The organism is Micromonospora sp. CA-240977 (assembly GCF_050942285.1).
GTDB lineage: Bacteria > Actinomycetota > Actinomycetes > Mycobacteriales > Micromonosporaceae > Micromonospora.
This window is the reverse complement of the sequence record NZ_CP192055.1, coordinates 391,931-505,490: the sequence shown is the minus strand read 5'-3', so window position 1 is coordinate 505,490 and position 113,560 is coordinate 391,931. Positions and strand designations below refer to the sequence as shown.

Annotated in this window: 105 protein-coding genes, 1 tRNA gene and 2 pseudogenes (2 of these 108 cut by a window edge); 49 read left to right on the top strand and 59 right to left on the bottom strand. The window is 71.0% G+C overall.

Translation table 11 applies throughout. The annotated features are described in order from the left end of the window. Positions 1 to 503 carry the 5' portion of a TetR/AcrR family transcriptional regulator gene (locus ACQPWW_RS02460; RefSeq protein ID WP_433128692.1) on the bottom strand. It extends 70 nt beyond the left edge of the window, so the window shows 503 of its 573 coding nt (coding positions 1-503); its start codon is at positions 501 to 503; its stop codon lies off the left edge, out of view. A gap of 88 nt (positions 504 to 591) precedes the next feature. Between ACQPWW_RS02460 and ACQPWW_RS02455 the strand changes: the two genes are divergently transcribed. After that, entirely contained in the window at positions 592 to 963 is a 372-nt protein-coding gene (locus ACQPWW_RS02455; protein ID WP_433128690.1) for a DUF4267 domain-containing protein, read from the top strand. Positions 964 to 1,092: 129 nt separating this feature from the next. Here the strand turns inward: ACQPWW_RS02455 and ACQPWW_RS02450 are convergent, their stop codons facing one another. Further along, positions 1,093 to 1,788 carry a hypothetical protein gene (locus tag ACQPWW_RS02450; protein ID WP_433128688.1) on the bottom strand — a complete coding sequence of 232 codons (696 nt, stop codon included), beginning with the start codon at positions 1,786 to 1,788 and terminating at the stop codon, positions 1,093 to 1,095. Between the two features lie 264 nt (positions 1,789 to 2,052). On the opposite strand from ACQPWW_RS02450, the gene ACQPWW_RS02445 reads away from it, so the two are divergent. Further along, positions 2,053 to 2,355 carry a hypothetical protein gene (locus ACQPWW_RS02445; RefSeq protein WP_433128686.1) on the top strand — a complete coding sequence of 101 codons (303 nt, stop codon included), beginning with the start codon at positions 2,053 to 2,055 and terminating at the stop codon, positions 2,353 to 2,355. Between the two features lie 80 nt (positions 2,356 to 2,435). On the opposite strand, the gene ACQPWW_RS02440 is transcribed toward ACQPWW_RS02445, so the two are convergent. The 3 genes from ACQPWW_RS02440 to ACQPWW_RS02430 all read right to left on the bottom strand — a co-directional run bounded on the left by ACQPWW_RS02440 (position 2,436) and on the right by ACQPWW_RS02430 (position 8,956). After that, on the bottom strand, positions 2,436 to 7,367 hold the full coding sequence (locus tag ACQPWW_RS02440; protein ID WP_433128684.1) for a carbohydrate-binding protein: 4,932 nt from the start codon (positions 7,365 to 7,367) through the stop codon (positions 2,436 to 2,438). Positions 7,368 to 7,696: 329 nt separating this feature from the next. Beyond that, positions 7,697 to 7,843 carry a toxin-antitoxin system HicB family antitoxin gene (locus ACQPWW_RS02435; RefSeq protein WP_433128682.1) on the bottom strand — a complete coding sequence of 49 codons (147 nt, stop codon included), beginning with the start codon at positions 7,841 to 7,843 and terminating at the stop codon, positions 7,697 to 7,699. A 162-nt stretch (positions 7,844 to 8,005) separates the two neighbouring features. Then, on the bottom strand, positions 8,006 to 8,956 hold the full coding sequence (locus tag ACQPWW_RS02430; RefSeq protein WP_433128679.1) for an RNA polymerase sigma-70 factor: 951 nt from the start codon (positions 8,954 to 8,956) through the stop codon (positions 8,006 to 8,008). Between the two features lie 133 nt (positions 8,957 to 9,089). Here ACQPWW_RS02430 and ACQPWW_RS02425 point away from each other — a divergent pair, with 133 nt between their 5' ends. Next, positions 9,090 to 9,575, top strand: a complete 486-nt coding sequence (locus tag ACQPWW_RS02425) for a carboxymuconolactone decarboxylase family protein (RefSeq protein WP_433128677.1) — start codon at positions 9,090 to 9,092, stop codon at positions 9,573 to 9,575. 123 nt (positions 9,576 to 9,698) lie between these two features. Here the strand turns inward: ACQPWW_RS02425 and ACQPWW_RS02420 are convergent, their stop codons facing one another. Then, positions 9,699 to 10,661, bottom strand: a complete 963-nt coding sequence (locus ACQPWW_RS02420) for a zinc metalloprotease (protein WP_433128675.1) — start codon at positions 10,659 to 10,661, stop codon at positions 9,699 to 9,701. Between the two features lie 158 nt (positions 10,662 to 10,819). Then, positions 10,820 to 11,572, bottom strand: coding sequence for a TIGR03089 family protein (locus ACQPWW_RS02415; protein WP_433128673.1), 753 nt, complete (start codon positions 11,570 to 11,572; stop codon positions 10,820 to 10,822). Positions 11,573 to 11,713: 141 nt separating this feature from the next. Here ACQPWW_RS02415 and ACQPWW_RS02410 point away from each other — a divergent pair, with 141 nt between their 5' ends. Next, complete coding sequence (locus ACQPWW_RS02410; protein WP_433128671.1) at positions 11,714 to 12,745, top strand: hypothetical protein; 1,032 nt, start codon at positions 11,714 to 11,716, stop codon at positions 12,743 to 12,745. 55 nt (positions 12,746 to 12,800) lie between these two features. Here the strand turns inward: ACQPWW_RS02410 and ACQPWW_RS02405 are convergent, their stop codons facing one another. After that, complete coding sequence (locus ACQPWW_RS02405; RefSeq protein WP_433128669.1) at positions 12,801 to 13,169, bottom strand: MerR family transcriptional regulator; 369 nt, start codon at positions 13,167 to 13,169, stop codon at positions 12,801 to 12,803. A 58-nt stretch (positions 13,170 to 13,227) separates the two neighbouring features. Here ACQPWW_RS02405 and ACQPWW_RS02400 point away from each other — a divergent pair, with 58 nt between their 5' ends. Together ACQPWW_RS02400 and ACQPWW_RS02395 are read left to right on the top strand one after the other, a co-directional pair. Beyond that, positions 13,228 to 14,136 (top strand): NAD(P)-dependent oxidoreductase, encoded by a 909-nt coding sequence (locus ACQPWW_RS02400; protein WP_433128667.1) that lies wholly within the window; start codon positions 13,228 to 13,230, stop codon positions 14,134 to 14,136. A 76-nt stretch (positions 14,137 to 14,212) separates the two neighbouring features. After that, positions 14,213 to 14,953: a hypothetical protein gene (locus ACQPWW_RS02395; protein ID WP_433128665.1), complete on the top strand. Its 741-nt coding sequence runs from the start codon at positions 14,213 to 14,215 to the stop codon at positions 14,951 to 14,953. Between the two features lie 6 nt (positions 14,954 to 14,959). On the opposite strand, the gene ACQPWW_RS02390 is transcribed toward ACQPWW_RS02395, so the two are convergent. The 5 genes from ACQPWW_RS02390 to ligD (ACQPWW_RS02370) form a co-directional block, all read right to left on the bottom strand. Then, the gene (locus ACQPWW_RS02390; RefSeq protein ID WP_433128663.1) at positions 14,960 to 16,027 is read right to left on the bottom strand and encodes a hypothetical protein; all 1,068 of its coding nucleotides are present in this window, start codon (positions 16,025 to 16,027) and stop codon (positions 14,960 to 14,962) included. Positions 16,028 to 16,161: 134 nt separating this feature from the next. After that, complete coding sequence (locus ACQPWW_RS02385) at positions 16,162 to 17,046, bottom strand: hypothetical protein (protein ID WP_433128661.1); 885 nt, start codon at positions 17,044 to 17,046, stop codon at positions 16,162 to 16,164. Between the two features lie 5 nt (positions 17,047 to 17,051). Further along, positions 17,052 to 17,570, bottom strand: a complete 519-nt coding sequence (locus ACQPWW_RS02380) for a SigE family RNA polymerase sigma factor (protein ID WP_433128659.1) — start codon at positions 17,568 to 17,570, stop codon at positions 17,052 to 17,054. 33 nt (positions 17,571 to 17,603) lie between these two features. Continuing rightward, positions 17,604 to 18,518, bottom strand: coding sequence for a non-homologous end-joining DNA ligase (gene ligD, locus ACQPWW_RS02375; protein ID WP_433128657.1), 915 nt, complete (start codon positions 18,516 to 18,518; stop codon positions 17,604 to 17,606). After that, positions 18,508 to 19,449, bottom strand: coding sequence for a non-homologous end-joining DNA ligase (gene ligD, locus ACQPWW_RS02370; RefSeq protein WP_433128655.1), 942 nt, complete (start codon positions 19,447 to 19,449; stop codon positions 18,508 to 18,510). The genes ligD (ACQPWW_RS02375) and ligD (ACQPWW_RS02370) overlap by 11 nt, the downstream gene beginning before the upstream one ends. Before the next feature lie 85 nt (positions 19,450 to 19,534). Between ligD (ACQPWW_RS02370) and ACQPWW_RS02365 the strand changes: the two genes are divergently transcribed. The 6 genes and pseudogenes from ACQPWW_RS02365 to ACQPWW_RS02340 all read left to right on the top strand — a co-directional run bounded on the left by ACQPWW_RS02365 (position 19,535) and on the right by ACQPWW_RS02340 (position 24,856). After that, positions 19,535 to 20,572 (top strand): Ku protein, encoded by a 1,038-nt coding sequence (locus ACQPWW_RS02365; protein ID WP_433128653.1) that lies wholly within the window; start codon positions 19,535 to 19,537, stop codon positions 20,570 to 20,572. Positions 20,573 to 20,646: 74 nt separating this feature from the next. Then, positions 20,647 to 21,285, top strand: coding sequence for a DUF4241 domain-containing protein (locus tag ACQPWW_RS02360; RefSeq protein WP_433128651.1), 639 nt, complete (start codon positions 20,647 to 20,649; stop codon positions 21,283 to 21,285). A 111-nt stretch (positions 21,286 to 21,396) separates the two neighbouring features. Next, positions 21,397 to 22,115: pseudogene (locus tag ACQPWW_RS02355) on the top strand (FKBP-type peptidyl-prolyl cis-trans isomerase). Positions 22,116 to 22,264: 149 nt separating this feature from the next. Further along, complete coding sequence (locus ACQPWW_RS02350; RefSeq protein ID WP_433128649.1) at positions 22,265 to 23,131, top strand: SCO6745 family protein; 867 nt, start codon at positions 22,265 to 22,267, stop codon at positions 23,129 to 23,131. 32 nt (positions 23,132 to 23,163) lie between these two features. Continuing rightward, entirely contained in the window at positions 23,164 to 23,817 is a 654-nt protein-coding gene (locus ACQPWW_RS02345) for an HAD family hydrolase (protein ID WP_433128647.1), read from the top strand. Positions 23,818 to 23,845: 28 nt separating this feature from the next. Then, on the top strand, positions 23,846 to 24,856 hold the full coding sequence (locus ACQPWW_RS02340) for an NADPH:quinone reductase (protein ID WP_433128644.1): 1,011 nt from the start codon (positions 23,846 to 23,848) through the stop codon (positions 24,854 to 24,856). 185 nt (positions 24,857 to 25,041) lie between these two features. On the opposite strand, the gene ACQPWW_RS02335 is transcribed toward ACQPWW_RS02340, so the two are convergent. Further along, positions 25,042 to 26,676 carry a fatty acid--CoA ligase gene (locus ACQPWW_RS02335; protein ID WP_433134093.1) on the bottom strand — a complete coding sequence of 545 codons (1,635 nt, stop codon included), beginning with the start codon at positions 26,674 to 26,676 and terminating at the stop codon, positions 25,042 to 25,044. A gap of 71 nt (positions 26,677 to 26,747) precedes the next feature. Here ACQPWW_RS02335 and ACQPWW_RS02330 point away from each other — a divergent pair, with 71 nt between their 5' ends. After that, complete coding sequence (locus ACQPWW_RS02330) at positions 26,748 to 27,239, top strand: NUDIX domain-containing protein (RefSeq protein WP_357812105.1); 492 nt, start codon at positions 26,748 to 26,750, stop codon at positions 27,237 to 27,239. A 45-nt stretch (positions 27,240 to 27,284) separates the two neighbouring features. Here the strand turns inward: ACQPWW_RS02330 and ACQPWW_RS02325 are convergent, their stop codons facing one another. Next, positions 27,285 to 28,976 carry a hypothetical protein gene (locus ACQPWW_RS02325; RefSeq protein WP_433128641.1) on the bottom strand — a complete coding sequence of 564 codons (1,692 nt, stop codon included), beginning with the start codon at positions 28,974 to 28,976 and terminating at the stop codon, positions 27,285 to 27,287. Between the two features lie 220 nt (positions 28,977 to 29,196). Continuing rightward, a complete protein-coding gene (locus ACQPWW_RS02320) occupies positions 29,197 to 30,231 on the bottom strand; it encodes an aldo/keto reductase (protein ID WP_433128639.1) in 1,035 nt (344 codons plus the stop codon). Positions 30,232 to 30,360: 129 nt separating this feature from the next. Between ACQPWW_RS02320 and ACQPWW_RS02315 the strand changes: the two genes are divergently transcribed. After that, positions 30,361 to 30,993: a TetR/AcrR family transcriptional regulator gene (locus ACQPWW_RS02315; RefSeq protein WP_433128637.1), complete on the top strand. Its 633-nt coding sequence runs from the start codon at positions 30,361 to 30,363 to the stop codon at positions 30,991 to 30,993. A gap of 124 nt (positions 30,994 to 31,117) precedes the next feature. Here the strand turns inward: ACQPWW_RS02315 and ACQPWW_RS02310 are convergent, their stop codons facing one another. Beyond that, positions 31,118 to 32,794: an MDR family MFS transporter gene (locus ACQPWW_RS02310; RefSeq protein ID WP_433128635.1), complete on the bottom strand. Its 1,677-nt coding sequence runs from the start codon at positions 32,792 to 32,794 to the stop codon at positions 31,118 to 31,120. Between the two features lie 90 nt (positions 32,795 to 32,884). Further along, a complete protein-coding gene (locus ACQPWW_RS02305; protein ID WP_433128632.1) occupies positions 32,885 to 33,424 on the bottom strand; it encodes a type 1 glutamine amidotransferase domain-containing protein in 540 nt (179 codons plus the stop codon). A 154-nt stretch (positions 33,425 to 33,578) separates the two neighbouring features. Between ACQPWW_RS02305 and rfaE2 the strand changes: the two genes are divergently transcribed. Then, entirely contained in the window at positions 33,579 to 35,399 is a 1,821-nt protein-coding gene (gene rfaE2 / locus ACQPWW_RS02300; protein WP_433128630.1) for a D-glycero-beta-D-manno-heptose 1-phosphate adenylyltransferase, read from the top strand. After that, entirely contained in the window at positions 35,396 to 36,274 is an 879-nt protein-coding gene (locus ACQPWW_RS02295; protein WP_433128628.1) for a glycosyltransferase family 2 protein, read from the top strand. Before rfaE2 ends, ACQPWW_RS02295 begins: the two co-directional genes overlap by 4 nt. A gap of 6 nt (positions 36,275 to 36,280) precedes the next feature. On the opposite strand, the gene ACQPWW_RS02290 is transcribed toward ACQPWW_RS02295, so the two are convergent. From ACQPWW_RS02290 to ACQPWW_RS02280, 3 genes are read right to left on the bottom strand one after another with little or no spacing between them, the layout of a single operon-like run. Further along, positions 36,281 to 37,384, bottom strand: coding sequence for a glycosyltransferase family 9 protein (locus ACQPWW_RS02290; protein WP_433128626.1), 1,104 nt, complete (start codon positions 37,382 to 37,384; stop codon positions 36,281 to 36,283). Positions 37,385 to 37,390: 6 nt separating this feature from the next. Then, positions 37,391 to 37,942, bottom strand: a complete 552-nt coding sequence (locus ACQPWW_RS02285) for an Hsp20/alpha crystallin family protein (protein ID WP_433128624.1) — start codon at positions 37,940 to 37,942, stop codon at positions 37,391 to 37,393. Then, a complete protein-coding gene (locus ACQPWW_RS02280; protein WP_433128622.1) occupies positions 37,942 to 38,445 on the bottom strand; it encodes a DUF2231 domain-containing protein in 504 nt (167 codons plus the stop codon). Before ACQPWW_RS02280 ends, ACQPWW_RS02285 begins: the two co-directional genes overlap by 1 nt. Before the next feature lie 167 nt (positions 38,446 to 38,612). On the opposite strand from ACQPWW_RS02280, the gene ACQPWW_RS02275 reads away from it, so the two are divergent. Continuing rightward, the gene (locus tag ACQPWW_RS02275; RefSeq protein ID WP_433128620.1) at positions 38,613 to 39,230 is read left to right on the top strand and encodes a pyridoxamine 5'-phosphate oxidase family protein; all 618 of its coding nucleotides are present in this window, start codon (positions 38,613 to 38,615) and stop codon (positions 39,228 to 39,230) included. An 85-nt stretch (positions 39,231 to 39,315) separates the two neighbouring features. Here the strand turns inward: ACQPWW_RS02275 and ACQPWW_RS02270 are convergent, their stop codons facing one another. Next, a complete protein-coding gene (locus ACQPWW_RS02270; RefSeq protein ID WP_433128618.1) occupies positions 39,316 to 39,642 on the bottom strand; it encodes a hypothetical protein in 327 nt (108 codons plus the stop codon). A 635-nt stretch (positions 39,643 to 40,277) separates the two neighbouring features. Continuing rightward, the gene (locus ACQPWW_RS02265; protein ID WP_433128616.1) at positions 40,278 to 41,120 is read right to left on the bottom strand and encodes an SGNH/GDSL hydrolase family protein; all 843 of its coding nucleotides are present in this window, start codon (positions 41,118 to 41,120) and stop codon (positions 40,278 to 40,280) included. A 279-nt stretch (positions 41,121 to 41,399) separates the two neighbouring features. Between ACQPWW_RS02265 and ACQPWW_RS02260 the strand changes: the two genes are divergently transcribed. Next, entirely contained in the window at positions 41,400 to 41,795 is a 396-nt protein-coding gene (locus tag ACQPWW_RS02260) for a helix-turn-helix domain-containing protein (protein WP_355027340.1), read from the top strand. Positions 41,796 to 41,811: 16 nt separating this feature from the next. Here the strand turns inward: ACQPWW_RS02260 and rarD (ACQPWW_RS02255) are convergent, their stop codons facing one another. Both rarD (ACQPWW_RS02255) and ACQPWW_RS02250 read right to left on the bottom strand, forming a co-directional pair. Further along, positions 41,812 to 42,720 carry an EamA family transporter RarD gene (gene rarD, locus ACQPWW_RS02255; protein WP_433128613.1) on the bottom strand — a complete coding sequence of 303 codons (909 nt, stop codon included), beginning with the start codon at positions 42,718 to 42,720 and terminating at the stop codon, positions 41,812 to 41,814. A gap of 20 nt (positions 42,721 to 42,740) precedes the next feature. Further along, on the bottom strand, positions 42,741 to 43,922 hold the full coding sequence (locus ACQPWW_RS02250) for an MFS transporter (protein ID WP_433128611.1): 1,182 nt from the start codon (positions 43,920 to 43,922) through the stop codon (positions 42,741 to 42,743). 77 nt (positions 43,923 to 43,999) lie between these two features. Here ACQPWW_RS02250 and ACQPWW_RS02245 point away from each other — a divergent pair, with 77 nt between their 5' ends. The 4 genes from ACQPWW_RS02245 to ACQPWW_RS02230 all read left to right on the top strand — a co-directional run bounded on the left by ACQPWW_RS02245 (position 44,000) and on the right by ACQPWW_RS02230 (position 47,484). Continuing rightward, positions 44,000 to 44,773: an AraC family transcriptional regulator gene (locus tag ACQPWW_RS02245; protein WP_433128609.1), complete on the top strand. Its 774-nt coding sequence runs from the start codon at positions 44,000 to 44,002 to the stop codon at positions 44,771 to 44,773. A 151-nt stretch (positions 44,774 to 44,924) separates the two neighbouring features. Then, the gene (locus ACQPWW_RS02240) at positions 44,925 to 45,836 is read left to right on the top strand and encodes an aminopeptidase (protein ID WP_433128607.1); all 912 of its coding nucleotides are present in this window, start codon (positions 44,925 to 44,927) and stop codon (positions 45,834 to 45,836) included. Positions 45,837 to 46,106: 270 nt separating this feature from the next. Further along, positions 46,107 to 46,847, top strand: a complete 741-nt coding sequence (locus ACQPWW_RS02235; protein ID WP_433128605.1) for an LPXTG cell wall anchor domain-containing protein — start codon at positions 46,107 to 46,109, stop codon at positions 46,845 to 46,847. Between the two features lie 91 nt (positions 46,848 to 46,938). Further along, a complete protein-coding gene (locus tag ACQPWW_RS02230) occupies positions 46,939 to 47,484 on the top strand; it encodes an N-acetyltransferase family protein (protein ID WP_433128603.1) in 546 nt (181 codons plus the stop codon). Between the two features lie 360 nt (positions 47,485 to 47,844). Here ACQPWW_RS02230 and ACQPWW_RS02225 read toward each other — a convergent pair whose 3' ends face one another. Then, positions 47,845 to 48,003 (bottom strand): hypothetical protein, encoded by a 159-nt coding sequence (locus ACQPWW_RS02225; RefSeq protein WP_355027345.1) that lies wholly within the window; start codon positions 48,001 to 48,003, stop codon positions 47,845 to 47,847. A gap of 29 nt (positions 48,004 to 48,032) precedes the next feature. Then, positions 48,033 to 48,356, bottom strand: a complete 324-nt coding sequence (locus ACQPWW_RS02220) for a hypothetical protein (protein WP_433128600.1) — start codon at positions 48,354 to 48,356, stop codon at positions 48,033 to 48,035. A gap of 391 nt (positions 48,357 to 48,747) precedes the next feature. Here ACQPWW_RS02220 and ACQPWW_RS02215 point away from each other — a divergent pair, with 391 nt between their 5' ends. Next, positions 48,748 to 49,497: a GntR family transcriptional regulator gene (locus ACQPWW_RS02215; RefSeq protein WP_433128598.1), complete on the top strand. Its 750-nt coding sequence runs from the start codon at positions 48,748 to 48,750 to the stop codon at positions 49,495 to 49,497. A 7-nt stretch (positions 49,498 to 49,504) separates the two neighbouring features. Here the strand turns inward: ACQPWW_RS02215 and ACQPWW_RS02210 are convergent, their stop codons facing one another. After that, positions 49,505 to 49,660, bottom strand: coding sequence for a hypothetical protein (locus tag ACQPWW_RS02210; protein WP_433128596.1), 156 nt, complete (start codon positions 49,658 to 49,660; stop codon positions 49,505 to 49,507). Between the two features lie 827 nt (positions 49,661 to 50,487). Here ACQPWW_RS02210 and ACQPWW_RS02205 point away from each other — a divergent pair. The 3 genes and pseudogenes from ACQPWW_RS02205 to ACQPWW_RS02195 form a co-directional block, all read left to right on the top strand. Further along, positions 50,488 to 50,806, top strand: a pseudogene (locus tag ACQPWW_RS02205) (transposase family protein); the annotation flags it as partial. A gap of 277 nt (positions 50,807 to 51,083) precedes the next feature. Beyond that, positions 51,084 to 51,959 carry an IS5 family transposase gene (locus tag ACQPWW_RS02200; RefSeq protein ID WP_433128594.1) on the top strand — a complete coding sequence of 292 codons (876 nt, stop codon included), beginning with the start codon at positions 51,084 to 51,086 and terminating at the stop codon, positions 51,957 to 51,959. A gap of 62 nt (positions 51,960 to 52,021) precedes the next feature. Further along, positions 52,022 to 52,333: a hypothetical protein gene (locus tag ACQPWW_RS02195; protein WP_433128592.1), complete on the top strand. Its 312-nt coding sequence runs from the start codon at positions 52,022 to 52,024 to the stop codon at positions 52,331 to 52,333. A 272-nt stretch (positions 52,334 to 52,605) separates the two neighbouring features. On the opposite strand, the gene ACQPWW_RS02190 is transcribed toward ACQPWW_RS02195, so the two are convergent. The 3 genes from ACQPWW_RS02190 to ACQPWW_RS02180 form a co-directional block, all read right to left on the bottom strand. Then, complete coding sequence (locus tag ACQPWW_RS02190) at positions 52,606 to 53,826, bottom strand: helix-turn-helix domain-containing protein (RefSeq protein WP_433128590.1); 1,221 nt, start codon at positions 53,824 to 53,826, stop codon at positions 52,606 to 52,608. Continuing rightward, positions 53,823 to 54,641, bottom strand: coding sequence for a hypothetical protein (locus tag ACQPWW_RS02185; RefSeq protein ID WP_433128588.1), 819 nt, complete (start codon positions 54,639 to 54,641; stop codon positions 53,823 to 53,825). Before ACQPWW_RS02185 ends, ACQPWW_RS02190 begins: the two co-directional genes overlap by 4 nt. 844 nt (positions 54,642 to 55,485) lie before the next feature. Continuing rightward, positions 55,486 to 56,124 (bottom strand): hypothetical protein, encoded by a 639-nt coding sequence (locus ACQPWW_RS02180; protein WP_433128586.1) that lies wholly within the window; start codon positions 56,122 to 56,124, stop codon positions 55,486 to 55,488. A 44-nt stretch (positions 56,125 to 56,168) separates the two neighbouring features. Here ACQPWW_RS02180 and ACQPWW_RS02175 point away from each other — a divergent pair, with 44 nt between their 5' ends. The 3 genes from ACQPWW_RS02175 (at position 56,169) to ACQPWW_RS02165 (ending at position 58,117) form a co-directional block, all read left to right on the top strand. After that, positions 56,169 to 56,738, top strand: a complete 570-nt coding sequence (locus tag ACQPWW_RS02175) for a hypothetical protein (protein WP_433128584.1) — start codon at positions 56,169 to 56,171, stop codon at positions 56,736 to 56,738. Positions 56,739 to 56,962: 224 nt separating this feature from the next. Continuing rightward, complete coding sequence (locus ACQPWW_RS02170; RefSeq protein ID WP_433128582.1) at positions 56,963 to 57,394, top strand: hypothetical protein; 432 nt, start codon at positions 56,963 to 56,965, stop codon at positions 57,392 to 57,394. Between the two features lie 153 nt (positions 57,395 to 57,547). Next, a complete protein-coding gene (locus ACQPWW_RS02165) occupies positions 57,548 to 58,117 on the top strand; it encodes a YciI family protein (RefSeq protein WP_433128580.1) in 570 nt (189 codons plus the stop codon). A 118-nt stretch (positions 58,118 to 58,235) separates the two neighbouring features. On the opposite strand, the gene ACQPWW_RS02160 is transcribed toward ACQPWW_RS02165, so the two are convergent. After that, a tRNA-Thr gene (locus tag ACQPWW_RS02160) sits at positions 58,236 to 58,312 on the bottom strand. Between the two features lie 144 nt (positions 58,313 to 58,456). On the opposite strand from ACQPWW_RS02160, the gene ACQPWW_RS02155 reads away from it, so the two are divergent. Next, positions 58,457 to 60,196 carry a metallophosphoesterase family protein gene (locus ACQPWW_RS02155; protein ID WP_433128578.1) on the top strand — a complete coding sequence of 580 codons (1,740 nt, stop codon included), beginning with the start codon at positions 58,457 to 58,459 and terminating at the stop codon, positions 60,194 to 60,196. Between the two features lie 24 nt (positions 60,197 to 60,220). Here ACQPWW_RS02155 and ACQPWW_RS02150 read toward each other — a convergent pair whose 3' ends face one another. The 6 genes from ACQPWW_RS02150 to tmk form a co-directional block, all read right to left on the bottom strand. Continuing rightward, entirely contained in the window at positions 60,221 to 61,048 is an 828-nt protein-coding gene (locus ACQPWW_RS02150; protein WP_433128576.1) for a PSP1 domain-containing protein, read from the bottom strand. Between the two features lie 275 nt (positions 61,049 to 61,323). Further along, entirely contained in the window at positions 61,324 to 62,004 is a 681-nt protein-coding gene (locus ACQPWW_RS02145) for a hypothetical protein (RefSeq protein ID WP_433128574.1), read from the bottom strand. Then, positions 62,004 to 62,309 carry a hypothetical protein gene (locus ACQPWW_RS02140; RefSeq protein ID WP_433128572.1) on the bottom strand — a complete coding sequence of 102 codons (306 nt, stop codon included), beginning with the start codon at positions 62,307 to 62,309 and terminating at the stop codon, positions 62,004 to 62,006. Before ACQPWW_RS02140 ends, ACQPWW_RS02145 begins: the two co-directional genes overlap by 1 nt. A gap of 1 nt (position 62,310) precedes the next feature. Then, entirely contained in the window at positions 62,311 to 62,640 is a 330-nt protein-coding gene (locus ACQPWW_RS02135; protein ID WP_355027350.1) for a YbaB/EbfC family nucleoid-associated protein, read from the bottom strand. A 122-nt stretch (positions 62,641 to 62,762) separates the two neighbouring features. Next, positions 62,763 to 64,061 (bottom strand): DNA polymerase III subunit delta', encoded by a 1,299-nt coding sequence (locus ACQPWW_RS02130; RefSeq protein ID WP_433128570.1) that lies wholly within the window; start codon positions 64,059 to 64,061, stop codon positions 62,763 to 62,765. Then, positions 64,061 to 66,124, bottom strand: a complete 2,064-nt coding sequence (gene tmk, locus ACQPWW_RS02125; RefSeq protein WP_433134091.1) for a dTMP kinase — start codon at positions 66,122 to 66,124, stop codon at positions 64,061 to 64,063. Before tmk ends, ACQPWW_RS02130 begins: the two co-directional genes overlap by 1 nt. A gap of 344 nt (positions 66,125 to 66,468) precedes the next feature. Here tmk and ACQPWW_RS02120 point away from each other — a divergent pair, with 344 nt between their 5' ends. Then, entirely contained in the window at positions 66,469 to 67,674 is a 1,206-nt protein-coding gene (locus tag ACQPWW_RS02120) for an amino acid deaminase/aldolase (RefSeq protein ID WP_433128568.1), read from the top strand. Between the two features lie 14 nt (positions 67,675 to 67,688). Here ACQPWW_RS02120 and ACQPWW_RS02115 read toward each other — a convergent pair whose 3' ends face one another. Then, positions 67,689 to 68,291: a TetR family transcriptional regulator gene (locus ACQPWW_RS02115; RefSeq protein WP_433128566.1), complete on the bottom strand. Its 603-nt coding sequence runs from the start codon at positions 68,289 to 68,291 to the stop codon at positions 67,689 to 67,691. Positions 68,292 to 68,517: 226 nt separating this feature from the next. On the opposite strand from ACQPWW_RS02115, the gene ACQPWW_RS02110 reads away from it, so the two are divergent. Beyond that, a complete protein-coding gene (locus ACQPWW_RS02110) occupies positions 68,518 to 69,834 on the top strand; it encodes a D-arabinono-1,4-lactone oxidase (RefSeq protein WP_433128564.1) in 1,317 nt (438 codons plus the stop codon). Positions 69,835 to 70,048: 214 nt separating this feature from the next. Here the strand turns inward: ACQPWW_RS02110 and ACQPWW_RS02105 are convergent, their stop codons facing one another. From ACQPWW_RS02105 to ACQPWW_RS02075, 7 genes are all read right to left on the bottom strand, one after another. Further along, positions 70,049 to 70,348, bottom strand: a complete 300-nt coding sequence (locus ACQPWW_RS02105) for a hypothetical protein (protein ID WP_433128562.1) — start codon at positions 70,346 to 70,348, stop codon at positions 70,049 to 70,051. 272 nt (positions 70,349 to 70,620) lie between these two features. After that, positions 70,621 to 73,461, bottom strand: coding sequence for a type I DNA topoisomerase (gene topA, locus ACQPWW_RS02100; RefSeq protein WP_433128560.1), 2,841 nt, complete (start codon positions 73,459 to 73,461; stop codon positions 70,621 to 70,623). Positions 73,462 to 73,822: 361 nt separating this feature from the next. Next, positions 73,823 to 74,563: a hypothetical protein gene (locus ACQPWW_RS02095; protein ID WP_433128558.1), complete on the bottom strand. Its 741-nt coding sequence runs from the start codon at positions 74,561 to 74,563 to the stop codon at positions 73,823 to 73,825. Then, positions 74,554 to 75,096: a hypothetical protein gene (locus ACQPWW_RS02090; protein ID WP_433128556.1), complete on the bottom strand. Its 543-nt coding sequence runs from the start codon at positions 75,094 to 75,096 to the stop codon at positions 74,554 to 74,556. The genes ACQPWW_RS02095 and ACQPWW_RS02090 overlap by 10 nt, the downstream gene beginning before the upstream one ends. A gap of 102 nt (positions 75,097 to 75,198) precedes the next feature. Further along, positions 75,199 to 77,559 carry a sodium-translocating pyrophosphatase gene (locus ACQPWW_RS02085; protein WP_433128554.1) on the bottom strand — a complete coding sequence of 787 codons (2,361 nt, stop codon included), beginning with the start codon at positions 77,557 to 77,559 and terminating at the stop codon, positions 75,199 to 75,201. A gap of 315 nt (positions 77,560 to 77,874) precedes the next feature. Next, entirely contained in the window at positions 77,875 to 78,309 is a 435-nt protein-coding gene (locus ACQPWW_RS02080) for an ATP-binding protein (protein WP_172862142.1), read from the bottom strand. Further along, complete coding sequence (locus ACQPWW_RS02075) at positions 78,309 to 78,665, bottom strand: STAS domain-containing protein (RefSeq protein ID WP_357404550.1); 357 nt, start codon at positions 78,663 to 78,665, stop codon at positions 78,309 to 78,311. Before ACQPWW_RS02075 ends, ACQPWW_RS02080 begins: the two co-directional genes overlap by 1 nt. 188 nt (positions 78,666 to 78,853) lie before the next feature. On the opposite strand from ACQPWW_RS02075, the gene ACQPWW_RS02070 reads away from it, so the two are divergent. The 3 genes from ACQPWW_RS02070 (at position 78,854) to ACQPWW_RS02060 (ending at position 82,269) form a co-directional block, all read left to right on the top strand. Then, the gene (locus ACQPWW_RS02070; RefSeq protein WP_433134089.1) at positions 78,854 to 81,226 is read left to right on the top strand and encodes a DEAD/DEAH box helicase; all 2,373 of its coding nucleotides are present in this window, start codon (positions 78,854 to 78,856) and stop codon (positions 81,224 to 81,226) included. 99 nt (positions 81,227 to 81,325) lie between these two features. Further along, positions 81,326 to 81,535 (top strand): hypothetical protein, encoded by a 210-nt coding sequence (locus ACQPWW_RS02065; protein WP_433128551.1) that lies wholly within the window; start codon positions 81,326 to 81,328, stop codon positions 81,533 to 81,535. Positions 81,536 to 81,690: 155 nt separating this feature from the next. Beyond that, entirely contained in the window at positions 81,691 to 82,269 is a 579-nt protein-coding gene (locus tag ACQPWW_RS02060; RefSeq protein WP_433128549.1) for a hypothetical protein, read from the top strand. A 285-nt stretch (positions 82,270 to 82,554) separates the two neighbouring features. On the opposite strand, the gene ACQPWW_RS02055 is transcribed toward ACQPWW_RS02060, so the two are convergent. The 7 genes from ACQPWW_RS02055 to ssd all read right to left on the bottom strand — a co-directional run bounded on the left by ACQPWW_RS02055 (position 82,555) and on the right by ssd (position 87,821). Then, a complete protein-coding gene (locus ACQPWW_RS02055; protein ID WP_433128547.1) occupies positions 82,555 to 82,950 on the bottom strand; it encodes an Rv3654c family TadE-like protein in 396 nt (131 codons plus the stop codon). 2 nt (positions 82,951 to 82,952) lie between these two features. Then, entirely contained in the window at positions 82,953 to 83,321 is a 369-nt protein-coding gene (locus ACQPWW_RS02050; RefSeq protein ID WP_433134086.1) for a TadE family type IV pilus minor pilin, read from the bottom strand. 68 nt (positions 83,322 to 83,389) lie between these two features. Further along, the gene (locus ACQPWW_RS02045) at positions 83,390 to 83,557 is read right to left on the bottom strand and encodes a DUF4244 domain-containing protein (protein ID WP_081883916.1); all 168 of its coding nucleotides are present in this window, start codon (positions 83,555 to 83,557) and stop codon (positions 83,390 to 83,392) included. 22 nt (positions 83,558 to 83,579) lie between these two features. Beyond that, the gene (locus ACQPWW_RS02040; protein ID WP_433134083.1) at positions 83,580 to 84,218 is read right to left on the bottom strand and encodes a type II secretion system F family protein; all 639 of its coding nucleotides are present in this window, start codon (positions 84,216 to 84,218) and stop codon (positions 83,580 to 83,582) included. Continuing rightward, positions 84,218 to 85,513 carry a type II secretion system F family protein gene (locus ACQPWW_RS02035; protein ID WP_433128544.1) on the bottom strand — a complete coding sequence of 432 codons (1,296 nt, stop codon included), beginning with the start codon at positions 85,511 to 85,513 and terminating at the stop codon, positions 84,218 to 84,220. The genes ACQPWW_RS02040 and ACQPWW_RS02035 overlap by 1 nt, the downstream gene beginning before the upstream one ends. Continuing rightward, complete coding sequence (locus tag ACQPWW_RS02030) at positions 85,510 to 86,721, bottom strand: TadA family conjugal transfer-associated ATPase (RefSeq protein WP_433128542.1); 1,212 nt, start codon at positions 86,719 to 86,721, stop codon at positions 85,510 to 85,512. The genes ACQPWW_RS02035 and ACQPWW_RS02030 overlap by 4 nt, the downstream gene beginning before the upstream one ends. Further along, the gene (gene ssd / locus ACQPWW_RS02025) at positions 86,718 to 87,821 is read right to left on the bottom strand and encodes a septum site-determining protein Ssd (protein ID WP_433128540.1); all 1,104 of its coding nucleotides are present in this window, start codon (positions 87,819 to 87,821) and stop codon (positions 86,718 to 86,720) included. The genes ACQPWW_RS02030 and ssd overlap by 4 nt, the downstream gene beginning before the upstream one ends. 1,130 nt (positions 87,822 to 88,951) lie before the next feature. Between ssd and ACQPWW_RS02020 the strand changes: the two genes are divergently transcribed. From ACQPWW_RS02020 to ACQPWW_RS02000, 5 genes are all read left to right on the top strand, one after another. Further along, positions 88,952 to 89,299 carry a hypothetical protein gene (locus ACQPWW_RS02020; RefSeq protein WP_433128538.1) on the top strand — a complete coding sequence of 116 codons (348 nt, stop codon included), beginning with the start codon at positions 88,952 to 88,954 and terminating at the stop codon, positions 89,297 to 89,299. A gap of 550 nt (positions 89,300 to 89,849) precedes the next feature. After that, the gene (locus ACQPWW_RS02015; protein ID WP_433128536.1) at positions 89,850 to 90,653 is read left to right on the top strand and encodes an HAD family hydrolase; all 804 of its coding nucleotides are present in this window, start codon (positions 89,850 to 89,852) and stop codon (positions 90,651 to 90,653) included. A gap of 182 nt (positions 90,654 to 90,835) precedes the next feature. Next, entirely contained in the window at positions 90,836 to 91,732 is an 897-nt protein-coding gene (locus ACQPWW_RS02010; protein WP_433128534.1) for a hypothetical protein, read from the top strand. Continuing rightward, positions 91,729 to 93,093, top strand: a complete 1,365-nt coding sequence (locus tag ACQPWW_RS02005; protein WP_433128532.1) for a methyltransferase family protein — start codon at positions 91,729 to 91,731, stop codon at positions 93,091 to 93,093. The genes ACQPWW_RS02010 and ACQPWW_RS02005 overlap by 4 nt, the downstream gene beginning before the upstream one ends. Beyond that, complete coding sequence (locus tag ACQPWW_RS02000) at positions 92,988 to 93,620, top strand: TetR/AcrR family transcriptional regulator (RefSeq protein WP_433128530.1); 633 nt, start codon at positions 92,988 to 92,990, stop codon at positions 93,618 to 93,620. Before ACQPWW_RS02005 ends, ACQPWW_RS02000 begins: the two co-directional genes overlap by 106 nt. Before the next feature lie 7 nt (positions 93,621 to 93,627). On the opposite strand, the gene ACQPWW_RS01995 is transcribed toward ACQPWW_RS02000, so the two are convergent. Then, positions 93,628 to 94,374, bottom strand: a complete 747-nt coding sequence (locus ACQPWW_RS01995; protein ID WP_433128528.1) for an oxidoreductase — start codon at positions 94,372 to 94,374, stop codon at positions 93,628 to 93,630. A 395-nt stretch (positions 94,375 to 94,769) separates the two neighbouring features. Between ACQPWW_RS01995 and acs the strand changes: the two genes are divergently transcribed. The 4 genes from acs to ACQPWW_RS01975 all read left to right on the top strand — a co-directional run bounded on the left by acs (position 94,770) and on the right by ACQPWW_RS01975 (position 103,699). Further along, complete coding sequence (gene acs, locus ACQPWW_RS01990; RefSeq protein ID WP_433128526.1) at positions 94,770 to 96,734, top strand: acetate--CoA ligase; 1,965 nt, start codon at positions 94,770 to 94,772, stop codon at positions 96,732 to 96,734. Between the two features lie 267 nt (positions 96,735 to 97,001). Continuing rightward, on the top strand, positions 97,002 to 99,797 hold the full coding sequence (locus ACQPWW_RS01985) for an immune inhibitor A domain-containing protein (RefSeq protein WP_433128524.1): 2,796 nt from the start codon (positions 97,002 to 97,004) through the stop codon (positions 99,795 to 99,797). Positions 99,798 to 100,138: 341 nt separating this feature from the next. Further along, the gene (locus ACQPWW_RS01980) at positions 100,139 to 102,589 is read left to right on the top strand and encodes an immune inhibitor A domain-containing protein (RefSeq protein ID WP_433134080.1); all 2,451 of its coding nucleotides are present in this window, start codon (positions 100,139 to 100,141) and stop codon (positions 102,587 to 102,589) included. A 177-nt stretch (positions 102,590 to 102,766) separates the two neighbouring features. Then, entirely contained in the window at positions 102,767 to 103,699 is a 933-nt protein-coding gene (locus tag ACQPWW_RS01975; protein WP_433128522.1) for an alpha/beta fold hydrolase, read from the top strand. A 4-nt stretch (positions 103,700 to 103,703) separates the two neighbouring features. Here ACQPWW_RS01975 and ACQPWW_RS01970 read toward each other — a convergent pair whose 3' ends face one another. Then, positions 103,704 to 104,069, bottom strand: a complete 366-nt coding sequence (locus ACQPWW_RS01970) for a hypothetical protein (RefSeq protein ID WP_357805062.1) — start codon at positions 104,067 to 104,069, stop codon at positions 103,704 to 103,706. Beyond that, a complete protein-coding gene (locus ACQPWW_RS01965) occupies positions 104,066 to 106,996 on the bottom strand; it encodes an SseB family protein (RefSeq protein ID WP_433128520.1) in 2,931 nt (976 codons plus the stop codon). The genes ACQPWW_RS01970 and ACQPWW_RS01965 overlap by 4 nt, the downstream gene beginning before the upstream one ends. 152 nt (positions 106,997 to 107,148) lie before the next feature. On the opposite strand from ACQPWW_RS01965, the gene mycP reads away from it, so the two are divergent. After that, on the top strand, positions 107,149 to 108,372 hold the full coding sequence (mycP, locus tag ACQPWW_RS01960; protein WP_433128518.1) for a type VII secretion-associated serine protease mycosin: 1,224 nt from the start codon (positions 107,149 to 107,151) through the stop codon (positions 108,370 to 108,372). 85 nt (positions 108,373 to 108,457) lie between these two features. Here mycP and ACQPWW_RS01955 read toward each other — a convergent pair whose 3' ends face one another. Beyond that, positions 108,458 to 108,751 carry a WXG100 family type VII secretion target gene (locus ACQPWW_RS01955; protein WP_433128516.1) on the bottom strand — a complete coding sequence of 98 codons (294 nt, stop codon included), beginning with the start codon at positions 108,749 to 108,751 and terminating at the stop codon, positions 108,458 to 108,460. Between the two features lie 22 nt (positions 108,752 to 108,773). Next, entirely contained in the window at positions 108,774 to 109,094 is a 321-nt protein-coding gene (locus tag ACQPWW_RS01950) for a WXG100 family type VII secretion target (protein WP_393312295.1), read from the bottom strand. 290 nt (positions 109,095 to 109,384) lie between these two features. Here ACQPWW_RS01950 and eccE point away from each other — a divergent pair, with 290 nt between their 5' ends. The 4 genes from eccE (at position 109,385) to rarD (ACQPWW_RS01930) (ending at position 113,282) form a co-directional block, all read left to right on the top strand. After that, positions 109,385 to 111,316 (top strand): type VII secretion protein EccE, encoded by a 1,932-nt coding sequence (gene eccE, locus ACQPWW_RS01945; RefSeq protein ID WP_433128513.1) that lies wholly within the window; start codon positions 109,385 to 109,387, stop codon positions 111,314 to 111,316. A 60-nt stretch (positions 111,317 to 111,376) separates the two neighbouring features. Further along, positions 111,377 to 111,763 (top strand): phage holin family protein, encoded by a 387-nt coding sequence (locus tag ACQPWW_RS01940; protein ID WP_433128511.1) that lies wholly within the window; start codon positions 111,377 to 111,379, stop codon positions 111,761 to 111,763. Positions 111,764 to 111,879: 116 nt separating this feature from the next. Next, the gene (locus ACQPWW_RS01935) at positions 111,880 to 112,377 is read left to right on the top strand and encodes a GNAT family N-acetyltransferase (protein WP_433128509.1); all 498 of its coding nucleotides are present in this window, start codon (positions 111,880 to 111,882) and stop codon (positions 112,375 to 112,377) included. Continuing rightward, entirely contained in the window at positions 112,374 to 113,282 is a 909-nt protein-coding gene (gene rarD / locus ACQPWW_RS01930) for an EamA family transporter RarD (RefSeq protein WP_433128507.1), read from the top strand. Before ACQPWW_RS01935 ends, rarD (ACQPWW_RS01930) begins: the two co-directional genes overlap by 4 nt. 37 nt (positions 113,283 to 113,319) lie before the next feature. Here the strand turns inward: rarD (ACQPWW_RS01930) and ACQPWW_RS01925 are convergent, their stop codons facing one another. Further along, positions 113,320 to 113,560, bottom strand: partial view of an anti-sigma factor family protein gene (locus ACQPWW_RS01925; protein WP_433128505.1) — the final stretch only. Its footprint extends 479 nt past the window's final position; 241 of the gene's 720 nt are visible here — the last part of the coding sequence; its start codon lies beyond the right edge, outside the window — the gene reads right to left on this strand; the stop codon is at positions 113,320 to 113,322.

Below are 113,560 nucleotides of genomic sequence, written 5' to 3'. Positions count from 1 at the left end.
CGCATCAGCGTGACCAGCCCGTGCAGGCCGCCCCAGAACGTCTCGGCAACCGCCTCCAGGTCGTCGTCCCCGGCGACCGGGCGCACCGCGTCGGCCAGCTCGGCGAAACCTCGGGCCAGGTCGGTCGGGACGCTCTGGCTGGCGAACGGCAGGTCCACGGCGAGCGTGAACATCGCGTCGTAGAGCGCGGGGCGCTGCTCGGCGAACGCGACGTACGCCGCCGCGACGTCGGCGACCGCCTGGCGGGGACCGGCGGCCGAGGCGCGGGCCGTGGCCAGCGCGGTGGCCAGCTCGGCGAAGCCCTCGACGGCGACCGCCGCCATGATGGCGTCCTTGCCCTTGAAGTGGCTGTAGAGGACGGGCTGGCTGTATTCGATCTCGGCGGCGAGCCGCCGGGTGGTGACCGCGTCCCAGCCCTCCGCCAGGGCCAGGTCACGCGCTGCGGCGATGATCGCCCGCTCGCGTTCCGCCCGCTCGCGCTCCCGGCGCGCTCCCGTTGTCATGCCACCGATGCTAGCACCGCTAGCGTTCCTGTCATTGCTCTGCTAGCGTCGCTCACATATCTAGCAGCGCTAGCAATCGGAGCGGACCATGTTGTCTTCCCTCGCCTACGGGCTCGCCGTCGTCCTCACCCTCTTCGTCGCCTTCATCGGTGCGCGGTTCCTGCTGGTGCCGCAGGCCGCAGCCGCCGGATACGGCGTACCGGCCCGCCCGGACGGTGACCCCGCCTACCTCACGGTCAAGGGCCTACGCGACTTCAGCTACGGGCTGATCGGCCTCGCCCTGATCGTCTTCACCACCGCCGATGCCGTCGCGTGGTTCATGCTGATCGTCGCGCTCAACCCGCTTGGCGACACCGCCGTCGTGCTGCGGAACGGCGGGACGAAGGCCGTCGCCTTCGGCATCCACTTCGCCACCGCCGTCGTCGTCCTCCTCGACGCGGCACTGCTGTTCGCCCTGTGACCGCCGACCGCACCCCACCCTTCGGTCCTGACCGGAACGCGCCCACCGGCTTCCTGAACGTCGGGGCATCCGCGACACGTTGATGCCCCGGCTTCATGGAGGCCGAGTCGATCAAGCGGGGGCCTGGCGCTACGACGTGGGGGGTGGGCAGCGGTCGGGAAGTTGGACCTGGCCGGGACGGTGGTCGAAGCTGTCCATCGTGAACCACTCGTCCAACTCCGGGTCGAAGAGGTTCTGCAGGCCGAACTGCAACACCTGCCACCACCGGGTCGAGTCCCGCTGGTCGACGTAGATGTCGCCGAGCGCGAGCGGGAACCGGAAGAACTCCCCCGGCACTGTGGAGCCGCCGACGACACCGACCCGCCAGTGGTCGACGTGCCGGTCCTTCTCCCCCTGCAGGATCTCCGGCCCGACGTACCGGGCGGTCTTCATCTTGTCGTTGAAGGTCTGCCGGTTGAAGAACCCCGGGATCTTGCTACAGGCGCGCGGCGGGAACAGCGGGATGTTCGGCCACTTGTAGGTGAGCGTGTAGAGAGTGTTCTCGTAGATCAGGTTCGTGAACCAGATGGGGTGCTCCGGGCCACCGGCGATCATCTGGCTGTTGCCGTCGCGGCCCTGCCAGGTGAACGGCACGTCGATGCCGAGGTCCCGCACGACGTACCGGCCGGTGCCCTGGAAGTCCGCCGGCAGCAACGGAGGGCGCGGGTCGCGCGGATCGGGGGCTGTGCCATCGTCGGCCTGGGCCGCGCGAGGAACCGGCGCCACCGCCGGACCCGGCGCGACCACGCCGAGGGCGAACAGGCCGCCGGCAACCGCCGCAACCACAGTCCGACGGGTACGCCTCGACACCATCTGCCCTCCGCCGCCGGGAACGTGCCATCTGCCTTCGGCGAAGCGTAGGAGGAGGGAAAACGTGAGAGCGGGTGGAACGGGTGGCCTCCACCGGACGGGTGACTCGGCCGGCCGACCACGATGAGCAGGGTCGGAGTGCGCACCCGCCCGGGACCGCGGCGCGGGGATCAAATTGAGGCTCCGGTGACTAATATCGATCTGGCCACTCGGACGGTGCAACATACAGGAGGCAGCGCCGTGATTCTGCTGTCACGCTTCACTCGTCTCCTGTTCGGGCCGTTGTTCGTCTTCGCAGGCGGCTTGTTCATCTGGCTACGTGAACCTGTCGGGCTCGCCATCTTCGGGGCGGTTCTGCTTCTCGTCGGCCTGTACAGCCTGTGGCAGTCCTACCTGGGATTTCGAGCCGGCCTGCCGTGGTTCGCGCCAGAGACCAGCGACTACCTGGCGAAGAGCTCCTGTCGGCGATGCGCGGGTACTGGCTGGGTAGCTGGCCGCGTCGACGGCGAACGCTGCTCCTGCGTACTGAAAATCGACCTCTAGGCAGCGGTGTCCGCTGAACCGAGCTTGAACGCACCGGCCCGGGACCGAAGCGGTCCCGGGCCGGCGTCGCGCGAACCTGACTACTTGATCAGCTTCCAGGGGCCGTTCTTGTCACCCGGTTCCTGGCCGCGGGTCCACCATTTCGCCTCGTACACGTGCCCCTTGAAGGACACCCGGTCACCGGCGTTGTAGACCTTCGTGAGCGTCCAGGCCGCGGGGCTGTTGTCCGGCGGGGTCGGGGCGATCTCCTCCCAGGAGCCGTTGCGGTCGCCCGGCTTCTGGTTGCGGGTGTACCACTGGGCCCGCCACTTCCTGCCGTCGTACATCGCGAAGTCACCCGCGTTGAAGATCCGCGACGCGGTCCAGATCGCCGTACCGTCCTCGGTCATGGCGAGTTCCTGCCACGCGCCGTTGGCGTCGGCGCCCGGCTTCTGGTTCTTCGTGTACCAGGAGGCCCGGAAGATCCGACCCTGGTAGGTGACCCGGTCCCCGTCGTTGTAGACAGTCGACGAACTCCACTCCGCCGGCACGTTCACCGTCAGGGTGGCGGTGGCCTGCACCGCCGTGAGGTGGTCGTCGCCCGCGTACGACGCGGTAAGCGTGTGCTGGCCACCCGCGAGGCCCACCGGGAGGGTGAACGTCGCGGTGCCGTTGGTCACCGTGGTCGAGCCGCGAACTGTCGTACCCTCGCGCAACTCCACCGCACCGGTGACCGGCGTGCTGCCGGCCGTGACCCGCACTGTCACCGTCGCCGCGGTGCCCCAGGTGGTCGGGGCGGCGGTGACGGTCATCGTCGGGACCTGCTTGGCGGTACGGAACACGGCCGGCTGGGCCACCGCCTCGCCACCGTCGGCGCTCTTCGCGGAGACGATCCAGCCGTACGGGGTGCCCGGCAGGAGCTTGTCCCAGGTCACCGTGGCCACGCCGTTCGAGGTCACCTCGTCGGTGCCGATCGTGCCGGACGGCACGTACGCGGCGAGCGAGTCGGTGCTGAACGACGTCTTGCGGGTGCTGAGGTCCACCGGCAGCGTCAGGTTGTCCTCCGAGCCGTTGTACCGCGGCTTGGTCTGGCTGCCGTCCTGGCGGATGTCGTACTCGGTCGCCCCGAAGTTCTTCAGGAACGGCGAGTACGTGTCGATGTGCATCTCGGCCCGGTCCACGTCGAACTGGAGCAGACGCAGGAAGCTCGCCCCGAACTGCAACCGGTCGGTGGCCTTGTGGTCCGGCTTGCCGTCCCCGTTGACGTCGATGGTGCCGTCGGCGGCGACCTGCTTCGGCCACAGCTCACCGGCGGTGACCGTGTAGAACTGGTAGTCGGCGAGCAGCTCGACGACGTCGTGGCTGACGGTGACGCCGATCTTCGACTTCAGGTTCGTGCCGACGCCGTGCTCGTGACCGGCGAGGACCAGGAAGACGTTCGCGTTGGTCTCGACGACCTGCTTGAAGAGCGGCGAGCCGTCCGGCGCGGAGAAGTCCGCCCCGCGACCGTCGGGGTTGGCCGACGGCTTCAGGTAGTCGTGGGAGAGCAGGATCCCGTTGCGGTCCTTGTACCGCTTGAAGATCGAGTCAGCCCACTTGGCCTCGGCCGGCGTCACCCCGTACGACAGGCCGACCGCGACGAAGTCCAGGCCACCGGCCGAGAAGAGCAGGTAGTTGTTCTGGTTGTCCTTGCCCGGCACGACGGACCCGTCGGCCTTAGTCACCTCGTCCCACGCGTGGTACTCGGTGCCCTTCGGCCACGACTTCGCGGTCCCGTAGTACCGGTCGGCGCTGAAGGTCCGGCTGAACCGGGACGTGGGGCCCGTCTCGGCGCCCAACTGGTCGTCGTGGTTACCCGCGATCACCTGGTTGACGACGCCGTTGTCATCGAGGATCTTCTGGAAACCGGAGGCGGTGGCCAGTTCCTTCTCCACCTGCTCGTGCAGACCGGGCCGCTTCAGCGAACCGTCCGGGTTCTTCGCCAGCGGGTCGTAGTAGTCGTTCTCGATGACGTCGCCGGTGTGCGCGGCGTACGCGATCTTGCGGCTGGCCGAGTTGTCGGCGATCCACTGCATCTGGTCCCGGTACGCCGCCGACCAGATGGCCTGCTCCTCGACCGTCTCGACGTCGGAGGGCTCGGCGTTGCCGTCGAAGTCGTCGTACGTGCCGCCGGCCGCGCCCTCGGTGACGTACTGGGTGTCGGTGAAGTGCGCGAGCGAGAAGTCGTACGACTCGGGGTCCTCGAAGCGGTCCTTGTCGTTCTGCGCCGACGCGTCGTGCGGAGACAGATCGTCCGCGAACGGGTCCTCGCCGGTGACCAGCACGTGGACGATCCCACCGTCGCGGTAGCCGGCCTCCACCTGCGCGGTCAGGACGGTGTCCTGCCCGGCCTGACCACGGGAGCTGGTCAGCGCCACCCACTTCCTGGTGGCCGGGTTCCACGCCCGCAGCGCCACGATCCGGGCCGGGTCGATGGTGCCCGACCAGCGCAGCGTCGGCTCCTGCCCGGTCGCCCCCAGCGGCAGGTCGTATCGCTGAAAGACCACAGCACGGCTGGACGCGGTGTCGATTGTCGCGCCGTCGAGCGGACGCAGCGAGGTGACGTCCACGCTCCTGTCGTGCTGGACGTCGAGCGTGGTCGGCACGTCGGCCGCCTCACCCTGGTAGCCACCGGTCGGCAGGACCACGTCCGCCTTGGTGAAGGTGGCGGTCAGCCCGACACCCTCCGCGCCGGGGATCCGGGCGGACAACTCCGCCGAGAGCGGGTCGGTGCCCTTGACCGTCGAGTTCAGCGCGGTCGGGACGTCCGGAATGCTGGCGCTGCTGAACCGCACCTCGCGGGTGGCGGTGTTGCCGAGCGCGTCGGTCGCCGTCAACGCGATGGTGTGCGAGCCGGCCGGCAGGCCGTGCCCGATCTGGTCGCCCTGCTTGACGGGCGTGCCGTCCAGCGTGATGACCGGCGTACCGGCCACGCCGGTGGCGTCCTTGACCTTGACGTTGAGCGCGACGGTCGAGGTCAGCCGCTGCCCGGCCGCCGGGACACTGCTCTCGATCTCCGGGGCGGTGTTGTCGGTGGTGAAGCGCCGCGTCGAGGTCTTGTCCCCGACGACCGCCTTGATGGTGTGGGCGCCGTCCGGGATCGTCGTCGTGTCCACGTCCGCGCGCTTGCCCAGTGCCGGCAGCGCCGTGCCGTCCTCGGCGGTGACGTCGAACAGGACCGTCCTGGTCAGCACCGCGTTGTAGCTGCTGCCACAGGTGCCGTCACCGAGGTACGTGGTCACCTGGGAACCGGGCGGGTAGCTACCCGAGCCGACTGTGACAGTCGTCTGCGCGACGGAGCGGGTCAGCTGGGTCGCCTTCGCGCCGGTCGGCAGCAGTTGGAAGTCCCGCAGGGTGAAGTCGTCGAAGTTGTCGCAGCCACCCGGCTTGGCGCTGCCGTGGTCGTTGCCGGCGACGAACTCGACGGCGTTGACGCCGGGGACCAGCCACTCGTTCGGAAAGGCGAGGTCGGCGACCTCCTTCTCCCACATGCCGATCTCCAGCGGGATGCCGTTGATCAGCGCCTTGTTGTCGTAGCCGTTGTCGCTGCCGTTGCCGCCGACGAACACCTTCAGGTGCGCGTCGCCCCCGCTGCCGAGGGTGTCGACGGTACGTGTCGTCGGCGCGCCGTCGATGGCGAAGTGGAACTCGGCGTCCCTGTTGGCCGCGCAGGTCCCGTCGCCCAACGGCAACGTCGCGGCGGTCGTCTCCGCCTTCGTCACTGTCGTGCCGCTTGTGGTGACGAGGTACGTGGTTCCGGCCGTCACAGTGCCCGCCGTGCTCAGCGCGAGGCTCGTCGCCTCCCGGGTGAGCGTGAAGTCGTCGTGGTTGGCGCAGGTCGCCCCGCCCACTGTGCCGTTGTAGTCACCTGTCCGGACCTCGACGACGTTGTCCCCGAGGTGCAGGAACCGGGTCGGGAACGCCAGCTTGACGTCCTCGGCGCCGGTGGTGCCGTAGTCGCCGCCCAGGTCGACCCGGTGCCCGTTGACAAGCGCGTAGTTCTGGTAGCGGGCCTCGACCGAGTTGCCGGCCGCGACGGTGAGGCCGAGGGTGGCGGTGCCGGTGGCCAGCGTCTCCGCGTTCTCGGCGGGCTTGTCGTCGATGGCGAGCGACTCGACGTGCTCCTTGCCGCCGCTGGGCAGCGCGGCGATCACCGGTCGGGTGCCGCGTACGCGGGCGCCGTCGCCGGGGGTCACCACCGCCGCGCCGGCCGGGGCGTTGTTGACGTCGACAGTGACTGACGTCTTCGCGCCCGACTGGGTGGTCGCGCTGACGGTGTGCGTACCCGTGCTGAGCCTTGTGGTGTCGAGGTCGGTGCGCAGGCCGGACGTGCTGCCCGGCTCGCCGGAGATGACGAAGGTCAGGTCCTGGTTGAGCAGCTTCGCCGAACTGCCGCAGGTGCCGTCGCCGAAGCTGTAGCTGAACAGGTTCTGCTCGCCGTCGGCGACCACGCCGAGCAGGCTGAGGCTGATGCTGCTCAGCGCGTAGTCGTCGTAGTTGGGGCAGCGACCGCCCTCGCCGTTGGGTAGCTCCTCGTAGCCGACGGCGGTCTTGGTGGTCGAGTCGACCCAGTTCGCCCCGGTGTGGACGGTGACCGTGTTGGCCCCCGGCTGCAACCAGTCGCCCGGGAAGTCGAGGGTGCCGACCTGCCCGCCGGGGATGTCCGGGAGGTAGACGCGGTCCGCCTCGGCGGTGTGGGCGTTGACTGTGACGTAGTTGCGGTAGCGGGCCTCGGTGCCGTTGCCACCCATCTCGAAGGCGAAGTGAGCGGTGCCGGCGGTCCGGTCGGCACCGATCTTGTCGCCGTCGACCGCGAGGGTGGTCACCGAGTCGTTCTCGGTTACCGGCTCGACGACGACGGGGAGCGTGCCCTCGACGTTCTGTCCGTTGGTGAGGTTGATCAGTGGGGTGTTACCGCTGGTCGGGGTCGCCTGCGCGTCCGCGAGCGTGGGGTTGAGGGCGGTTGCGGGTCCGGCGATCAGGATGAGCGCCACCGCGGACAAAATTCCGCGTGTTCGCTTCCTACGCGCACGTCTCTCGTGCTTCATGGCGGGTGTCTCTCCTTATTGATGGGTCAACGTGGACGCCACCGACGCGGAGGAACCCGCCACGACACCGCTGGGCCGAGCGGTTGAGGACATGCCAGCGCTCCGGTCCACAGGTGCTGTGGCACGCCGGCGGGCGCGGCCGTTTGATGACCCTGCCTGCTCTGGGCGAACTCGCCAGCCAAGCCGGATGAGAGACGGACGCTGTACGGATGAACAGTTAGTTGATCAACTGCGCCTTTCGCCGGCACGGGCGCACCATGGGGCTGTCCGACTGTTCAGGCGGCACGGAGCTTGCGGAGGACGTACTGGTTGAGGCTCATCCCGTCCTCGGCGGCCTCGATGGCGAGCTCACGATGCAGGCTCTCCCCGACACGGAGATTGAACTTGCCTGAGTAGCTTCGCTCCGCGAACGGCTGCGGCACCGGCGAGCCGCTGCCGCACGGACACGGCCGGTGCGCGCTGGGGGTGGACCACGCCTCGGCGTGCGCGCCACGCCCGCCGTGGCCCCGACGGCGCTGAATCGTCTACGTCATCAACTCCGCAGGTGGAGACAGCCGCGCCGCTGGGCGACCGGGTGACGAGGGTCAGCGGCTCAGGACGGTCTCCTGCTCCATGTGTGACAGCTTCGCGGGATTGCGCACGGCGTAGATCCCGGTGACGAGGCCGTCGTCGATGCGCAGGGCCACGACGGTGTCCAGCTCGCCGTCGAGGTGCACGATCAGTGCCGGGTAGCCGTTGACGTGCGCCGGCCGCAGCGAGGTGACACCCGGCACCTTGCCCCATCCGCCGGCCAGCAGGCGGGCCACCTTGTCGGCGCCGAGGATGGGCCGCGGGACGGCCTGTTTGACGCCGCCGCCGTCGCCGAGCAGGACGACGTCCGGCGCGAGGATGTCGAGCAGGCTCTGGAGGTCGCCGGTTTCGATGGCCCGCTGAAACGCGTCGAGCGCGCTCCGGGTCTCGGCCGCGGACACGACCTGGCGGGGTCGGCGCGCGGCGACGTGCGCGCGGGCACGGTGGGTGATCTGGCGGACGGCGGTGGGGCTCTTGTCGACGGCTTCGGCGATCTCGTCGTACCCCAGGTCGAACACCTCGCGCAGCACGAACACGGCGCGTTCGGTCGGCGCGAGGGTTTCCAGCACCAGCAGCATGGCCATCGAGACGCTGTCGGCCAGCGCAATGTCCTCGGCCACGTCGGGGGCGGTGAGCAGCGGCTCGGGCAGCCAGGAGCCGACGTAGGACTCCTTGCGGCGGCCGAGCGTGCGCAGCCGGATGAGTGACTGCCGGGTGGTGATGCGGACCAGGTAGGCGCGCTGGTCGTGGACCGTGTCCAGGTCGACGCCCGCCCATCGCAGCCAGGTTTCCTGGAGTACGTCCTCCGCGTCGGCGGCCGAGCCGAGCATTTCGTACGCGACGGTGAAGAGCAGGTTGCGGTGGGCGAGGAACGCCTCGGTGGCCCGGTCCGGGCGGTCGTCGGCGGCGGTCTGCGGCGTGCCCACCATGGGTGACTCCTGTTCGCTCTCGACTGCGTCGCCCATCAGATGCCGGACCCGGCCGCTCTGTGACACCTGCGGCCTGTGGCGGTCGTCACCCCGGCCGCGCCGTCACAGATCGGGGATGGCCGGCATCTCATGGTCGTCCGATCGAAGAATGCGAGTGAAGGACGGAACCATGGACGCCCGATTCAACATGTTCGACAACGAGACCGCGATGAAGTTCTTCAAGCGGTTCGCGAACGCCGGCCAGGTGATCCAGCGGTCGTCGCTGCCGCAGTCCACGCAGGAGCTGGTGTCGCTGCGGGCCAGCCAGATCAACGGCTGCGGCTGGTGCATCGACATGCACACCAAGGAGGCGGTGGCGGCCGGTGAGAGCGCGGTCCGGCTGAACCTGGTGGCCGCCTGGCGTGAGGCCACTGTCTTCACCGAGGCCGAGCAGGCCGCGCTGGCGCTCGCCGAGGAGGGCACCCGGCTCGCCGACGCCCACCAGGGCGTGTCCGACGAGACCTGGGCTCAGGTGCGCAAGCACTACGACGACGACCAGATCGCCGCGCTGGTCGCCCTGGTCGCCCTGATCAACGCGGCCAACCGGCTCGCGGTGATCGTGCACCAGCGGGGCGGTTCGTACCAGCCGGGAATGTTCGCCGGCGCGTTCGAGTGAACGGGAGGCGTGCCCGGTCTGGGATCACCCGACCCTGGACCGGGCACGCCGACCATCAGCGGAGGCGATGTGGGGGCCGACGCAGCGCTGGTCGCGGCCCGCCAGCCCCCGACAATGCCTGCGTCAGCCCGCGCCGCCGGCGCGGAACGCCACCCAGGCGTCGCTCATCCGGTCCGCCTGGCCTGCGGTGAACATGTCCATGCAGGAGTCCTGCGTGTAGTCCATGAAGTTGTGGATCGGGTCCAGCCCGGGTGCCGTGCAGGTGTCCGCCCCCACCGGGCAGTCGAACTGCGGAGCCGCCTCGCGGGGGGTGTCCGCGACGAAGTCGCCGGACGCGGAGCAGCCGTGCGCGAAGGTGTGCTCCAGCATCAGCCAGTGCCCGACCTCGTGCGTCAGCGTGTCACCGAGGGCGTACTTGCCCGCCGTGCCGCCCGGCATCGACTCGTCGAGCATCACCACGCCGTCGATGTAGTCGCGGCCGTTGTTGTAGCCCTTCGGGAAGTACGCCCAGCCGAGCAGGCCGCCGCCGATGTTGGCCGCGTACACGTTCAGCGTGCGGGAGTCGCCGGTGTAGAGCGCCTTCTTCATGTCGCGCTCGTTCTTACCCGGCTCGACCGTGTACCAGGCGCTGTTCACGGTCCAGGTGGTGTCGACGAGCGAGAACCGGAACGGGGTGTCGGAGGCGTCCGCCGCCGTCCGGCCCGCGTACGCGTCGTTGAGCACCGTCATCTGTGCCGCGATCAGGGTGTTCCACCTGGTCGTCTCGGCGGCGGTCAGCGGGTGGTCGGAGACCATGTGGAAAACCGTCGGGATGGTGACGCTGCCGTTGGACAGGCGCGGCGCGTCCTTGATCACGCCGTAGGCGTTCGCCTCGTTCTTCGAGTACAGCTCCGGCTCCTGCGCCGTGGCGCCCTGGGCGACCCGGGCGGCGCCGTGCGCGTCGGCGCCCGGGTCGCACGTCGCGACACCCGGGGAGGGGGTCGCGGGGGCGGCCGTGGCCAGCGCCCCGGAGGCTCCGCCGGACGCCAGGAACGTGGCGGCGGTGGCGGTGAGGACCGCCAGTCGGAAGGTCGATCTCCTGTGCATCGGTGCACCTTTCAGTGAGGGAGCGGTGCGGGGTCGATGACGTCGTTGTGTGGGTATGAGAACATGCCGACGGCATCGACAAAAGACCCTCTGAACAGGGCAGATGCCGATGTAACGGAACAGGGCCGGCCGGCGCTGTTAGGCCGGCCCGGCAGCGGTCAGAGGACCCTGGTGATCCGCTCGGCGGCGACGATGGCGTCCCGTCGCGCCGGGTCGAGGTTGGCGCTTATGACAACTGACGCGCCCGCCGACAGCGGCGCGAGCAACCACTTGAGCGGCTGCTCGGTCTCGGCGGCGTCGACGAGCAGCCGGTCGCCCGCGCGCAGGTCCAGCATCCCGGCGACCTCCCGGGCAAGCGCGCCCCACTGACCGTAGGTGGTGCCGTCCGCGCTGGCCGGGTCCGACGGATGGATGGCGGTGTGGTCGGGGGTGACGTCCGGGTGGCGGAGCACCTCGGCGGACCAGTCCAACCAGCCCAGCGGCACGTCGGCGAGCCGGCCCGGTCCGGTGCCGACCAGGTAGCGGTGCGGCGCGTCCGGCACGTCCTCCAGCCAGTCGTCCTGGCGTTCGGGGGTCACGAAGACCGCGTCGAACGGCCGGTCACCGCCCGGTTCCAGCACCGGCAGGCCCGCGGTGGCGCGCGGTCGGAACGACACCGCCAGGCCGCACGCCCAGGCCCCCAACAACACCGCTGCGGTACGCCAGTGCGGCGGCAGTAACACCGCTACGCGGCTGCCGGGGCCGAGTCCGCAGCCGTCCCGCAGCAGGCTCGCGCTGCGCGCTGCCCAGGCGCCGACCTGCTGCGCGGTCAGGTCGACGCGCTCGCCGGTCGCCTCGTCGCGGTAACTGAGCAGCGGAATCTCCGTGGCGGTGGACGGGTCCGACAGGTCGGCCGTGGCGTGTGGCTGCATCTGCGTGCTCCCCGGGTGACGACGTCGCCACCACCCTACGCAACGACTTTGGTCGTGCCCCTCGTCGGCCGATGGCCGTAGCGGCTGGCCGGGTGGCCCACGGACGCTACGACGACCCCGCAGTGCCGTCGAGGAGTGCCGATGCCGACCGAGTCCAACCCCGCCGACCGACCCCCGTTGCGCCGCCGGCTCGTACCGGTGGTCGCGTTGCTGCTGCTCGCGCCGTGGGCGGCCGAATGCTCGTGGGGCGGCTTCGCGATCGACGACTTCCTTCCGGTGCTGATCGTGCTGGGCCCGATGTACGGCGGGGCCGCGATCCTGATCCGGGAGACCGCCCGGCACCTCGGCGCGGGCTGGCCGACGATCGTGCTGCTCGCCGCCGCGTTCGGTGTGTTCCAGGCCGGCCTGGTCGACCAGTCGCTGTTCAACCCCGACTTCCTCGACGACACCCAGTACGCCGACACCCGGGCCGCCGCCGAGGCGACGCTGGTGCCGGGGCTCGGGTTCAGTCTCCGGCAGGCCTTCGACTACGTGGGCAACCACATCGTGCTGACCATCTGCGCCCCGATCGTGCTCATCGAGTCGTTCCTCCGGGCGGACCGTCGGCTCCAGCCCTGGCTGGGACGTCCCGGTCTCGCCGTGGTCGGCGTGTTCTATGTGCTCGGCAGCCTGTTGATCTTCTCCGACAGCAGCGGCCGGAAGGACTTCCTGGCCAGTCCGCTCCAGCTGGCCTCCGCCACGGCGCTGGTTCTCGTCCTTGTCGCGGCGGCGCTGCTGCCCCGCTGGCGCCGCCGCCACCCGCGCCGGGTCCGCCGGGCGCCGCACCCGCTCTGGGTCGGTCTGCTTGTCGTCCTCGTCCGCTTCGGCGCCGACCTGACGCCTGGCTGGCCGGGGATGGTCATCGCGCTCTCGCTCGCCGCCGTCGTCGGAGGGCTCATCGCGTACTGGTCGTCGGGCAGCGGTTGGGGGCAGCGGCACGTGCTCGCCGCGGGCTCGGCGAGCGTGGTCAGCGCCGCCGCGTTCGCGTACCTGGTGCCGCCGTACTCCCCGGCGAGCCCGGCGGCGGCCCTGGCCGGCGACGTCGCGGTCACCGTCGTCACCGTGGCCCTGGTCGTCGGCGCCTGGTGGCGTCTGCGCCGCGCTTCGCCAGCCGTTCACATGGCGGCGAGCTGATGCTCCGCGGCGGCGGCAGCAGCATCGCTACGCGGCTGCCAGCAGCGGTCGATGCTCAGGACCGGTCGCCGGCACCAGGGCCGGCCTGGAGGAGCCGATCCAGGACATCGCGAGCGGCACCGAGCCGATCCATGGACGCCGTGATGCGGGCGCGCTCCAGCGCCAGAGCGTCGAGGAGTTCCGGGCAGGTGGGGGCCAGCACGGTCACGTCGTCGGGGATACAGGGAAGGATCTCGGCGATCGCCGTGGTGTTCAGGCCGGCGGACAACAACAGTTGGATGTGCCGCACCGTGCCCACCGCCTGCGGGTCGTAGTGACGGTAGCCGCTGGCGAGGCGGGCAGGCCGCAACAGGCCCTGCTCCTCGTAGTAGCGCAGGGCGCGTGGGGTGGTGCCCGCCTCCCGCGCCAGTTCGCTGATCCGCACACCAACAGCAGATCAGGGCTTGACCTTCACGTCAACGTGAAGGTTTAGCGTCGTCGCTGTGACCCACCGCAACCTGGACGATCAATCCCCCGCCGTCGCCGTCCTGGGGCTCGGCCCGATGGGCCGGGCGCTGGCCGCCGCGTCGCTCGCCGCCGGCCACCCGACCGTGCTCTGGAACCGCTCACCCGACAAGGCGACCGCGCTGGTGGCCCAAGGAGCGGTGCTCGCTCCGACGGTGACCGATGCGACACGCCGGGCATCGGTCGTCATCGTCTGCGTCATCAACTACCGGGCGGTCCGCGCCGTCCTGTCGGGGCTCGAACGCCCGCCGAGCGGAACACTCGTCAACCTCAGCAGCGGGCACGCCGCCGAGGCACGGGACATGGCGGGCTGGGCAGCGCAGCGGGGCGTCAACTACCTCGACGGTGCCATCCTGACGCCCGCGCCGACCATCGGGACACCGGCCGCGACGATTCTCTACAGCGGTCCGCGGGCCCTCTTCGACGACAGCCTTCCGTGGCTGGAGAGCTTCGGTGGCGCCCGCGCCCACCTCGGCGCGGACGCCGGCACGGCAGCAGCGTACGAGATGGCGTTGCTCGACCTGTTCACCATGTCCGTCGGCGGACTCGCGCACGCCTTCGCCCTGGCCATCACCGAAGGCATTCCCCCGACCGCGTTCGCCCGCTTCGCCAGAGGAATCGGTGGCCTGTTGCCCGACCTGGCCGACCGGTTCGCCAATCACCTCACGTCCGGAACCTTCACCGCCGACGTGTCCACCATCGCGTCGGCGGGCTCGGCGGTCGCCCATGTCCGCGACGCCGCGGCCGCGCGCGGTGTCGACCCCGCGCCGCTACAGGCCGTGCACTCGATCATCGAACGGGCCATTGCGGCGGGTCACGGAGGCGACAGCTACGCCAGGCTGGTCCAGTCGCTCGTACCGGCCGATCCGGCGGAAGCGGCACGCTGAGCACGGTCGGCGGTGGGCCGGGTGCCGCGACCTGGCGATTACACTCGCCCCCACACCACGTGGAGGGGGCGGCGCAGTGGGTGAACTGCTGTCGACGGTGGTTCAGATCCTCAACTCGTACGTCACCAGACTGCTGGACCGGCGGGCGGTGTCCCAGGACGCGAAGGTGGGCGCCCACCTGCTGGACGTGGTCCTCACGTTGCAGGAGTTGTGCCTCAACGGCGACCGTCTCCTGACCCTGGCCGACACCCTGATCTCCGGTGCGGAGCCGCGGGCCGACGACCAGGCGGAGTTCGCCGCGCTGCTGCACCGGCAGTCCGTGCTGATCAACCAGCTCCGGCGCGGCATCGACGACTCCCGCGCGCTGCTCGCCACCGTCGACGTGGACTTCGCGTTCGCCATGGCGCCCTTCCTCGACGGCAAGTCGGGGCTGCTGACCCGCTGGCAACAGCAGGCAGCCCTCAGCCGGTACTCCACCACGACGCTGTTCTTCCTACCCGCCGAGGCGGTCACCCGGGTGGTGGCCGCCAGTCCGGCCGCCTCGACCACCACCGCACTCGACCGGAACCGGACGGACTTCGTGCTGGTGGTGGCGGACGAGGTACGCAGCGCTCGGCGGCGGGAGGTGTCGGACATCCGAGCCGTCGCGGACGACGAGCGCGCGACGCTGCTGCGGGACGTGGGCCGGGCCCGTGCCGACCTGGACGCCGCCCGGGCGCTGTGCGGGCGACTGCTCGCGGCGACCCAGGAGGCCATCGGTCCGGCGGCCACCGCCCGGATACGACGGACGCTGACGCCCCGACAGCAGCACCGCTGAGCGATATCAGTCGCCCGGATCCCGGTCCCAGTCGAAGCCCTCGCGGGCGAACGCGAGGCTGCCGTCCCCGGTGGCGTACACCTTGATCGCTTTCAGGCCCAGCGACCGGGTGAGCCTCTCCAGGTTGGACATGATGCGCTGGAAGAGCCCGGTGTCGGCGACCTCCTCGGTGATGCGGATCTCGTCCAGCATCGCCAACCGCCGTGGGAAGGAGAGCCGCAGTTCGAGCAGGACCCGCAGAACATCGGACGGCGCGATGCGCAGCGAGACCGCAGCCCCGCCGTCGGCATAGAGCGAGACCTCGACACTCGCCTCGGGCAGCTCCGCCGTCAACACCTCGTGGAACTGCCGCGGCGTCAGCTTCATCCACTGTCGCCAGGCGGCGAGCGCGGCCTCGTCCGCCCGGCCGACCGTCAGCGCCGGTTCCGCCGCCCGCAGGTCGGCCACTGTCAACGCCTCGATCTCGACAGGTCGCTCCCCGGCTCGGACCTCCTCGTACGGCGTCAACGACACTCCCGCCTCGACCAGAAGCCTGTCGAAGTCCGGGTCGGGCCAGTACGGGGCCGGCGCGAACTCGCCGACACGGCACCACAGTTCGTGCCACAGCCGTACCGCGCGGAGCGGTCGAAGGCCGAGCCGCATGGCGGCGACGAGGACGCACCGGTGCAGTTGCAGCGTTCCCGCGAGCGCCGCCAGGTTCGCTCTCGGCTCGTCGTAGGCCCGCAGGGCGCCGACGGAGTTCCGGTCCAGTTCGGTGTACGCCACCAGCTCCGGCAGGTCCGTCAGGCGCACCGGGATCGGGGAGTCGAGCAGGGAGTCGAGGTCGGCCGGCTCCCAGACGACGTCGTCGTTCAGCAGGATCATCCGCAGATCCCGGCCGTGTTGGCGGACCACCATCTGGAGGATCGGCTCACCGTGCGGCAGCGTCCTGTGGTTGAGCCACACCACCGCCTCGGGGTAGAGCCGCAGGCTCACATCGATCGCCGGCACGGTGACGAGCAGGGCGGAGCCGTCGCGCTCGACCCGCAGCGCGCGGAGCTCACCCAGCGCGTCGACGAGTTCACTCATCAGCATCGACGAACTCTACCGACTGAACGCCGTCGCGTCGTCCGGTGGCGGCTCGGCTCCGGCCGGAAGGTCTTCGGCCGCAACTGACCGCCGACCGCCCGGCGCCCCCTTCGACCAGGCGGGCGCCGGGCGGCGCGGTCCTACTCCTCGATCATGACCACGTCGGTCGGGCGTTCGACGTTCACCTCGACGCCGTAGTCGAACAGGTCGAGTGTCGAGCTGACCGTTCCCTGGTCGAGCCGGCCCTTCGCCGTCGACTGCCAGGTGGTGGTGAGCGCCACCGTCGCGATCCGGCCGTCACGGCTCAGCGTGACGTCACCGGCCGCGCTGCTCGACCCGTCCCCGCTCGTCGTCGCGTACGTGAAGTGCAGAGTGCCGTCCGGGTTCTCGGTGACCGTCGCGTCCGCGCTCCTCAGTGCCGCGAGCAGGGCGGCCGGGTCGGGTGCGGCGGCGCCCAGGACGGCGTTACCGTCGCCCTGGAGGGAGAGCCTGTCGTACTTTCCCGGGTACTGCCCGTAGCGGCCGTAGGTCTCCCCCGGGCCCTTGTCGGGGGGCAGCTCACCCAGGGGCCGCTCTCCACCCTCGTACCGGGTGCCGTTGATGAGCAGCTCGGTCAGGACGGAGTCGTCCTTCGGCACCCGCACGTACCCGGTGGCGGTCCTCGGGTCGAACGCGCCCTCGTAGGTCAGCCCGTCCGGGCCCGAGTTGGTCAGCCGCATCCGGTAGCTGATGTTCTCGCTGGCGGTGGCGGCGGCGACCAGGCGCATCGCCGGCGGGACCGGCTCCGGCCGCGCCGCCTCGGCGGTGACGCCGGGGCGGCTCGACGGAGCGTTCGCCGGCACGGTCAGCGCCGTGCCGACGCCCAGCGCCAACAGCGCGCACGTCGTACCGACGATCGCGGTGGTCCGGCGTCGGCGGCCCTGTCGGCCCCGCTCGATCAGCGCGTCCACCGGCGGCGCGGAGGGCGTTTCACCGTCGACGATGTCGTGCAGCCGATGGGCGAGACGGTCATCGATGCTGTTCATGACGATCACCTGCTTACCGAGTCGAAGGATTCCTCAAGGAGGTGGCGGAGTGTGCCCAGTGCTCGGGCGTTCTGGCTCTTGACGGTGCCCAGCGAGCAACCCAGCACCTGGGCGACCTCGCGTTCGCTCAGGTCCTCGTAGTGGCGGAGCACCACCACCGCGCGTTGCTTCGCCGGCAGCGACAGCAGCGCCCGGCGCAGCACGACGGCGTCCGGACCGATGCCGCCGTCCGGGGCGGCCCGGTCGGGGACGTCCGCGAAGAGACTCTCGCGGCGACGCCGCCGCCAGACGGACGTGTGGTTGTTGACCAGGGTCCGCCGGAGGTAGGCGTGCGGGTCGCCGAGGCGCGACAGCCGTCGCCACCGCTCGTAGACCTTGACCAGGCTGTCCTGGAGCAGCTCCTCGGCCCGCCACCGGTCACCGCTGAGCAGCATGGCCAACCGGATGTGTCGCTGCCACGCCACCTCGACGAACGCGACGTAGGACCGGTCCGCCGCGGACAGGGGTTTCTGTTGGTCGGTCACGCGCCTTACACGCCGCGAGGTCACCGAAGGTTGTCAGCCAGTGGGCAGTTCCGGGCCGCCGTCGAGCAGCGGGGCCAGCAGGTCGCCGTACTCCTCGACCCGCTCCAGGACCTCGGCGGCGGTGAACTGGCGGACAGCCGGTTTCCGGCCGCGGGCGCCGGCCTCGACCTCGTCCCAGGTCAGCGGCGTCGACACCGACGGCACCGACTGGGCCCGCAGGGAGTACGGCGCGACTGTGGTCTTCGCCGCGTTGTTCTGGCTCCAGTCGATGAAGACCTTCCCCGGACGCAGGTTCTTGGCCATCTTCGACACGATCAGCTTCGGGTGGGCCTGCTCCAACTCCTGGGCGATCCGCCGGGCGTAGGCGGAGACGTCGTCGGAGGACTGGGTGCCCGAGATCGGGCAGCAGAGCTGCATGCCCTTCTTGCCGGAAGTCTTCGGGTACGAGTCGATGCCGTCGTCGGCGAGCCGGTCCCGCATCAGCACCGCCACCGGGCAACACTCGGCGAGCCCGGCCGGCGGCCCCGGGTCCAGGTCGACGACCATCATGTCCGGGTGCTCGCCGACCTTCCACTGCGGCGTGTGCAGCTCCAACGCGGCCAGGTTGGCCAGCCACACCAGGGTGGGCAGGTCGTCGGCGACCACGTAGTCGATGGTCTCCCGGCCCTTCGTCGACCCGGGCGCGGGCAGGTTCTCCACCCGCACCCAGTCCGGGGTCGCGGCCGGCGTGTTCTTCTCGAAGAACGACTTGTCGTCGACCCCGTTGGGATAGCGGATCCGGGTCACCGGCCGGTCGCGCAGGTGCGGCAGCAGCACCGGGGAGATGCGGGTGTAGTAGTCGATCACCTCACCCTTTGTGAACCCGGCCGCCGGATAGAGCACCTTGTCCAGGTTGGAAAGCTCCAGCGGACGGCCCTCGACGTCCACCCGTAGCCGCTCAGCCGGCATCCTCGACCTCCTCCGGCGGCTTGTCCGGGCGCAACCGCAGCACCCGGGGGAAGCGCAGCCGGCCGTCCGGGGTGCGCTGGCCGTACTTCACCTCCACCACCACCCGCGGTTCTACCCAGATGGCGCCCCGGGCATCCTCGCGCGGCACACCCGGCGCGAACGGTGACACGCCGGAGCGCAGCGGCTCCAACTCGGCGAGGAGCTGCCGTTCGATGGCCGCCCCGATCCCGCCGCCGACCCGGCCCCGGTAGATCAGCCGGCCGTCCGGGCCGGGCACCCCGACCAGCAGCCCGCCGATCCGGCGCGCGCCCGGACGCCAGCCGCCGATGACGAAGTCACCTGTCACCTCCAGCTTGACCTTCACCCAGTCCGGCGAGCGCACCCCCGGGCGGTAGACGGCGCCGACCCGCTTGGCCATCACGCCCTCCAGGCCGTGCTCACCGGCCGCCTCGTAGGTGGCCGGGCCGTCGGCGAAGACCGGCGGCACCGCCCAGCGGGTGCCGCCGAGGGCGAGGGCGTCCAGGGCCTCCCGGCGGCGCTCGTACGGCCAGCCGGTCAGGTCGTCCCCGTTCAGCCGCAGCAGGTCGAAGATCATGTACGTCACCGGCATAACCGCCGCCAGCCGGGCCGCCCGGTTCCGGTCCCGCACGTGCATCCGCTCGGCCAACGCGGTGAACGACGGCTGCCCACCCTCGCCGAGCAGCACCACCTCGCCGTCGAGCAGCGCGTCGTCGACCTGCTCGGGCAGCGTGGCCAGCTCGGGGTACGCGGCGGTGATCTCCACGCCGGAGCGGGCGTACAGGTGCTGGCCGCCGCCGGAGATGTCGGCGAGCGCGCGGACCCCGTCCCACTTGAACTCGTACGCCCAGCCGTCACCCGCCGGGAGCGGCCCGGTCATCGCGAGCATCGGCTTGAGCGGCGCGCCGGGCACGACCCGACTGTAGTAGCAGGCCGAACACCTCGCGTCCGGTTCTTTCGGATGCGAGCATTGTCAATACCGGGGAAGGGAGCGCAGGATGCGTGCCATCTGGAAGGGAGCCGTGTCGTTCGGGCTCGTCTCGATCGGGGTGAAGCTCTACTCCGCCACCGAGGAGAAGGACATTCGGTTCCACCAGGTGCACCGCGAGGACGGCGGCCGGATCCGCTACAAGCGCACCTGCTCGGTCTGCGGCGAGGAGGTCACCTACGACGACATCGCCAAGGGCTACGACATCGGCGGCGGCGAGATGGTGATCCTCACCGACGAGGACTTCGCGGACCTGCCGTTGACCAGCTCCCGCGCGATCGACGTGCTGGAGTTCGTGCCGGCCGAGCAGGTCGACCCGATCCTCTACAACAAGGCGTACTTCCTCGAGCCGGAGGGCACTGCCACCAAGCCGTACGTGCTGCTGCGCGACGCGCTTATCGACTCGGAGCGGGTGGCCATCGTCAAGGTGGCGCTGCGCCAGCGGGAGCAGCTCGCCACCCTGCGGGTCCGCGAGGGTGTGCTGCTGCTCAACACCATGCTCTGGCCGGACGAGATCCGTACCCCGGACTTCGGTTTCCTCGACGAGGACCTCAAGGTGCGCCCGCCGGAGCTGGCGATGGCCAGTTCCCTGATCGACTCGATGACCGGCGAGTTCGAGCCGGACGTCTTCACCGACGACTACCGGGCCGCGTTGCAGGAGGTCATCGACGCCAAGGTGGAGGGCCGGGAGGTCGTCCAGCCGGAGGAGGTCGAGGAGGCCCCGGCGGCGGCGGTGGACCTGATGGCCGCGTTGAAGGCCTCGGTGGAGCGGGCCAAGGCGGCCCGCGGCGAGCAACCCGCCCGTGGCGGCGGTGGCGGTGGCGGTGGCGGCGAGCCGACCCCCATCTCGTCGGCCCGGTCGGCGCAGAAGGCGGCGGAGAAGAAGGCCGCCAAGGCCCCCGCGAAGAAGACCGCGGCGAAGAAGACGGCCGAGAAGAAGGCGGCCGAGCCGGCGAAGAAGACCGCCGCCAAGAAGACCCCAGCGAAGAAGGCGGAGCCGGCGAAGAAGACGGCCGCCCGCAAGACCGCACCCCGCAAGACCGCCTGACCGGTACGGCAGCGCAGGCGGTGTCCGCCGGGCCGGGTACGCTCCGCCGGCCGCTGGCCACCGGAGGAGCCCTCATGCCGTACACCCCTGATCTGGACCGGTTGTTGACGCCCGGCGCGCGCTTCACCGACCAGCACGGCGCGTATCTGATCGAGGTCCACCCGGTGGACGACGTCGTGCTGCCCACCGGCCAGGTGGTCGGGTGCGACCCGCTGGTGTGCCCGGAGGCCGAGCCGTTCACTGTCACAGTGCCGCCGGGGCGCTATCCCGCCCGCGCCTGGGTGGCAGTGGTGCTCCGGGAGGACGCCGAGGTGGACCGGCGGGTGGCCGCGCTGGAGCTTGTCGTCTCCGCCGAACCCACCACCCGGTGGGAGCCGGCCGTCGCGGGCGACCAGGACGTCGCCGCGCTCGGCGCGGACGACTACTTCGGGTACGGCGTCGACTCCGGTGCCGGGACCCTCGCCGACCCGACCGCGCTCGCCGCCCTGGAAGGCTGGGACGAGGACCGGGTCGAGGAGGTCTTCATCCCCGCCGAGCTGCCCGGGTCGCCGGTGCGCGGGCTGATCACCGCGGTCCTGGACGAGGCCAGTGGCGCCAACATCGTCACGGTGGCCACCGGTTGGGGCGACGGCTGCTACGGCACCTGGATCGGGCGTACCGTCGATGGCCGGGTCACCTCGTTCGTGACCGACTTCATGGTCGTTCCGGGATAACCGCCCGGGAAGGCACCGGAACTGCCGCGCTGGGCGATCCGCGGCGTCCGCGGCGGGCACGGTGGGCCGTGGTGCGGGTACCGTGTGCGTCGGCTTTCCCCCCGGCACCGGGTGCCGGCCACACTTCGCAGCAGGGAGTCGACGACGTGAGCGAGCGGACGCAGCAGAATCGGTCGGCAGACCAGGACCAGAGCCCGGCGACCAAGTCGGGGCGCCGGCTGGCCGCCCAGTTGGCGGCGAAGAAGGCCGCCGACGCCAAGCGCCGCCGCAACGCGTGGCTCAGCGGCGTCGCCGCCGTCGTCGTGGCCGGGGGGTTGATCGCCGTCTTCGTGATGATCGGCGGTGGCGACGACAAGCCCAAGAACCAGGCCGACGCGACCCCGTCGGCGTCCGTGCCGGCCCCCGACGCTCCCGACGCCGCGGCGCCCCCCGCTCCGCAGCTCCCCGAGGGCTCCGACCCGGCGCTGGGCAGCAAGCCGACGGTGCAGCCGGGCACGGGTGAGCTCAAGAAGCTCGCGGTCACCCCGCTGATCAAGGGCACCGGCCCGGCCGTGCAGAAGGGCCAGAACATCACCACCAACTACGTGGGGGTGTTCTTCAAGGACGGCAAGGAGTTCGACTCCTCCTGGAAGGGCGGGCAGCCGGCCACCTTCCAGATCGGCGTGGGCCAGGTCATTCCCGGTTGGGACCAGGGCCTGGTCGGCGTGACAGTGGGCAGCCGGGTGCAGCTCGACATCCCCACGGACCTGGCGTTCGGCAAGGACGCCGCGACCAAGGGTCAGCCGGAGGGCCCGCTGCGCTTCGTGGTGGACGTGCTCGCCGCCCAGTGACCTGTCCGGATCGCCCCGGTTGTCGCCGGGGCGCGATGGAGTTGTTCACATGGGGCTTCCGGCCCGTCACCCAGCGGCAGTAGGTTCGGCGTCACCCCGGGCGGTTCGCCGTCCGGGGTGAGATCCGGGACTCCAACGCGGAGGTGCAGATGACGGCGCTGGACGAGCCTGGGCGGACCGCCCGGTCGATGTGGGCCTACTTCGAGCCGGTGCACGCGGTCACCTACCTGCACCCTCGGGCCCGCGCCGCGTACGAGGCGGTCGGGCTGCGCGGTTACTGGCGTGGTTACTTCGCCGGCCGGGCCGCGCCGCTGGGCGCCACCGAGGCGGCCCCGGTGATCGCCGCCTTCTTCACCTTCGCGCCGCCGATGGTGGCCCGCGCGCTGCCGGCCGTGTGGCGGTTGGCCACCCCGCCGGAGGCGCTACGCGCCCGCCTGACCGGAGCCGTGCAGGCGCTCGCGGAGCTGACCTACGAGCTGCCGGAGTCGCATCTGGCGGAGGCCGCCGACCTGCTGGAGCGGGCCGCCTCGGCGGCGCAGACCGCCGGCCGGGTGCTCGGCGCGGCCAACGCGGCGCTGCCGGTCGGGGAATACCCGCTGGCCCGGCTCTGGCAGGCCGCGACCACCCTGCGCGAGCACCGGGGGGACGGGCACGTGGCGGCGCTGGTGGCCGCCGGGCTGGACCCGGTGGAGACGCTGACCTGGCGGGTCGCGCGGGACGGTTCGCCGCCGCAGTACCTGCTGGGCCGGGGCTGGTCCGAGGAGCAGTGGCACGCCGCCCGCGAGCGGCTCACCCGGCGGGGTTGGCTGACCGGGAACGGCACGACCACCGAGGACTCCCAGGCCAGGTTCCAGGCCGTCGAGGACGCCACCGACCGGGCCGCTGCCCACCCGTGGCAGGCGCTCGGCCCCGCCGACACCGACCGGCTCCGGGAGCTGTTGGAGCCGATCGCCCGGTCCGGCCACACGTTGGTTCCGGCGGGCAGCCCGCTCGGCCTGCCCGCGCTGCCCGGCTGACCGGGCGCCCGCCGATCGGGCAGGATGGGCCCGTGGCAGATGCGGTGGTCTTCGACCTGGACGGCGTGATCGTGGATTCCGAGCCGGTGTGGGAGGAGGTCCGCCGGGCGTACGTGGCGACGCACGGCGGGACGTGGCAGCCGGACACGCAACGTCGCCTGATGGGGATGAGCACCGGCGAGTGGGCCCACTATCTCAGCGGCGAGCTGGGCGTTGACCGCACCGCCGAGCAGGTCGCCGCCGAGGTGGTCGAGGAGATGACCCGACGCTACCGGGACCACGTACCGCTCATCGCCGGCGCCGACGAGGTCGTCCGCCGGTTGGCCGCACGGTGGCCGCTGGGGTTGGCCAGTTCGTCGCCGACCCGGCTGATCGAGGCGGCGCTGGCCGCCACCGGTCTGACCGACGCGTTCGGCGCGACGCTCTCCACCGAGCAGACCGAGCGCGGCAAGCCCGCCCCGGACGTCTACCTGAACGTCGCCCAGCGCCTCGGCTTCGACCCGGCCCGCTGTGTCGCGGTGGAGGATTCGTCAAACGGGGTGCGGTCGGCCTTCGCGGCGGGAATGCGGGTGGTGGCCGTGCCGCACGGTTCGTACCCACTCGACCCGGACGCCGCCCGGCTCGCCGCGGTGACGCTCGCCGCGATCGGCGAGCTGACCCCGGAGCTGGTCGCGGGCCTGGGTTGACGCCGGCCGAGCCGGGTAGAGACCACGAATGAAAGCGATCGTGTACGAGCGGACCGGCGACCCTTCGGTGCTGGAGCTGGTCGATCGGCCGGTGCCCGAGCCGGGGGCTGGCGAGGTTCTGGTCCGGATGGCGGTGTCGGGGGTCAACCCGACCGACTGGAAGTCCCGGCGCTCCGCCACGCCGAAGGACTGGCAGATTCCCGGGCAGGACGGCGCGGGAGTGGTGGAGGCGGTCGGCGATGGGGTCGACCCTGACCTGATCGGTGAGCGCGTCTGGATCTGGGAAGCCGCCTGGCAGCGGCCGTGGGGCACGGCAGCGGAATACACGCTGGTGCCGGTCCGGCAGGCGGTGCGCCTCGGCGACGCCCCGTTCGAGCTGGGGGCCGCCCTGGGCATTCCGTTCCTCACCGCGCACCGCTGCCTGACCGCCGGCGAGTTCATGCCGGACACGCTGCGCGCCGGTGCGTTGGCCGACCACACGGTGCTGGTGCAGGGCGGGGCGGGCGCGGTCGGCAACGCCGCGATCCAGCTCGCCCGCTGGGCCGACGCCACGGTGGTCGCCACGGTGAGCAGCGCCGAGAAGGCGCAGCTCGCGGCGGCGGCCGGCGCGTCGTTCGTCATCAACTACCGGGAGCAGAACGTGGTCGAGGAGGTCCGCAAGATCGCTCCCGACGGGGTGCACACCATCGTCGAGGTCTCCCCGGCCCGCAACGCCGCGATGGACGTCCAGGTGCTGCGGCACGGCGGCGCGGTCTGCATGTACGCCGACGACGGCGGCGACGAGGTGACCATTCCGATCCGGGCGATGATGGCCCCGAACGCGCGCTGGCAGTTCGTGCTCGTCTACACCGAGCCGAAGGCCGCCAAGGCGCTGGGCGTCAAGGACGTGGCGGCGGCGGCCAGCCAGGGCGGTGTCCGGGTCGGTGCCGACGCCGGCCTGCCGCTGCACCACTACGCCCTGGCCGAGGCGGCCGCGGCGCACCAGGCGGTGGAGGACTCGACGGTGGGCAAGGTGCTCATCACCACCAGCGACGCCTGATCGGGTCGCTGTCACCTGATTTCCCCGTCATCAGGACAGAGGCGAACAAGTTTCGCAACAATGATTCTGCGGGTCGCCCCGCGTGGAACGGGCGGCCCCGGCGCGGTGCGAACGCCGGGGCCGCCCCCTGCGGAGGAATGTCGAGTGGCACTCCACCCCGCCCGGCGACAGTGCCGGGAGAAACGTTACGGCGCTGTCAGCTCCCGGACAGTCAGCTCACCCTCGGCGTACCGCGAACGGACGACCTTCTTGTCGAACTTGCCCACGCTGGTCTTCGGCACCGTGTCGATGAACGCCCAGCGCTCCGGCACCTGCCAGCGCGCCACCGAGCCGGCCAGGAAGTCCCGCAGCTCCTCGGCGGTCACCGAGGCGCCCTCCCGGACCACCACGGTGGCCAGCGGGCGCTCGTCCCACCGCTCGTCCGGCACACCCACCACGCACGCCTCCAGCACCGCCGGGTGGCCCATCAGCGCATTTTCCAGCTCGACCGAGGAGATCCACTCACCGCCGGACTTGATCACGTCCTTGGCGCGGTCGGTGAGCGTGATGTAGCCGTCCGGGGAGAGGGTGCCCACGTCGCCGGTACGCAACCAGCCGTCCCGGAACTTCTCCTCGTCCGGGGCGTCATCACCGACGTACCGGGCCGTTACCCACGGCCCCCGGACCTCCAGCTCGCCCACGGACTTGCCGTCGGCGGGCAGCGGCTCGCCGGACGGGCCGACGATCCGCGCCTGCACACCCGCCGGAACCCGCCCCTGCGTGTAGCGGTACCGCCAGGCCTGCTCGCCTGTCGCGCCGGCCGGCGGACGCGAGACCGATCCCAGCGGGGACATCTCGGTCATCCCCCAGGCGTGGATGACGTCGATCCCGTGCCGCTCGTCGAACGCGTGCATCAGCGCCGGCGGGCAGGCCGATCCGCCGACGATCACCTCGGTGAGCGAGGACGTGTCCACGTCATGGGTGTCCAGGTAGGCAAGCAGATCGGTCCAGATGGTCGGGACCGCACCGGCCAGGGTGGGCCGCTCGGCGGCGACCATCTCGGCGATCGGCGCGGCCTGGAGGAACCGGTCCGGCATGATCAGCGACGCGCCGGACAGGAAGGCCGCGTACGGCAGACCCCACGACATGGCGTGAAACATCGGCACGATGGCCAATTCCCGGTCGGTCGGCCCGAGACCGAAACCCTCCGGCATGCAGACCTGCAACGAGTGCAGGTAGATCGACCGGTGCGAGTAGGCCACGCCCTTCGGGTTGCCGGTGGTGCCCGAGGTGTAGCAGAGCGCCGCGGCGTCGCGCTCGTCCACCTCGGGCCAGTCGTACACCTCGGGCCGGTCGGCGAGCAGCGCGTCCCAGTGGTGCACGGTGATCCGCTCACCGGCCGCCGCCACCAGCGGCGCCGGGTCGCCGCCACCGACCACCACCACGTGCCGCACCGTGGTCAGCTCACCCATCACCCGGGCCAGCAGCGGGATGAGCGTGCTGTCGACGAGCACCACCCGGTCCTCGGCGTGGTTGGCGATGTAGGCGACCTGGTCGGGAAAGAGCCGGATGTTCAGCGTGTGCAGCACCGCGCCCATGCTCGGCACCGCGAAGTAGGCCACCAGGTGCTCGTTGTTGTTCCACATGAAGGTGGCGACCCGCTCGTCGCCGGTCACCCCGCACTCGTCGCGCAGCGCGTGTGCCAGCCGGGCGGCGGTGCGGCCCACCTCGGCGTACGTCATCCGGCGGGGCTCGGCGCCCGTCCAGGTGACCACCTCGGCAGAGCCGTGCACTCCGGCACCGTGATCGAGGATCCGGGAGACCTGCAGAGGGGCGTCCATCATCGTGCTACGCATGGGTAACAAGCTAGTGTCGGCGGTCACACGTTGGGAACCCCCGTAAATTGGCGCAGGTGAGCATTTCCTGGGCCGACTCGTACGTGGGGCAGTTGCGCGCGCTCGCCGGGGATCGGACGTTGATGTTCGTCGGCGCCCGCGCCGTGGTCAGCGACAACGCCGGACGCATCCTGCTGATCCAACGCTCGGACAACGGCCAGTGGGCCATGCCGGCCGGCGCGATGGAGTTGGGCGAGTCGATCGCCGACTGCGCGGTCCGCGAGGTGCGCGAGGAGACCGGGCTGCGGGCGCTGCGGGTCTGCGCGTTCGCCCTCTACACCGGCCCGGACCGGACCAGCACCAACATGTACGGGCACACCTACCAGGTCTTCACCACGGCGTTCCGGGTGGAGGAGTGGGACGGGCAGCTCGCCCGGGTCACCGACGAGACCACCGACGCGGGCTTCTTCCCCCGCGACCGGTTCCCCGCCCCGCTCTCCACCTCGGTCACCGAAACCCTTGCCGACCTGGACGTCTTCGAGCAGACCAACCGCCTGATCCTCAAGTAGGCAGGGCCCCGGAGTCGACTGACTCCGGGGCCCGCGCCGCACGGATCACTCCGTCGGCACCACACCGATGTCGATAGTCACGACACCACCGTCCACCACCTCGACCACCGCGCTGTCGGCGTAGTGGGCGTTGTACGGCGATTCCGGCACCAGCGTGACGTCCGAGTCGGTGGCCTCGTCCCCCACGTCCGCGGTGGTGGGCAGCCAGCCGTAGGTCAGCCCGGCCCGGACGACGTACCGCCCCGGCGGCAGCGCGCGGTCGTAGTTGCCGTAGATCGACACGCCGGACGTGGGCGCCCCGATCGGGGACCCGCCCTCCGGGATGAACGTCAACATGTTCACCGGCGGGTCGTAGCCGATCAGCGGCTCACCGGCGTCCCGCTGGCCGTCGCGGTCCTCGTCGTACCAGGCGGTGCCACGAACGTTGCCCTGGGGCAGGTAGCTGGTCGTCGCGGAACGGGTGTTGTTGGCCTGGTAGGGGTCCGCATTGGCCGAGGTCACTTCCGCGGTCAGGGTCAGCTGACCGGCGGGCGTACCGGCGCCGACCGTGACGTCGAGCGGAAGGTAGTGGTACTCGCCCCGGTACACGGCGTCCCGGCGGCACTCCCAGTACCAGACGCCGGTCTCGGCGTCCTGCCCCGGCTCACAGGTCCAGTCCGGGTTGCCGGCGCCACCGCCGGTCGTCGGCCGCACCGTGGTGGCGAGCTTCAGGCGGACCCGGACGTCCTCGGCCGGCTGGTCGGACAGGTTCTCCACCACCACACCGACCTGCACGGTGTCGCCCGCGACCACCTGGTCGTCGAGGAGCACCAGGTTGGTGACGGCGATGTCGGTGGGGTCCACCGGGCCGGACCCGGCGTAGCGGTACAACACGTCCGCCTCGTTGGCCGAGTCGATCAGCCACTCCGGGCTGGACGTGGTGACCCGGCCACGCACGCCGAACCGCTCGTCGTCGGCGCCGCCCGCGGCCCGCATCGGGATGGTGATGGCGGTGGTGGCGTCCGGGGCCAGCGGACCGGCGGTGCAGACCAGCGGCGTCGATGCCAGGTCGCAGGTCCAGCCGTCGCCGCCGGACGGCTCGCCGTCGAGCGTGACACCGGCCGGCCGATCGACGACCAGCCGGAAATCCCGCGCGGTCGCCGTACCGGTGTTCCTGACGGTGAACATCGGCTGGAGCGGACCACCCTCGACTGGCACGTCCGTCTCGGGCCACACCCCGGTGTCGGGGCCGGGCAGCAGATCCAGGTCCGCGGTGAGCGCGTAGGTCGTCCGGACCTGGTCGGTGTTGTTGGTCCTGGTCACCTCGCGGGCGCTGGTCGAGGCCGTCGCCCCGATGGTGGCGACCGTCCCGGCCGAGCCGGCCGGCAGGCCGAGGTAGATCTGCAGCGGTTCGGCCGAGCCGCCCGCCGGCACCGGGCCGTGCACGTTGACGCATTCGAACGTGGTGTAGTCGCACTGCCAGGACGGATCGCCGATGATCGAGCTGCCGGCGGGCAGCTTGAAGGAGATCCGCACATCGTCCACGCCGGCGGCGCCGATGCTGTCGACGGCGGCCCGTACGACGACCATCGCGCCGTCCGGTCGGATGAGGGCCGAGGAGCTGACGGTGGTCAGGTCGAGCCGTAGGTCGGCCCGGCCGGCGGCTGCGGCCGCGACGGGCGTCGCTGCGACCGCCGCGGCCGCGGTGAGCAGCGTGAGTCCGGCGCCGAGCAGGCGGCGTCCGAGATTCTGAGGCATGCACGTCCCCCGAGTGGTAGGAGACCGCGCGCGGCCGGCGAGCCGGTCGCGGGCGGCGCCGGCCGGTACGCCCTGTGCGGGCCGGCCGGGGGAACCGCTGTTCGGCGATTCCCCCTGAAGGACGTCAAGAGCGCTGATTCCGATACATGATCAGTCCATGGTGGACGTTGGTCCGTCACTGTCCGGCATCAGGGCCTCGGCCCCGACTCCCGGCGGGGTGTCACTGGGGTAGACGGAGCCCGGCGAAGAACCCCTCCTGGATCCAGTTCGGGTACGCGACGGGCAGCCTGGTGGCCTCGTCCAGCTCGGCGAGATCCTGCTCGGTCAGCGTGAGCTCCGAGGCGGCGATGTTGTCCACCAACTGCTCGTGCTTGCGGGCCCCGACGATCACGCTGGTCACGGCCGGCCGGGACAGCAGCCAGGCGACCGCCGCCCGGGCCGGGCTGACCTCGTGCCGCTCGGCGACGCCCTTGAGCACGTCGACCACGTCGAAGGCGGTGTCGGGGTCGAACGGCGTGAAGCTGGCGTAGCCGGGCTGGGCGCTGCGGGCGCCGCTGTCGGCGACGGCGCCGTCCCGGCTGACCTTGCCGGAGAGGAAACCACCGGCGAGCGGGCTCCACACGGTCAGTCCGATGCCCGCGTCGAGCGCCATCGGCACCACGTCGCGCTCGACGTCCCGACCCAGCAGGGAGTAGTACTCCTGCACGGAGACGAAGCCGGCCAGCTTCTCGCGGGCGGAGATGCCCAGCGCCTTGGACAGCTGCCAGGCGGCGAAGTTGGCCGCGCCGATGTAGCGGACCTTGCCCTGCCGGACCGCGTCGTCGAGCGCGCGCAGCATCTCCTCCATCGGGGTGACCTGGTCGAAGTTGTGGATCTGGTACAGGTCGATGTGGTCGGTGCCGAGGCGGCGCAGGCTGTCCTCCAGGTTCTGCATGATGTGCAGCCGGGAGGTGCCGACGTCGTTCGGGCCGGGGCCGGTCCGCGAGTGCACCTTGGTGGCCAGCACCACGTCGCGACGCCGCTTGCCGAGCGCCTTGCCGAGCAGTTCCTCGCTCTCCCCGTCGCTGTAGCCGTCGGCGGTGTCGACGAAGTTGATCCCCGCGTCCAGCGCGGTGTCCACCATCCGCTGCACGTCGGGCAGCGCCAGCCCGCCGAGGGTGCCCCACAGCGGGTGCCCGCTGCCGCCGAAGGTCATCGCGCCGAGCGAGATCTCCGAGACGTACACCCCGGTGGTGCCCAACAGTCGGTACTTCACGTGTCGCTCCTCGTGCTGCGGGAGGGTCGGAGGCCGAGGTCAGGCGCTCCCTGGTCATAGTGTCGGACAGTGTGTCCGGCAACGAGCGTACGTCGCCGATCCGCCCCCCGGCCACCTAGGATTCCGGCTATGCCCTCGATCACCCGCCGCCGCCCGAGCAACCCCGACGGGCGTGCCGCCGTCGAAGCGCGGGTGCTGGCGGCCACCGAGCGGCTGCTCCAGCAGGGGGTTCGCTTCACCGACCTCGGCGTCCAGCGGATCGCCGCCGAGGCGGGGGTGGCGCGGTCGACCTTCTACACCCACTTCCGGGACAAGAGCGAGTTGCTCATGCGCCTCGCCGGCACGATGCGGGAGAGTTCCTTCGGCCGCACCGGCGAGTGGAACCCCGGCGGACCGGGTGACCCGCTCGCGCTGCTGACCGAGATCTTCGCCGACGTGATCCGGATCTACCGGACATACGCCCCGGTGCTGGCGGCGATCAGCGAGGTCGCCGCGTACGACGAGGTGGTCCGGGAGTACTGGGCGGCCGGGTTGGAACGGTTCGTCACCCGCACGGCGCAGGCGCTGCGCGCCGAGCAGGAGGCCGGCCGTACCCCCGCCAGCATCGACGCGGAGACCGCGAGCCGGTTGATCGTGCTCGGCGGTGACCGCTTCCTCGCCGAGCACGTCAGCTCCACCTCGGCCGACCCCGACACCGACGCGGCGGCCGCCCGGGAGTTGGCAGCGACCTGGTGGTACGGCGTCTACCGCCGCCCCGCCTGACCGCCGCCCCCTCGATCATCTCTGATTCATGGAAGTCGGGGCATCCCCGACGCCCGGACACCCCGACTTCACGGACCCCGAGTCGATCACGCCGTCTGGCGCGTCGTTCCACCCGGCGACGCGCTCAGATCATCGTCTGGGACTTGGCCTCCATGTCGGCGGCTGCCTCGTCCTTGGACTCGCGGGTCAACGGCTTGCCGCCCGGGGCCGGGGCCTCACCGCCGAGCGGGTCGGCGCCGCCGGTGGCACCCTGCGGGCCGGCACCCCGCAGCTGCGTGTTGGGCAGCGTCAGGGTGACCACCACCGCGACGATGGCGATCAGGCCGGCGGTCAGGAAGACCATGTCCAGCGCGTCGACGAAGGCGCCCTGGATGGCCGCGCGTACCGGCCCCGGCAGGGCCAGGATGGTGGCCGGATCGTTGATCGAGATGTTGGTGCCGCCGCTCGCCGCCACCGCCGCCTGTTCCTGCGGCGGAAGCTGCGCGATCGCCCCGGGCAGCCGGTCGCCGAGCCCGCTGGCCAGCCGGGACGAGAGCACAGTGCCGAGGATCGCCACTCCGAACGAACCACCGAGCGACCGGAAGAAGGTCGCCGAGGACGTGCCCGCACCCAGGTCGCGGATCGAGACCGCGTTCTGCACCGCCAGGATCAGCGACTGCATACACAGACCCAGACCGATGCCGATCACCACCATGAACCCGAACGCCGCCCAGAGGGAGGTGCTCACCTCCAGCCGGGTGAACAGGAACATGCCGATCAGCAGGGTCACCGAACCGGCCACCGGGAACCACTTGTACCTGCCGATCCGGGTCATCGCGCGACCGGTCAGGATCGAGGTGACGATGATGCCGGCCATCATCGGCAGCATCAGCAGACCACTGCGGGTCGGCGAGGCGCCCTTGACGATCTGCAGGTACAGCGGGATGAAGATGATCGAACCGAACATCACCAGGCCGATGATGAGCAGTGCCGAGTTGGCCAGGGCGAAGGTGGCGCTCCGGAACAGCCGCAGCGGCAGGATCGGCTCCGCCACCCGGGCCTCCTGGAGGACGAAGAGCACCCCCAGCACCGCGCCGACGACGAAGAGCGTGATGATCACACCCGACCCCCACGCGTACTCGTTGCCACCCCAGCTCAGCGCGAGCAGCAGCGAACTCACCCCGGCGACCAGCAGCCCGGCACCGAGCCAGTCGATCGAATGGTCCCGGCGTTCGAACGGGATCAACCGCATCACGTGGTAGCAGACCACGATGGCCAGGATCGCCAACGGCACGTTGATGTAGAAGATCCACCGCCAGTCGGTCTCCGCGAAGTACCCACCGACAAGCGGCCCGGCCACCGACGAGATCCCGAAGACCGCGCCGAAGAGACCCTGGTAGCGCCCGCGCTCCCGGGGGGACACCACGTCCGAGATGATGGTGAACGCGAGCGTCAGCAGACCACCGGCGCCCAGTCCCTGGATGCCCCGGGTGACGATCAACTGGGTCATGTTCTGCGACAGCCCGGCCAGCAGCGACCCGACCAGGAACGTGCCGATCGAGAAGAGGAAGACCGGACGACGCCCGTACAGGTCGGCCATCTTGCCGTACAGCGGCGTCGACGCCGTCGAGGCGAGCAGGTACGCGGTGACCACCCACGAGTAGTGGTTGATCCCGCCCAATTCCCCGACGATTGTCGGCAGGGCCGTACCGACGATGGTCTGGTCGAGTGCGGCCAACAGCATGCCGGTCATCAGGCCGAACATGAGCAGCCGGATCTGCTGACGATTCAGCACCGGCGCGGCGGAGGCTTCGGTGGTCATGTGGCCTTCTATCCCGGACGCCGCAGTTCATGCGCCCGACCGCGAAAAACCCACCCCACCTGAGGGGTGGGGTGGGTTGGGTGGGTGAGGTCAGCCGGCGAAGGTCTGGGTGATCTTCTCGCAGAAGGCGGGGAGGTCGTCGGGTTTGCGGCTGCTTGTCAGGTTGCCGTCGGTGACGCACTCCTCGTCGACCCAGGTGGCCCCGGCGTTTGTCAGGTCGGTACGCAGGCTGGGCCACGACGTGATCCGTCGGCCGCGCACCACGTCCGCCTCGACAAGGGTCCACGGACCGTGACAGATCACCCCGACCGGCTTGCCCGCGTCGAAGAACGCCTTCACGAACTGCACCGCGTCCGGGTCGCTCCGCAGGAAGTCCGGGTTCGCGACGCCGCCGGGGAGCACGAGCGCGTCGTAGCGGTCAGCGTCCGCCTTGTCCGCTGTCACATCCACGTCGTACGTCTTCGACTGGTCCAGGTGGTTGAAGGACTGGATGGACCCGGGCTTGAGCGAGACCAACTCGACTGTCGCGCCGGCGTTCTCGACCGCCTCCCGCGGCTGGACGTACTCGACCTCCTCGACACCGTCGGCGGCCAGGAAGGCGATCCGCTTGCCCTGTAGTTGCGCTGCCATCTCGGTACATCTCCTTTCCGGGGTTCTTCCCACTCCTTCCCGCCTCCGAGGGCCCGAAACGACCCAGCCGGGCAGGAACGGCACGCTGGCGACAAAGCCGCAGGCCAGGCGCGGGTCAGGTTTGGCCCGGGGGGCGCTGGGGACCCCGGGAGGCATGGCAGGAGCAGCAGCGGAACAGCGCCGGCTCGCCACCGTCGTGGAGAGCTGGCTCGAACGCCCAGTCCTGATCGTCGGTGACGCCATGTTGGACGAGTGGCGGTTCGCCGACTCCGACCGGCTCTGCCGGGAGGCGCCCGCACCGGTCCTCACCCTGCGCCGACGGATCTCGGCCGCCGGTGGGGCCGCGAACACCGCGGTCAACGTCGCCGCCCTGGGCGGCCGGGCGGTGCTTGTGGCACCGGTCGGCGCCGACGTGGCCGGCGACGAGTTGCACGACTGCCTGGACCGCGCGGGCGTCTGGGACCGCACCGTCAACCAGCCCGGACGGCCCACCCCGGTGAAGCGGCGGATGCTCGCCGGCAACCAGATCCTGCTCCGCGAGGACTCCGGCGACCCGGACGACGCGCTCGACCCGGAGGGCGTGACCCGGCTGCTCACCGCCCTGAGCTGCGCCACCGAGGAGCTGCGCGCCGCCGCCGGTGGGGAGGCGCCGACACTGGTGGTCTGCGACTACGGCCTGGGGGCGCTGCCCGCGCCGGTCCGCGCGTGGCTGGTCGAACAACGCGAGCGGTACGCCACAGTCGCGTTGGACGCCCACGACCTGGCCGACTGGCGGGGCCTCGCGCCGACGGTGGTCACGCCCAGCTTCGCCGAGGCGACCCGGCTGCTGGCCCGAGCCGGCGGCCCGACCCGACCGACCGCCGGCAACGAACTGCACCTGGAGCACCCGCACGGTGACCCGGCCGACGGCCCGTCCGAGCTGACAGTGGGCGCGGCCCCGGGCGGCGTACGCGCCGACGACGCCACAGTCGACCGCCCGGGACCGGTCGGTGAGCCCGTTCCGGGCGAGGACCGGGTGGCCCTCACCGGCGACGGGCTCAGCGTCACCGGCACCGGCGTCACGGTGAACACCCGGGCCGGGGAGGGCGTGGACCGGGCCGTCCTGGCGGAGTCCCGCCTCGCGGAGCTGCGCGCGCACACCGGCGCCGACGTGGTCGCGGTGACCCTGGACACCGAAGGGGCGGTGGTGGGTGGCGCCGACGGGGAGCCGCGGCGCAGTCACAGCACCCCGGTCCCGGCGAGCCACGCCGTGGGCGCCGGCGACGCGTACCTGGCGGCGATGACGTTGGCCCTGGCCGCCGACGCCCCGCTGCCCACCGCCGCCCAACTCGCCCAGTTGGCGGCCACCATCACCGTCTCCGACACCGGCACCTGCGTGTGCCGGCGGGAGGATCTGCTCACCGCGCTCGACCAGCCGACCGAGACCATTACCCATCCCGCGCTGGTCGGCGGCGACGAGCTGGACGCGATCGTCGCCGAGTACCGCGAGGCGGGACGGTCGGTGGTCTTCACCAACGGCTGCTTCGACGTGCTGCACCGGGGGCACGTGCGCTACCTGGAGCAGGCCCGCGCCCTGGGTGACCTGCTGATCGTGGCGGTCAACTCGGACGGCAGCGTACGCCGGCTGAAGGGCCCGGACCGGCCGGTCAACCCGGTCGAGGACCGGGGCGCCCTGCTCGCCGCGCTCGCCTGTGTGGACCACGTGGTGGTCTTCGAGGAGGACTCACCCGCCGCGCTGATCGAGGCGGTGCGGCCGGACATCTACGTCAAGGGCGGGGACTACCCGCCGGAGCTGGTGCCGGAGGCGCCGCTGGTGCGCCGGCTGGGTGGCCAGGTGCACACCCTGGGGTACGTGCCGGACCGGTCCACCTCGGCGATCATCGAGCGGATCCGGTCACACAGCCAGGACCCGTCACCAGCCACGAACGAGCGGGAACCCGACCCGTCGCTCAGCTCCCGCACCCGGGCGTCGTGAACCGCCCCCTCGACCTCGGCACCCCGGCGGAGTTCCGCGCCGACCGGCTTGTCGACGTGTTGATTCCGACGAGGAACCGGCCCGCCGAGCTGGCGGTCACCCTGGGCGGACTCGCCGCTCAGGACGGGGTGCCCGGGTTCGGGGTGGTGGTCAGCGACCAGTCGGACGGGGATCCGGCGTACGCGCACCCCGCCGCGGCGACAATGGTCCGGGCGCTGCGTCACCGGGGTCACCCGGTGCTGCTGACCCGCCGGTTGCCCCGCCGAGGGTTGGCCGAACACCGGGCGTACCTGCTGGCCGCCTCGTCCGCCCGGTACGTCCTCAACCTCGACGACGACGTCTGGCTGGAGCCGGGGACGCTGCACCGGCTGGTGACGGCGATCGGCGAGCTGGGCTGCGGCTTCGTCGGCAACGGCGTACACGGGCTCTCGTACGTCGACGACATGCGGCCGGATTCGCACGGACTGTACGAGGAGTGGATCGGCACCCCGACGCCGGAGCGGATCCGCCCGCAGACCCCGGAGTGGCACCGCGCCCGGATCCACTCGGCGGCCAACCTGCTGCACATCACCGAGCAGTTGGCGCTGCCGGCGGGCGCGTGGCGGGCGTACAAGGTGTCCTGGATCGGCGGGTGCGTGCTCTACGACCGGGCCAAGCTCGTCGACGCCGGCGGCTTCGACTTCTGGCGTCGGGTGCAGGAGAAGCACCAGGGGGAGGACGTGGCCGCGCAGCTCGCGGTGCTGGCCCGCGACGGCGGTGCGGGCGTCCTGCCCAGCGGCGCGTACCACCTGGAGTCGCCCACCACCGTCACCGACCGGGACGTGGAGGCGTGGGAGGTCGTCCTGGCCGACGAGGACACCCCCCAGCCGGCCTGACGCCGCTCACCGCGGGGTGAGCAGCTCCCGGGCCGCTTCCCGCACCTCGGCGACCGGTACGTCGGTGACGAACGAATCCTGGTGTGGACACTCCCCGTCGCCCGGCCGGTGCGGGTAGATGCCCGGTGTGCAGTCCACTCCGCACACCGGACAGTGCACGGTCCACGAGCAGATCGGCCGGTGCCGGACCCGCAACGGGTTGGCCGTGTTGATCAGGTTGCCGACCCAGAAGATGCCCACCGTCGGAGCACCCACGGCCGCGGCGAGATGCAGCGGACCGGTGTCGTTGGAGATCACCAACGCGCAGTCGGCGTAACAGGCCGCCAGCCCGCCGAGGCTGAGTGTGCCCACCTGCGGTCGGACCGGCGCCCCCGCCGCCGCGACCACCCGGTCCACCAGCTCCTGCTCGGCGGGCGTGCCGGTGACCAGCACCTCGTACCCGTCGTCGTGCAGCTCACGGGCCACCTCGGCGAACCGTTCGGCGGGCCAGCGGCGGCGGGTGTCGCTGGCTCCCGGGTGCAGCGCCACCCGCTGCCGATCCGCCGGGCCGAGCACCTGGGCGGCCTCGGCCCGATCGGCGTCGGTCACCGCCAGCGTCGGCGTGATGGTGGTCGCCGGCGCTCCCACCAGCCCCACCACCTCCAGGTAGCGGATCACCTCGTGCTGGTAGTAGACGTAGCGGAGCCACCGGTCCAGCGGCGGCGCGTCGTCGGCGCGCAGGCCGACTGTCACCCGGGCACCGAGGCGACTGATCAGCGGGTTGGAGTTGGCGCCGCCGCCGTGGATCTGCACCGCGAGGTCGACCCCGGTCGCGGCGGCCAGGAAGTCGTCGATCGACGACTCCGGCTCCCCCGGTTCGGGAGCACGGATGCCGGGCGCGGGCGGCACCACAAGCACCCGGTCCACCGGGCCGGGCCGGTCGCGCCAGAGCTTCGCGTGCCACGGCGCTCCGAGCAGCACGATCTCCGCCGCGGGGTACGCGGCCCGCAACGCGTCCAACGCCGGCAGGACGAAGATGAAGTCGCCAAGGGCGTTGGCGCGCAGCACGGCGATGCGCCGCACGTCGTCGACCCGCCCGCCGGTCGGGCCGAGCACGGACGGAGTGGTCACGCCCCGCTACGTCCGGTCGACCTCGCCGGCGGTGTCCGGGCGGTGCATCTCCCGGTCCGCGGCGGGGTCGGCGGGCATCGGCGTACCGGTGAGGAGGTCGCCGGAGCGCGGCCCGGTGCGGCCGACGGTGATGGTGCGCGGCGCGGGCCGGGTCGCCCGGGGCAACCGGACCCGGAGCAGGCCATGATCCATGACCGCGTCGATGGCGTCCGGGTCGACCCGCGACGGCAGGTTGACGCGGTATTCGAAGCCCCGCGTCTCGAAGCCGCCCGGGATGCCCTGGTCGGCGTTGACCTCCGCCTCGGAGCGGGCCCGTACGCACAGTTCGAGGTCGTCAAGCTCGACCGCCACCTCCTCCGGTGCCACCCCGGGCAGTCGGACGACGACCTCCCAGCCGTCGGCGGTCTCGGTCAGCTCGACGTCGGACGCACCGGCCCGGCCACCGACCAGGCGGCTCAGCTCGGCGCGCAGCGACTGCAACTCCCCCATCGGGTCCCAGCCCTGCTGCCGGCCGCCGCGCCAGCCCCTACCGAATCCGCCGGACTGCTGCTCGCTCATCACACCTCTCCGATCCGCTGCGTGGCCGTGGACGGCCGTAGTGAGCTGGGCGCGTCCAGGCCGGCGTCCCGGTCGACGCCCACACCGAGCCGGTCGACAAGCTCGCCGCCCAGCCAGGCGCTGATGCCGAGGATCCCCACGGCGACCACCTCGATGGCGACCAGGGCACCGCCCGCGGCCCGGGAGTCGGCGTTGAGCCGGACGGCCCACACGGCGGCGAAGAGCAGGACCACCGCGATGTTGGCGGCGGCGTGCAGCAGACCCACCCGCTTGGCCCGGGTGCCGGTCGGGATGGCCAGCAGGTCGAACGAGCCGGCCGCCGCCGCGAGGAGACCGCCGATCAGGCCGACGGTGATGTTCCAGTACGCCACCTCGCCGAGGAGGTCGGGGCCACCGACGGTATCGATCACGTCGAACAGCACCGCCGTGGCCAGCAGCGCTACCGGGAACATGACGAGCATCGGATGGACTGGGTGACCCAGCACCTTGAGTCGGCTCTCCATCTCCCGGCCTCCACTGTTCGGCGTCCTGCGGAACGGTTCTCGTGCGGCGGGCGTGTCGGATGAGGCCCTACCCCCGGCAACCGGGCACAAACCTCACCCTGGTCACGACGGCCTAGGCTGACAAACGGCGGTGCCCGCCAACGGGTCAACGCCTGAGGGAGGATCACGTGACGGTGGAGATCACTTCGCACGAGGAGCTTCGCGACCTGCTCGGGGTGCCGACCGCCCGGGCCGCCAACAAGGAACGCCGCCGCCTGCACGAGCGGGACCGCGAGTGGCTCGGCGCGTCGCCGTTCTGTCTGCTGGCCACGGCCGGCGCGGACGGTAGCTGCGACGTCTCACCAAAGGGTGACCCGGCCGGCTTCGCCCTCGTGCTGGACGACACGACCATCGCGCTGCCCGAGCGGCCGGGCAACAAGCGGGCCGACGGTTACCGCAACATCCTGGACAATCCGCACGTCGGGTTGCTCTTCCTGATCCCGGGCCGCACCGACACGCTGCGGATCAACGGGCGGGCCCGCCTGGTGAGCGACGCTCCCTGGTTTGACGACATGACGGTCAAGGGGCACCGACCGGTGCTCGCCGTGGTGGTGGAGATCGAGCAGATCTTCTACCACTGCGCGAAGGCGTTCCTCCGCTCCGCGCTGTGGCAGCCGGAGACCTGGCAGCCCGACCTGCTGCCGTCGCGCGCCCGCCTGATCAAGGAGGTCGAGGCGGTGCCGGAGAGCCTCGACGACCTGGAGCGGTACTACGGCCCGGAGTACGCCAAGAAGATCTACGTCTGATCGCGGACCACGAACCGAAGCGGTCGTCGTGCAGGTGCGCGAAGCACAGGGGACGACGGTCCCCTGTGCTCGTCCTGCGGTGGGGTCAGGAGCGGATGCCCATCAGGTCGGGAGCGTCGTCGTCGCCACCGGGCCGCATGTCGGTGCCGCGATCCTGGTAGCCGCGCCAGTACGCCTGGTGCGGCGCACGGGCCACCGATACGACAACGACCTTGATGCTCCCGGCCAACTGCCGGCTGTTGACGATGACGGCGGCGACCGAAACGGCGGCGGCGATGGCGCCAACGGCGAAGGCTCGGCCGGACACCGCGCCGTCCCAGTCGATCGCGGCGACCAGCACGGTGGCCAGCCAGCAGAGTCCGGCGACGGCGAGGACGACATTCGCGGCCTTTGACTGAGTGCGAGTATCCACGAGGGGCTCCGATCTGCGCTGGGGCGGCGGTACGAGGGGATCTGAGGTCGGGTCACCTCCAGCCGGGCGCACACCGGGCGACTGGCAGCGGTCACGCCACCCGTCCAGCGGCGGGTGAGCCACGTCAGGCCGGGCGGAGGCCCAGGTCCGGTCCTGCCAGCTACGGGGCATCGGAGCGGGGCAGCAGTCGACAGAGACGCTGCGCGGGGGACGGAACGAACGCAGCGACCAGGACGCTCGGCGGGTGGGTGGCGGGGTCACCGTGCCGCCCACTCCCGGCACCCGGGTAACGGAACAACGGCGCACCGCGCGGGCTGGGGCCACACCGGAGAGGGCGATGCCCTGTTCGAGCCACACGCAGCCTCCCCCCGGTAGGCGTCGTCCCGATCCACGTGCGGTGCCGGGCTGCCGCGCTGACCTGCCGGGATGGGCCGGAGGAAAGATCGGCAGATGGACATGATCTCGCACCCGTCGAGCTGAGGCGAGCCCACTGCGAACACACGCTTTCCCCGGCGGGCTGGTTGCGCTCACCCGCGAACGACGAAGCCGGCCCCACCCAGGATGGGCAGAGCCGGCAGAGGTTTGTCGCTGCCCGGTGGCACGCGTCGGGTCACCACGGGGACCGGATCCACCCGTCAGTTGAGGTTCATCCTGGCGCAGGGAATCCACTGACCGACCGGGTAGCCCGGCCGCCGGCCCACCAACCCGCACGGCAGCGGGGCCTGCGGGGTGCCCAGTCGGGGGGCGATGGTGTTGTAGGCCAGCCGACCCATCACCGTGTAGCCGCCCGGCGTGGGATGCACGCCGCACTGGTCCAGGTAGCCCTCCGGAATGGACTGGTAGTCGATCCAGGTCGGCACACGGTCGCCGTACTCGTCGATCACCAGGATGCTGCGATAGATCGCGTCATTGACCTTGGCTTCGCTCGCCGGCAGCCAGGCCGGGCTCGGACCCGGTGGGGTCGTGCAGCCATCGGTGCCGTGCCCGGAGCTGTACTGCACCCAGGACGGATACATGATGACGTCCGGGTCCAGATCCAGCGCCGTGTCGAAGAGCGCCCGGTAGGTGCTCTCGAAGGCGGCGATCTGCGCCGAGGTGGCGTTCGACAGGTTGTTGTTGGTCCCGCAGTTCAGCAGGATCAGGTCGGGTCGGTGCGTGGTGACCAGGTCCGCCATCCGCGACGACCAGTAGTTGCAGGTCACCCCTCCGGCCGCTGCGACGACAAACTCGTGCGGTACGCAGAACTGGTCGAGCAGCCACCCCAACTCCGCGCGGTAGCCGGCGGTCACCGACTCGGTCATCGTCGCGCCCCCGGTGATCGAATCGCCAACGGTCAGAATCTTCACTGTGGGTCGCGTCGGCGCGGGGCAGGCAGCGGCCGCGGTCTGGGCGGCGACGGGTGTCCCCGAAGGGACGGACAGGCCGACCGCCACGAGGACGAAGGCGATGGCACCCACCAGCACGGGACGTCGTTTCATCGGCTCTCCCCCGCCGCCGACACGGCGGCCTGCTCGCCACGGACCAACCCTGGCACTGTTATTGCCATTCATGGCACTGACGGTACCGCCTCCGCCACTCAGTGCCAAGCATGGCAACGGGATGTACTTTCAGCCCATGGTGTTCGCCCCCTGGCGAGGGCGCTGCTCTCCGTAGTGGCAGCAGGGCGGGGCACACCATCGACTGCTAGCCGGAGCCGAACCCGGCACTACAGTCGGGCCCGGCAACGGAGTCCCACACGCGGCACTTACGATTACCCTGTGTCAGCGAGTGCCAGCCAAGATCCCCGAGTCATCGCGTTCGCGCGGTTCATCAAACGCGCCCTCGACGAGGCCGTACGGGAACGTGCCATGTCCATCGAGGACGTCGAGCAACGGACCGGCATCGGTCGGTCGACCATCTACCGGTGGCGCCGAGCCGAGATAGCCAACCCGCAGCGCACCCAGGTCCAGCAGTTCTGCGACGGCCTCGGCATCCCGCGTTCGGTGGCCTCGCAGATCCTGGGCTGGGACGGCGCGCCGCCGTCACCCACACCCGACCCGAGCACCGACCCCGACCTGCGGGCGGTCGCGCGCATCCTGATGGACCCCAACGTCTCCGCTGAGGAGAAGACCGTCATCCGGGCGACGCTGCAACACCTGGCCCGCCGAAGGTAGCCCCGGCGCGGCCGGGTCACGACCGGCGCGCACGTGCCCCTCCGTCAGCGGGGTCCGACGCGCGGCGGTCCTCGGCGCCGGTCCGCCGCCAGGCGTAGGAGGCCAGGAAGAACACCGCACCGGCCCAGACCAGGCAGTAGCCGCCCAGGCCAACGGCGCTGATCGACTCGTGCAGCCCGAAGTAGCCGATGACGAACTGCGTCGTCGGCAGCAGGAACTGGAGCATCCCGAGGACCGTGAGGGGCGTCCGGACCGCCGCGAAGCCGAACAGCACAAGCGGCAGCGCGGTGACCAGGCCGGTGCTGACGAACAACACAGACCGGACCGGACCGCCCCCGGCGTGGCTCTGGCCGGTCGCCGACAGGAAGACGAGATACCCGGCGGCGGGAACAGCCAGCGTGGCGGTCTCCACCGCCAGCGCCCGCCAACTCGGCATTGCCGCCCACTTGCGGAACAACCCGTAGATTCCGAACGTGGCGGCGAGGCCGAGCGCCACCCACGGCGGCCGTCCGGCGTCGATCCCCAGCCACACCACGCCCGCCGCGGCCAGGGCCACGCCGACCCACTGCACGATCGCCATCCGCTCCCGCAGAACGGCCAGGCCGAGGAGCGCGGTGAGGAGCGGGTTGATGTAGTAGCCGAGGGCCGCCTCGATCACCCGTCCGTTGTTGACCGCCCAGATGTAGAGGCCCCAGTTCGCACCCACGAAACAGCCGGCGCCGGCCAGCAGCGCCAACATCCGTGGCTGCCGCCGGATCGCCCGTACCCAGCTGAGATCGCGCTGGATCGCCAACACGACCGCGACGAAGACCAGCGACCAGACGATGCGGTGGGCGAGGATCTCCAGCGCCGGCGCCGGCTCGAGCAGCGGCCAGTAGAGGGTCAGCAGACCCCAGACGACGTACGCTGCGGTTCCGGCGAGCACGCCGGCACGGGCGTGGCGCACTACTTCCCCGGCTCGGTGAGGAACACCCCGAGGACCAGCGCCACCAGGGGGATCAGACAGATGATGGTGAACACGCCCTCGGGACCCCAGGTTTCCGCCGCCACGCCCAGGACCGGCGCGATGAGGCCGCCGATGCTCACGGCGAGCCCGAGCGTCACACCGGCCGCGGTGCCGGGCCTCGTCGGCAGGTAGTCCTGGCCCAGCTTGACCAGCACCGCGAACGGGATGTTCAGGGCGATGCCGGCGAGCACCGCGAGGACGAGCGGCGGGTACTCCCCGGGCGTGAACCGCAGGCCGACAAGCGCGGGTACGGCGACCATCGCGCCGAACTGCACGGTGCGGACCATCCCGACCCGGTCCGCGATCCGGCCGCCCAGCAGCGTTCCGAGAACCCCGCCGACCAGGAAGCAGGCCAGCGCGGCCCCGGCGAGGCTCCTGCCCGCGCCCAGATGGCGTATCCAGAACAACTCGATGAAGGTGATCGCGCCGAAGAACGCCACCGATCTGACGGTCTCGATGCAGGTCAACACCAGGAAAGGAACCCACCGGTCCCGGCCGTTGTCCGAAACGTCGCGGGCGGCCGGCCGCGACAGCCGGTTCCGGTACAGCAGGAAACCCATGAGTACGGCCGGCGGGATGAAGAGCGCTGTCGCTCCGACGCCCATCGCGATGAGTGCGGGAGTGGCCAGTACCGGCGCCAGAAAGAACCCGACACTGCCGCCGGCGGCGAAGATGCTCATCGCTGTGGCGCTCTCACCCGCCGCCACCCGGGCCGACTTTCCGGCGGCCGGATGGAACATCGCCACGCCGAGCCCCGAGGCACAGAGCAGCAGCCAGACCGCCACGTAGCTGTGCACGAGACCGGAGAGGCCGAGCCCGATTCCGGCAAGTGTCACGCCCACCCCGGCGAGCCAGTCGAGCCGGTAACGGTCGACGGCGACGCCGATGAACGGCTGAGGAATGGAGCTGCCCAGCGTCGCGGCGAGCGTGAGACCGCCGGCGGCCACATAGCTGTAGTGGCGATCCAGCACGAAGTACGGAACACACGCCGGCACCAGACCCTGGTAGAGGTCGTCGACCGCGTGGGCGGCGCTCCACAGTCGCATTCGCCGCCACGCCGACGGTTGCTCGTCCGGCGCCAGCACCTTGGCCGGGTTCACTCGGCTGCCTGTCTCCGTCACGATCAACTCTCTCGTCGGGGATCGCAGGAAGAATGCCGGGTCGCCCCAGGTGCGGGCTATCGATATCGTGCCGACTTATGTCGCCAAGCAGCCAAGATGTCGACGGCCCCGCCCGGGTGCCCCTGGCCGACCGCGACCGGATCGACTGGCACACCCACGCGCGCCATCAACTGATCTGCCCCCGCAACGGCGTGCTGGGGGTGTCGACACCGACCGGGCTGTGGACCGTTCCCCCGGACCGGGCGATGTGGATTCCGGCCGATGTCGCCCATTCGCACCGGGCGTACGGGCCCACCGACATGCGCGCGATCATGTTCGACCGGCCGCTGAACCCGCTGGGCGTGGATCAGCCGACCGCCCTGGCCGTCTCACCGCTGCTGCGCGAGGTGATCGTCAAACTCACCGACGACGAGGAGTTGACCGACGACGAACGGGTCAACCTCGAACGGGTAGCTCTCGACCAGCTACGACGGACTGTCACGTTGCGCCTGCGCCTGCCGTACCCGGACGATCCCCGGCTGCGGGATCTCGCCGAGATCCTGCTCGAAGACCCCACCGACCGCCGCACCCTCGGGGAGTTGGGCATGGCCGTCGGCGCCGGCGCGCGTACCCTCAGCCGACTGTTTCGAGAGCAGACCGGAATGTCGTTCCCGCACTGGCGGACCCAACTGCGGCTGCATCACTCGCTCACGTTGATCGTCGAGGGCGAGTCGGTGACCACGACCGCCGCAGCCAGCGGATACAGCGGTCCCAGTGCGTTCATCCAGGCGTTTCGCGCCTACTTCGGGATCACGCCGGGCGAGTACTGCCGAAGCCGGCGGGGCCACGATTCCTCGCCGACCGCGAACTGACGCCCGGTCGTCCCGGGGCCCGCTCCGTGAGCGGGCGGGACCCAGGTCGCCGTGCGGCCACCTGGCCACTCGCTGCCCGACACCTCGGTGCCCATCTCACTCCGCTCCACTGGGGCTCCGCGATGCCGACTCACATGTCACGATCTCCGCCATGCGTCTCCCGATCGGCCTGCTCGTCGCATCCGTCGCGGCCGGCCTGCTCGCCGCCGCGACGGCGCTGCTCGCCATGCCCGCCGCGTCGTTGCAGTTCAGCCTGGTCATGCTGCTCGCACTGCTCGGCCACGTCCTGCTGGAGCGCGGTACGCGCCGCGTGCGGTGGGCCGTCGCCGCCGGTATCGGACTCCTCGCCGTGGTGGCGGCGACGAGACTGTTCTGGTATCAGGAGCAGGTCGTCGAAGTGGGCTCGGTGGCATACGGGCCAGCGACAGCGGGCACGTCCATCCTGGTGCCGTGGCGGGAGTCGATCGACCGGGACCGGCTCGCCGCGTTGGGTCTGGCGCTCGGTGTTGTCTGTCTCGCGGCCGGCGTGTTGGCACTACCGTCCCGCGGCCGGCGGCGGGGTGCGGCAACCGCGGTCCTCGCGCTGCTGCTGTTCGCCTGGTTCGGGTTGGACTCCGCCCGGGAGTTCGTCGACTATCCGCTGGCGAAGTTGCTCGGGACGGTGTGGCCGGCGCTGCTTGCCGCTCTCGTGACCATGGGGGCACTCGCGCTGTCCGGGTGGCGGGCCGACCGGCGTTGGCTGCTACCTGTGGGGTTGTTTCTGCTGTCCCTCGGAGCGGCAAACGAATACTCGGATCTCGCCGGAATGTGGTCAGGCTGGTGGGAGATGGCCAATCCTGACCGGAACGCCTTCCTGCAACTGGGGATGATGCTGAGCTCGTCGGCGGACGACTCCCTTCAGGTGTCGACGGCCGTGGAGACGACGATCGCGCTCGCCGGGGCGGGGCTGGCTGCCACCGGCGCGTTGCGCAGCTCCCGCGAGGCCACAGACCGGATGGGCTCCCCGCTGATGGGCGACGAAGGCCCGCATACCGCCGACGGTGACGATGCCTCTTCGGCGTAGTACTCCTCGATCAACACTGTTGATCGTTAAGGTTTGGAAACGCCCTTCTGCTACCGCGCAAAAAACGCCGGTATGCGACGAACTTATCGCCGATCGGCCCGGTCGGGTCAGCCCACGAATGCGCGGTGTAATCGCTTGGTCTGCATTTTGGCGGGTGGCCGCCCAGGGTCCTGTCCATTGCGCAGTCCGGGACATCCACCCCTTCTTGCTCTCCCGTTCGCCGTCGGTAATATCTCCATGTTCTGATCTACCACGGGGAGGAAAACCAACATGCGATTGAAGTTCCCGGCCGGCGCCCTCATAGCGCTGGCGCTTCTGATTCCGGCGGCACCGGCGGCCGCTCAGTCACCATCGCCCTGGCTGAACGCGGCCTGCCAGGGCGTCGAGCGCAAGGTGTACAAGGATATCCGCGAGCTTGTCACCATCGATCTGGACACCGCCACCGTTGCCCAGGTGCGGGTGCTGGCCTATCAGATCCTGGAGGCGGCTGGCAAAGACAAGTTGCCCCATCTGAAGGACGCTCTCCAGGAGCCGCTGAATGGCACCTCGGAGGAGCTGCGGGCCTTCCTCAAGTCGGACGTTTACACGGCCTGGTCAGTGGCTTTGCGGATCTCGGTGAACCAGACGATGACGGGCGCTGGCGCCTACGTGAAAGAGGCCGCGCAGAAGGCGCTCGACACCGAGTCCGTCGACGCCTACCTGGCCTACCTGAACCACGGCCTGTACGCCGCACGTTCGACTGACTGTGCGGTCCAGCCCACGCCGACGCCGAGCGCCACGTCCAGTGCCACGCCGATCGCAACACCGAGCGCGACGACCAGCACGACGACGACCGTTGCACCGACCCCGACGTCCTCCACCAGTCCGGTCGCTGCCGGTGGCGACGGCGGTGGGCTGCCGCTGACCGGTGCCAACACCGCGACCGTGGCCGGCCTTGGTGCCGTGCTGCTGCTCCTCGGCGGCGCGGGCTACGTGATCGGACGCCGACGCCGCGCCCGCTTCGTGGCATAGCTAACTCGACGCGCCCGGCCCGACACTCGTCGGGCCGGGCGCGATCAGCGCCGGTGGATGCATCCGCCGGCGTCGCGCGATACTTCCCGTCATGCTCCGCAATGGCCTTGTCGAGTTCAGGCAGATCTCCCACCCGTCCGAGATCAGTGCCCGCCAGACACGCGAGCTGGTCGAGTGCTGGATCACGGTGGCGAACACGGGCGGTGCGGTGGGTTTCGCGTTCCCGCCCGTCGGACCGGAACAGGTCACTCCCGTGGCCGAGCGCCTCGTCGCCGACCTGGGCCCGCAGCGCAGCAGGCTCCTGCTGGCGGTGGTCGACGGGGCACTGGCGGGTTGGCTGAACCTGTCCCGTCACGTGGATCCGCTAGTGGCTCACTGGGGCACCGTCAACCGCGTCCAAACACATCCCGACTACCGAGGTCGCGGGATCGGCGCAGCGATGATGCATCGGGTTCGGCAGATCGGCCGTGACGAGATGAGGCTGGAACAGCTGCGCCTCTGCGCGCGAGGTGGGGCCGGCCTGGAAGACTTCTACGCCCGGCTCGGCTGGAAGGAAATCGGCCGGTGGCCCGGGGCGCTGCGGTTTGGCGCGGGCGATGACCGAGACGAGATTCTTATGATCCTCGCGCCGCTGTGACCTGTTCCGATCACCGTGTCAGCGGGGCCGGGCCGGCGCGGCCCGCTTGTGGACGGATTCCGCGGTTCCTCGTTGACGAGCTGGCCGCGCACGTCGCCGGGAACGCCAGGACGACTTGGTGCTCACCGCCCCAAACGGCGGGCGCTGCGCACCACCAACTTCGGGTCGACGGCGCGGTCGTCGGCCGGCCGGTCGCTCTTGGTGCCCTCGCCCTCGCAGGCGCGAGCACCCGGCCAGGGCGACGATGACCGCGAGGGTCTTGACGGTGCAGCGTGTTCGCTGAGGATGGTGCATGGGTCAGACCTTCAGTGTCTGATCAAGGCCCTGGGGCGGCGCTTGCATCGCCGTTCCCGGGGCCGTCTACTTGCGGTTGCCGCCCGGCTTGGTGCCGGGCGCCCACATTCCTTGTTGCCGGCGGCGGCACTCGGGTTGGTCACACGTGCAGTACCAGCCCAGTTCCTCGGTGGGGATTTGGTCGCCCCCGCACTTGTGCTCGACGGTGGCGAGGATGGTGTCCATACAGCCGAGGCACCTCAATGCCCTCGGCGCTACGGCTCCCGGATCCATCCCACGATCCGCTCGTACAGGTGGCTGGGGTCTTCGTCCAGGCACTCCGCGCTGGCGACGAAGTAGAGCGCGCCGACGTGCATCGAGAGGCCGATGCGGTCGCGCCGGTACTGCTCGACCAGGCGCACCTGCGCCGGCGAGCACGGCCAGGACGTGTCGGGCCCGCAGCTGCGGCAGTCCCACTCCGGCCGGCGCGGTACGTGCTCGTCGGCCAGGCGCGCCTCCAGGGCGGTGAGTTCGCGGACAGCCTGCTGGTACCGGGCCTCGCTGGCCGCCCGCGCGGTGGTCGGCCTCTCGAAACTCACGGTGTTGGCCCGTCGTAGGGATGCTCGGCCCGCTGCTGCCGTGCCAGGTCGAGCAGTCGCTGCTGGGCGGCTCGGCGGTCGCCGGCTTCCCAGGTCCGGCCGGCGGAGGCCTCGCAACGGGGCCGCCGGCGGGTAATTCGGTTGATCGGGTTGCGCCACATCGACATCCCTTCCGGGTGGATGAGCCGCGGCGGGGGCAAGCTGCTGCCGGCTGCGCGGCGTTTGGGACTCCCCGTTATCACCGGCGTTGGTTGCTGACCGGAGCCAACTGGTAGCGGGGAGCCACACCGAAAGCTAGCACACTAGGTTCGGTCAGGCAAGGGTGTCGCACAAACTTGGCACACCAGGTTGTCTGTGATCGACTGGGTGGGCTGACCGGAGGTTGCACCCCATGGCTAAGACGCCTGCCTATTTGGCGATCGCTGCGGAGCTGCGCGCGGAGATCCAGTCCGGCGCGCTGGCCGCCGGCGAAAAGCTGCCCAGCGAGACCACACTCATGACGCGGTTCAGCGTGAGCCGCACCGTCGCGAAGTGGGCAATCAGCGTGCTCAAGGGTGAGGGACTGGTACAGGGACGGCCCGGGTCGGGCGTCTACGTCCGGTCCGCCCGTCGACTGGTTCGACACGCTCACGGTCGCGACATGCGCGGAGGGCCGGGTCCGACGTCGCCGTTCGCCCGCGACGCGGCCCGCGCGGGCCAACTGGCCACCTGGGAGCACGACAGCCGCCACGACCTCGCCGACGACCCGATCGCGGTGCGGCTCGGCATTGAACAGGGCGCACCCGTGATGCGCACCGCGTATCGGTTCCTGTCCGACGGCGAGCCGATCCAGTTGTCGACGTCGTACGAGCCGCTGAGCATCACCGGCGGCACACCGGTGGAATGGCCGGAGGCAGGTACCGCGGTCGGGGTGGTCGCCCGGATGGACGCGATCGGCGTGCACGTCGACGAGTTCGAGGAGCGGATCAGCTCCCGGCCTGCCACGGCCGTCGAGGCGGAGGCTCTGGGGCTGCCCGGCCGTCCGGCGGACGTGTACGAAATCACCCGGACGTACTACGCCGCCGGCGTGCCGGTCGAGACAGCGGACATCGTGCTGCCGCGCGGTCGGTACGAGTTGGTTTACCGGATCCGGGTGGACTGACGGCGGCTCAATGCGTCGGGTACAGGCTGGGACGCAGCCGGTCCATCTCCTTGATGAGTAGCTGTCGGTCGGCCTCGCGGCGCTCCAGCTCAGTCGCCGGCCGCCACGTCCGCACCGGCTCCGGCCGCGGCTGCCGCTGGTGAGGTGCGGCGCCAACTGCCATGACGAGCAGCCGACCAGGATCGACGCCATGCGGCCTGCACGGTGACGACGCTGCGTCGTAGATCGATTGCGTACCCCCTGCGTCGCGCCGTAGGCCCGGCCGGCAAGGTTCGGGGCGACTCGCCGAACCTCGGTGGGCGGGTGGCATCGCCGAGTCACCACCGGGGGCAACAGAAAAGAGCCTCTGGCTCCCGGGCTTACACCCGAGGCCAGAGGCACTTATTCACCGAGCCGCCTGACGGAATCGAACCGTCGACCTACGCTCCTCGAACCCTTTGGCCTTGGTGTTGCCATCGACTGTCAGTATTTGGTGCTGACCTGCGGAAACAACCGGGCGAAGTGATCGTCACCTAGCACCGCTGGTCAACCGATGTCAGGGGTTACCGGGGGGGGTAAACGGGGGCGGCAACCAGGCGCGGCGCATCGCCGCCGCCGGGGCTGGTGCGGGTGGGCGCCCCGCTGTGGAGATCGCCCTGCACCTCGACAACGTTCCGTTGCGTGGGGCGCCAATCGTCATCGCGGTTGGGAACGCGTCCCGCGGGCGGCGGCAAGCCCGAGACGGGTCACCAACCTGCTCCCCAGTGAGCCCAGACAGGCTCATGGCGCAGCCCGTGTGGGGCCGTCAACGGAGTATGCAACCCATCGTCAATGAGCCTTCTTCAAGCTGATCTTGCAGCTCGAAATGGGTGTGGCAGGCCCGATGATCGATGGGTGCGAGGCTCCAGGTAGGACATCTGTCGACCAAGACTCGAAGCCCCGACCGGGAGCCTCGCCAAACTGTCCTACCCCCGCCCGATTTCGTTGTCCAGCCGGACCCTGAACCACCTCGCCGCACGCAGTCACGGCGTCATCGATGCCCTGACCAGCGCGGACGTGATGACCTTCGCCGATAAGGGCTACCAGGGCGCCCGTGGCAGCGTGCGCAGGCCGTTCAAGCAGTGTCTGCTTCCGGCCGAAGCTGTCACGCAGGCAGAAGGCAGTGCACCGGACCCACGCGAAGATCCGAGCCCGCGGAGAACGAGCGATCGCCACGCTCAAGACCTGGAAGATCCTAGTCAAGCTGCGCTGCTGCCCATGCCGAACCACCGCGATCGTGCAAGCCATCCTGGTCCTGCACCACGTCGAAACGAACCGCTACGCAGGATGAAGATTGCTCAATGGCTTTGCGCGATCGTTAAGCCAGGACGCTTGGCTCCGCCTCGGGTCATCATCGAGCTAAGTCTGCAGAGCATTTTGCTCCCCGCTGGCGCCTGGCTTGCGTCGACCAGGGTGGTCGTCGCGTTGGGACGCCGTGTGCGCGTAGGGCGGTAGTTGTCCGGGAGTTGAGGGAGCCTGTCGGCATCTTTGACGGACGCCGTCACCATGTCCACTAGGGCCTGTTTCAAAAGTTGATCCACGAGCTAGATTGCATCGATGATCTTGCGGTGGGTCGTGGTGATCTGACCGATGAGCAGTGGGCGGTGTTGGAGCCGCTGCTGCCCCGGGCGGTGGGGCGTGGTCGCCCAGCGGTGTGGTCGCGTCGGCTGCTGATCAATGGAATCAGGTGGCGAGTGCGGACAGGGTGCCCCTGGCGTGATCTGCCACCGGAGTACGGGCCGTGGCAGACGGTGTATGGGCTGTTCCGGCGGTGGCAGCGCTCGGGTGTATGGGCGCAGGTCCTCACCGCGTTGCAGGCCAGGGCGGACGCTGCTGGCTTGATCTGCTGGGAGGTCAACGTCGACTCGACGATCTGCCGGGCTCATCAGCATGCCGCCGGCGCCCGACACGACGGCGACGCGCAGCAGGAGCCGGCCGGTGGGGTGGTGCCCGAGCCAGCAGATCACGGACTCGGCCGTTCCCGGGGTGGTTTGACCACGAAGATTCATCTGGCGTGTGAGCAGGGCCAGAAGCCGCTGTCGATTCTGGTCACCGCTGGGCAGCGCGGGGACTCGCCGCAGTTCGTGCCGGTGCTGCGGGGCATCCGGGTGCCCCGGCTGGGACCGGGCCGACCACGGCAGCGGCCGGATCGGGTGCGCGGGGACAAGGCGTATTCGTCGCGGGCCAACCGGGACTACCTGCGCCGCCGCGGCATCAAGGCCACCATCGCCGAGCCCGCCGACCAGGCCAGCAACCGCAGGAAGCGCGGCGCGGCCGGCGGCAGGCCACCGGTGTTTGACGTCGAGGACTACAAGGCCCGTCACGCCGTGGAGTGCGGCATCAACCGGCTCAAACGCCACCGGGCGGTGGCCACCCGCTACGACAAACTCGCCGTCCGCTTTGAAGCTGCCGTACTCGTCGCCGCGATCAACGAGTGGCTCTGACCAGCCGGGCATCACCTCATGCGAAGCTGGGCCGGCTGACCAGCAGAGCAGGGAGAAACCGGATGGCCGCCGACTACTACTACGCCGACGCCGAGAACGGCGACCATGTCGACGACCCCTCCGAAGACGCCCTGTTCATGCTGATCGATGACCTGAACCACGACGACAACACCTTCGTCACGATCAACCCCGCCGACGACGACCCGGCCTGGTACGCATCGGTCTCACTGCTCGACGACGACACCTACGAAGTCGAACGCCGCGACGCCCACCACCGAATCCACGATCTCACCATCGAGACCGACCAAGGCGACATCGCAAAGGACCTCACCATCTGGCTGGCCGGCCGCCACTACCCCAACCGACCAGGCTGAATTCAGTCCCACACTTCTGAAACAGGCCCTAGGCGAGCAAGCCTCTGCGGGATTGCGAACGTGTTTGTAATTGACGAGGTTGGACCCGGCCGCGGTAGAACGCCGGACACCTCTAAAGGGCCTGATCATCACGCTTGAGTCAGCGGAATGATGTGCGCCTAAACAACGCCGTTTCATAGAGCAAACCAGCAAGGCTGATGCCCTCACCTCAGGTGAGGGCATCAGCCTTGCCCCAGGATCCGGACGACATCCACCAGCACCGACCGCCGAGGTCAGGTAACCGGCGTTCGCCGGCTGCGTAGCTGGCCCCAATCAGGGAACGGCAGAGTCTCTGCCTGACCGACTTCACCCCCGCCCTGGCTGGCCGACATCGGTTCGTCCTGGAAATAGCTACTGTCGACATTAGGACGCCGAGAGGTTGCCGTCTCGAAGATTGAGATCGGCACGCGTGCTTGAGCTGCTAGCGTTCGCGCTGAATAGCCAGCAGCCTCGAGGAGCTCCACGCTCTTCGGAAGCAGCGAGGGCAACTCGGCGGCGGTCCCCTCGCCGGGTTCCTGTCGACGCCAGCCTCGTGACGACAACGTCACCATCGCCCGCTGGTACGTCGATTCGCTCATCACCTTCAACTGACGAGACCGCATTAAGAGCGCCTGGAGGCTGACGCCCCAGCGCTCCTTAAGCATGAACAGCCGTTGCCAGTCAGCCTTGGCTGGCAGCTCATCGATGATGCCCGCCGCAGGCATCAAGAACTCGGAGGCGAAGCGGTGCGCCTGATCTTCGACGAGCTTGCTGCCCGGTTCCGAGTCGGTGTGCATGACTAGGTGGCCTAGCTCGTGAGCCACGTCAAAGCGTTGCCGGTAGTAGTCCTCCTTAACCGGGTTAAGCAGGGCGATCGGCCGAGCGCCTGCCTCAATCGAAAACGCATCCACAGCCGACGTTTGCGGAAGCGAGAAGACCACCAGGACACCCTTGTTTTCGAGCAACCGAATTAGGTGTCCAGCTGGGCCGACGCCCATGTCCCATTCGGCACGGATGAACGTGGCAGCCGCCTCGGCCTCGCCGGCGGCGATCTCGTCGGGTGGCACCGGCCACCGCGGGACGTCGCGCGGCGGCAACTCCACGTACTTCTCCAATGAGGCAGCAACATCGGCAACCAGGCATCCGTAGGCGTGCGCCTGATCGCGGACGATCTGGGTCGTGGACCTCAAGGATCTGAAGTGCGGCGTTGGAACAGGTGCTTCGGACGAGTCGACGCCGATGAAGAACGACGGCTCGACCTTGAGAGTCAGTGCAAGCTGCGCCACCGTTGCCGTCGCAGGCCGCTTAGTACCGTTTTCATAGCTGGCGACAGCGGTGGGAGTTTTGCCGATCCGATCAGCGAGGCCGTTTTTTCGCAACCCGGCAACCTGACGCGCCAAGGTCAACCGCCGGCCGCTGAACAGCCGCGCGGCGTCGGCGAGCCGCGCGGCTGCGGGAGGTGAGACAGCGCTCATCGCCCTGCAGACTCCGCGCCCGGCTCCTGGCCGGCGATACGGGGCCGCAGCCGCACCGGGGCGTCAGGAACGTCGGCACCACGGGCAGGCGCGGTCGGCTGCGAGGCGTCGGTCCGGATGCCGAGTCCATTGCCTCCGTCGCCTGGCAGAAGCGAGCGCAGCCACACCCAGGGCTTACCGCCGCCGACGTTGAGGCGGGGCCGTCCCAAGAACAGCTCGGTGGCGCCAGTGTGGGCGTCAAGACTGTGCGCGAGCACGATGTTGAGCACCGAGTTGCGCTCGTTCGCCGCAAGCAGTTCCCCCAGAGTAACCGGGTCGAGTACCTCCCCGATGCGGCGTTCGTACGTGCCGGGAAGGACGAACTGGTCCGGGCTGTCTGACCCCGTCTGGGCGGCGATTTTGCGCTTCGTCGGGCTCTTTCGCCCCCAAGCGATGTCGTGAACCTTGCCGTACTCGAACGAAGTGAGGAACCACCGGTACTGCCGATACCGCCATGCGGGCGAGTTGTTCAAGTCCGCACGCTCCACCCCCAAGCAGGTGGGCATAGAGGCCCGCTCGGGCGGAAGCAGCCCCGCAAGCAGCACGTCCCGATCCCGGGCGTCCTCCTTGGCGATGTACTTCTCTACGCGGAACGCCCTATCCTGCCGGTCGGCGAGCAGCGTGTGCGCCGCAATACCGAGCACGGTCTGGTTGTGACCCGTCTCAGGGTCAAAGTCTGCCCACGCGCGTGCATGTGCAGACGTCACCGCCCAGCGGAGCGACACGATGATGCCGCCCTCGGTCATATCAGAGATGACCTTCTCATCCTCCGTCACGCCGCGGACTGTACCATCTGGACGAAGTTGATGTATAAAAATGAACCTGTCGGCGAGTCGCGTGAAGTTCGGCAAGGACGAGCGCCTGCAAAGTACGTCGATCCACCGCACCAGGCCACCGGCAACAGTGGCTGTGCCGGAAGCGCAGACATGCAGAACCTGCTCGCCCCCGGTGTTTTCGGGGGGTCCCGGGGGCGGCTCAAGGTTACATAGATAAACACGATGCCCCGACCAGCATTTCCGCTGGTCAGGGCATCGTCCGTGGAGCCGCCTGATGGAATCGAACCGTCGACCTACGCATTACGAGATCAAGTTACCCACACTGCCCCACCTGGAGTCGGGGGACTTGGCCTGCGAAAACGACGCTCGGCGTCTCTCACGGTCGACCGCTGAGGTTCGACCTCTTGAGGACTGGATGAGGACTGATGCTGCGAGACCTTCTGATCCGTAGGTCCCCAAGACCATTCCGCAGCCGTTCGGCAACGTCCGGGTCGGCCTGGGCACCCCGCTCACGGCAACCGGATCGGTTCCCACTCGACCCCGCTCGGTTCGCCCCGGTGGCTTTCACGCGCAACTCCCAAGCCAGACCGCCTCATCTCTAGGGGCATCCCGCATCCGCCGTCACCTGCCTCCCTCCCGGCCGGATGGCGGCCGGCGTCCATCCGGCGGCGGCTGTTGGCTCGTGCTGGGGTGAGAGCCTGGCAGCTCGCGAATTGCCAGTGCCTGCCTGTTCAGCCAGTCCAGAGCCTGGCCGTACCAGCACTCACTGGCCTGGCTTACTCCCGCCTGTCAGGGGTCCATGTCGCGCCGACGTTCGGACGGTTTTTGCTGGCGGAAGATCAGGTCAATCGAAACTGCGAGGGTCCAGCACCTTCCGCGCACCTTCCGGCTTGCCAGCGAACAGTGCGCTCGCAAGCGTGAAGCGCAGTTGCTCAAGCCAGTCAGCCACATCCTCTAGGCCGATTCGGATTTTCTGCAATTCCTCTAAGGTCTGTGGCCCCGGCGCGTTCTTCCTGGGATGCAGGGTCTTCCACTCGGCTAGCTCGCCGCGCTCCGCCAGCAACTGGTCTAGCTCTTCCTGACTGCGGAGATTTGCCAATAGTTGGACGCTGATCGACTCGCTCCGATCAGCAACGGACCAGATACTATGGGCAACAGCGTGCCTCGCCTCTATCCGAGCCTTTACCTCTTCCAGATTCGCCAAGGTCCACTCAAGAAGCGGACCTCCAAAAAGCTCGGTCACCCGCCGCTCTAACCCCTTATATAGCTTGCTGCTCTCTTTCCGCAGAAGCGTTTCAAAGCCTTCCGGATGCTTTAAGGCCAACAAGGCTAGGGCGAGCTGGCGATCGACACGAGCGGCTGCGATCGTTACCCGCCCCATCTCGGCGACGATCTCAGACGGCGGATAGAGCGCCCCCCAACGCGCCTTCATCCAGTCGAACCTGCCCGCATCATCTTCCTCGTCCTCCGGCCCGTGACTCAACCCGTCCTCTTCCTGCTCGTCCTCGGCACACAGAGGAACCCAGTATGTCCGCCGTGTCTACTCGTCATCGCTGGCGGATCTTCGACCTGAGCCATGGTTCCGCCTGCACGGGTGGCTGTACGGCCGCAAGCCCGGTCAGCGACGCGCGTGCCATCAACTCCTACTCTGCTCGCATGAGTGCTCAAGCGGTGAATGCGGCCGTTCCCGTGGCGGCCTTGGCGCTCGGGATCATCAACCTCTGGTACGGCGTCTTGCGGCCATGGTGGCGCAACCGGTCGGGAGATCCAGATGCGAGGTTGGAGCTGGTGACCTACCAGACCCGCAACGGGTGGCAGCAGGATGAGCGGATCGTATTAGCGAACCGCGGGCCAGCACAGATGACCGACGTTCGATTCCTAGTCAAGGACGATGGCGGCCAGGACTACACCAACGACGTCGGCGCTCTCTGGCCTAGGCAACCTGTTGCTGTCATCCACCCCGGACAGACACTGCAGCTCAAGCTAGATCGGACATTGGAGCATGACCGCCCAGGCTCTCTCCTGGTTCGCTGGCGCGACAGGCGACGGGGGCAGCAACAGCGGGAGTTCTGGCTGACTTACCACCAGGTGCCCTAGGGCAAGGGATCGTCATAGACTCTGAGCGCAGCAGGTTCGGGTGGGGTCGTGAATCCGTCGCGAAAGCTACAGAGGTTCGGGTCCTCTGCCCGCCATCAGGGAGCGGCAAGGCTTTGACCTGCGGAGACGAGTGTCAGGGGCCTTCGTCGTCTCTTGCTGATTGTTGACCTTGATTACCCCTGCTTGTCCGAGCAATCGGGCGCACAACGGGCACGAGGAGAGTCTTGGACGTTGGCGGCGCTTTCACCGGCTTTGCGACCGCGATTGCAACCATTTTCGGACTGTCCCGAGCCGCTCGCCTCCGGCATGCCATTGAAGCGAACGTGAAGCTGCTCGGTGAGATGAAGGCGCACGAGGAACTCAAGGCCTCCGGCGGGCACATGGCCGAGTTGATCGAGCTGCAAGTCCGTCGCCTCCAGGAGATCGGCGACGGTACGGTCAAGAAGGAGCGTGACCCCGGCGGCGGCTTTGTTGGCTTGTGCTGCACGCTGCTCTCCGCCGTGCCGCTGTACTTCTTGGCCTCGCAGCTAGAGCACTGGTGGGGCGTGTTGCTCTTCGCGGTGGACCTTGTGCTGGTCCTTCTGCTGCTCGGTGCAACCATTTCTGCCTACCGGTCACCTCCACGAAAGTCGAAGTCAGAGAAATCGGCTACCTAGCCAGGCCACCGGAGTGCGAGCTCTTGCGGATCTCCTCGTCGGGCAGTCGTAGGCCTTCCAGCTGTCCCCGTCCGGGACAGCATCAGGTGGGACTAGACGCCGGCAGCCCGGGTGTCGTACTCCGGTTGATGCGTTGCAGGTTGGCTTCACACGATGCGTGAGACTCAGGCCATGGAGTTCGTCTGCTACCACCGCGACCGGCCCGGTTCCATCCCGCTGCGCTCGGACCTGTTGGAGGAGCACTGGTCCTACATGGACCGGTACGCGTCGCAGATGATCGCCCGCGGCCCGACCTTCGCCAGCGACGGCGCCACCCCCACCGGCAGTCTGCACATCGTCGACCTGCCGAATCCCGCCGCCGCCCGCGCATTCGCCTTCGACGAGCCCAATTACCAGGCCGGCGTGTATCGGGACGTGTTGCTGCGCCGGTGGCGCAACATGCTGGGGCGCACGATGTGGGATTCTCCCGCTGGCCAAACCGGTGGCAACCGGTACCTGGTGCTCGGCCTCGGCTCGGGGGAGGCCGCTGATTCTGCCGTGCCGCCCGACCGGGACGAGCTGATCGCCTACGGGCCGCTGCTCTCCGACAACGGCAACACCTGGCTGGGTACGGCGGCGCTGCTCAGGTCGCCCGACCAGGACACCGCACGCGCCGTCCTCAACCCGGACCGGTACGCCGACATCGAGGTCCACGACTGGCAGTTCGGCGGGCGGCCCTCGTAGGCCGAGAACATTCAGCACATGACGAAGTCGGCCGGGACGATCCGCACCTGGTCGGGCGACGGCAATCAAAAGGCCCAGGTCATGATCGGCATGAGAGCCGGTGACCTGGGCCTTCGAGTGGAGCCGCCTGACGGAATCGAACCGTCGACCTACGCATTACGAGTGCGTCGCTCTAGCCGACTGAGCTAAGGCGGCAACGATGAGCAAGTGTACGGCACCCTGTTGCCCGACCCCGAACGGGATACCCCCGCGCCACCACCCACCGGCAACCGGACAACGACTGCCAACTGACCCGTTACCGGACAGCGTATCGATGGATCCGGTACTACGCTGCGGCGGGTGAGCGACGAACGCGACGACCACCGGGCTCCGGCGGCCGACGACCACCCCGACAGCGAGCGTGCCCGGCCTCGGCCACGCACCACCGATCCGCTGGAGTTGGGCTTCACCCCGCGCAAGCCGGTGCCGTGGCTGGCACCGTTCCTGCTGATCAGCACCGGCATCCGGACGCTGCTGGCGATTCTCTTCGGCGCCTACCTGGACAAGCGCGAGCTGCAGAACGCCTTTGGCGACGACATCTTCCGCCAGGCGGGACCGGACGGCGGGCTCTGGCTCGACTACGTGGCCGACCTCGGTGACGGCTTCAACGCCACGTACTCGATCGCGTACCTGCTGGCGCAGCCGGAGCTGACCGTGAACGGACACCGGCTGCCCCGGGCCCAGACCCTGGTGATGGGCGGCGACCAGGTGTATCCGTCGGCGGCCTACGCGGAGTACGAGAACCGGTGCAAGGGCCCTTACCAGGCCGCGTTGCCGTTGACCCCGCCCGACCGTCCCACGCTGTTCGCGGTGCCGGGCAACCACGACTGGTACGACGGGCTCACCGCCTTCCTGCGGCTGTTCGTCCGCTCCCGGGACCGCAACTTCGCCGGCTGGCGTACCGGGCAGTCGCGGTCGTACTTCGCGGTGGAGTTGCCGGCCGGCTGGTGGCTGCTCGGCGTGGACGACCAGTCCGGCTCGTACCTGGACGACCCGCAGTTGGCCTACTTCGACGAGGTGGCCCGACGGCTCGGCCCGGAGTCGAAGGTGATCCTGGCCGCGCCGTCGCCGACCTGGATCAAGGCCGCCGACAGCCCGACGGCGTACGACTCGATCGACTACTTCATCCGGACGATCATCGACCCGACCGGGGCACGGGTGCGGCTGCTGCTCTCCGGTGACCTGCACCACTACGCCCGCTACGCCGGCCCGGACCGGCAGTTGATCACCTGTGGCGGCGGCGGGGCGTACCTGTACCCCACCCACAAGCTGCCGGAGCGCATCGAGGTGCCGCCGCGCGACACGCTGGCCCGCCGGGCGAGCCGTACGCAGCCGTACGACCTGGTGGCCCGCTACCCGGACGCGGCCCGCTCCCGCCGCTACGGCTGGGGCATCTTCGCCCGGCTGCCGTTCCGCAATCCCGGCTTCACCACGTTGCTCGGCATCCTGCACACCCTGCTGATGCTGGCCATGGCGGGCGCGACGGCGAACTGGGGCGACAGCACCAACCAGCGGCTGTTCAGCGTCCCGCTGGTGCTGATGGTCCTCGTGACGGTGGCGGCGGCGGTTCTGTTCGCCAAGCCGCCGAACGCCAACGGCAAGCGGCACGTCCGGAACTGGCTCCTCGGCGTCAGCCACGGGGTGGCCCAGGTGGCGCTGGCCGCCGGCGCCACCTGGGTCTGGTTGGCGCTGCCGTTCTACGAATGGCCGTGGCCACTGCCGGCAGTGGCCGCCGCGGTGGTCTACGGGCCGGTGATCGGCCTGGTCGCCAGCCAGGTGGTGGCGGCGTACCTGCTGGTGGCGGGCTCGTTCGGAGTGAACGTCAACGAACTGTTCGCCGGGCAGGGCATCGAGGACTCCAAGTCGTTCCTGCGGTTGCGCATCGACCCGGACGGGACGCTGACCATCTACCCGATCGGGGTGGACCGGGTTTCCCGCGACTGGCAGGTGAACCCCGACCAGTCCCCCACCGCGAGCTGGCTGACCCCGAAGACTCGCCTGGCCCCCCACCTGTCCGAACCCCCCATTGTCCTGCCCTGACGGAGGGCGGGAGCAGGAGCAGCCCTACCGACTCTCGTACGCCTGGCGTGACCCGCAGACATCGGACAGCGAGCATCGCTTGGTGGACCCGTCCGCGATCTGCCGGACGGTGACCGTCTCGCTCGGCGGATGACGAGATACGACCTTGGCTGTCCCGTCCGGCGTCTCCACCCGCTGGCCGGACAACGGGTAGTTGCTGCTCTCGGCGTAGAGAGGGTGCTCGTATTTGAGGCAGCACATCAACCGGCCACACGCGCCGGAGATGCGCAGGGGGTTCAGTGGCAGGTCCTGGTCCTTGGCCATCCGGATGGTCACCGGCTCGAAGTCGGTGAGGAACGTCGCGCAGCACAGGTCCCGACCGCAGGAGCCGATGCCGCCCTGCACCCGCGCCGAGTCGCGCGCGGAGAGCTGGCGTAGCTCGACCCGGCAGTGCAGGGTGGCGCCCAGATCACGGACCAGGGAGCGGAAGTCCACCCGGTGCGGGGCGGTGAAGTAGACGGTGCTGCGCTCGCCGCCACCCTCGGCGGAGCCGAGCACGTGGTCGACCGCCACCACCTTCATCGGCAGGCCGTGCGAGCGAATCAGCCGTTTCGCGGCCACCTTCGCCTCGGCCTTGCGACGCCGCAGCGCCTCGTCCCGGCGCAGGTCGTCGTCACCGGCGAGCCCCACCAGCCGGGGAAAGCCGTCGGTCTCCTCGGTGACCCACTGCGCGGCCCACACGCACTCCGCCACCTCGGCCCCGTCGTCGGTGGGCACCAGCACCTTGTCGCCCACCTGCGGACGCAACTCGCCGGGATCGAGGTAGTAGAGGCGCCCGTATCGGTTGAAGCTGACCGCGCAGAGCATCCCCATCCCCCCACCCTACGACGGATCACCGCAGAGGACGCGCCAGCCAGTCCCTCCACTGCCATCCATGACCGTCGACTCGACCGATTGCCGGGCGGCCCGTCGTGCCGTTACGCCTCGCCCGGACGGTTGAATCCGCGCCCGGACAGCAGACAAGCACGCCCCCGGCGGCGTTGAGTGAAGGCAGACCTGCGGGGGGTGCAGGGGGAAGACCACGGCGTCGCCGTGGACGCCGGCTCCGGTCCGACGTCCGTGCGCGACGCCGTGGCCTGTCCGAGCGGCTACCAGCCGACGCGGGTGGGCTGGTCATAGTGCGGCCGGCCGTCCATCGGCGGTCGCCACGCGGTCTCGGCGAGGCTCGGTGCCCACTGCCGCAGCAACGTCTCCGCGCCGTCGTACGCGACGCAGAGCACCGCCAGCACCCGCGCGGCGATCTCCGCCGCGTCGGCCACCCCCGGCCCGACCGGCCCGGGGCGGGTCGCCGGGTCCGTGGCGGTGGCGGCGACCACGGCCACCGCCTCGGCCGAGCGCAGCACGTCGGCCAACGTCCGGGCCAGCGCGAGCCGGCTGCCCTCCACCCAGTCGGCGAGTGCGTCGGCGTAACCAGCTGTGGATTCGAGCCGTCCGACCAGGCTGTCCGGACCCTCGTCGAGGTGGCGCAGCAGCGCGGCCCGCTGTTGCCCGTACGCGGTGGCGGCCGGGCCCGACCAGAGCACCGAATCGGTGAGCGCGGCGGAGACGTCGTCGTACCCCCGGACCAGCCGGCGCACCGCGTGCCCGGCGTGCGCGAGCGGCGCGGGGTGCAGGTCGAGGAAGCCGCGGACGGCGTCGCCCGGCAGCACCTGCATCCGGCGCAGCAGCGGCCAGACCCGGTGCCCCTCCGGGACGCCGGCGGCGATCAGCCGGTCAACCCGGCGCAGCAGGTCGAGGCCGGGTTCGGCGAGCCGGTCCAGCGCGTCCATCAGGGCTCCCCGGCTAGCCGGCGGCGGGCCGCCCTGTCGACCTCGGCGTAGCGGTCGGCGGCCTCCCGCACCGCCGAGGCGGCGGCGGCCAGTCGACCGGCGGCGGTGCGGGCCTCCCGGGCCCGGTCGTCGGTGGCGGTGGCCCACTGCCGGTGCAGCGCGCGACCGATCTCGCCGGGGCGGCCCGGAGCGTCGGCGCCGAACGCGGCCTGAGCCGGGTCGCTGGCGGTGACGGTGTGCGCGATGGCGGTGAGCGTGGCGCTCGCCTCGTCCAGTCGGGCGGAGAGCGCGCGCAGTGTGTCCATCTCAGGCCCCCGCTAGTGGTCGGTAGGCGGCGAACGTCTCGTTGTGCAGCTTCTCCCGCGCCCACTCGGCGGCGTCGGCCGCCGCGGTGACCGCGGCCTGCACGGAGCCTGCGACATCCCGTGGGTTGCGGGTGTGCAGGGGGCCGAGGAACCGGACGTGGGTGATCCGCCCGCCGGCGGTGACGACGACCTCGACCAGACCATCCGGCGACCGGACGGTCACCTCGACGGTGGACACCGCCTGGTCGAACTCGGCCTGAAGCTGCTCGATCCGGCGGTATCGCCGCACCGCCTCCTCGATCCAGGCTTCGTCGATCTCCCCCCGTGGCATCGGCCGACTCCTCCCGGATGAGCCATCACTGAGCGTGCCGTCACCGTCACCACGGCACACCGGACCGTACCGCACCGCAATCGGGCCTGTCGATGCCTGTGGACAACGCCGGAAGCTGCGGGTCAGCCCTTCCAGAGGGCGAGCATCATCGCCTCGACCGCGATCCGCGGCTTGACGTTCGCCTCGATCGCCGCCCGGCAGGCGAGCACGGCCTCCAGCCGGCGCAGCGACCCTTCGGCGTCCCACTTCTGCGCGCCGGCGCCGGCCAGTGCGGCGGTGTCGGTGTGCACCGGGGCGACGGGCGCGCGCAACGCCATGGTGAGCGCGTCCCGGTAGAAGCCGGCCAGGTCGACAAGCGCCCGGTCCAGGGCGTCGCGCTGGGCGCGGGTAGCACGAGACTTCTGCCGCTTCTCCAGCTCCTTGAGCTGCCCGGCAGCGCCGCGCATCGCGCCGGCCGCGCCCCGACCGGTGCCGCCCGCGCCGAGCGCGGTCTCCAGTGCCGCCCGTTCGGTCGTGTCGGCATCGGTGACCGACGCCTCGGCTTCCGCTTCGGCCGCCTCGATCAGCGCCGACGCCGCGTCGAACGCCGCGCCGACGCCGGTCAACCGGCGCGGCACCGCGAGCACCGCCTCGCGCCGTTTGCGGGCCTCCGGGTCGCGGGCCAGCCGGCGGGCCCGACCCACGTGCCCCTGCGCGGCCGCCGCCGCCCACTGCGCCACGTCGGGCGCGATCCCGTCCCGACGGACCAGCACCTCGGCCACCGCGTCGGCCGGCGGCTGCCGCAGGGGTACGACACGACAGCGGGACCGGATCGTCACCGAGATGTCGTCCGGGTGGGTGGACGGGGCGCAGAGCAGGAAGACCGTACGCGGCGGGGGCTCCTCGATCGCCTTGAGCAGCGCGTTGCCGGCGGCCTCGGTGAGCCGGTCGGCGTCCTCGATGACCACCACCTGCCAGCGACCGCCGGACGGGGTGCTGGCCGCCCGGAGCACCAGCGCGCGCATCTCACCGACACCGATGGACAGCCCTTCCGGCACCACCAGCCGGACGTCCGCGTGGGTGCCGCCCATCGTGGTGCGGCAGCCGGGGCACTCGCCGCACCCGGTGCCGTGCACGCACTGCAGGGCGGCGGCGAACGCCCGCGCGGCGACCGAGCGGCCCGAGCCGGGCGGGCCGGTGAAGATCCAGGCGTGCGTCATCCCGGCGGACGGGTCCACCCCGCCGGAGGCCGCAGCGCCGGCCGGGCCGAGGGAATCGGCAGCGCCGGCCGGGCCGGCGGAGTCGGCAGCACCGGCGGTGAGCAGCGCGGGTGCCCGGTCGGCCGCGCCGGCGCGCAGCACGGCGGCCGCCGCGGCGGCGGCCCGGCGCAGCTCGACGACGGCCTCGTCCTGACCGACCAGGTCGGCGAAGACGTCCGACATCAGGTCTTGTGCTCCATCGTCACCAACTCCGCGTCGGATAACTCAGGCTGCACCGAGGTGTCCGGGCCCTGTGCCGGCCGCGGGTGCACGATGCCACCCGGGCTGCCGAGCATCTCCTCGACCCGCCGGACCACCAGTCGGGTGATCTCGTCGGCCGGTCGGGACGCGTCGAGGACCAGGTACCGCTTCGGGTCGGCGGCGGCGAGGTCGAGGAAGGCGTACCGGACCCGCTCGTGGAAGGCGATCGACTCGGCCTCCAGCCGGTCGGTGCCGGTGTTGCGCGAGGCAACCCGGGACAGGCCGGTACGCGGCTCGACGTCCAGCAGCACCACCAGGTCGGGCTTGAGCCCACCGGTGGCCCAGGAGGAGAGCCAGGAGACCTCGTCGACGGGCAGTGTCCGACCGGCGCCCTGATAGGCAAGGGACGAGTCGACGTAACGGTCACTGATCACCACGCCGCCCCGGATCAGTGCGGGCCGGACGACGGTGGCCACGTGGTGCGCCCGGTCGGCGGCGTAGAGCAGCGCCTCGGCCCGGGGGGAGGGCGCGTCGTCGCCGGAGGTGTCCAGCACCAGCGACCGGATCCGCCGACCGACGCCGGTGGCCCCCGGCTCGCGGGTGACCACGACGTCGCAGCCCTGACCGCGCAACCGCTCGGAGAGCGCGGTGAGCTGGGTGGACTTCCCCGCGCCCTCGCCGCCCTCGAAGACCACGAAGAGCCCGGCGGAGACGAACGGCTCGGAGGGCATCAGCGGACGACCCCGGATGGAGCCCCACAGGTCGGCGAGGACCGGTACGCCCTTCTTGTCGTCCATCTGGCCGAACGCGCTGATCCCGGCGAAGATGCCCGCGGCACCGGCGGCGAGCAGCAGCAGCCGGGTCGACGAGATGGACAGGCCCAGGTCGGCGATCTCCAGCTTGCGCGAGCCACCGACGCCGACCAACACGCTGCTCAGCCCGATGGCCAGGATCAGCACCAGCCGGGTGCCGATCTGCACCACGGCGAAGACCCGGCCGCGCACCTCGTCGGCCACCTCGCCGCCCAGCAGCGTGGTGCCGGCCAGGAAGGCCATGCCGGCGCCGGCGCCGACCAGCACCGCGCCGAGGATCGCCATGGACAGGTGGATGGCGAAGGCGAGGGTCATCACGGCGGCGCTGGCCAGCACGATGCTCATGCCGAACCAGCGACGCCGGGACATCTCCTTGACGACCATCGGGCCGAGCCCGATGCCGAGCGCCAGACCGACGAAGATCGCGCCGAAGAGCAGTGAGAACGCGGCGTCACCGGCGCCCAGCGAGTTGGCGAAGAACTTGGCCGTGCCGACCACGATGCCGCCGCCGGCGAACGCGCCGAAGATGCCCAGCACCAGGCCGCGGACGAGCGGGGTCTGGCCGATGTACTTCCAACCCTCGGAGAACTGCCGGAACATGCTCTGCTCGGCACGCTCCGCCTCGCCGCGCTGCGCCTCGCTGATCTCCTTGATCCCGAACGCCACCACCAACGCGGTGGCGAGCCGGGAGAAGGAGTTGAACCAGAGTGCGAGCTGGGCCGGCTCGGCCCAGGAGGGCAGGTCGCCGCCGACGGCGCCACGGACGCCACGGTCGAGCACGGCAAGGCCGATGGCCGCGGCGACCGGGGTGAGGCCGTAGGTGGTGATCAGGGTGAGCTGGTTGGCCGCCTCCAGCCGGGCCCGCGGGATCAGGTTCGGGACCGCGGCCTCCTTGGCCGGGATCCACAGCAGGGTGAGCGACTCGATCAGGAAGGTGGCGATCAGCGCCCAGCCGACCACCAGGCCGCCGGCGGCGCCGCTGAGGGCGTAGAGCGGAATGGAGGCGAAGAGCACGAAGCGCAGCAGGTCGCAGATGACCATCGTCCAGCGCCTGTCGAACCGGTCGGCGAAGACGCCGGCGACCGGGCCGAGCACCAGTGCGGGCAGCAGCCGGATCGCGGTGACCCCGCCGAACGCCGCGCCCTGGGCGGTGCTGCCCTGCACCTGCGAGGCGGCGAAGAGGGCGGTGGCCAGCAGGCCGAGCCAGTCGCCGAAGGAGGCCGCGCCGAGCACGATCCAGAGCCGGCGGAACGGCCGGATGCGCAGCACGGAGCGGATTGCGGCATAACCGGACGGATCTACCTGACCACCGGTGGGCTGCTTGGCGGCGTTGCCCGACTGGTCACCCGAGCGCGACACGCCGGGCGACTCGCCGCTGTTCTGGCTTTCGATGGCCGTACCTCCACGTGCCGGCCCATCGCTGGGCACCTCCGGTGCAACACTCTAGACCCGGTAGGGGGCCACCCCCCGGGCGACATTCTCCTGCTCGCTGAGCCTAGGCCGCCGGAGGCACCGGCCGCAGCCCGGACGTACGCGAGGGTATTTCGCATTTACCGCCGGACAGTTAGCGTGCACACGTGGCTATCGAAAGCGACAAACTTCGCGAGCGCCTGGATCGGGCGACCGCCCACCTCGACCCGCCCTACGCCGTGGTCGACCTCACCGCCTTCGACGCCAACTCGGCCGCCCTGGCCGACCGCGCCGCCGGCAAACCGGTCCGACTGGCGAGCAAGTCGGTGCGCGCCCGCGAGTTGATCAGCCGAGCCCTCGCCCGACCGGGCTGGCAGGGCGTGATGGCGTTCACCCTGCCCGAGGCGATCTGGCTGGTCCGGGCCGGAGTGAGCGACGACGTGCTTGTCGCGTACCCGAGCGTGGACCGGGCGGCGCTCGCCGAGCTGGCCGCCGACCCGCACCTCGCCGCCGCGATCACCCTGATGATCGACGGCACCGGTCAACTCGACCTGATCGACGACGTCCGCGCTCCCGGGCAACGCGCCGAGCTGCGGCTCTGCCTGGACCTGGACGCCTCCTGGCGACCGCTGCGCGGGGTGCACGTCGGCGTCCGCCGCTCGCCGGTGCACAGCGCGCGGGCGGCCGGCACGCTCGCCGCCACCGTCGCCGGCCGGGCCGGCTTCCAGCTGGTCGGGCTCATGTCGTACGAGGCGCAGATCGCCGGCCTGGGGGACGCGCCGCCGGGGCAGACGCTGCTGGCGGGCGCGATCAGGCTGGCCCAGCGCGGGTCGTACCGCGAGTTGCTGGCCCGCCGGGGCGCGGCGGTGGCCGCGGTACGCGAGCACGCCGACCTGGAGTTCGTCAACGGTGGTGGCACCGGCAGCGTGGCCGCGACCAGCGCCGATCCCGCGGTCACCGAGGTCACCGCGGGATCGGGCCTGTACGGGCCGACGCTGTTCGACGCGTACCGCGCCTGGCGGCCCACCCCGGCGGCGTTCTTCGCCTGCGCGGTGGTCCGCCGGCCGACGCCGGAGCTGGCCACGGTGCTCGGCGGCGGCTGGATCGCCTCCGGCCCGGCGGCCGACAGCCGGCTGCCCCGGCCGTGGCTGCCGGCCGGGCTCAAGCTGGTCGGCACCGAGGGCGCCGGTGAGGTGCAGACCCCGCTGTCCGGCGCGGCGGCGGCCACCCTGCGGGTCGGCGACCGGGTGTGGTTCCGGCACGCCAAGGCTGGTGAGCTGTGTGAACGGGTCAACGAGCTGCACCTGGTCGAGGGGGACGCGGTCGTGGCGACCGTCCCCACCTACCGGGGTGAGGGGCAGGCCTTCCTCTGAGGCCCGCGCCCGGCTCAGACCGGCTGGGCCGCCTCGGCCTGCCCGACAGTGGCCCGGTCGCTGTCCGGGCCGTCGACCTGGCGGTGCAGGTACTCCCGGATCAGCGCCTTCGCCTCCAGCAGCACCCGCTCGTCACCGTCGGACTTCCGCCGGAACGCGAGCTTGATCAGCGCGTCCGCCGCCTCGACCGCGATCTCCAGGACGAACCGGAGCTTCGGTACGTCGGTGAGCCCGAAACGCTCGGTGAGCACCTGGGCCAACTGGTCGGCGATCACGCCGTTGTTGTCCCGCTGCTCGTCGAGCAGGTGCAGGTCGACCACGTCGCCGAAGTGCAGGGTACGGAAGCCGGGAACGGTGCGGTGCATCGTGATGTATTCGTCGATCCCCGCGTCGACGCCATCCCACCAGTGGGTCATCCGGTCGGAGGCGAACCGCTCGTCGAGGCGCTGGAGGTAGGACTCCATCGTCCGCAGGGTCAACGCCTGCACGATCGCCCGCTTGTCCGGGAAGAACTGGTAGACCGACCCGATCGCCACTTCGGCGCGCTCGGCGAGCAGGGTCGTGGTCAGCCCTTCGTACCCCACCTCGTCGACGAGTTCGGCACAGGCATCCAACATGCGCTGTACCCGCGCGACACTTCGACCCTGCACCGGAACGCGGCGCAGCGGCCCGGTCGTGGCGGCTGGTGTGGACACTCGGCGCCACCCCCCTTCGACGGATGAACATATCTCCACGTCACGAGTCCGTGACTACCGGTACAACGAGCGGATCGCAATTGCGGTATTTACCAGGCACAACGTTCCTGATATGAAGTCAGTTCATATTCATGAATGAGGAGCGCGCATGGTCGTCACCGCACCGCTCGCCGCTGGATGGTCCAACTGGGCCGGCAACCAGCGTGGCAGCGCCACCGCGATCCTGCGCCCCGGCTCGCCGACGGATGTCGTAGAAGCCGTCCGATCGGCCGCGGCCGACGGTGCCCGGATCCGCGTGACCGGCAGCGGCCACTCGTTCACCGCCGTCGCGCTCGCCGACGACCGCCGGATGGAACTGTCCGAGCTGGACACCACGGTCAGCGTCGACGTCGCACAGCGGCTGGTCACCGTGCCGGCGGGAATGACCCTGCACGCGCTCAACGGCCTGCTCGCCCGGCACGGCCTCGCGCTGCCCAACCTCGGCGACATCGACGCGCAGACGGTGGCGGGGGCGATCTCCACGGGCACCCACGGTACCGGAGCCGGCTACGGCTGCCTGTCCACCTTCGTCGAGGCGATCACCCTGGTCACCGGAACCGGCGAGGTGCTGCGCTGCTCCGCCGACGAGCATCCCGACGTGCTCGCCGCCGCCCGGGTGTCACTCGGCGCGCTCGGCGTCCTGGTCGAGGTGACACTGCGCTGCGTGGACGCCTTCGTGCTGCACGCCCACGAACGTCCGGCCGAGCTGGCCGACGTGCTCGGCGACCTGCCCGCGTTGATCGGCGCGCACGACCACGTCGAGTTCTACTGGTTCCCGTACACCTCACGGGTGCAGGTCAAGACCAACGACCGGGTACCGGCCAACGACCGGCCACTGCCCCGCTGGCGCGGCTGGCTGGACGACGACTTCCTGGCCAACCGGGTCTTCGCCGGCGCCTGCCGACTCGGCCGGGCAGTGCCCGCGCTGGCCCCGGGCATCAGCGCGGTCTCCGCCCGCGCCCTCACCGAACGCCGGTACACGGGTCGCTCCGACCGGGTCTTCTGCACCCCGCGCCGGGTCCGCTTCGTGGAGATGGAGTACGGCCTGCCCCGCGAGGCGCTACCCGAGGCGCTCGCCGCGCTCCGGCGGATCGTGGACGGGCTGCCGTTCAAGGTGCTCTTCCCGGTGGAGGTGCGATTCACCGCCGCCGACGACATCTGGCTCTCGCACGGCTACGGGCGGGACAACGCCTACATCGCCGTGCACCAGTACGTCGGGATGCCGTACGAGCCGTACTTCCGGGCCTTCGAGGAGATGGCCGCCGGACTGGGGGGCCGCCCGCACTGGGGCAAGCTGCACTATCGCGACGCCGCCTCGCTGGCCACCGCCTACCCCCGCTTCACCGACTTCCAGGCCGTCCGCGACCGCCTGGACCCGCACCGGGTCTTCACCAACCCGCACCTGAACCACGTCCTCGGCGCCTGACGGCTAGAACGCCAGGTCGTCAAGCGCGACAGCGCCGGCCGTACGCGGACGGCTGATCCGCCACCGGCCAGGTGCAGCACCTGCCGAACGGTCTGGTCGGCGAAGCCACGAGGTTCACTGAACTGGAACGGCTCGTACGGGCTGATCACCGCGGTCCGGAAACCGGCCGCCCAGATCCCCGGCGCAGGTGGGCTGGCCGCCCGCTCCCCGCCCGTCACGCGCCCACCGCGTCGGTAGTGGTGCCCTCCTCGGTGCTGACCACCCCGTCGATCAGCGCGAAGAACGCCTGGATGCCGGGCCGGTCCCCGCCGCGACGTCGGGACTCGGCGAAATCCTCGGACGATCTCCAGAAGACGATGTCCAGCCATTCGTCGTCGGCCAGCCGGATCAGTCGCGCGTCGAGGAAGCCGGCACGGTCGGTCTCGAAGTCGTGCAGCATCGCCGGCCGCGCGGCCAGCAGCGCGTCGGCGCGCGCGGCGGACGCCCGGAAGCGGGTGATCTCGATGGTGGTCATCGTTCCTCAATCCGTTCGGCACCGGGTTGGACGCCCAGCATCAGTCTGAGCTGGCTCAGCAGGACGGCGCGGAATTCCGCGGGCGCCGGCGTGGAATGACGCTGGACGCGCGAGATGATCAGACCGAATCGGCGAAAGCTCGTGATCCGAAACACCCGCAGGAGGGCCCACGAAAAAGATCTTGGACAGTTTCCGTTCAGCCGGAACGGAAACTGTCCAAGATCTGGTGGTGTCGGGGCCAGCTCGGGACGATCAGCCGACGCGGGGCGCTGTCACTCCGTGCTCGACGCGGCCTTACGCGGGGCGGCCTTCTTCGCCGGAGCCTTCTTCGCCGTCGTCGCCTTGGCCGTGGCGGTCTTCTTCGCGGCCGTGGACTTGCTGGCCGCGGCCGTCTTCTTCGCCGCCGTGGCCTTCTTCGCGGGAGCCTTCTTCGCCGCCGCCTTCTTGCGCGGCGCCGGGCCCTTAGCCCGCTTCTCGGCAAGCATCTCGGACGCTTCCTCGATGGTCAGCTCCTCCGGAGTCTGCCCGCGCCGCAGCGACGCGTTGAACTCCCCGTCGGTGACGTACGGGCCGAACCGGCCGTCCTTGATCACCATCGGCTTCTCGGTGGCCGGGTCCACGCCCATCTCGCGCAGTGGCGGCGCCGCGGCCCGCCGTCCACGCGCCTTCGGGGCGGCCAGCAGCGCCAGCGCCTCGTCCAGACCGACAGTGAACATCTGCTCTTCGGACTCCAGCGAGCGGAACTCCTCGCCCCGCTTCACGTACGGGCCATAGCGGCCGTTGTTGGCGAAGACCTCGACACCGTCCGGCGCGACACCGACCAGCCGGGGAAGGCTGAGCAGCTTGAGCGCCTCCTCCAGGGTCAACGAGTCCGGGGTCTGCGTCCGCAGCAGCGACGACTTCCGCTCCCCGCTGGACACGTACGGGCCGAACCGGCCGGCCTTGAGCACGATCGGCTCGCCGGTCGCCGGGTCGTCGCCGAGCTTGCGCTCACCGCTGCCGCCGAGGAACAGCTCGTGCACCTTCTCCGGGGTCAGCTCGTCCGGGGCCAGGCCCTCCGGGATCGGGGCCCGGTCACCGCCCTGGGTGCCGCCCTCCTCGCCCTCACCCGAGGCGGCCGGTGCCGGCTGCTCGCCGCCGGGCAGCTCCCGTTGCAGGTACGGCCCGTACCGGCCGACCCGGACGACGACCTCGCGGCCCTCGTCGTCGGTGAAGAGCGGGATGGAGTTGACGCTGCGGGCGTCGATGTCGCTCAGGTTCTCGGTGACCAGCTTCTTCAGCCCGCCGGAACGGGCGATGTCCTGGTCACCGGCACCGTTGGAGCTGCCGAAGTAGAACGCGGTGAGGAAGTCGACAGCGGCGTGGTCACCGCCGGCGATCTCGTCCAGCTCGTTTTCCATGGTGGCCGTGAAGTCGTAGTCGATCAGGCGCGGGTAGTGCCGCTCCATCAGCCCGATGACCGCGAACGCCAGGAAGGTGGGGATCATCGCCTGCCCGCGCTTGGTGACGTACCCCCGGTCCTGGATCGTCTGCATGATCGACGCGTAGGTGGACGGCCGGCCGATGCCCAGCTCTTCCAGGGCCTTGACCAGCGACGCTTCGGTGTAGCGCGACGGCGGCTGGGTGTGGTGGCCCTGCGCGGCCAACTCGTCGGCGGTCAGCGGCTGGTCCTTGACCAGGGTCGGCAGCCGGCGCTCGGCGTCCTCGGCCTCGGCGTTCTCGTCGTCGCTGGACTCCACGTACGCCCGCAGGAAGCCCGGGTCCGTGATCGTCTTGCCGGTCGCGCCGAAGTCGGCCTCCTCCTGGGAGGTGGAGACCGCCCGGATGCGCACCGACACGCTGGAGCCGACAGCGTCGGTCATCTGCGAGGCGATGGTCCGCCGCCAGATCAGCTCGTAGAGCTTGAACTCCTCGGCGGACAGCTCCTTGGCCACCTCGCCCGGGGTGCGGAAGTTGTCCCCCGCCGGGCGGATCGCCTCGTGCGCCTCCTGCGCGTTCTTCACCTTGCCGGTGTAGCGGCGCGGCTCCGGCGGCACGCTGCGCTCGCCGTACAGCTCGACGATCTGCCGACGGGCCGCCGAGATGGCGGTCTCCGACAGGTTGACCGAGTCGGTACGCATATAGGTGATGTAGCCGTTCTCGTAGAGCCGCTGCGCGGTGCGCATCGTCTGCTGCGAGGACAGGCGCAGTTTGCGGGCTGCCTCCTGCTGGAGGGTCGAGGTGATGAACGGCGCGTACGGGCGACGACGGTAGGGCTTCTCCTCGACCCGGGTGACGGTGAACGGCCGCCCGTCGAGTCGGGCCGCGAGACCCCGGGCGCCGCTCTCGTCCAGGTGGACGACCCCGGCGCCGGGCTTCACCCGACCGGTGGTCGGCTCGAAGTCCTTACCGGTGGCGATCCGGTCGCCGTTCAGGGCGATCAGGGTGGCGTTGAACGCACGCGGGCCCTCGCCGGCGTTCGTCACGGCGAGGGTGGCCAGGATGTCCCAGTATTCGGCGGTGCGGAAGGCCATCCGCTGCCGCTCCCGCTCGACCACGATGCGGGTCGCCACGGACTGCACCCGGCCGGCCGAGAGCCTCGGCATGACCTTCTTCCACAGCACCGGGGAGACCTCGTAGCCGTAGAGCCGGTCGAGGATCCGCCGGGCCTCCTGGGCGTCGACCAGGTCGCGGTCGATCTCCCGCGGGTTGGCCACCGCCGCCTGGATGGCCGGCTTGGTGATCTCGTGGAAGACCATCCGCTTGACCGGGACCTTGGGCTTGAGCGTCTCGACCAGGTGCCAGGCGATCGCCTCGCCCTCGCGGTCCTCATCCGTCGCCAGGAAGATCTCGTCGACCTCCTTGGCCAGCTTCACCAGCTTGCTGATCTGCTGCCTGCGGTCGGCGGAGACGACGTAGAGCGCGTGGAAGCCGTTGTCCACGTCCACCCCGAGTCGGGCCCAGGGCTCCTTCTTGTATTTGGCCGGCACGTCGGCAGCGTTGCGCGGCAGGTCGCGGACGTGACCGAAGCTGGCCTCCACGACGTACCCCGGGCCCAGGTAGCCCGAGATCGTCTTGGCCTTCGCCGGTGACTCGACGATGACCAGACGGGTGGTTCCAGCGTTGCTCGGCACGTCTCTCCCCGACCTCACTCCTGCTCGTGGCCTGCCAGCGGGCGGACAGCGACCGCCTTCGACCCCGCCGTCGCACCGGCGGTCCGGATGTCCAACGTAACGCGCCGCCCGCGTTTCGGGTTTCGCGGGCGGCAAACCGCCACCGCGCGACGGTCAACTCTCGCCCCGCCGCGCTCGGCACTGCCGGACGGCGCCACCGTACACCGTGGGTAGGGCTCGAAGAGGGTCACTGTGACGATGGCGGGCCTACGGCCGACTGTCGACCCGCCCGTTTTCCGCCTGGATGGGCCTGTCGGCTGTCTGGCACCGGACACCGGCCGTCGTCCCCGGAAGCGCCGGCAATCTGAGCCGAATGACCGTTTCAGGGCCGCATCGGCCACGCGGCGGCGGGTGCCGTCGGCGGCGGCCCGCCGACCAGCTCGGCGAGCCGGTCCAACCGTCGCCGGCCGGTGATCCGGTACGCCGGGCCGCCCGCACCCGGGCTGAGCAGGGTGCCAGCGAGCCCGGCCGCGGCCAGCGCGACCCCGATCGGCTCCCAGCACTCCCTGTCGTCCGCGCCGAGCCGCAACAGGAACCCGCCGGGTGGCTCCGGCGTCCCGGCGGCGGCGAGCCACAGCCGCAGCCGCCGGCCGGTCAGGTGGAAGGTGGCCGGCGGGCGTTTCGCCGTACCGTGCAGCCAGGCGGCCGCGAGCGGCTTCAAGACCCGGGTGTACGACGTGCGCACGGCGTGTCGCTCGTCCTCGGTCGGCTCCCAGCTCGCCGCCAGCCCGCGCGACGCCAGTTCGGCGACGAGCACGTGCACCCGCCACGCGGCGTCCACCCGCACCGAGAGCCGGGCGGTGCCGCCCATGCGGACCACCTCGCCCGGCCCGGCGAGCAGCCCGGCCAGATCGGCCACCGTGGGCTCCGCCGCCTCCGCGCCGAAGAAGACAAGTTGCCGGCCCGCCTCGGCCCCCGGGACCGGTTCATTGCGCGGCGGGGAGGTCTGCGCGGGGCCGGCGCGCCGGCGCACCGGCGCGGGTGCGGGCGCGTCGGACTCGGGGGCGGGGAACAGCGCCGCTGGCTGCGCCGCCGGGGTGTCGTCGAGCCCGCTCAGTGACACTCCGGCACCTCGTCGAAGGCTTGTTTCAGCTCCTCGGAGTTGAGCTTGCTGGTGTCCAGCGCGCTGGCGTCGTACTCCGTGTTGAGGGTCGCCACCGCGGCCCGCACGCCGTCGTAGAAGGCGGTCGGCTCGCCGGTGCCCAGCCCGTCGATGGTGTCCCGGGCACGACCGTAGGCGTCCCGCATCTTCCCCAGTGAGCTGCGGAAACCGGCGGAGATGGCCTCGCCGTTGTCGGTCTCCGGCACGCCCGCCCGCTCCACCTTGCGGCGCGCGGCCTCACTGGCCTGCTCCGCCCCACCGAAGAGCCGCACCAGGTTCTCCTTGGCCTGCGCCGGCGTGGTCTGCGCGGTCATCTGCTCGTCAGTGCTGCTGGTCAGCTTGCTGATCTCGGAGCGCCACGGGGTGAGCGCGCCGCACACCGACGCCGCCCAGGCCCGTGGGCTGGGACCGCCGCCGCAACCGGCGAGGACGACGACGATCGTGGCCAGGACCACCGTGAGCTTTCCGGCGGCAGACGCCTGGCACGTACGCATGCGTTGCAGCGTACGGCCTTTGGGCAGGTGTGGCACCGGGCCGGACGGCCGGGGTCCCCGGTCGACGCGAACGTCGACCGGGGACCCCGTGCCGGTGCCGGGTCAGGCGTTGACCGTCTCCGGCCGGTGATCGGTGCTGCCCGCGCCGGTGCTGCCATCGGCGTCGGAGTCGGACATCGCGATGCCCTTACGCTTGCTGAACACCACGGACGCCACGATGATCAGCGTCGCGACCAGCGCGATACCGACCCGCAGGCCGACGTTGCGGTCGTCGCCGACGCTGTACGCCACCACGGCGGGCGCGATCAGCAGCGAGACCAGGTTCATCACCTTGATCAGCGGGTTGATCGCCGGGCCGGCGGTGTCCTTGAACGGGTCGCCGACGGTGTCGCCGATGACCGTCGCGGCGTGCGACTCGGAGCCCTTGCCGCCGTACGCGCCGTCCTCGACCAGCTTCTTGGCGTTGTCCCACGCGCCACCGGAGTTGGCCAGGAAGACCGCCATCAGGGTGCCCGCCCCGATCGCGCCGGCCAGGTACGCGGCGAGCGCGCCCGGACCGAGGCCGAAGCCGACAGCGATCGGCGCCAGGATGGCCAGCAGACCCGGGGTCATCAGCTCGCGCTGCGCGTCCCGGGTGCAGATGTCGACGACCTTGCCGTACTCCGGGCGCTGGGTGCGGTCCATGATGCCGGGCAGCTCACGGAACTGCCGGCGAACCTCCATCACGACGGCGCCGGCCGAGCGGGACACCGCGTTGATGGCCAGCCCGGAGAAGAGGAAGACCACCGCCGCGCCGATGATCAGGCCGACCAGGTTGCGCGGGTTGGCCACGTTCAGCGAGTTGAGGATCTCCGTTCCGACGTCGCCCACGCCCGCGTCCGCGTACGCGCTGCGGAGCGAGTCGGTGTACGAGCCGAACAGCGCGGTCGCGGCGAGCACCGCCGTGGCGATCGCGATGCCCTTGGTGATCGCCTTTGTGGTGTTGCCGACGGCGTCCAGCTCGGTGAGGGTCCGGGCGCCGTGCTCGTCGATGTCGCCGGACATCTCCGCGATGCCCTGGGCGTTGTCGGAGATCGGCCCGAAGGTGTCCATCGCGACGATCACGCCGACCGTGGTGAGCAGGCCGGTGCCGGCCAGCGCCACCGCGAACAGCGACAGCGTGATGGAGCTGCCGCCGAGCAGGAACGCCCCGAAGACGCCGGCGCCGATGAGCAGCGCCGAGTAGACCGCCGACTCCAGGCCGATGCTGATGCCGGCCAGGATGACGGTGGCCGCACCGGTCTGCGAGCTCTTGCCGATGTCCTGCACCGGACGCCTGTTGGTCTCGGTGAAGTAGCCGGTGAGTGCCTGGATCGCGGCGGCCAGCACGATGCCGATCACCACCGCGCCGATGGCGACCAGCCGAGGGTTGCCGGGCGCGTCGGTGAGCCCGCCGGCGAACTCGCCGAACGTCGCCGGGAGGTAGGCGTAGGCGGCGATCGCCACCAGCACCGCGGAGAGCACCGCCGAGATGTAGAAGGCCCTGTTGATCGCGGTCAGGGCGTTGCGGTCGGAGGCGCGCAGCCGGGTGATGAAGACTCCGACGATCGCGATCAGCACGCCGATGGTGGAGATGATCAGCGGGAAGACCAGGCCCTCCTCGCCGAACGCGGCGCGGCCGAGGATCAGCGCGGCGACAAGCGTCACCGCGTACGACTCGAACAGGTCGGCGGCCATGCCGGCGCAGTCACCGACGTTGTCGCCCACGTTGTCGGCGATGGTGGCGGCGTTGCGCGGATCGTCCTCGGGGATGCCCTGCTCGACCTTGCCGACCAGGTCGGCGCCGACGTCGGCGGCCTTGGTGAAGATGCCGCCACCGACCCGCATGAACATCGCGAGCAGCGCGGCGCCGAAGCCGAAGCCCTCCAGCACTGTCGGCGCGTCACCCCGGTAGACCAGGACGACGAGCGCGGCACCGAAGAGGCCGAGGCCGACGGTGAAGAAGCCGACAACGCCACCGGTCCGGAAGGCGATCTTCATGGCCGCCTCGCGGCCACCCTCCCGCTCCCTCGCCGCGGCGGCGACCCGCAGGTTGGCGCGGGTGGCCAACCACATGCCCGCCCCGCCGATGAACGCGCTGAACAGGGCGCCCACCACGAAGAAGAGCGAGCGGCCGATCTTCACGGCGACCTCGCTGCCGTCGGTGTCGTGCACCGGCAGCAGGAAGAGCAGCACCACGGCAATGACGACGAAGATCGCCAGAGTACGGAACTGACGGAGCAGGTAGGCCGAGGCGCCCTCCTGGACCGCCCCCGAGATCTCCTGCATGTTTGTGGTGCCCTTGCCGGCGGCCAGCACCGTTCTTGTCAGGGCGGCAGCGAAACCGAGCGCCACCAACGCGACAACCGCGGCGATGACGACGTAGGTGACATTGCTTCCGGTAAGGGAAAGCCCGCCGCCGTCGGCGGCCAAGGTCTCGGACATCTGTGTCCTCCTGTTACCGAACACTCGCGCCGGTGAGTGGAGACGCACTGACCGACGCCTGGATGCGGACTTCGCAAGCGAGCGCCAACCCCAGCGGACCAGCGATGACCACCCATACCCGCTGGCTGCGGGATGGATCACTTGCTGACAACCCGGGTACTGTAGCCCTCCGCAGTGTCGGAGGTCACACGGAGGTGCCACCGTGTCGCGATGATCTTCGTCGCTGTGTTATGAATCGAAATCTGATATAGGAGCTGGTCCATAAAACAAAGGGGCCGCACCCCCACCGGGATGCGGCCCACAAAACGTTTCTGGTCAGTGGCCGACCGGCCACACCATCCGCACCTCGGTGCCGATGCCCTCGTCGACCGGGCGCACCTGCAGGTCCTCGACGAAACCGGCGAGCAGCGCGAACCCGACGCCGGTGGTCAGCGCCTCGTCGGTGAGCGACTCGTTTGCCAACTCGTCCGGCGGCAGCGCGGTCAGGCCGATACCGGCCTCGATGGGCGCCCGGTCCACCACCCGCACCGCGTATGAACCGCCGTCGGACATCTCCACAAGCACCGGGTCGGCCAGGCCGTACTGCCGGTGCAGGGCCACCGCGCGGGTGCACGCCTCACCGATGGCCAGGCGCACCTCGTCCAGCAGGTCCTCCCGGACCCCGGCCCGCCGCGCGACGGCGACGCCGACCAGTCGGGCGGTGCGCACGTGCACCGGGGCGGGGGAGAACGAGAGCTTGACGGTCGCCATCACGCGCCGGCGCCCGCCGGGTCGGCGCTGATCGCCGCGTCGACCGTCGGGTGCAACGGGAACACCTGGTCCAGTGCGGTGATCCGGAAGATCTTGAGCAGGGGTTCCTTGTCACAGACCAGGGCGAACGAGCCGCCGGCCGAGCGGAGCCGCTTGAGCGCGCCGACCAGCACGCCCAGGCCGGTGGAGTCGAGGAAGTCCACCCGGTCGAGATCGACGACCACGTGCCGGGCGCCACCATCGATCAACTCGAGGAGTCGTTCGCGGAGCCGGGGCGCGGTGTAGACGTCCACCTCACCACCGACCTCAAGCACCGTGTGCTCACCCTCGGTGCGGGTCGCCAGCGACAGCTCCATCGGTCCTCCTCGCCAGAGCCGTAAACTCTCGTGGGCATCTAACCACTACCGCCGGTGCGGCCTGCGGACGCCGGCGGAGGCTTCCCCTTACCCGCCGGCCCGACTTTTCATCTCCGAACACCAGTGCGAGAGTGCAGGGCGTGACCTCCAACGACTTCAGCTCGGCGCATCGCACGCCGCGCCCCGACCTGGAGTCGTCGCCCGCGGCCACCGTATCCGCTGGTCCCGGCCCTGGACCAGCGCCCGCCGACCTGCTGCGCCGGCTCCGAGCCCGGGGCGCCGGCGACCCGGTCACCCACGTCGAGCGGGTGCCGGCGCGCGCCGGGGTGCCCGCGCCCTGGCCGTCGTGGGCGTCGGAGGAGCTGCGCGCGGCGTTCACCGGACGCGGCGTGACAGCGCCCTGGCAGCACCAGGCCGAGGCGGCCAACCTCGCGTACGAGGGCCAGCACGTGATCGTCGCCACCGGCACCGCGTCCGGCAAGTCACTGGCGTACCAGCTCCCGGCGCTGGCCACCCTGCTCGCCGACCCCCGGGCCACGGTGCTCTACCTCGCGCCGACCAAGGCGCTCGCCGCCGACCAGCTGCGGGCCGTCGCCGCGCTGGAGCTGGAGGGGGTACGCCCCTCCTGCTACGACGGGGACACTCCGCGCGCCGAGCGGGAGTGGATCCGCCGGCACTCCCGGTTTGTGCTGACCAACCCCGACATGCTGCACCACGGCATCCTGCCCGGTCATGCCCAGTGGTCCGGTTTCCTGCGCCGACTCGCGTACGTGGTGATCGACGAGTGCCACACCTACCGGGGGGTGTTCGGCTCGCACGTGGCACACGTGCTGCGTCGGCTCCGCCGGCAGTGCGCCCGGTTCGGGGCCACCCCGGTCTTCGTCCTCGCCTCGGCGACCTCCGGCGACCCGGCGACCGCGGCCGGCCGGCTGACCGGCCTGCCGGTGACGGCGGTCACCGAGGACGCGTCGCCGCGCGGCGGGGTGACCTTCGCGCTCTGGGAACCGCCACTGCTGCCATCCGACACCAACTCCTCCTCCCCGGTGCCCCCGCAGGCGACGGGTGAGCACGACGACCTCCGCCAGGTCCGCCGGTCGGCGCTGCGCGAGACCGCGGACCTGCTCGCCGACACGGTCGCCGAGGGGGTACGCACCCTCGCGTTCGTCCGCTCCCGCAAGGGCGCCGAGGTCGTGGCGGCCAACGCGCGCCGGTCGCTTGACGACGCGGTGCCCGGGCTCGGCGACCGGGTGGCCGCCTACCGGGGCGGCTACCTGCGCGAGGAGCGGCGCGAGCTGGAGCGGGCTCTGCTCCACGGCGACCTGCTCGGCCTGGCCTCCACCAACGCGCTGGAGCTGGGCGTGGACCTGGTCGGGCTGGACGCGGTGCTGATCTGCGGCTACCCCGGCACCCGGGCGTCACTGTGGCAGCAGGCGGGCCGCGCCGGGCGTTCCGGGCAGGAAGCCCTCGCCGTGCTGGTGGCCCGGGACGACCCACTGGACACCTACCTGGTGCACCACCCGGAGGCGATCTTCGGCGCCCCGGTGGAGGCGACGGTGCTCGACCCGGCCAACCCGTACGTGCTGGCACCGCAGCTCGCCTGCGCCGCGGTCGAGGCGCCACTCACCCCGGCCGACCTGGTGCTCTTCGGCGACGGGGCGAAGGAGGCCGTGGACCAACTGGTAGCCGCCGGGGCGCTGCGGCAGCGGCCCACCGGCTGGTACTGGCGGCACCGGGAGCGGCCCGAGGTGGACCTGCGCGGGGAGGGCGGCGCCCCGGTCTGCGTGGTGGAGTCGTCGACCGGCCGGCTGCTCGGCACTGTCGACGGCGGCTCCTCGCACTTCCTGCTCCACCCGGGCGCGGTCTATCTGCACCAGGGTGTCTCGTACGTGGTCGACGATCTCGACCTGGCCGACGGCTGCGCGCTTGTGCACGCCGAGGAGCCGGACTGGTCCACCCACGCCCGCGACGTCACCGACCTGTCGGTGGTATCGGTGCGTTCCTACGTGGACGCCGGGCCGGTCGGCATGTTCCTCGGCGAGGTGGACGTGACAAGTCAGGTCGTGTCCTACCAGCGGCGACGGATCGCCACCGGCGAGGTGATCGACACCCGGCCGCTCGACCTGCCCACCCGGGAGCTGCGCACGGTGGCGGTCTGGTTCACCCTGTCGCCGCAGTCGTTGACTCTCGCCGGCGTCCAGCCCGCCGACGTGCCCGGTGCGCTGCACGCCGCCGAACACGCCGCGATCGGTCTGCTCCCGCTGATGGCCACCTGCGACAGGTGGGACATCGGCGGGCTCTCCACCGCTGTCCACCCGGACACCGAGGCGCCGACCGTCTTCGTCTACGACGGGCACCCGGGTGGCGCGGGGTTCGCCGAGCGGGCGTACGGCACGGCGTCGGCGTGGCTGCGGGCCACCCGGGACGCGATCGTCGAGTGCGGTTGCGAGACCGGTTGCCCGTCCTGCGTGCAGTCGCCGAAGTGCGGCAACGGCAACAATCCGCTCTCCAAGCCGGACGCGATCCGGGTGCTCGACGTGGTGTTGGCGAACCTGCCCCAATGAGCGGGTTGCATGAATCGGCATGGCACTGGGCACAATGTGTGGGAGCGCTTCCATCGATGTCCTTGTTGCTGATCGCCCCCCGTTGCCCGAGGAGGAGCCGTGGCCGACACCATCGCCGAGACAGTCGACCTGCTCTATACCATTGACCAGGATCAACTCACCCTCGACCAGCAGATCGCGCTCGGGTCCGCGCTGGCCAACCTGGCTCAGGCCGAACGTCTGGAACAGATCAACGAACGGCTCCGCGTCATCCACCAGGTCCTCAACACCTGGGCGGTGCGCGCCGCGACCACCACCGACGGGCGCTGAGCCACCCCTTTCACCAGCACGGGCATCGGGATGTTGGGGTGGTCGTTCGACGGCCCCCGACGGCTACCCAGCATCTTGCGATCGTCGATGGCGGGGAGCACGACAATTGTCGGGCTGTGCGAGACTCCGGCGGACCAACCTCCTGAGGAGTTCACATGCAGTTGGACAATTTGCAGAGTCAGCACCAGTTCCACGTCCGTCAGCGCCTGCGCATGATGGTCAACCAGTACGAGGTCCGGGCGGTCTCCCCGGACGGCACCGAGGGTGAGTTGCTCGCGTTCGCACAGCAGAAGCGACTCGCCTTCAAGGAACAGGTGACGATCTACACAGACGACTCGAAGCAGCAGCCCCTGCTCGGCTTCAAGGCCCGCCAGCGCATCGACCTCGGCGCCACGTACGACGTCACCGACGCCGCCGGAAACGCGATCGGCCTGTTCCGCAAGGACTTCGCGCAGTCCCTGCTCCGGTCCACCTGGCACGTCGAGCAGGCCGGCCTGCCGCAGGTGACGGGCCAGGAGCGCAGCCTGCCGGTGGCACTGCTGCGCCGGTTCGTCGACTCGCTGTCGTGGCTGCCGTACCACTTCGACTTCACCGCCGGCGGCCAGCCGGTCTTCACCGTGGTCAAGAAGTGGGGCCTGCGCGACAAGTACATCGTCGAGGTGCAGCACCCGCAGATCGACCGCCGCCTGGTCATCGCAATGGCCGTCGCCCTCGACGCGCTCCAGGCCCGCTGACGCCCCCGGCCCACCCGCTGCTCGGCCGCTGACCGGGACGGGGCTCTCCGCCCTGGTCCCGGCCAGCAGGCCGTCGGCAGATGCTGCGCAGTTCGGCGGCTCGACGGTTCGGCGGTTCGGCGGTTCGGCGGTTCGGCGGTTCGGCGGTTCGGCGGTTCACCCTTCCGGGCGGCGCGCCGGTTCGTCGAGCAGCGGGCCGGCTCGTCGCCTCCGCCCGCGCGTCGCGCTGACCCGCGCGGCTCGGGCGGGTGGGCCTCCCTGGACGGCGGCAACTCCCTACGTCGTTCAACCGCGCACCGGGCCGGCGCGGGCCGTTGAGGTGGCGACCCGGGTCAGCCCGGGGAGTGGCGTGAACGCCACCTCGACAGTCACCAGCACGTCCAGTCCGTCAAGGCGACAGCCGACCGTCCGACCAGCGTTGCGGCTGGCGATGTCGGCCGCGAACGCGCAGGCCGTAGCCTCCCCGTCGAGCGGGTGGGCGGCTCCCGCCAGCGCGCCGAGATCGGCTGCCACCGCCGCCCGCTGACCCGCCAACTGAGCTGCGGCGATGGCGGCACCGAACGTCCCGACCAGCAGGAAGACCAGCCCGGTCGCCAGCAGCAGGACCGTCGCGCCACCGCGCTGTGCGTCCGGTGGGCAGTCATCGCGTCGCTCGGAGTCCGGGCCGTGAGCCCGTCGCATGATCAACTCCTCTCGGCAGCGCCAGGTTCCACGGCTGCGACCGCCGTGGCGACGACGGTGATCCGCGGGAGCCGGCCGCCCAGCGTCCGGACGGGCGCGCGTACCGTCGTTCGCACCAGGTCGCCGTCGACGGACACCGTCACCGCCGCTCCCGGCGGTGCCGCCCGCCCGCCTTCCGCGCTGCCGTCCGCGCCGCGGGCCGCGGCCAACGCCGCTTCCCGGGCCGCGTGGAGGCAGCCGGCCTGGGCGCTTACGGCATTGACGGCGGTGAGGCCGGTCAGCAGGAGCAGGAGCAGCGCCGGCAGGCCAGCCGCCAGTTCGGCGGTGAACGACCCTCGGTCCCCCTCGGCGGCCCGCTCGACAGCGCGGATCCTCCGCCCGCCGAGCGCTCGCCCGGGACTGCCCGGCCTCCGATCGCGGCCAGCCTGCCGGCGCCCTGTCACTTCAGCGCCCGGTCGATGACGGCGGTCAACGCCGACTGGACGTTGCCGGAGGTCAGCACCTTCAACAGGATCCCGGCGAAGGCGACCGCGGCGAGCGTGCCGACGGCGTACTCGGCCGTGTTCATTCCGGCGTCGCCGCGCAGGCGGGCGATGAGTTTGCGCATTGCTGTTTCCCTTCTCGATGGGTCAGAGCACGTCGCCGAGAACGGCGACGATCACCGGCACCAGGCCGGCGAGAATGAACGCCGGCAGGAAGCAGAGCCCCAGCGGCAGAACGATGAGCACGCCTGCCCGCCGGGCGGACGCCTCGGCAGCGGTCGCCCGGTCGGCCCGCAGGTCGTCGGCGAGCCGGGTCAGTGCGCCGGCCAGGGCAGCGCCGCTGGTGGAAGAGCGCAACGCCGCTGCGGTCAACCGCTCCGCACCGGGCACTCCGTCCAGCACGGACCACGCCTCCGCCGGGCCACCGCCGAGCAGCAACGTGCGGCCAGCCCGGGCCAGCCGCGCGGCGAGCGGTCCGTCGAGGGCCTCGGCGACGGCCAGCACCGAGCGATCCACCGGAGCGCCCGCCCGCATCGCGGCGGCCAGCAGGTCGACCGCGAGCGGCAGGTCGACGGCCTCCCGAAGCCGCCGCCTCCGCTCAGCCGGTGACTCGATCCGCCGCAACAGGAAATCCAGCAGGAGCGCGGTCGGGACCGCACCGAGCAGCCCCAGCCAGCCCTCGGCGACCACGGCGACGGCGAGTCCGCCCAGGGCCGCCGCGAGGCGGATCACGTCCGGCCGCCGCCAACCGGCCGGGCTGCGTTGGCTTGCCGGACTTCGCGACATCATCCGGCCCGCCCCGGCGTCGCGCCCAGCCGTTCCGTCCAGAGGAGGCCCACCACCTGAAGGGCGACCGCGACGACCGCACAGACCCCGCCGACACTGCTGTGCAGCAGCACCGCCACCGGGTCGACGCCAATCGCGTACCCGAGCCCGATCCCACCCACCGGCAACGCGGCCAACAACCAGGCCGTGGCCCGGGCACCGGCCGCCTGGGCCGCCGCGGCGGCCAGACCCCGGTCGGTCGCCCGAGCGTCGGCCTCGATCCGCTCGACGAGTTCCGCCAGCGGCGCACCGGTCCGGTCGGCCAGTCGCACCGCCGCTGCCGTCAGCTGACGCAGCCGGTCCGACCCGTCCCACCCTTCGGTGGCGGCCTCGATCGCCTGCTGCGCGGGCAAGCCGGCCCGGAGGTCCGCCGCGAGGCCACACAGTTGGTCCAACCCACGTCGCTGCCGCCGCTCGGCTCCCCGGTTCACTCGCCAGCGCAACACCGCCCGTCCGGCCAGTGCGGCGTACCCGCCCACCGCGACCGCGGCGACCGGTCCGCCGACCACCGCACCGACACCACCTGCCAGCAGCCCGACCAGCGGCAGCAAACGCCTCGACGACAGTGGAACCCCTCGCCGGGCAGCCACTCTCGGGGCATCGGCCGACCCGACGGACCGGTCGGCCCAGCGAAGAACACCCTCGCGCCCATCCGCCGTTGCCGCGCCGGACGTGTCGCCAGGACCGTCCGCCACGTCGCCGCACCCAACGGTCGTCACCGCATCGGAGGCGTCGTTCCCACGGTTCACCCCCAGGTCGTCGCCGCCGATCGTCATCGCGGCCACGGATGCGCCACCCCGTCGTTCGACGTCCGGAATCCCGGCCTCGTGCCCGGCGGCGCCGGCGGGACGCCGAGGATCCCGACGGGTCGGCGGACGCGTCGGGCCCGCGGGACGGGAACGCCCCGCCGACCCGCCCGTCGCCCCGGGCCGGCCGGTGCTGCCTGTGACGTCCGGGCTGGGCCAGCCGAGCGCGGTCGACCTACCGCTCCGGCCCGCAGTGCTGTACGGCCGGCACGGCATGCCGACCGCGCCACCCGGGATCGGCGAGTCGAAAGGCCCCTCGACCGGCCCGTCCGGCGCTCGGCCGAGTTCCCGGATCCACTCCACGAGGGCGTCGGTGGGATCGGCGGCGCCGCTCCCCCGCCCCGTCGTCAGCACCCGACGTCGGCGGGCCCGGATGCTACGCACGGGCCACGCCACCAGGGCCGCGGCGACCACCAGCAGCGCCGCCACCAGCAGCGTCGCGCCGGTCATGCCGGGCCTGCCGATCCGGGCCACGGCTCGCTGAGGATCGGCGGCACCGCCACCCCGCGCTCCCGGAGCAGCGCCCCCAGTGCGCGGGCGGCCAATCCGAGCCCGCTGCCGCGTACCCAGGCGGGCACCACTGTCACCAACCGATCCGGCCCTTCGGGCAGGAGCAGGCAGACCGACTCCAGGACGCGTCCCCGGTCGCCGCGCCGCACCTGGAACAGCACCTGCAACGCGGCGGCCACCTGGGCGTGCAGCGCGGCGCGCGGCAGCCCACCCAGCATGCCCAGCGCCTCCAGCCGGGCCGGCACGTCGGACGGGGAGTTGGCGTGCAGGGTGCCGGCGCCGCCGTCGTGACCGGTGTTGAGCGCCGCGAGCAGGTCGACCACCTCACCGCCCCGGCACTCCCCCACCACCAGACGGTCCGGACGCATCCGCAACGCCTGCCGGACCAGGTCGCCGAGGCTGACCAGGCCCGACCCCTCCACATTGGCGGTACGCGCCTGAAGCCCGACCACGTGCGGGTGCCCTGGACGCAGCTCGGCGGCGTCCTCCACCAGCACGATCCGCTCGGTGGCTGGCACCATCCCCAACAGCGTGTTGAGCAGAGTCGTCTTGCCCGACCCCGTTCCCCCGGTGACCAGGTACGCCAGGCGGGCAGCCACGACGGCGGCGAGCAGCGGTGCCACCGGTCGGGGCACGGTCCCGTGGCGGACCAGCTCATCGAGGGTGAACGGCCGGTGTCGAAAGGTCCGCAGGGACAGATAGGGGCCCTCGGTCGCCACCGGCGGCAGCACGGCGTGCAGTCGGGTGCCGTCGGGGAGCCGGGCGTCCGCGTACGGGGAGCCGTCGTCGAGCCGCCGGCCGGCGCTGGCGACCAGTCGCTGTGCCAGCCGGCGAACGTCCTCGACCGAGCCGAACGGGATCGCTACCTGCTGTAGCCCCGAACCACGGTCGACCCAGACCCGGGTCCCGTTGACCAGGACGTCGGTGACCTCCGGGTCGGCGAGCAGTGGGGCCAGCGGCCCGGCGCCGACGAGGTCGTCGCGCACTCGGTCGGCTATCCGCAGCACGGCGTTGTCGCCGAGCACCGCGGCGGTTGGCTCGGCCCGTACCGCAGAGACGATCGACGCTGCCGTGACCGGAGTGGTGGCGGCGGCGATCCGCTGCCGAACCCGGGCGGCGAGGGTGCCGTCCTGCGACCTGCCGGTCATGCCGCACCCGCCGCCGGCACACCGGTCAGGTCGGTGACGATCCGCTGGCAGAGGGCGGCCAGCGGGCCTTTTCCCGCGGCGGCCGGCGCCTCGCCTCGTTCCAGTCGGCGGCACAGCCCCGGCTCCGGGCGCAGCGCGCCGGCCAACGGTAGGCCAAGAGCACGGGCCACCTCGGTCGCGCGCAGCCGACCCGGAGCCGGCCCGCGCACCACCACCGAGAGCGCGGCGCAGTGCGGGGCGGCCGCGGCCACCACCCGAGCAGCCGCGGCGGTGGCACGCAGCTCGGCGGGAACGACGACGAACGCCTGGTCCGCCGCCTGCAACGCCACCACCGCGGCGTCGTCCAGCTGTCGAGGCACGTCGATCACCACGAAGTCCCGACCACGCCGAGCGGCGTCGACGGTCGCCGCCATCGCCGCCACTGGCAGCGCCAGCATCTCGCCGCGGTCCCAGGAGAGCACCACCAGGTCACCCCGGTTGGGTAGGGCCTGCACCAACGCCGGGGCGTCCACCCGCCCGTCGGCGCTGGTGAGCGAGGGCCAGCGCAGCCCTTCCAACTGCTCCCAGCCCAGCACGAGGTCGAGGCCGCCGCCGAGCGGATCCGCGTCGACAAGCAGCGTGCGCAACCGGGCTCGGGCGGCGGTAACGGCGAGGCCGCCGGCGAGCACGCTCGCGCCAGCGCCGCCCCGGCCACCGAACACGGCGACGACCCGGGCGCCGACGCCGTCCGGGCGGTCCGGACCCTGCTCGGCGAACCGATCCACAAGCCACGGCTCGGCGGTGGGCAGCATGGCGACGTGCTCGGCCCCGATCAGCTCGGCGATCTGCCAGCCGGAGTCGAGCTGACCGGCCCGCCCAACCAGCACCAGCCGGGACCGCTGCGGCAGCCGGGCACGCAGACACGCCTGTGCCTGGTCGACGCCGAGCAGCACCAGTGGGGCGGGCTGCCAGCGGGTACGGGCGGCGGCCGGGTCGCGGGCCAGCTCCACCTCGGTGCCGCCGGCGGCAGCGAGCCGGAGCAGATCATCAAGCAGATCGTCGTCGCCGGTGACGACCAGCGGAAGCCGGCGGATCGGCGGAACCGAGGTACGGGATGGCATCGCGGCCTCCAGCGGTCGGGCTCTGGTATGCCGCCGACCCTGCTCGGAAATCGCCGGGCAAATGGCCCCGACCGCGCGACCTGTGGATAACCTCGTGGGTTGTGGACAACGCCCGCCGCGACAGTTGATCTGCTATGTGCGCAGCCTGTCCACCACCGCAGGAACTGCTCGAAGACGCAACAGGCGACCCCTTTTAGGGGCGGCCCCAATGTCGACAGTCATTCGAGCTGATCGGTGCAGTTGACGTCGAGGATAATCTGGAACGGGCGAGCCCCGTCGTAGGTATCCCTATGAAAGGCCCGCGCGGTTGGTGCGTACCAGATGTAGCTCACATTCCGGGGTGTTGGCGACAACGCCCGGCGGACCGATACCTCATGGCCGTCCATCTCCTCGTCGTCGTGCGACCAGCCGAAGGAACTCGAAGAGAGGCGTCCACAGTGGCCGCCGTTATCCGCGATCTGCGCGGTCTGAAGGCATCTATTATCCGTGGCAGACAGTCGCTGCTGAGCAGGTCGTCGCCAATCTCAACCAGTACGTCTCCCGGCAGCATCGGCGCAGGTATACCCCCGCACAGCGCGACGCCGTCCAGGTCTCTTGGGCAATAAACCGGATACGATCGTCGCGCCGCTCCGGGTGCCGACAAGTGCGACCAGCCACTCCCCATCGCTGAAATCTTGCGCGATCAGGCGGGCGGAAGCATTCGTCGATGAAAGGTGTCTGGTCGCTTCTCACAAAGACCGTCACGCGCGGTGTGCGCATCGCGCATCTTCGCGACCCTTGGCGGCCCCGCGCCGGAGGAGGCAGCCAACCGGAACGGGTTAGCGGACCTCGGCGAACAGTGGTCATCCAGGTGGCCACTGTTGTGTCCGGCCGACCCATTGCCGTCCTACAACTGTCGAAGGCGGGGATCCTTCCCGCCCCAACAGCCGAACGGTTCCCGATCCTGGCAATCGCCGACGAGCAAGGGGTGGGCACGACTCTTACTCGGCCTGGACAAGCCACTTCTGGGCCCATGGGTGGGCATCGACCGTTGTAGGGTGCACGCCGTGGGATACACGGTGAGGCCTTCAGGCCGTTTGCACCTCCCGAAGTCGGACGACGCTGCTGCGGCCGCCGCCACCCAGGCCGCCGTGGCGAGACGAGCTGGTTGGTACAGGCCGGACGCGTCTCCGTCGATCGACACGCTGGTCGACCTGGCGGATGTGGCCCGAGCCTCGATCATCCGCGACGGCGACTGGATCGAGTTCGGGTACGACGACGAGGGTGACCCCAAGTGGTCGAATCAGACCACAGCCTTCTACGTCGCGATCGCGCCGTTCGTTCGCTCGGGAACCGTCCACATCGAGGGCGAGGACGGTGCCCGCTGGTCGTACACCTACGCCGACGGGCAGATCACCCAACAGGGTTGGAACGGTTGGGACGGATCCATCGAGCCGTTCGGCGAGTACGTGGAAATCGCTTCCCCGGACCACCCGTAGGCGCGGCTCCCGCACCATCTGCCCGGGCTTCGGCAACGAATTCGCTGGTCAACCGGCCGCCCCTGTCCCGTGGTCTTCGCATCAACCGCCGAGGCCGGAGTGCGGAGCTGTCGACGCGCGCCCAGTCGTCAGCGCGTGCGGATGGGTCCGTGCTCGGGGCGCCGGGCGGCCACTCGGCGGCCTTCGACACTCGTTCGCCACCCGGCCGGGAGCGCTCCCCACAAAGGGACGACCCCCGTCGGGGGGAGACGGGGGTCGTCGAAGGTTCGGCTCCGGGGGGGTCGAGCCGAACCACTCAGCGGCCACGGGGGGTGCAACCGCTGAGGGTCTTTGTCTGTTTCGGGGATGTGAAAGCTCGTCGTACGGACAAGTCTGCCTGAGCGCGCCCGTCACGTCGAGTGGTGCCGACCCCACTCACTGCGAAAATCTCCTTGCGGAGTGTGAGCGTGATCACGCAGAGCGGGATTTTTGGTGCCAGCCCGCAGGTCTGACGGGTGGCCTGACCCCGGGCACCCGCCGACGATAGACCATCCGGCTAGACTTTCGCGCCGTGGGCCGAAGTGCCGCTTTCTTCGATCTGGACAAGACCGTCATCGCCAAGTCGAGCGCCCTGGCGTTCGGTCGGCCGTTCTACCGGGACGGGCTGATCACCCGGCGTGACGTGGTCAAGTCGGCGTACGCGCAGCTGATGTTCCGGCTGGGCGGCACCGACGAGCAGACCATGGCCCGAACACGGGACTACCTGGCTGCGCTCTGCAAGGGCTGGCAGGTCGAGCAGGTCCGCCAGATCGTCGCGGAAACACTGCATGAGCTGATCAACCCCTATGTGTACGCCGAAGCCGCTGTCCTGATCGCGGAGCACCAGGCCGCCGGGCGGGATGTGGTGCTGGTGTCGGCATCCGGCGAGGAGATGGTCCGGCCGATCGGCGAGTTGCTCGGGGTCACCGACGTGATCGCCACCCGGATGACGGTTCGCGACGGCAGGTACAGCGGCGAGGTCGAGTTCTACGCCGCCGGTCCGAGCAAGGTCGAGGCGGTCGGCGAGTTGGCCGCCGTCCGGGGTTACGACCTCGCCGAGTCGTACGCATACTCCGACTCGTACAGCGATCGTCCGTTGTTGGAGTGCGTCGGTCACCCGAGCGTGGTCAACCCGGACCGACAGCTGCGCAAGCTGGCCTCGGAGAATGCCTGGCCGGTGCTGGAGTTCCGGCACCCGATTCCGCTGGGCCGCCGCCTGCGGGAACGACCCGCCGTTCCGGTCGCCGCCGCGGCCCTGGGGGTCGGGGTGGGCGTGGCCATCGGTATCGCCTGGTATGGCCGGCATCGCCGGACCCGCGCCGCCGCCACCGCCTGACCAGTCCGGGCTGCGCGACCCTTCCCCGCGTTTCTCTCGTACCGGCACCTGCTGTCGCCGGAGCGACGGTGCGTGCCGCCCTCGTCACCGCACGGTGCCCACTCCTGCCCAACCACCGGTTTGAGCGTCCGCTCAAGTAGTCGTATGCTCGGTTTGAGCGACCGCTTAAAACCGGAGGTCACATGACTCACGACGATGAACCGCCAGCGGAGCGAACGGCCGCGCACTGGGTCCTGGCCGGCCTGATCACGCTCTTCGGGGTGGTCGTCTTCGTCGGGGTGGTCGACCAGGGCCGGGCCGACAGCGCCGTGCTCTTCGTGGCGCTTCCGGTGCTGCTGGCCGCCGCCCTCGCGCTCACCCCCCGCCAGACGGCCCACGGCAGGGTCTTCGCGGCCACCACGATGGCCCTGCTGCTGGCGGCGGTAATGCTGCACGAGGGTGCGGTCTGCGTCCTCCTGGCCGCCCCACTGGTCTACGCCGTGGCGCACGGCACCACCGCGCTGATCCGCGCCCTCCAGAAGGCAAACCGGCCGTACGTGTTCGTGGCCGTGCCGCTGCTGCTCCTGCCCGGCCTGGAGGGCAGTGGCATCGCCGGCCGAATCGATCCGGAGCAGACGGTAGAGGTGACCCGGGTCGTCGCGCTCCCGGTCGACCGGGTGGGAGAGCACCTCGCCGCCGGCCCGCATCCGACAGGCGTCCGGTCCGCGCCGCTGCGGCTGCTGGGCGTGCCCACCCCGGGACAGGTCAGTGGCGACGGGCTCAGCCTCGGCGACCGGTGGATGTTCGGCTACCACGGCAGCGCGCACGGCCCGGGCGGCCACCTGCTCGCCGAGGTGGACGACGTCGCACCGGGGCGGGTCGGCTTCCGCTTCGTCGAGGACAGCTCCATCACCGCGCGGTGGTTCACCTGGCGGCACGCGGAGCTGAGCTGGCGGGCGATCGATCCGGGGCACACCGAGGTCCGGGTCCAGGTCGACTACGCCCGGGGCCTGGACCCGTCCTGGTACTTCGGACCGGTGCAGCAGGTGCTGCTCGGCGCCGGGGTCGGGCATCTGCTCGACATGCTGGCGTTGGAGTGACGGCCGCCCGCTGGCTGAGCCTGGTGCTGCCGCTTCTCGCCGTACTCGCCGTCGGTGGCCGGGTGCGGGACCGGGTCTCCCGGGCCGCGGGGCTGCTGGCGTTCGTCGCGGCCGGGATCGGCATCGCCGCGCTGCACGAGGTCGCTCGCCGGACCGGCTGGTACGCGTTCGCGACGGTCGACGGCGCGTTCCGGGGGATGCCGGTGGACCTGTGGATCGGCTGGGCCGTCCTCTGGGGTCCGCTGCCGGTGCTGCTGCGCCGGGTGCTGCCACTGCCGGTCGCGCTGGGTCTGCTGCTCTGGGTCGACGTGGTGGCGATGCCGGCGCTGCACCCGCTGGTACGCCTCGGCCCGCACTGGCTGGTCGGGGAGGTGGTCGGGCTGCTCCTGGTGGCCCTACCCGCCCAACTGCTCGGTCGGTTCTGCGCCGACCGCCGGCACCTGGGCGCGCGGACGCTCCTCCAGGTCGGAGTCTTCGCCGCCCTGCTGCTCTGGTTCCTGCCCACAGTGGCCTTCGAACTGGGCGACGGGTCGTGGGCCGGGCTGACCGGGCTGCGCCGCACCGGGCTGCTGGTGGTGGCGCAGCTGGCAGTGCTGGCGGCCACGCCGGCGCTGGCCGCCGTCGCCGAGTTCGCCGTCCGGGGCGGCGGCACGCCGTACCCGTGGGACCCGCCGCGTCGTCTGGTCACCACCGGCCCGTACGCCTACCTGGCCAACCCGATGCAGTTCACCGCGGTGGTGCTGCTGCTGTTCACCGCCGTGGTCACCCGGAGCGTCACCCTGGCCCTGGCGGCGGTGTCGGCGGGGGCATTCGGAGCGGCGGTGGCCGGGCCACACGAGCACAACGATCTACGGGTGCGGTACGGCGACTCCTGGCGGTCGTACCGGGGGCAGGTGCGCGACTGGTGGCCGCGCTGGCGGCCGTACTCCGTGGGGCCACCGGCGGTGCTCTGGCTGGACGACGGCTGCGGGCCCTGCACTGCCGTCTGGCGGGCGCTGGCCCGGCGGCACCCGGTCGGGCTGCGGATCCGACCCGCCCGAGAGCACGAGCGCGTGCTGTGGCGGGCGGAGTACGTGGGCGGCGACGGCCACACGGAACGGGGGGTGGCCGCCGTCGCCCGTGGACTCGAACACGTCCATCTCGGCTGGGCGGTGGTCGGCTGGACCCTACGACTGCCCGGGGCCACCTGGCTCGCCCAACTGGTCACCGATGCGATGATCGCACCGCCGCACCCGGCCCGCTCGCGAGGAGAGCCATGTCCGACACCAAACAGCGCCTCCTCGACGGCACCATCGCCGCCATCCGGGAGCACGGGATCGCCGGCGTCTCCGCCCGTACCATCGCCGCCGCCGCCGGGGTGAACCAGGCGTTGGTCTTCTACCACTTCGGGAGTGTCGACGATCTGCTCACGGCGGCCTGCCGGGTCAGCACTGCCGAGCGGGTCGAGCACTGGTCGGCGCGGTTGGCCTCGGCCGGGTCGTTGCGCGATCTGCTCGCCGTCGGGCGGGAGCTGCACGACGAGGAACGCCAGCTCGGCAACGTCAGCTTCCTGGCCCAGATGCTGGCGGGGGCGCAGGCGGACCAGCGGCTGGCCGTGCCGACGGCGGCGGCGCTCCAGCTCTGGGTGGACGAGATCGAGGCGGTTCTGCGCAGGCTGCTCGCCGGGTCACCGTTCGCCGAGGTGGCCGACGTGCCCGGCCTGGCCCGCGCGGTGTCGGCCGCGTTCATCGGGCTGGAACTCTACGACGGGGTGGACCGGGTGGGGGCCGACCGGGCGATGGCGGCGCTCGACCAGCTCGCGCTGCTGCTGGAGATCGTCGACGACCTCGGGCCGATCGCCCGCCGAGCGTTGCAGGCCAAGGTGAACCGCGCGGTACGGCGGGAGTGACAGCGGCTCAGGCGGCGGCGAGGATCTCGTCGCCGATGACGGTGAGCTGGTCGGCGCCGACCTCGACCGCCGTCAGGTAGTGCCGCAGCCAGGAGCGCAGCCCGTCCGGGGTGCCGGTGGTGAAGGCGCCGGCCGAGCCGACGTACTCGGGCTCCCGTTCGCGGTGTCCGACGTCGACGGCGAGCAGCCCGCGCGGGTCGAGGCCGCTGGCGAGCAGCACCAGCCGCGCGGCGCCACGGGCCACCACGCCGGACGGGCCGGCGAACGGGCGCAGGTTCAGCAACTCGCCGTGGACCACTGCGGCGAGCACCAGCGGCGAGACGGTGGTGCCGCCGGCGACCAGCCCGGCCAGCCCGTCCAGTCGGGTGGCGACCACCGGGTCGGCCACCGGGCGGCCCAACTCGGCCTCCGGCACCACGTCCCGGGCGGCGAGCACGTGCAGTTTCGCGAGAGCCTGCCGGGGGGCCTTCGGCCAGAGCTCACTCAGGCCGGGCAGCGCCCCGGCGACCCGCAGGGCCCCCTGGAGCACGGGATCCGTGACGGTGCCGGCACGGACCGCCTCGCGGTCGTGCCCGGCCCCCTCCAGGGCGGCGCTGGCCACCGCCGAGCGGAGGCTCACCTCGGCCGCGACCTGTCCACCGTGCCGGCGCAGCGCCCGGTGCCCGAGCGCCTTGTCGAACCGTTCGCGGGCACGCTCGACGGCGGCGGCGATGTCGGCGAGCGCGAGCAGGGGTGCGAGCGGGTCGGTGGTCACCCCGCCACGCTAGCGACCCGGCCCGGCCCGGCGGGTCGCACCCGGCCACAGCGCGATCCGGACCACCCGACCCGCCGCACCGGCCACGGGGCCAGGCCGGTTCGACCCACGCCAAGGCCAAGGTCGACACGGGCTTGGTGATGCCGGGGTGTCCGCGAGGCCCGGATACCCCGATTTCACCAAACCCGTGTCGATCAAGCCGCGCCGTCCCCGCCCGCGCGGGCGGGGACGCGCCATCGGGGGAGGGACGCGCCGTCGGGCGGGGGACGGGCCGTCGGGCGCGCGGCGGGGGCCGCTCGGCGCGACCGGGGCGGGCAGTGGTCGCCGGCCGGAGGACCCGGGACTACCCTCGTGCCCAGCGAGACGCAGGTCACCCGAGGACGAGGAGTCACGGCATGAGCGAGGCATTGGCCAATCTGCTGAACGAGACGCGCCAGTTCCCCCCGCCGGCCGAACTCGCCGCGCACGCCAATGTCACGATCGACGCGTACGCGGAGGCCGACGCCGACCGCCTCGCGTTCTGGGCGAAGCAGGCCGACCGGCTGGCCTGGTCGAAGAAGTGGGACGAGGTGCTCGACTGGTCGAACCCGCCGTTCGCGAAGTGGTTCGTCGGTGGGCAGCTCAACGTGGCGTACAACTGCCTGGACCGGCACGTCGAGGCGGGCCGGGGCGACAAGGTCGCGATCCACTGGGAGGGCGAGCCGGGCGACACCCGGACCATCACGTACGCCGACCTGCACGAGCTGACCTGCCGGGCGGCGAACACGCTGACCGAGCTGGGTGTCACGGCCGGCGACCGGGTGGCGATCTACCTGCCGATGATCCCGGAGGCGGCGGTCGCGATGCTGGCCTGCGCCCGGATCGGCGCGGCGCACAGCGTGGTCTTCGGCGGCTTCTCCGCCGACTCGCTGAGCAACCGGATCCAGGACGCCAGCGCCAAGGTGGTGATCACCGCGGATGGCGGCTACCGGCGGGGGAAGCCGTCAGCCCTGAAGCCGACAGTGGACGAGGCGGTGGCGAGCTGCCCGTCGGTGGAGCACGTGCTTGTGGTCCGCCGTACCGGCGAGGACGTGGCCTGGTCGGCGAAGGACCACTGGTGGCACGAGACGGTGGAGACCGCGTCGGCCGAGCACACGGCGCAGCCGTTCGACGCCGAGCACCCGCTGTTCATCCTCTACACCAGCGGCACCACGGCCCGCCCGAAGGGCATCCTGCACACCACCGGCGGGTACCTGACGCAGGCGTCGTACACGACGCACGCGGTCTTCGACCTCAAGCCGGAGACGGACGTCTACTGGTGCACCGCCGACATCGGCTGGGTCACCGGCCACTCCTACATCGTGTACGGCCCGCTCTCCAACGGGGCCACCCAGGTGATGTACGAGGGCACCCCGGACACCCCGCACCGGGGCCGCTTCTGGGACATCGTCGAGAAGTACAAGGTCAGCATCCTCTACACCGCTCCGACGCTGATCCGCACGATGATGAAGTGGGGCGAGGACATCCCGGCCGGTCACGACCTGTCGTCGCTGCGGCTGCTCGGCAGCGTCGGCGAGCCGATCAACCCCGAGGCCTGGATGTGGTACAGGGAGTTCATCGGCGGCGGGGCGCTGCCCATCGTCGACACCTGGTGGCAGACCGAGACCGGCGCCATCATGATCTCCCCGCTGCCGGGGGTCACCGCGACCAAGCCCGGATCGGCGATGGCCCCGCTGCCGGGCATCGTGGCCGACGTGGTGGACGACCAGGGCCAGTCGGTGCCGAACGGTGGCGGCGGCTACCTGGTGCTGCGCGAGCCGTGGCCGTCGATGCTGCGCACCATCTGGGGTGACGACAACCGGTTCATCGAGACCTACTGGAGCCGGTTCGAGGGCATGTACTTCGCCGGTGACGGGGCGAAGAAGGACGACGACGGGCACATCTGGCTGCTCGGCCGGGTCGACGACGTGATGCTGGTGTCCGGGCACAACATCTCGACCACGGAGGTGGAGTCGGCGCTGGTGTCGCACCCGTCGGTGGCCGAGGCGGCGGTGGTGGGCGCTACCGACCCGACCACCGGGCAGGCCATCGTCGCGTTCGCCATCCCGCGCGGCAGCACCGACATCGCCGGCGACGCGGGTGAGCAGCTCATCGCCGAGCTGCGCAACCACGTCTCGAAGACGCTCGGGCCGATCGCCAAGCCGCGGCAGATCATGCTGGTGCCGGAGCTGCCGAAGACCCGCTCCGGCAAGATCATGCGCCGGTTGCTGCGCGATGTCGCGGAGAACCGGTCGCTCGGCGACGTGACCACCCTGCAGGATTCCTCGGTGATGGAGCTGATCTCGTCGGGGATGAGCGGGGCCAAGTCCGACGAGGACTGACGGCAGGCGTACACACCGGAGGGTGGCGGTCCGTGCGGACCGCCACCCTCCGTCATTTCTTACGGGTACGACCCACAGCGTCCCGCCACTGTCACATCGGTCGGTCGGGGGAGTCGAAAGAAGCTGAACGGCCCAAGCGGTGGGTCACCACTGTCCTTTCGGCCGGTTGTGATTTAGGTTCACGCAGGTTGGAACAATTCGACGCTCGTCACATCGACGGTCGGACGATCCAACGTCCTCCTCCCCATGCCCGAGAAATGGAGCGGCATGAACCACAAACCGCAGTCCGGGTCGCGGCGACGACTACTCGTCGCACTGCCCGCCATCGCCCTCGCGGCCACGTCACTGACCGTGACGGGCAGCGCGGCGGCCCAGTCGTCGTCCCCGACGCCCCGGGCGGTGATCGGCGCGGATGAGTACTACATCAACTACGCCGAGCCCGAGGTGCAGCCGGACACCACCGGCCGCGAGGTGAAGGGCAAGGGCGGCGTCTACACGCCCGCCGTGGAATCCGCCCGCGCGTTCGACCAGAAGCACGCGCGCGGCAACCCGGTCACCGCCAAGCAGCTGGCCAAGATCGAAGCGAAGTCGATCCAGACCGGCAAGAACCCTCGCAAGATCAAGCAGGCGCCGACCACGCAGACGGCGAAGCTGTTGACGTTGCTTGTCGAGTTCAACGACAAGGCCAACGACGACTTCACGAACGTGATGGTCCCGAAGACGGTGTTCGAGGACCGCACCTGCGTGCCCGGCACCGTGCAGAACGGGCCGAAGCACAACACGATCCCGGACCCGTCGCGGCTGCCGCACGAGGACAACAACTCGATGTGGGTGCCGGACTTCTCGCCGTCGCACTACAACAAGATGCTGTACAGCAAGAAGGGCATCACCGAGCGGGTCCGTACCGACCTCAAGGGCCCGGACGGCAAGAAGGGCATCGACATCTCGGGCCGCACCATGCACAACATGTACCTGGAGATGTCCAAGAACGCGTACACGGTCGACGGGCAGGCCAGCCCGTGGATCACCGTGCCGCACTCCGAGGGCTGGTACGCGGCCAACCGCTGCACCCAGGACGAGGACGGCAACTGGGTCCCCGGCCGGGAGCAGACGATGAACGGCCACCCGGACAACCCGGCCGGCGCGGGCAAGCTGGCGGGCGACGCGATCGAGGCGCTCGCCGCGAAGGACCCCGCCTTCCCGTGGGCGGACTACGACATCGAGGACCAGGCCGACCGCGACGGTGACGGCAACGTCTACGAGCCGGACGGCGTGATCGACCACCTCGTGCTGGTGCACGCCGGGCAGGGCAAGTCGCGCGGCGGCGGCGACCAGGGCGTGTACGCCGTGTGGGCGCACTCCTCCTCGGTTCCGGGTGGCTACACCATCCCGGGCACCAACCTGAAGGTGTCGAACTACATCGTGCAGCCGGAGGACGCCGGCGTCGGCGTCTTCGCCCACGAGTTCGGCCACGACCTCGGTCTGCCGGACCTCTACGACACGTCCGGCAACGCCGACTCCGACGTGGACTTCTGGGACCTGATGGCCTCCGGATCGCACTCGGGTGAGATCTTCCAGGCGCTGCCCACGCACATGGGCATCTGGGACAAGTGGGTGCTCGGCTGGGCCGACCCGCTGACCATCCGCCCCGGGTCGAACCCGCGTGAGGTGAAGCTCGGGCAGACCTCGCGTACGCCGATCGACGCCGAGGACGGCATCAAGGTCGACCTGCCGGACAAGGTGACGACGCTTGCCACGCCGCACAGCGGCACGAAGATGTGGCACAGCAACAACGACCAGAGCTGGGCCGACGTCAAGCTGAGCCGCTCGGTCAACGTGCCGGCCGCCGCGGACGCGAAGTTCTGGATGTGGAACAACTACATCATCGAGGAGGACTGGGACTACGGCTTCCTCGAGCTGTCCACCGACGGCGGCACGACCTGGACCGAGCAGAAGGTCTACGCCGAGGACGGCACCGTGGTCACCACGCCGGACAACTACGGTGACCCGAACGGCCGGATGAACGACTTCGGCGGCAAGAAGTACGGGCTGACCGGCAGCACCGACGGCTGGCGTCACGACTACGTCGACCTGTCGGCGTACGCGGGGACGACCGTCCAGGTGCGTCTGCGTCTCGCCACCGACGAGGCGTTCGAGGAGCGCAACTGGTTCGTCGATGACTTCGCGGTCACCGGCGGCGGCGCCACGACGTGGAGCGACGACGTCGAGGGCGGCGACAACGGCTGGACCGCGACCGGTGGCACCTTCGTCGACACCACCGGCGCGGGCTGGAAGGTCTCCGGCGGCACCGAGGTACACGCGCAGTACTACCTGGCCGAGTGGCGCAACTTCGACGGCTTCGACAAGGGCCTGAAGTACGCGTACGACACGATCTACTCGCACGAGGCGTGGAAGGTCGACCGGATCTCGTACAACGCGCCGGGCATGCTGGTCTGGTACCGGGACACCGCGCTCGGCGACGTCAACCACGTCACCGGGCAGATGACCGCCCTGCCCAGCTACGGCGCGAAGGGCGGGTTGCTCATCGTCGACTCGCACTTCGACCCGTACCGCCGCACGGGCGAGGCGGCCGTGAAGGACCCGTCGGTGACGGACAACCTGCCCAGCCGTCCGCAGTCGGCAAACGCCGCCTTCACGCTCCAGAAGACGTACCCCTTCACGGAGTGCCTGGAGGCGGCGGACGAGCCGTACAGCGCGTACTGCACCAAGTTCAAGGCGCAGGCGCCGGTGAAGTCCTTCACCGATGCCAAGACCTGGTACCCGGGCATCGAGATGCGCGACGGGGCCGCGTACGCCCGGGACAACGACGCGTCGGTGGTCGTTCCGTCGCGGAACAACGCGCCGTACACCACCCGGGTCACCCACCCGGACGGCAGCCCGGCGCCGGAGTTCTACGGCGTGACCCTGGGCGGTGGCGCGATCGTGCTGGGCACCGGCAACCCCGGTGACGCGGGCGTCAACTACGGCGTGTCGCTCACCGTCAAGAAGGCCGCGAAGGACAACTCGTCCGCCACGATCTTCGTCACCCCGGCGACGAAGTGACGCGCTGCTGAGCGGTAACCGATAACAGCGGTTGGTGGGGCCGGTGGCGGAGACGCCTCCGGCCCCACTGTCGTACATCGATCAGGGCTATCGAAATATGTCGTTTCAAACCGGGACGGTCGGCCCGCCTCTGGTCAATGTGGCTGATGAAGCGCTGGGGTGTGACGGTGAAAAGCATTCCCAACAAAATCTTGCAACAAATCGACGCGATCGTCTTCCCACCCGTCCCAGCAGTAACTATGTTCACCCTTGGTCCCACTCGTGGGATCGATCTCCCACCGGCCCGTACCCCCGTGGGGCCGGTTCCCTCACACCGGAGGTACCACGTGCGCAAAGTCGCAGTGGGTCTGCTCGGGCTCTCACTGACGGCGACGGGCCTGATCTACGGTCCGTCCGCCTCGGCGGCGCCGCAGCCCAAACTGCCGGCAGCACCGGCCGCTGCCGAGCCGCAGGCGCTGAAGGACGAACTCCCCGACAAGCTCGAGGACAAGCGCCGCGCGCTCCGTCAGCAGGGCCTCAGCGACGTGCTGAGCGGTCGCAGCAAGCCGATCGAGCGCAACGGCAGCACGGTCGTCAAGGTCGGCCAGGTCGGCAAGGCGGGCACGGCCAGGGCCAACGCCCGCACGGCCGGCACCGACCCGGAGCCCCGGGACCAGTACGTAGAGCTTGAGCGTGAGCGGACCGACAAGATCTTCGTGATCCTTGCCGAGTTCGGTGACGAGCGGCACCCGTCCTACCCGGACAAGGACACGAACCCGGACATCGCCGGGCCGACGACGTTCCAGGGGCCGCTGCACAACAAGATCCCCGAGCCCAACCGGGCCGTGGACAACTCCACCATCTGGCAGCCGGACTTCAGCCCGGAGCACTTCCGCCAGGTCTACTTCGGCACCAACCCGGGCGACGAGTCGCTCAAGCAGTATTACGAGGCGCAGTCCTCGGGTCGCTACACCGTCGACGGTGAGGTGACCGACTGGGTCAAGGTCAAGTACAACGAGGCCCGCTACGGTCGCTCCGACGACCCGATCCCGGACCCGAAGCCCGGCCAGGAGCCGGACCCGCGCGACGATCGGGCCGTCTGCCCCGACAATGTCTGCTCGAACACCTGGGCGCTGGTCCGCGACGCCGCCAACCAGTGGGTCGTCGACCAGAAGGCCAAGGGCCGGACGGACGCGCAGATCGCCGAGGAGATGCGGTCCTTCGACCAGTGGGACCGGTTCGACTACGACGGTGACGGCGACTTCAACGAGTCGGACGGGTACATCGACCACTTCCAGATCGTCCACTCCGGCGGCGACCAGGCCGACGGTGACCCGCAGCAGGGTGAGGACGCCATCTGGAGCCACCGCTGGTCGGCCTACAACAGCTCGCCGGTCGGCCCGCCGAACCTTCCGATCGGTGGCACCGAGATCGGCAACACCGGCGTCTGGATCCGCGACTACACGATCCAGCCGGAAAACGGCGGCCGCAGCGTCTTCTACCACGAGTACGGCCACGACCTGGGCCTGCCGGACGACTACGGACCCGCTGACAACAACAACGAGCACTGGACCCTGATGGCCCAGAGCCGGCTCGGCGCCAAGAACGACCCGGCGATCGGTGATCGCGGCGGCGACCTCGGCGCGTGGAACAAGCTCCAGCTCGGTTGGCTGGACTACAAGGTGTTCGTGGCCGGCCAGGACAAGAAGCTGGACCTCGGTCCACAGGAGTACAACTCCGAGAAGGCACAGGCCGCCGTGGTGGTGCTGCCCCAACGGGAGTACACGTTCAACTACGGCGCGCCCGTCGAAGGCGCGAAACAGTATTTCTCCGGTAACGAGGACAGCCTCGACAGCACGATGACGAGGACGTTCGACCTCACCGGCAAGTCCTCCGCGGCGCTGTCGCTCAAGGGCAAGTACAGCATCGAAGCGGGTTACGACTACCTCTACTTCGAGGCGTCGACGGACGGCGGTCAGTCCTGGATCGACCTGGACGGCACCGTCAACGGCAAGCCGATCGGCGTGGACGGCGCCGACCGTCCGGCCCTCTCCGGCACCAGCAACGGTGCCTGGGCCGACATCAACATCCCGCTGACCGCTGTCGCCGGCAAGTCGGCGCAGGTCCGCCTGCACTACGTCACCGACGGTGGTGTCTCCGAGGGTGGTTTCTTCGGTGACGCGATCACCGTGACCGCCGACGGCCAGACCGTGTTCAGTGACGGCGCCGAGACCGACGCCGGCTGGGCCCTGGAGGACTTCCAGGTGGTCGGCGCGACCTACACCCGGCTGTTCGACAACTACTACATCGCCGGCAACCGGTCGTACGTCTCGTACGACAAGTACCTGAAGACCGGCCCGTACTTCTTCGGCTACGCGAACACCCGCCCGGACTGGGTGGACCACTACGCGTACCAGGAGGGCCTGCTCATCTCGTACTGGAACACCCGGTTCGCCGACAACAACACGGCGCCGGTGTCGGAGTCCAACCCGGGTGGTCACCCGGGTGAGGGTCGCAACCTGTACATCGACGCGCACCCGGAGCCGATCTACAACCTGACCGGTGCTCCGTGGCGGGCCCGGGTCCAGGTCTACGACGCGCCGTTCAGCCTCAAGAAGGCCGACTCGTTCACCCTGCGCCTCAACAGCCAGCCGCAGTACATCCGCGGCGAGGCTGCGCAGCCCCTGTTCGACGACACCAAGAAGTACTTCTACGAGGAGCTGCCGAACCACGGCGTCAAGCTCCCCGCGACCGGTGTCAAGATCAAGGTTCTGGAGCAGGACGGCACCTCGATGAAGATCCGGATCTTCTGACCAACGATCCCGCACCACCCAGCGGCGCCCGGGCAGCTTGTCTGCCCGGGCGCCGCCCTTTGTCCGGCCGACACCGGGACGACGCCCGGCGCACCCGCAGGGGACAACCCGGGCTTCTCCCTGCTCAAAAGCGACCACAAGGGCCGCCGACGGCAACCGGGTCCTAGGCTGTCTGCCATGACCGACCAGCGCGGCGGAGTCGTCGACGAGTCCTGTGTCCTCACCGAGGGGCCGTGGACGCACCGTTTCGTCGGCGCCAACGGCACCCGGTTCCATGTGGTCGAGGCCGGCACCGGGCCGATGGTGCTCTTCCTGCACGGCTTCCCGGAGCACTGGTGGGCGTGGCACCGGATGCTGCCGGCGGTCGCCGACGCCGGCTTCCGGGCGGTCGCCGTCGACCTGCGCGGCTACGGCGCCAGCGACAAACCACCCCGGGGGTACGACGGCTACACCCTCGCGGCCGACATCGCCGGGTTGATCCGTGCGCTCGGCGAACGGTCGGCGACGATCGTCGGCGGCGGCGTCGGCGGCATGGTGGGCTGGACGGTGGCGTCCTTCCACCCGGCCCTGGTTCGCCGGCTCGTGGTGTTGGGGGCACCACACCCGCTGCGACTGCGCGCCGGCATCTTCGCCGACCCACGCGGGCAGTTCGCCGCCTCCACGCCGGCGCTGAAGTTCCAACTACCCCGCTACGAGCACGTACTGACCCGGGACGGCGCGGCGGCGGTCGAGGAGATCCTGCGCCGCTGGGGCGGCCCACGCTGGGCCGCCGGGCCGGACTTCGAGGCGTACGCCGAGCGGTGCCGGGAGGCGATGTGCATCCCCCAGGCCGCGTTCTGCGCGTTGGAGGGCTACCGCTGGGCGTTCCGCTCGCTGCTGCGGCTGCACGGATACCGGTTCGTCCGCCTCATGCAGAAGCCGCTGTCCACCCCCACCCTGCAACTGCACGGCGCGCTGGACGCCGCCTCCCTGCCGCGTACCGCCCTGGGTTCCGGCCGCTACGTCGTCGCCCCCTACGAGTGGCGGCTGCTCGACGGGGTGGGGCACTTTCCGCACCTGGAGGCACCGGAGTTGGTGCTCGGCGAAATCCTGCGCTGGGCCAAGAGCTGACCGCTCAGACCCGCTGCTCCCGGAGGTCGGTGACCTCGGAGGCCGGCGCCCACCCCTGGTAGACGCCGAAGTCGAAGACCTCCAGCCGCATCGCCTCAGCCACCGGCCAGCGGCCACCTGTGTATTCCACCCGCAACCAGGCGTCGTGCTCGCCGAGCACGATGAACGGCTGGCCCTGCCACGTGCAGGTGGTCCGCACGTACGCCAGGTCCTCGATCTCGCTCGCCGGCAGCACCCGGACGTACCGGCCGGCGCGGACCTCCTCGAAGCCCTCGCCCGGCTCGCGTTGGTAGAGGCGGATGTTGTCGCCATCGGGGCTGGCCTGGTATTCCCGACCCTGCCACCGGGCCACGTAACCGTCGCGCATCACGCCTCACCGACCCGTCGCCAGACCACCGAGTCGGTGTCCAGTTCGGCGATCACCCGCTCGGTGCCGTCCGCGCCGATCCGCCACAGCTGTGTGCCGTGCGGGAGGCGCGCGCTGTCCACTTTGAACTCTGCCACCACGTCGCTGCTCTCGCCCGGGGCGAAGCCGTTGCCCCGGAACGGGGGGCGCTCGATGACCCACCCCTCCATGGCCCGCATCGCCGGCTCGTTCTGACCGCCGTACGGAATTCGGTAGAGGCTCGGCCGGTGCGCCGGCCAGCGCAGCACGTAGATCTCCTCGGCGTCCCTGGCGAACGGCGAACCGGGGTAGCTGAGGCCGAGCGCGTCGTGCACCTGGGCGGGCGTGGTCAGGTGGGCCAGCTCACCGGCCCGGTGCACGAAGCCGGAGACCCGGTCGTACCCGCGATCCAGGTAGTAGGCGAGCTGGCTGGGCGCGACCGCCTTCTGCATGACCGTCGGTCGGGTCGGGTCGACCACCGCCGGGGCGTACCGGGGACGGGCGGTGGGCTCCGCCACGGCCGGCGCTTCCTCCGGGTCCACCTCCAGGTCGTCACCGAGCCCCACCTCGGCGGCCCAGTTGGCCAACGCGACGATCTGCTCACCGGGCAGCTTGGCGCCGACCGGGGTGCCCGGGTTGACGGCGAACGACCAGTCCTCGTCGGGCCACCGCCGGATCAGTTGGGCGAACTTCACGCGGACGGTGACCACGTCGCCCTCGACGTGGTCGGCGAGGCGCTCCGGTGACGTGTAGACCACCACGTACGTCTCGCCGTCGAGCTGCGCCGTCCGCCAGACGAAGCCCGAATCACCGGGGCGGCTGCCGGGCAGCGACTCCGGCGCCGCCGGTAGCAGCACCCGGGCCAGCAGCAGGGTCGACAGGAACGTGTCGGTGCTGCCGGCGCCGGCAGCACCGAGGAGGTCCTCCTCGACGGTGTTGGCCGGCTCGAACTCGACAGGGGCCGGCTCGTCGGCGGGCGGCGGCCGACCGGAGCCGTCCGCGATCGCGCTCTCGCCGCTGTCGACCCGGTCCGCGCCGGTCACGCCGACCGACGAGCCGGCGATGTCGGTGTGATCGTCACTGACCGGGACGCCACCCCGGTCCTCGGTGTGCCCGCCGCCCGTGCCGACACCGCCCGGGCCGTCCGCGGTGTGCCCGCCATCCACCGGCCCGGTGAAGGGCGGCGCCGATGGGCTCGGACCGGGGTTGAACGAGGCGGGACCGGACGGGCGGGGGCCGGAGGACGACGGACTGAACAGGTCCGGACCGGAGGGCGCCGGACTGAACAGGTCCGGACCGGAGGGCGCCGGGTCGTACGGCCGCGGGGCGGCCCCGCCGGGGCGGGGCTGCCGGGGCGCGTCGAACGGGCCGCTGGTCTCGACCGGGTCGGTGAGGTCGCGGGACTCGATGATGGTGCCCTCGATGACGATGGGCGTGAAGCCGCGGCGCGGCGCGGGCGGGCCGGAGACCGGTTCCGCGACGGACGGCGGCAACTCCTCCACCGGCTCGAATCGGCGCGGCTGGTCGCGCGGGATCGCCTGGGTCTGCTCCGCCGACGGGCTGGGCCGCTCCGGCGATCGGGTCAGCGGCGGCTCACCCGTCATCCGGAAGGCGCGGGTCGGCTCCTCGGCCACGGGGCTGGGTCGGCGCGGCGGCAGGGGCTGGGTGATCTCCTCGCCGGTTGCCGGGGCGCGTACCCCCCGGGACGCACCGAGGTCGCCGGTCGGCGGCCGCAGCGGCCGGGTGGCGTCCGGATCCGTCATCGGAAAGGCCCGGGTCGCAGTCCCCTCGGCCGGCGCGTCGGCCGGGCGGCGGCGCGGGAAGGGCTGGCTGCCTCGCCCGAAGCGGGTCGGTGGGGCCGCTCGGTCAGCGGTGCGCCCACCGCCCGGCGTCGGGTCCGACGCCCGTTCCCGGGCGGTGGTGGGTTCGAAGAAGGAACGTCGAGCGGCCTGGGGAACACCGTTGCCGTTGCCCGCCGCCGGGCCGTCGGGGTCGCTCGGTCGGTGCGCTGTCGGCCAGCCCACGCCGGGTCCGGTGGCATCGGCCGGACGGTCGGGCGGCGCCAACGGCGTGAACCGGGATGGCCGGCCGGTGCGGGGCAGGGCGCCGCCGCCCAACGCGCCGGGTGGGGGCGGGTCACTCGGGCGCCGCTGACCGGCGGCGGGCAGGTCCTCGTCACCGGGTCGGCGCGACGGCTCGACGGGGCCGGGCGTCCGCGTCGCCGGGCCGGGCACGGGCGGCGCGCCGGCCGCCCGTGGCGCCGGACCCCACGCGGCCCTGCGGGGCGCGCCCGGGGCAGGCGGAACCGGGGCGGGCGGAACCGGGGCAGGCGCGACCGGGGCGGGCGCGACCGGGGCGGGCGCGACCGGGGCAGGCGGGGCCGGAGCAGGCCCAGACTGGGTCGCACCTGTCGTGGGAGGCGACCCGGCAGCCGGCCCGGCGTCCCGACCGGGCGCGCCGGTGCGGGTGCGGGCCAGGGTCTCCGCCCGCTCCAGCCGAGCGCGGGCGCCCATGGCGCGGCCGGGCAGGCGCACGTCGCCCCGGGAGAGTTGCGACACGAACCAGGCCGGCAGGTAGCCCTCGACCGGCAGGCCCGGGTTGACGGCGAGCCACCACTCCTGGTTGGGCCAGCCGACCGCGAGGTCGGCGAAGGGCACGCGTCGGTTGGTGCCGGAGTGCTCACCGAGGCAGACCCGCAGTGCGGCGGCGGACGTGAAGGCCAGCACGTGTGTCCGGCCACCGGTGGTCCAGGTGCCCCACCCGGGGGGTGCCTGGCCGGGCTGCGTCGGCGCGGAGACCGGAAGCAGCAGATCGGTGCGGGACAGGAGTCGGAAGTAGAGCTCCTGGTCGTTGGCGCGCAGCGCGTCGCGCATCGCCACCTCGGCCTCCGTGGCCGGCTCCCATGCGGTCACGGCCACCTCCCCTTCCGAGAACAGGCCACAGGTATCGCGTACAACCTACAAGGTGGTATCAAGATCACAATGGCTGGCCGTCGGCGGCCCACCGCGGCGCGGGCGAGGCGATAACATCCCGTCCCGGAGCCGACACGATACGGAGGCTGTCGATGTCCCGATCGATCACGCGCCCGGTCCTCGCAGGTCTGGCCGCGAGCCTGCTGACCGTACCGGCCCTCCCGAGCGCCACCGCCACCGCCGGGCTCCGGACGGCACCGGCGTGCGCGACCCCACTCGCCCCGGTCCGGCCGGTCACCGCCACACCGTGGCCACAGCAACGGTACGACCCGACCCGCCTCGCGCCCCTGGCCACCGGCGCCGGGGTGACAGTCGCGGTGGTCGACTCCGGGGTCGACCGGGCGCACCCCCAGCTGGTCGGGCGCGTGCTGGCCGGCACCGATCTGCTCGACCGCGGCGGCGACGGCGGTCGGGACTGCGCCGGGCACGGCACCGGTGTGGCGAGCATCATCGCGGCGACGCCCCAGCCCGGGGTCGCCTTCCGCGGTCTGGCGCCGGGTGCCCGGATCCTGCCGGTGCGGGTGAGTGAGCAGCAGGTGGTGCAGGGACGGGAGTCGGGGCGTACGGTCAGCGCCGACGAGTTCGCCGAGGCCATCCGGTGGGCCGTGGACCACGAGGCCGACGTGGTGAACCTGTCGGTCGTGTTGTACGCGGACGACCCGGAGGTCCGTTCGGCGGTGCGGTACGCGGTCGACCGGGACGTGGTGCTGGTGGCCGCCGCCGGCAACCTGCACGACGGTGGGAATCCCCGACCGTTTCCCGCCGCCTACGACGGGGTGCTCGGCGTGGGGGCGATCGGCGCGGACGGTGGCCGGGCGACCTTCTCGCAGACCGGTGCGTACGTCGACCTCGTCGCACCGGGCAGCGAGGTGCTGACCGCCGCCCCCGGGTCGGGCCATCACCAGGTCGAGGGCACCAGCTACGCCGCGCCGTTCGTGGCCGCCACCGCCGCGTTGCTGCGCGAGTACCGGCCCGAGTTGACAGCGGCCCAGGTGGCGGAACGGATCATCGCCACCGCCGATCCGGCTCCCGACGCGGGCCACGGCGGCGGGTACGGCGCCGGCGTGCTGAACCCGTACCGCGCGGTCACCGAGACCGGCGGCGGTCGGGTGGCCGGACCCCGACCGGTCGCCATGCTCGCCGCCGACCGGGCCGACCCGGCGTCGCTGGCCCGCCAGGCCCGCCGGGCGAACGCGCAGAAACGCGCCCTGCTGGTCAGCGCGGCGGTCGGCACGATGACGGCCACCGTGGCGCTGCTCGCCCTGGTGGTGCCCCGCGGCGCCCGCCGACGCTGGCGCCCGGCCGACCCGGCCTGACGCCGACAGCTGACCGCCCGGACCGACGACCCGCGGCGGCCGGGCGGCTGACCGGGACACGGTCAGCGCTCCCGACGCGCCGCGCTCACTGGAACAGCCCGGTGTTCTTCTTTTCGGTGTCCAGGTAGTCGGTGGCCGAGTCGTGCACCGCCACCTTGATGTCCCGCAGCATCGCCTGAAGATCCTGCGAGGCGGACCGCCACCGCGCCTGCCGCTGCTCGTAGGCCTGACGGGCCTCGCCCGTCCAACTCGCCACCAGCGGGGCGGCATCTCGTTCGAGTTGGCCGAGCTGCGAGTCGAGCGTGTTCAGCGCCTTCTGGATGTCCGCGCCGGCCTGGTGGAGCGCGGCGAAGTTGACGACCAGCACACCATGGTCCATCGGATTTCCCTCCCCAGCGGGATCAGAGCGGCAGCTGGATGCCGCCGCGATTGGTGCCGGCAACCCGGCTGGCCACCTCGTCGTCGGAGACGTCGTACTGCCGGCCGGCGGTGCGGATCGCCCCGGCGGTCTCCCGCAGCGCCCGGTGCAGCGCCGCCTGGTCCTGTGACCACTGCTGCTTGACCTGCTCGAATGAGCGGCCACCAGCACCACGCCAGGCCTGCTGCAACACCTGCAACTCGGCCAGCAGGCCGGTCAGCATGGACTGCAACGACTGGTCCACCTGCTCGAACTTCGCGGCGGTCTGCTGCATCACCGCGGCTTCTGCCTGGGTCTGGGACACCCGGACGTCACCTCGTCTCCCTGATCGCACCTTGGCCGTCGACGCGCCCGCCCTGTGAACGCGTCGTTCGCTTGGCCCGGTCGTCGAGCACTGAGACGCGGGTCAGCGATGACTTCGTGGCTGACGGTAGCGGCCTCGTTGCGGTTCTGCTACCCCCTCCGTCTCCCCTGTGGACAACCACGTGAGCCATCGGTCGCTTACGATGTGCCGCAGCCACGTCGCGGCGTGTGACGGGCCGTCGCGGGGCGGGCCGGCCGCGCGACCCGGTCCCCACTGGTCGAGGAGGCACGGTGCCGGCGATCACCACCGGAGGGCCGCACCCGGCGACCCCGGTCGGGTCCGGGCCGAGCGCCGCCCCGCCAGCGGCCGGACCGGGTGAGCCGGCCGGGTCGGGCCGATCCGCCGAGGTCGGCCTGGACCCGAGCGGTCTGCGTACACCCCGTCGTCGATCAGCAGTGGACCGCTGGGCCCGGTCCGATCGGCGGGCCGGCGCCGGGGTACGGGCCGGACAACTGGTTGCCGCACAGGTCGCGGCGGCGCTCGTCCTCACCGCCCTCGGCCGGCCCGCACCGGTCGTCGTCGCGGTCGCACTGGTGGCCGTGCTGCTGCTGGCGGTCGCCGGGGTCCGGTTCCGGGGTCGGTGGCTCTTCGAGTGGCTGGGCACCGCGGTCGGGCACCTGACCCGCCGCCGGGCGCTCGCCGGGCCGTCCGGAGCGGCCGAACTGCTCGACCTTGTCGCTCCCGGCACCGTCGTGCGCTCGACCGAGCTGACCGGAGGCCCGGCCGCCGTTCTGGAGGACACCGCGGGCATGGTGGCGCTACTGGAGCTCGGCGACCCCGGGGACCTGCTCGGTGACGTGTCCCGGGCGCTCCCCGCGCCAGCCGCGTTGCTGCCCCCGGCCGCTCCCGACGCGCCCCCGCTGCGGGTCCAACTGCTGCTCGCCGGGGCACCGGCACCGGTGCCGGCCGCGGGTGGCACGGCCGGCACGTCGTACCGGCAGCTCACCGACGGGCGGCTCGCCGGGCGGGAGCGGGCGGTGGTGGCGATCCGGGTGCTGCGGGTGGACGGCTGGTCGGAGGAGGACCTGCGCCGGGTGCTCGCCGGCACGGTACGTCGCGTCGTCCGCCGGTTCGGACCGCTGACCGCGCGCCCGCTCGGCGTACCCGCGGCCCTGCGTGTCCTGGCCGAGTTGGCCCACCACGACGGCCAGCCGGTGCGGGAGTCCTGGCCGGCGCTGCGGTCCGGCACCCTGGTGCAGGCCACCTTCCGGCTGGTCCGGTGGCCAGAGGCGGGCGCCACGGGTGGGCGGCGGCTGGTGCCCCGGCTGCTCGCGTTGCCGGCGACCGCGACGACAGTGTCGATCACGGCGGGTCCGTCGCCGAGCACCGGCGCCGGCCCGGCGCCGACCGAGCTGACCGTAAGGCTGGCCGCCACGACGGCGACCGAGTTGACAGCGGCCTCCGAGGCGCTGCACCGCCTGGTGACCGACCTGGGCGGGGAGCTGCGACGCCTCGATGGCGCCCACCTGCCCGGGCTGGCCGCCACGCTGCCGCTGGCGCTGACCACACCCGGGGCGCGGCCCCGCATCGCGATGGACGACTGGGACCTGACCCTCGGCGACGCGGGCATGATGGTCGGCACGAACCGGCACGGCAGAGCCGTCACAGTGCGACTCTTCCGGCCGGAGAGCACCCGGGTGCTGCTCGTCGGCGGGGCGCGCGCGGCCCAGTTGGTGACCCTGCGCGCACTGGCACTCGGTGCGCTGGTGGTGGTGCAGACCGCACGGCCGCGCGTCTGGGAGCCGTTCGTCCGGGGGGTGGGCGCGCCGGGCGGGACGATCCCGCTGCTCCCGCCCGGTCGACCGGTCGCCGACGGGGTGGGGACCGCCCTGCGTCCGTTGCTGCTCGTCGTCGACGCCGGGCCGGTGACGGCCGAGGCCGAGCCGGGTCCGCCGTGGCGGGCCACGCTTGTCGTACGGGACGAGTTGACCTCCGCCGACGTCGACGCGTTGAGCCGGGCCGACCTCGCGTTGCTGCAACCGCTTGACGCCAACGAGGCAGCGCTGGCCGGGGTTGCCCTGGGGCTGGGCGGCTCGGCGGAGTGGCTGACCCGGATCCGGGACGACATGGTCGCCGTTGTCAATCGGCGGGCGCTGCGCTGGGCGCTGCTCTCCCCCACGCCGATCGAGTCACAACTGATCGGGCGGCCGTCGCGCGGCTGATCCACCCGCATGGTCAACTGCGGGTTACGCCGGTGCGAGGTCCGTGGCACGATCCCCGCCATGGGTTTTCTGAAAGGTCTGCTGATTCGGCTGGCCAGCACAGCGCTGGCGTTCTGGCTGGCCACACTCCTCATCCCGGGCATCTCTCTGGAGTCGGACTCCGCCACCGAGACGGTCACCACGCTGCTCCTGGTGGCGGTGATCTTCGGCGTGGTCAACGCGGTCCTCCAGCCGGTCATCAAGACCGTCGGCTGTGGCTTCTACCTGCTGACCCTGGGTCTCATCGCGCTTGTGGTGAACGGGCTGCTGTTCCTGCTCACCAGTTGGATCGCCGACCAGGCCGGGCTGCCGTTCACGGTTGACGGTTTCTGGCCGGCCGCGGTGCTCGGCGCCCTGTTCGTGAGCATCGTGACCTGGATCCTCGGCGCCGTCCTCGACCGGGACTGACGTTCACGGGCCGGCACCGATCCGGCCTGCCGAGGGGCTACGACAACGGCCGGCCAATGACCAGACTCTGGGAATTGGCCGGTCTGGCCGTCCACCCCGGCGGCTAGCGTCGCAGCGTGTTCTCGCTGACTCGCACCGACGGCTACCTGCTCAGCACCGACCCCGCCCGACTCGATCTGGCCCTTGTGCACCTCTGGTTGTCCACCGACGCGTACTGGGCCCTTGGTCGGGACCGGGAGACCACGGCACTGGCGTTCGCCGGCTCGCTGCCGTTCGGCGTCTACCGGCCCGAGGACGACCGGCAGGTGGCGGTGGCCCGGGTGGTCACCGATGGCGCCACCTTCGCGTGGCTCTGCGACGTCTACGTCGACCGCGCCGAGCGGGGCCGCGGGTTGGGCGGCTGGCTGGCCGGCGCCATCCGCGACCACCTGGACGACCTCGGCGTCCGCCGAATCCTGCTGGCCACGAACGACGCGCACCAGGTGTACGCGCGGGTGGGCTTCACGCCGTTGGACGTGCCGGAGCGGTGGATGCAACTCGACCGGCGTACACCCGTGACGCCGGTCACCGGAAAGGAGCAAAATACCAGTATGCCCCTTACGGTGGAGCGGTGACGCCACTCCGCCTGGGATACCTCTACGGCTTCGGCGCGTACCTGCTCTGGGGCTTCTTTCCGCTCTACTTCAAGCTGTTGCGGCCGGCTGGGCCGCTGGAGGTACTGGCCCACCGGGTCGTCTGGTCGGTGGTCTTCGTGGCCCTGCTGCTGGCAGCGCTGCGCAACATCGGCTTCCTCCGGGCGCTGGTGCGACGCCCCTGGGCGGTGGCCGGGATCGTCGCCGCCGCCGCGCTGATCGCCGTCAACTGGGGCACCTACATCTACGGGGTCAACTCCGACCGGGTGGTCGAGACCGCGCTCGGCTACTTCATCAATCCGCTGGTCGTGGTGCTGCTCGGGGTGACGGTGCTGCGGGAGCGGCTCCGCCCGGCACAGTGGCTGGCGCTGGGCATCGGCGCGTCGGCGGTAGTGGTGCTCACAGTGGACTACGGCCGCCTGCCCTGGCTGGCGTTGACGCTGGCGTTCAGTTTCGCCGGCTACGGCCTGGTCAAGAAGCGGCTCGGGCTGCCGGCGGCGGAGGGTCTCTTCGTCGAGTCGGCGGTGCTGGCCCTGCCGGCGTTGGGTTACCTGGCCTGGCTCACCAGCCGCGCCCAGTCCACCTTCGGCCACGTCTCGGCCGGGCACACCGTGCTGCTGGTACTGGCCGGCGCGGCCACGGCGATCCCGCTGCTCCTGTTCGCCGGGGCGACCAACCGGCTACCGCTGAGCGGTCTCGGAATGATCCAGTACGTGGCGCCGATCCTTCAGCTCGGCTGCGGCGTACTCATCTTCCACGAGCCGATGCCGCCGGCCCGCCTCGCCGGCTTCGCGCTGGTCTGGCTCGCCCTCATCGTCTTCACCGCCGATGTCGTCCACAACTCCCGCCGAACCCGAACCGCCAGGCAACCCGCCCTGGTCCCCTGACCCGCGCCCCCTCGTCCCGGTACGGCGCACCGACGTCTCAGGGCACCGCGTAGGTGAGGATCGGTGTGCCGTCGGCCCGTTGGAGTTCCACGCTGACCAGCTCGGCATCGGTGAACCTGGTGGCACCGGTGAACTGGAGGGCGTCGCCCGGTGCGGCCAACCAGGAGCCGATCTGTTCGCTGGCCCCGCTCGGGCCGCGCGCCACCAGCCGGAACGGATACGCCTTGCCGTAGCTCGACCGGGCGTCGTACCCGCAGCGCATTGTCACCTGGGTGCCC

Bases quoted from the DNA above. Each gene is read 5' to 3' on its own strand.
- mycP (WP_433128518.1), top strand. From the start codon at position 107,149: ATGTCCCGATCGATCACGCGCCCGGTCCTCGCAGGTCTGGCCGCGAGC.
- ACQPWW_RS02305 (WP_433128632.1), bottom strand. From the start codon at position 33,424: ATGGCAGCGCAACTACAGGGCAAGCGGATCGCCTTCCTGGCCGCCGAC.
- ACQPWW_RS01975 (WP_433128522.1), top strand. From the start codon at position 102,767: ATGACCGACCAGCGCGGCGGAGTCGTCGACGAGTCCTGTGTCCTCACC.
- ACQPWW_RS02385 (WP_433128661.1), bottom strand. From the start codon at position 17,046: ATGAACAGCATCGATGACCGTCTCGCCCATCGGCTGCACGACATCGTC.
- ACQPWW_RS02085 (WP_433128554.1), bottom strand. From the start codon at position 77,559: ATGTCCGAGACCTTGGCCGCCGACGGCGGCGGGCTTTCCCTTACCGGA.
- ACQPWW_RS02030 (WP_433128542.1), bottom strand. From the start codon at position 86,721: ATGACCGGCAGGTCGCAGGACGGCACCCTCGCCGCCCGGGTTCGGCAG.
- ACQPWW_RS02110 (WP_433128564.1), top strand. From the start codon at position 68,518: ATGGTCGTCACCGCACCGCTCGCCGCTGGATGGTCCAACTGGGCCGGC.
- ACQPWW_RS02165 (WP_433128580.1), top strand. From the start codon at position 57,548: ATGCGTGAGACTCAGGCCATGGAGTTCGTCTGCTACCACCGCGACCGG.
- ACQPWW_RS02175 (WP_433128584.1), top strand. From the start codon at position 56,169: ATGTCCGCCGTGTCTACTCGTCATCGCTGGCGGATCTTCGACCTGAGC.
- ACQPWW_RS02035 (WP_433128544.1), bottom strand. From the start codon at position 85,513: ATGACCGGCGCGACGCTGCTGGTGGCGGCGCTGCTGGTGGTCGCCGCG.
- ACQPWW_RS01955 (WP_433128516.1), bottom strand. From the start codon at position 108,751: ATGGACCATGGTGTGCTGGTCGTCAACTTCGCCGCGCTCCACCAGGCC.
- ACQPWW_RS02245 (WP_433128609.1), top strand. From the start codon at position 44,000: ATGTCGCCAAGCAGCCAAGATGTCGACGGCCCCGCCCGGGTGCCCCTG.
- ACQPWW_RS02040 (WP_433134083.1), bottom strand. From the start codon at position 84,218: ATGTCGCGAAGTCCGGCAAGCCAACGCAGCCCGGCCGGTTGGCGGCGG.
- ACQPWW_RS02075 (WP_357404550.1), bottom strand. From the start codon at position 78,665: ATGGAGCTGTCGCTGGCGACCCGCACCGAGGGTGAGCACACGGTGCTT.
- ACQPWW_RS02150 (WP_433128576.1), bottom strand. From the start codon at position 61,048: ATGGGGATGCTCTGCGCGGTCAGCTTCAACCGATACGGGCGCCTCTAC.
- acs (WP_433128526.1), top strand. From the start codon at position 94,770: ATGAGCGAGGCATTGGCCAATCTGCTGAACGAGACGCGCCAGTTCCCC.
- ACQPWW_RS02325 (WP_433128641.1), bottom strand. From the start codon at position 28,976: ATGCCTCAGAATCTCGGACGCCGCCTGCTCGGCGCCGGACTCACGCTG.
- rfaE2 (WP_433128630.1), top strand. From the start codon at position 33,579: ATGGCAGGAGCAGCAGCGGAACAGCGCCGGCTCGCCACCGTCGTGGAG.
- ACQPWW_RS02340 (WP_433128644.1), top strand. From the start codon at position 23,846: ATGAAAGCGATCGTGTACGAGCGGACCGGCGACCCTTCGGTGCTGGAG.
- ACQPWW_RS02115 (WP_433128566.1), bottom strand. From the start codon at position 68,291: ATGTTGGATGCCTGTGCCGAACTCGTCGACGAGGTGGGGTACGAAGGG.
- ACQPWW_RS02215 (WP_433128598.1), top strand. From the start codon at position 48,748: ATGGCTAAGACGCCTGCCTATTTGGCGATCGCTGCGGAGCTGCGCGCG.
- ACQPWW_RS02365 (WP_433128653.1), top strand. From the start codon at position 19,535: ATGCGTGCCATCTGGAAGGGAGCCGTGTCGTTCGGGCTCGTCTCGATC.
- ACQPWW_RS02360 (WP_433128651.1), top strand. From the start codon at position 20,647: ATGCCGTACACCCCTGATCTGGACCGGTTGTTGACGCCCGGCGCGCGC.
- ACQPWW_RS02315 (WP_433128637.1), top strand. From the start codon at position 30,361: ATGCCCTCGATCACCCGCCGCCGCCCGAGCAACCCCGACGGGCGTGCC.
- ACQPWW_RS02135 (WP_355027350.1), bottom strand. From the start codon at position 62,640: ATGCCACGGGGGGAGATCGACGAAGCCTGGATCGAGGAGGCGGTGCGG.
- ACQPWW_RS02410 (WP_433128671.1), top strand. From the start codon at position 11,714: ATGCCGACCGAGTCCAACCCCGCCGACCGACCCCCGTTGCGCCGCCGG.
- ACQPWW_RS02235 (WP_433128605.1), top strand. From the start codon at position 46,107: ATGCGATTGAAGTTCCCGGCCGGCGCCCTCATAGCGCTGGCGCTTCTG.
- ACQPWW_RS02145 (WP_433128574.1), bottom strand. From the start codon at position 62,004: ATGGACGCGCTGGACCGGCTCGCCGAACCCGGCCTCGACCTGCTGCGC.
- ACQPWW_RS02390 (WP_433128663.1), bottom strand. From the start codon at position 16,027: ATGCTGATGAGTGAACTCGTCGACGCGCTGGGTGAGCTCCGCGCGCTG.
- ACQPWW_RS02000 (WP_433128530.1), top strand. From the start codon at position 92,988: ATGTCCGACACCAAACAGCGCCTCCTCGACGGCACCATCGCCGCCATC.
- ACQPWW_RS01985 (WP_433128524.1), top strand. From the start codon at position 97,002: ATGAACCACAAACCGCAGTCCGGGTCGCGGCGACGACTACTCGTCGCA.
- ACQPWW_RS02080 (WP_172862142.1), bottom strand. From the start codon at position 78,309: ATGGCGACCGTCAAGCTCTCGTTCTCCCCCGCCCCGGTGCACGTGCGC.
- ACQPWW_RS02240 (WP_433128607.1), top strand. From the start codon at position 44,925: ATGCGTCTCCCGATCGGCCTGCTCGTCGCATCCGTCGCGGCCGGCCTG.
- ACQPWW_RS02195 (WP_433128592.1), top strand. From the start codon at position 52,022: ATGGCCGCCGACTACTACTACGCCGACGCCGAGAACGGCGACCATGTC.
- ACQPWW_RS02140 (WP_433128572.1), bottom strand. From the start codon at position 62,309: ATGGACACACTGCGCGCGCTCTCCGCCCGACTGGACGAGGCGAGCGCC.
- ACQPWW_RS02280 (WP_433128622.1), bottom strand. From the start codon at position 38,445: ATGGAGAGCCGACTCAAGGTGCTGGGTCACCCAGTCCATCCGATGCTC.
- ACQPWW_RS02210 (WP_433128596.1), bottom strand. From the start codon at position 49,660: ATGGCAGTTGGCGCCGCACCTCACCAGCGGCAGCCGCGGCCGGAGCCG.
- ACQPWW_RS02055 (WP_433128547.1), bottom strand. From the start codon at position 82,950: ATGCGACGGGCTCACGGCCCGGACTCCGAGCGACGCGATGACTGCCCA.
- ACQPWW_RS02420 (WP_433128675.1), bottom strand. From the start codon at position 10,661: ATGCACAGGAGATCGACCTTCCGACTGGCGGTCCTCACCGCCACCGCC.
- ACQPWW_RS02310 (WP_433128635.1), bottom strand. From the start codon at position 32,794: ATGACCACCGAAGCCTCCGCCGCGCCGGTGCTGAATCGTCAGCAGATC.
- ligD (WP_433128657.1), bottom strand. From the start codon at position 18,518: ATGCCGGCTGAGCGGCTACGGGTGGACGTCGAGGGCCGTCCGCTGGAG.
- ACQPWW_RS02105 (WP_433128562.1), bottom strand. From the start codon at position 70,348: ATGACCACCATCGAGATCACCCGCTTCCGGGCGTCCGCCGCGCGCGCC.
- ACQPWW_RS02090 (WP_433128556.1), bottom strand. From the start codon at position 75,096: ATGCGTACGTGCCAGGCGTCTGCCGCCGGAAAGCTCACGGTGGTCCTG.
- ssd (WP_433128540.1), bottom strand. From the start codon at position 87,821: ATGCCATCCCGTACCTCGGTTCCGCCGATCCGCCGGCTTCCGCTGGTC.
- ACQPWW_RS02010 (WP_433128534.1), top strand. From the start codon at position 90,836: ATGACTCACGACGATGAACCGCCAGCGGAGCGAACGGCCGCGCACTGG.
- ACQPWW_RS02045 (WP_081883916.1), bottom strand. From the start codon at position 83,557: ATGCGCAAACTCATCGCCCGCCTGCGCGGCGACGCCGGAATGAACACG.
- ACQPWW_RS02225 (WP_355027345.1), bottom strand. From the start codon at position 48,003: ATGGACACCATCCTCGCCACCGTCGAGCACAAGTGCGGGGGCGACCAA.
- ACQPWW_RS02415 (WP_433128673.1), bottom strand. From the start codon at position 11,572: ATGCAGCCACACGCCACGGCCGACCTGTCGGACCCGTCCACCGCCACG.
- ACQPWW_RS02425 (WP_433128677.1), top strand. From the start codon at position 9,090: ATGGACGCCCGATTCAACATGTTCGACAACGAGACCGCGATGAAGTTC.
- ACQPWW_RS02060 (WP_433128549.1), top strand. From the start codon at position 81,691: ATGCAGTTGGACAATTTGCAGAGTCAGCACCAGTTCCACGTCCGTCAG.
- ACQPWW_RS02265 (WP_433128616.1), bottom strand. From the start codon at position 41,120: ATGAAACGACGTCCCGTGCTGGTGGGTGCCATCGCCTTCGTCCTCGTG.
- ACQPWW_RS02455 (WP_433128690.1), top strand. From the start codon at position 592: ATGTTGTCTTCCCTCGCCTACGGGCTCGCCGTCGTCCTCACCCTCTTC.
- ACQPWW_RS02350 (WP_433128649.1), top strand. From the start codon at position 22,265: ATGACGGCGCTGGACGAGCCTGGGCGGACCGCCCGGTCGATGTGGGCC.
- ACQPWW_RS02230 (WP_433128603.1), top strand. From the start codon at position 46,939: ATGCTCCGCAATGGCCTTGTCGAGTTCAGGCAGATCTCCCACCCGTCC.
- ACQPWW_RS02430 (WP_433128679.1), bottom strand. From the start codon at position 8,956: ATGGGCGACGCAGTCGAGAGCGAACAGGAGTCACCCATGGTGGGCACG.
- ACQPWW_RS02190 (WP_433128590.1), bottom strand. From the start codon at position 53,826: ATGAGCGCTGTCTCACCTCCCGCAGCCGCGCGGCTCGCCGACGCCGCG.
- ACQPWW_RS02130 (WP_433128570.1), bottom strand. From the start codon at position 64,061: ATGTCGGACGTCTTCGCCGACCTGGTCGGTCAGGACGAGGCCGTCGTC.
- ACQPWW_RS02335 (WP_433134093.1), bottom strand. From the start codon at position 26,676: ATGGACGCCCCTCTGCAGGTCTCCCGGATCCTCGATCACGGTGCCGGA.
- ACQPWW_RS01940 (WP_433128511.1), top strand. From the start codon at position 111,377: ATGGGTTTTCTGAAAGGTCTGCTGATTCGGCTGGCCAGCACAGCGCTG.
- ACQPWW_RS02285 (WP_433128624.1), bottom strand. From the start codon at position 37,942: ATGAGCGAGCAGCAGTCCGGCGGATTCGGTAGGGGCTGGCGCGGCGGC.